The 114,222-nt window shown below is 48.6% G+C and carries 128 protein-coding genes (1 of these 128 running past the window's edge); 6 read left to right on the top strand and 122 right to left on the bottom strand.

Annotated elements, in window-relative coordinates:
- Positions 1-11 precede the first annotated feature (11 nt).
- From pgsA to AB9R92_RS15915, 45 genes are all read right to left on the bottom strand, one after another.
- Positions 12-590 carry a CDP-diacylglycerol--glycerol-3-phosphate 3-phosphatidyltransferase gene (pgsA, locus tag AB9R92_RS16135; RefSeq protein WP_370670450.1) on the bottom strand — a complete coding sequence of 193 codons (579 nt, stop codon included), beginning with the start codon at positions 588-590 and terminating at the stop codon, positions 12-14.
- A 49-nt stretch (positions 591-639) separates the two neighbouring features.
- The gene (locus tag AB9R92_RS16130) at positions 640-1,503 is read right to left on the bottom strand and encodes a helix-turn-helix domain-containing protein (protein WP_370670449.1); all 864 of its coding nucleotides are present in this window, start codon (positions 1,501-1,503) and stop codon (positions 640-642) included.
- A 16-nt stretch (positions 1,504-1,519) separates the two neighbouring features.
- On the bottom strand, positions 1,520-2,320 hold the full coding sequence (locus AB9R92_RS16125; RefSeq protein ID WP_058380490.1) for a YmfK family protein: 801 nt from the start codon (positions 2,318-2,320) through the stop codon (positions 1,520-1,522).
- 90 nt (positions 2,321-2,410) lie between these two features.
- Positions 2,411-3,130: an elongation factor P 5-aminopentanone reductase gene (gene ymfI, locus AB9R92_RS16120; RefSeq protein ID WP_370670448.1), complete on the bottom strand. Its 720-nt coding sequence runs from the start codon at positions 3,128-3,130 to the stop codon at positions 2,411-2,413.
- On the bottom strand, positions 3,127-4,428 hold the full coding sequence (gene yfmH, locus AB9R92_RS16115; RefSeq protein WP_370670447.1) for an EF-P 5-aminopentanol modification-associated protein YfmH: 1,302 nt from the start codon (positions 4,426-4,428) through the stop codon (positions 3,127-3,129). The genes ymfI and yfmH overlap by 4 nt, the downstream gene beginning before the upstream one ends.
- Positions 4,421-5,695 (bottom strand): EF-P 5-aminopentanol modification-associated protein YfmF, encoded by a 1,275-nt coding sequence (gene yfmF, locus AB9R92_RS16110; RefSeq protein ID WP_370670446.1) that lies wholly within the window; start codon positions 5,693-5,695, stop codon positions 4,421-4,423. Before yfmF ends, yfmH begins: the two co-directional genes overlap by 8 nt.
- A gap of 269 nt (positions 5,696-5,964) precedes the next feature.
- Positions 5,965-6,924, bottom strand: coding sequence for an ABC transporter permease (locus AB9R92_RS16105; protein ID WP_370670445.1), 960 nt, complete (start codon positions 6,922-6,924; stop codon positions 5,965-5,967).
- 1 nt (position 6,925) lies between these two features.
- Complete coding sequence (locus AB9R92_RS16100; protein WP_274843951.1) at positions 6,926-7,975, bottom strand: ABC transporter permease; 1,050 nt, start codon at positions 7,973-7,975, stop codon at positions 6,926-6,928.
- A complete protein-coding gene (locus tag AB9R92_RS16095) occupies positions 7,965-9,506 on the bottom strand; it encodes an ABC transporter ATP-binding protein (protein WP_370670444.1) in 1,542 nt (513 codons plus the stop codon). The genes AB9R92_RS16100 and AB9R92_RS16095 overlap by 11 nt, the downstream gene beginning before the upstream one ends.
- A 166-nt stretch (positions 9,507-9,672) precedes the next feature.
- Complete coding sequence (locus AB9R92_RS16090; protein WP_370670443.1) at positions 9,673-10,752, bottom strand: BMP family lipoprotein; 1,080 nt, start codon at positions 10,750-10,752, stop codon at positions 9,673-9,675.
- Positions 10,753-10,798: 46 nt separating this feature from the next.
- Positions 10,799-11,527: a GntR family transcriptional regulator gene (locus AB9R92_RS16085; protein WP_370670442.1), complete on the bottom strand. Its 729-nt coding sequence runs from the start codon at positions 11,525-11,527 to the stop codon at positions 10,799-10,801.
- 176 nt (positions 11,528-11,703) lie between these two features.
- Positions 11,704-14,121 carry an FtsK/SpoIIIE family DNA translocase gene (locus AB9R92_RS16080; RefSeq protein WP_370670441.1) on the bottom strand — a complete coding sequence of 806 codons (2,418 nt, stop codon included), beginning with the start codon at positions 14,119-14,121 and terminating at the stop codon, positions 11,704-11,706.
- A 77-nt stretch (positions 14,122-14,198) separates the two neighbouring features.
- Positions 14,199-15,866 (bottom strand): ribonuclease J, encoded by a 1,668-nt coding sequence (locus AB9R92_RS16075; protein WP_370670440.1) that lies wholly within the window; start codon positions 15,864-15,866, stop codon positions 14,199-14,201.
- 251 nt (positions 15,867-16,117) lie between these two features.
- Positions 16,118-17,152, bottom strand: a complete 1,035-nt coding sequence (locus AB9R92_RS16070) for an aspartate-semialdehyde dehydrogenase (protein WP_370670439.1) — start codon at positions 17,150-17,152, stop codon at positions 16,118-16,120.
- A gap of 82 nt (positions 17,153-17,234) precedes the next feature.
- A complete protein-coding gene (locus AB9R92_RS16065; protein WP_370670438.1) occupies positions 17,235-18,446 on the bottom strand; it encodes a M16 family metallopeptidase in 1,212 nt (403 codons plus the stop codon).
- Positions 18,447-18,523: 77 nt separating this feature from the next.
- Positions 18,524-20,632, bottom strand: coding sequence for a polyribonucleotide nucleotidyltransferase (gene pnp / locus AB9R92_RS16060; RefSeq protein WP_370670437.1), 2,109 nt, complete (start codon positions 20,630-20,632; stop codon positions 18,524-18,526).
- 139 nt (positions 20,633-20,771) lie between these two features.
- Entirely contained in the window at positions 20,772-21,041 is a 270-nt protein-coding gene (gene rpsO, locus AB9R92_RS16055) for a 30S ribosomal protein S15 (RefSeq protein WP_068462811.1), read from the bottom strand.
- 134 nt (positions 21,042-21,175) lie between these two features.
- On the bottom strand, positions 21,176-22,117 hold the full coding sequence (gene ribF / locus AB9R92_RS16050) for a riboflavin biosynthesis protein RibF (protein ID WP_370670436.1): 942 nt from the start codon (positions 22,115-22,117) through the stop codon (positions 21,176-21,178).
- Position 22,118: 1 nt separating this feature from the next.
- Entirely contained in the window at positions 22,119-23,048 is a 930-nt protein-coding gene (truB, locus tag AB9R92_RS16045; protein WP_370670435.1) for a tRNA pseudouridine(55) synthase TruB, read from the bottom strand.
- A 94-nt stretch (positions 23,049-23,142) separates the two neighbouring features.
- Positions 23,143-23,496 (bottom strand): 30S ribosome-binding factor RbfA, encoded by a 354-nt coding sequence (gene rbfA / locus AB9R92_RS16040; protein ID WP_370670434.1) that lies wholly within the window; start codon positions 23,494-23,496, stop codon positions 23,143-23,145.
- An 18-nt stretch (positions 23,497-23,514) separates the two neighbouring features.
- The gene (locus AB9R92_RS16035; protein WP_370670433.1) at positions 23,515-23,793 is read right to left on the bottom strand and encodes a DUF503 domain-containing protein; all 279 of its coding nucleotides are present in this window, start codon (positions 23,791-23,793) and stop codon (positions 23,515-23,517) included.
- A complete protein-coding gene (gene infB / locus AB9R92_RS16030; RefSeq protein ID WP_370670432.1) occupies positions 23,790-26,096 on the bottom strand; it encodes a translation initiation factor IF-2 in 2,307 nt (768 codons plus the stop codon). Before infB ends, AB9R92_RS16035 begins: the two co-directional genes overlap by 4 nt.
- Positions 26,097-26,110: 14 nt before the next feature.
- Complete coding sequence (locus AB9R92_RS16025) at positions 26,111-26,419, bottom strand: YlxQ family RNA-binding protein (protein ID WP_058380471.1); 309 nt, start codon at positions 26,417-26,419, stop codon at positions 26,111-26,113.
- Positions 26,416-26,697, bottom strand: coding sequence for an RNase P modulator RnpM (rnpM, locus tag AB9R92_RS16020; RefSeq protein WP_058380470.1), 282 nt, complete (start codon positions 26,695-26,697; stop codon positions 26,416-26,418). The genes AB9R92_RS16025 and rnpM overlap by 4 nt, the downstream gene beginning before the upstream one ends.
- A gap of 19 nt (positions 26,698-26,716) precedes the next feature.
- Positions 26,717-27,844: a transcription termination factor NusA gene (gene nusA / locus AB9R92_RS16015; RefSeq protein ID WP_370670431.1), complete on the bottom strand. Its 1,128-nt coding sequence runs from the start codon at positions 27,842-27,844 to the stop codon at positions 26,717-26,719.
- Positions 27,845-27,870: 26 nt separating this feature from the next.
- Positions 27,871-28,350, bottom strand: coding sequence for a ribosome maturation factor RimP (gene rimP, locus AB9R92_RS16010; protein ID WP_370670430.1), 480 nt, complete (start codon positions 28,348-28,350; stop codon positions 27,871-27,873).
- A 126-nt stretch (positions 28,351-28,476) separates the two neighbouring features.
- The gene (locus tag AB9R92_RS16005; RefSeq protein ID WP_370670428.1) at positions 28,477-32,784 is read right to left on the bottom strand and encodes a PolC-type DNA polymerase III; all 4,308 of its coding nucleotides are present in this window, start codon (positions 32,782-32,784) and stop codon (positions 28,477-28,479) included.
- Positions 32,785-32,864: 80 nt separating this feature from the next.
- Complete coding sequence (locus tag AB9R92_RS16000; protein WP_370670427.1) at positions 32,865-34,568, bottom strand: proline--tRNA ligase; 1,704 nt, start codon at positions 34,566-34,568, stop codon at positions 32,865-32,867.
- A gap of 86 nt (positions 34,569-34,654) precedes the next feature.
- The gene (rseP, locus tag AB9R92_RS15995) at positions 34,655-35,914 is read right to left on the bottom strand and encodes an RIP metalloprotease RseP (RefSeq protein WP_370670426.1); all 1,260 of its coding nucleotides are present in this window, start codon (positions 35,912-35,914) and stop codon (positions 34,655-34,657) included.
- Positions 35,915-35,958: 44 nt separating this feature from the next.
- A complete protein-coding gene (dxr, locus tag AB9R92_RS15990) occupies positions 35,959-37,101 on the bottom strand; it encodes a 1-deoxy-D-xylulose-5-phosphate reductoisomerase (protein WP_370670425.1) in 1,143 nt (380 codons plus the stop codon).
- Positions 37,102-37,119: 18 nt separating this feature from the next.
- Positions 37,120-37,911: a phosphatidate cytidylyltransferase gene (locus AB9R92_RS15985; protein WP_370670424.1), complete on the bottom strand. Its 792-nt coding sequence runs from the start codon at positions 37,909-37,911 to the stop codon at positions 37,120-37,122.
- The gene (locus AB9R92_RS15980; RefSeq protein WP_370670423.1) at positions 37,908-38,702 is read right to left on the bottom strand and encodes an undecaprenyl pyrophosphate synthase; all 795 of its coding nucleotides are present in this window, start codon (positions 38,700-38,702) and stop codon (positions 37,908-37,910) included. Before AB9R92_RS15980 ends, AB9R92_RS15985 begins: the two co-directional genes overlap by 4 nt.
- Before the next feature lie 152 nt (positions 38,703-38,854).
- Positions 38,855-39,412 carry a ribosome recycling factor gene (gene frr / locus AB9R92_RS15975; protein ID WP_370670422.1) on the bottom strand — a complete coding sequence of 186 codons (558 nt, stop codon included), beginning with the start codon at positions 39,410-39,412 and terminating at the stop codon, positions 38,855-38,857.
- Positions 39,412-40,137 (bottom strand): UMP kinase, encoded by a 726-nt coding sequence (gene pyrH, locus AB9R92_RS15970; RefSeq protein WP_370670421.1) that lies wholly within the window; start codon positions 40,135-40,137, stop codon positions 39,412-39,414. Before pyrH ends, frr begins: the two co-directional genes overlap by 1 nt.
- Before the next feature lie 79 nt (positions 40,138-40,216).
- Positions 40,217-41,101 carry a translation elongation factor Ts gene (gene tsf, locus AB9R92_RS15965; RefSeq protein WP_370670420.1) on the bottom strand — a complete coding sequence of 295 codons (885 nt, stop codon included), beginning with the start codon at positions 41,099-41,101 and terminating at the stop codon, positions 40,217-40,219.
- A gap of 87 nt (positions 41,102-41,188) precedes the next feature.
- On the bottom strand, positions 41,189-41,905 hold the full coding sequence (gene rpsB / locus AB9R92_RS15960; RefSeq protein ID WP_101805111.1) for a 30S ribosomal protein S2: 717 nt from the start codon (positions 41,903-41,905) through the stop codon (positions 41,189-41,191).
- Between the two features lie 256 nt (positions 41,906-42,161).
- Positions 42,162-42,941, bottom strand: coding sequence for a GTP-sensing pleiotropic transcriptional regulator CodY (gene codY / locus AB9R92_RS15955; protein WP_370670419.1), 780 nt, complete (start codon positions 42,939-42,941; stop codon positions 42,162-42,164).
- Positions 42,942-43,036: 95 nt separating this feature from the next.
- Positions 43,037-44,434: an ATP-dependent protease ATPase subunit HslU gene (hslU, locus tag AB9R92_RS15950; RefSeq protein ID WP_370670418.1), complete on the bottom strand. Its 1,398-nt coding sequence runs from the start codon at positions 44,432-44,434 to the stop codon at positions 43,037-43,039.
- Positions 44,431-44,979 carry an ATP-dependent protease subunit HslV gene (hslV, locus tag AB9R92_RS15945; RefSeq protein WP_058380455.1) on the bottom strand — a complete coding sequence of 183 codons (549 nt, stop codon included), beginning with the start codon at positions 44,977-44,979 and terminating at the stop codon, positions 44,431-44,433. The genes hslU and hslV overlap by 4 nt, the downstream gene beginning before the upstream one ends.
- Positions 44,980-44,995: 16 nt before the next feature.
- On the bottom strand, positions 44,996-45,889 hold the full coding sequence (gene xerC / locus AB9R92_RS15940; RefSeq protein ID WP_370670417.1) for a tyrosine recombinase XerC: 894 nt from the start codon (positions 45,887-45,889) through the stop codon (positions 44,996-44,998).
- A 69-nt stretch (positions 45,890-45,958) separates the two neighbouring features.
- Positions 45,959-47,269: an FADH(2)-oxidizing methylenetetrahydrofolate--tRNA-(uracil(54)-C(5))-methyltransferase TrmFO gene (gene trmFO, locus AB9R92_RS15935; protein ID WP_370670416.1), complete on the bottom strand. Its 1,311-nt coding sequence runs from the start codon at positions 47,267-47,269 to the stop codon at positions 45,959-45,961.
- Positions 47,270-47,289: 20 nt separating this feature from the next.
- On the bottom strand, positions 47,290-49,359 hold the full coding sequence (gene topA / locus AB9R92_RS15930) for a type I DNA topoisomerase (protein ID WP_370670415.1): 2,070 nt from the start codon (positions 49,357-49,359) through the stop codon (positions 47,290-47,292).
- A 109-nt stretch (positions 49,360-49,468) separates the two neighbouring features.
- The gene (dprA, locus tag AB9R92_RS15925) at positions 49,469-50,356 is read right to left on the bottom strand and encodes a DNA-processing protein DprA (protein ID WP_370670414.1); all 888 of its coding nucleotides are present in this window, start codon (positions 50,354-50,356) and stop codon (positions 49,469-49,471) included.
- Between the two features lie 85 nt (positions 50,357-50,441).
- Positions 50,442-51,185 carry a hypothetical protein gene (locus AB9R92_RS15920; RefSeq protein WP_370670413.1) on the bottom strand — a complete coding sequence of 248 codons (744 nt, stop codon included), beginning with the start codon at positions 51,183-51,185 and terminating at the stop codon, positions 50,442-50,444.
- A 323-nt stretch (positions 51,186-51,508) separates the two neighbouring features.
- Positions 51,509-51,871 (bottom strand): YolD-like family protein, encoded by a 363-nt coding sequence (locus AB9R92_RS15915; protein ID WP_370670412.1) that lies wholly within the window; start codon positions 51,869-51,871, stop codon positions 51,509-51,511.
- A gap of 140 nt (positions 51,872-52,011) precedes the next feature.
- Here AB9R92_RS15915 and AB9R92_RS15910 point away from each other — a divergent pair, with 140 nt between their 5' ends.
- The gene (locus AB9R92_RS15910) at positions 52,012-52,248 is read left to right on the top strand and encodes a YozE family protein (protein WP_121297666.1); all 237 of its coding nucleotides are present in this window, start codon (positions 52,012-52,014) and stop codon (positions 52,246-52,248) included.
- Positions 52,249-52,318: 70 nt separating this feature from the next.
- Here the strand turns inward: AB9R92_RS15910 and AB9R92_RS15905 are convergent, their stop codons facing one another.
- The 6 genes from AB9R92_RS15905 to AB9R92_RS15880 form a co-directional block, all read right to left on the bottom strand.
- Positions 52,319-52,915, bottom strand: coding sequence for a hypothetical protein (locus AB9R92_RS15905; protein WP_370670411.1), 597 nt, complete (start codon positions 52,913-52,915; stop codon positions 52,319-52,321).
- Between the two features lie 17 nt (positions 52,916-52,932).
- Positions 52,933-53,328, bottom strand: coding sequence for a DUF6941 family protein (locus tag AB9R92_RS15900; protein WP_370670410.1), 396 nt, complete (start codon positions 53,326-53,328; stop codon positions 52,933-52,935).
- Positions 53,329-53,520: 192 nt separating this feature from the next.
- Positions 53,521-54,642 carry an N-acetylmuramoyl-L-alanine amidase gene (locus AB9R92_RS15895; RefSeq protein WP_370670409.1) on the bottom strand — a complete coding sequence of 374 codons (1,122 nt, stop codon included), beginning with the start codon at positions 54,640-54,642 and terminating at the stop codon, positions 53,521-53,523.
- Positions 54,643-54,644: 2 nt separating this feature from the next.
- A complete protein-coding gene (locus tag AB9R92_RS15890; protein WP_370670408.1) occupies positions 54,645-54,911 on the bottom strand; it encodes a holin in 267 nt (88 codons plus the stop codon).
- Positions 54,908-55,423 carry a phage holin family protein gene (locus AB9R92_RS15885; RefSeq protein ID WP_370670407.1) on the bottom strand — a complete coding sequence of 172 codons (516 nt, stop codon included), beginning with the start codon at positions 55,421-55,423 and terminating at the stop codon, positions 54,908-54,910. Before AB9R92_RS15885 ends, AB9R92_RS15890 begins: the two co-directional genes overlap by 4 nt.
- Before the next feature lie 356 nt (positions 55,424-55,779).
- Positions 55,780-55,950, bottom strand: coding sequence for a hypothetical protein (locus AB9R92_RS15880; RefSeq protein ID WP_370670406.1), 171 nt, complete (start codon positions 55,948-55,950; stop codon positions 55,780-55,782).
- Between the two features lie 61 nt (positions 55,951-56,011).
- Here AB9R92_RS15880 and AB9R92_RS15875 point away from each other — a divergent pair, with 61 nt between their 5' ends.
- Entirely contained in the window at positions 56,012-56,686 is a 675-nt protein-coding gene (locus tag AB9R92_RS15875; RefSeq protein WP_370670405.1) for a hypothetical protein, read from the top strand.
- Between the two features lie 142 nt (positions 56,687-56,828).
- On the opposite strand, the gene AB9R92_RS15870 is transcribed toward AB9R92_RS15875, so the two are convergent.
- The 49 genes from AB9R92_RS15870 to AB9R92_RS15630 all read right to left on the bottom strand — a co-directional run bounded on the left by AB9R92_RS15870 (position 56,829) and on the right by AB9R92_RS15630 (position 90,531).
- Complete coding sequence (locus tag AB9R92_RS15870) at positions 56,829-58,970, bottom strand: pectate lyase family protein (protein WP_370670404.1); 2,142 nt, start codon at positions 58,968-58,970, stop codon at positions 56,829-56,831.
- A 22-nt stretch (positions 58,971-58,992) separates the two neighbouring features.
- On the bottom strand, positions 58,993-59,238 hold the full coding sequence (locus AB9R92_RS15865; RefSeq protein WP_370670403.1) for a hypothetical protein: 246 nt from the start codon (positions 59,236-59,238) through the stop codon (positions 58,993-58,995).
- Positions 59,239-59,249: 11 nt separating this feature from the next.
- Complete coding sequence (locus AB9R92_RS15860) at positions 59,250-61,199, bottom strand: phage tail spike protein (protein WP_370670402.1); 1,950 nt, start codon at positions 61,197-61,199, stop codon at positions 59,250-59,252.
- Positions 61,199-62,668: a distal tail protein Dit gene (locus AB9R92_RS15855; protein ID WP_370670401.1), complete on the bottom strand. Its 1,470-nt coding sequence runs from the start codon at positions 62,666-62,668 to the stop codon at positions 61,199-61,201. Before AB9R92_RS15855 ends, AB9R92_RS15860 begins: the two co-directional genes overlap by 1 nt.
- A complete protein-coding gene (locus AB9R92_RS15850; RefSeq protein WP_370670400.1) occupies positions 62,668-65,589 on the bottom strand; it encodes a phage tail protein in 2,922 nt (973 codons plus the stop codon). Before AB9R92_RS15850 ends, AB9R92_RS15855 begins: the two co-directional genes overlap by 1 nt.
- A gap of 349 nt (positions 65,590-65,938) precedes the next feature.
- Entirely contained in the window at positions 65,939-66,394 is a 456-nt protein-coding gene (locus tag AB9R92_RS15845) for a tail assembly chaperone (RefSeq protein WP_370670399.1), read from the bottom strand.
- A gap of 69 nt (positions 66,395-66,463) precedes the next feature.
- Entirely contained in the window at positions 66,464-66,988 is a 525-nt protein-coding gene (locus AB9R92_RS15840; RefSeq protein WP_370670398.1) for a phage major tail protein, TP901-1 family, read from the bottom strand.
- Positions 66,989-67,003: 15 nt separating this feature from the next.
- Positions 67,004-67,408: a DUF3168 domain-containing protein gene (locus AB9R92_RS15835; RefSeq protein WP_370670397.1), complete on the bottom strand. Its 405-nt coding sequence runs from the start codon at positions 67,406-67,408 to the stop codon at positions 67,004-67,006.
- Entirely contained in the window at positions 67,408-67,839 is a 432-nt protein-coding gene (locus tag AB9R92_RS15830) for an HK97-gp10 family putative phage morphogenesis protein (RefSeq protein ID WP_370670396.1), read from the bottom strand. Before AB9R92_RS15830 ends, AB9R92_RS15835 begins: the two co-directional genes overlap by 1 nt.
- The gene (locus AB9R92_RS15825) at positions 67,832-68,167 is read right to left on the bottom strand and encodes a phage head closure protein (protein ID WP_370670395.1); all 336 of its coding nucleotides are present in this window, start codon (positions 68,165-68,167) and stop codon (positions 67,832-67,834) included. The genes AB9R92_RS15830 and AB9R92_RS15825 overlap by 8 nt, the downstream gene beginning before the upstream one ends.
- Positions 68,160-68,510 carry a phage head-tail connector protein gene (locus AB9R92_RS15820; protein ID WP_370670394.1) on the bottom strand — a complete coding sequence of 117 codons (351 nt, stop codon included), beginning with the start codon at positions 68,508-68,510 and terminating at the stop codon, positions 68,160-68,162. The genes AB9R92_RS15825 and AB9R92_RS15820 overlap by 8 nt, the downstream gene beginning before the upstream one ends.
- Before the next feature lie 9 nt (positions 68,511-68,519).
- Positions 68,520-68,906, bottom strand: coding sequence for a hypothetical protein (locus tag AB9R92_RS15815; protein ID WP_370670393.1), 387 nt, complete (start codon positions 68,904-68,906; stop codon positions 68,520-68,522).
- Positions 68,907-68,957: 51 nt separating this feature from the next.
- Positions 68,958-69,782 carry a major capsid protein gene (locus AB9R92_RS15810; protein ID WP_370670392.1) on the bottom strand — a complete coding sequence of 275 codons (825 nt, stop codon included), beginning with the start codon at positions 69,780-69,782 and terminating at the stop codon, positions 68,958-68,960.
- Between the two features lie 175 nt (positions 69,783-69,957).
- A complete protein-coding gene (locus AB9R92_RS15805) occupies positions 69,958-70,590 on the bottom strand; it encodes a phage scaffolding protein (RefSeq protein ID WP_370670391.1) in 633 nt (210 codons plus the stop codon).
- Positions 70,591-70,777: 187 nt separating this feature from the next.
- Positions 70,778-71,806: a phage minor head protein gene (locus AB9R92_RS15800; protein WP_370670390.1), complete on the bottom strand. Its 1,029-nt coding sequence runs from the start codon at positions 71,804-71,806 to the stop codon at positions 70,778-70,780.
- Entirely contained in the window at positions 71,803-73,365 is a 1,563-nt protein-coding gene (locus tag AB9R92_RS15795; protein WP_370670389.1) for a phage portal protein, read from the bottom strand. Before AB9R92_RS15795 ends, AB9R92_RS15800 begins: the two co-directional genes overlap by 4 nt.
- 12 nt (positions 73,366-73,377) lie before the next feature.
- Positions 73,378-74,640, bottom strand: coding sequence for a PBSX family phage terminase large subunit (locus AB9R92_RS15790; protein ID WP_370670388.1), 1,263 nt, complete (start codon positions 74,638-74,640; stop codon positions 73,378-73,380).
- Positions 74,630-75,079: a terminase small subunit gene (locus AB9R92_RS15785; RefSeq protein ID WP_370670387.1), complete on the bottom strand. Its 450-nt coding sequence runs from the start codon at positions 75,077-75,079 to the stop codon at positions 74,630-74,632. The genes AB9R92_RS15790 and AB9R92_RS15785 overlap by 11 nt, the downstream gene beginning before the upstream one ends.
- A gap of 179 nt (positions 75,080-75,258) precedes the next feature.
- Entirely contained in the window at positions 75,259-75,756 is a 498-nt protein-coding gene (locus AB9R92_RS15780) for a sigma-70 family RNA polymerase sigma factor (protein WP_370670386.1), read from the bottom strand.
- An 88-nt stretch (positions 75,757-75,844) separates the two neighbouring features.
- Complete coding sequence (locus AB9R92_RS15775) at positions 75,845-76,246, bottom strand: hypothetical protein (RefSeq protein WP_370670385.1); 402 nt, start codon at positions 76,244-76,246, stop codon at positions 75,845-75,847.
- Entirely contained in the window at positions 76,246-76,443 is a 198-nt protein-coding gene (locus AB9R92_RS15770) for an XtrA/YqaO family protein (protein ID WP_370670619.1), read from the bottom strand. Before AB9R92_RS15770 ends, AB9R92_RS15775 begins: the two co-directional genes overlap by 1 nt.
- Positions 76,444-76,471: 28 nt before the next feature.
- Positions 76,472-76,690, bottom strand: a complete 219-nt coding sequence (locus AB9R92_RS15765; protein WP_370670384.1) for a hypothetical protein — start codon at positions 76,688-76,690, stop codon at positions 76,472-76,474.
- Between the two features lie 27 nt (positions 76,691-76,717).
- Positions 76,718-77,038, bottom strand: coding sequence for a hypothetical protein (locus AB9R92_RS15760; RefSeq protein WP_370670383.1), 321 nt, complete (start codon positions 77,036-77,038; stop codon positions 76,718-76,720).
- Positions 77,035-77,469 (bottom strand): RusA family crossover junction endodeoxyribonuclease, encoded by a 435-nt coding sequence (locus AB9R92_RS15755; RefSeq protein ID WP_370670618.1) that lies wholly within the window; start codon positions 77,467-77,469, stop codon positions 77,035-77,037. Before AB9R92_RS15755 ends, AB9R92_RS15760 begins: the two co-directional genes overlap by 4 nt.
- Positions 77,469-77,741, bottom strand: coding sequence for a hypothetical protein (locus AB9R92_RS15750; protein WP_370670382.1), 273 nt, complete (start codon positions 77,739-77,741; stop codon positions 77,469-77,471). The genes AB9R92_RS15755 and AB9R92_RS15750 overlap by 1 nt, the downstream gene beginning before the upstream one ends.
- A gap of 12 nt (positions 77,742-77,753) precedes the next feature.
- Positions 77,754-77,885: a hypothetical protein gene (locus tag AB9R92_RS15745; protein WP_370670381.1), complete on the bottom strand. Its 132-nt coding sequence runs from the start codon at positions 77,883-77,885 to the stop codon at positions 77,754-77,756.
- Positions 77,882-78,130: a hypothetical protein gene (locus AB9R92_RS15740; RefSeq protein ID WP_370670380.1), complete on the bottom strand. Its 249-nt coding sequence runs from the start codon at positions 78,128-78,130 to the stop codon at positions 77,882-77,884. Before AB9R92_RS15740 ends, AB9R92_RS15745 begins: the two co-directional genes overlap by 4 nt.
- The gene (locus AB9R92_RS15735; protein WP_370670379.1) at positions 78,127-78,609 is read right to left on the bottom strand and encodes a dUTP diphosphatase; all 483 of its coding nucleotides are present in this window, start codon (positions 78,607-78,609) and stop codon (positions 78,127-78,129) included. The genes AB9R92_RS15740 and AB9R92_RS15735 overlap by 4 nt, the downstream gene beginning before the upstream one ends.
- A complete protein-coding gene (locus AB9R92_RS15730; protein WP_370670378.1) occupies positions 78,609-79,208 on the bottom strand; it encodes a hypothetical protein in 600 nt (199 codons plus the stop codon). The genes AB9R92_RS15735 and AB9R92_RS15730 overlap by 1 nt, the downstream gene beginning before the upstream one ends.
- A gap of 199 nt (positions 79,209-79,407) precedes the next feature.
- Positions 79,408-79,821 (bottom strand): hypothetical protein, encoded by a 414-nt coding sequence (locus tag AB9R92_RS15725; RefSeq protein ID WP_370670377.1) that lies wholly within the window; start codon positions 79,819-79,821, stop codon positions 79,408-79,410.
- Positions 79,822-79,868: 47 nt separating this feature from the next.
- Positions 79,869-80,678: a DNA adenine methylase gene (locus AB9R92_RS15720; protein WP_370670376.1), complete on the bottom strand. Its 810-nt coding sequence runs from the start codon at positions 80,676-80,678 to the stop codon at positions 79,869-79,871.
- 94 nt (positions 80,679-80,772) lie between these two features.
- Positions 80,773-81,456 (bottom strand): hypothetical protein, encoded by a 684-nt coding sequence (locus AB9R92_RS15715; protein ID WP_370670375.1) that lies wholly within the window; start codon positions 81,454-81,456, stop codon positions 80,773-80,775.
- 21 nt (positions 81,457-81,477) lie between these two features.
- A complete protein-coding gene (locus tag AB9R92_RS15710; protein WP_370670374.1) occupies positions 81,478-81,645 on the bottom strand; it encodes a hypothetical protein in 168 nt (55 codons plus the stop codon).
- 90 nt (positions 81,646-81,735) lie between these two features.
- Positions 81,736-82,158, bottom strand: a complete 423-nt coding sequence (locus AB9R92_RS15705) for a YopX family protein (protein ID WP_370670373.1) — start codon at positions 82,156-82,158, stop codon at positions 81,736-81,738.
- A complete protein-coding gene (locus AB9R92_RS15700) occupies positions 82,155-82,277 on the bottom strand; it encodes a hypothetical protein (RefSeq protein ID WP_370670372.1) in 123 nt (40 codons plus the stop codon). Before AB9R92_RS15700 ends, AB9R92_RS15705 begins: the two co-directional genes overlap by 4 nt.
- A gap of 296 nt (positions 82,278-82,573) precedes the next feature.
- Positions 82,574-82,756: a hypothetical protein gene (locus tag AB9R92_RS15695; protein ID WP_370670371.1), complete on the bottom strand. Its 183-nt coding sequence runs from the start codon at positions 82,754-82,756 to the stop codon at positions 82,574-82,576.
- Positions 82,757-82,779: 23 nt separating this feature from the next.
- Entirely contained in the window at positions 82,780-83,193 is a 414-nt protein-coding gene (locus tag AB9R92_RS15690) for a hypothetical protein (protein WP_370670370.1), read from the bottom strand.
- Complete coding sequence (locus tag AB9R92_RS15685; protein ID WP_370670369.1) at positions 83,190-83,381, bottom strand: hypothetical protein; 192 nt, start codon at positions 83,379-83,381, stop codon at positions 83,190-83,192. Before AB9R92_RS15685 ends, AB9R92_RS15690 begins: the two co-directional genes overlap by 4 nt.
- 16 nt (positions 83,382-83,397) lie before the next feature.
- Positions 83,398-84,222 (bottom strand): ATP-binding protein, encoded by an 825-nt coding sequence (locus tag AB9R92_RS15680; RefSeq protein ID WP_370670368.1) that lies wholly within the window; start codon positions 84,220-84,222, stop codon positions 83,398-83,400.
- Positions 84,158-85,015 carry a phage replisome organizer N-terminal domain-containing protein gene (locus AB9R92_RS15675; protein ID WP_370670367.1) on the bottom strand — a complete coding sequence of 286 codons (858 nt, stop codon included), beginning with the start codon at positions 85,013-85,015 and terminating at the stop codon, positions 84,158-84,160. The genes AB9R92_RS15680 and AB9R92_RS15675 overlap by 65 nt, the downstream gene beginning before the upstream one ends.
- 75 nt (positions 85,016-85,090) lie before the next feature.
- The gene (locus AB9R92_RS15670) at positions 85,091-85,966 is read right to left on the bottom strand and encodes a recombinase RecT (protein WP_370670366.1); all 876 of its coding nucleotides are present in this window, start codon (positions 85,964-85,966) and stop codon (positions 85,091-85,093) included.
- 44 nt (positions 85,967-86,010) lie between these two features.
- Entirely contained in the window at positions 86,011-86,523 is a 513-nt protein-coding gene (locus tag AB9R92_RS15665; RefSeq protein WP_370670365.1) for a hypothetical protein, read from the bottom strand.
- Positions 86,524-86,534: 11 nt separating this feature from the next.
- A complete protein-coding gene (locus AB9R92_RS15660; RefSeq protein WP_370670364.1) occupies positions 86,535-87,470 on the bottom strand; it encodes a YqaJ viral recombinase family nuclease in 936 nt (311 codons plus the stop codon).
- 98 nt (positions 87,471-87,568) lie between these two features.
- Positions 87,569-87,814, bottom strand: a complete 246-nt coding sequence (locus AB9R92_RS15655) for a YqaI family protein (protein ID WP_370670363.1) — start codon at positions 87,812-87,814, stop codon at positions 87,569-87,571.
- Positions 87,815-88,074: 260 nt separating this feature from the next.
- Positions 88,075-88,587 carry a helix-turn-helix domain-containing protein gene (locus AB9R92_RS15650; RefSeq protein ID WP_370670362.1) on the bottom strand — a complete coding sequence of 171 codons (513 nt, stop codon included), beginning with the start codon at positions 88,585-88,587 and terminating at the stop codon, positions 88,075-88,077.
- 79 nt (positions 88,588-88,666) lie between these two features.
- Positions 88,667-88,969, bottom strand: coding sequence for a DNA-binding protein (locus tag AB9R92_RS15645; protein ID WP_370670617.1), 303 nt, complete (start codon positions 88,967-88,969; stop codon positions 88,667-88,669).
- A gap of 75 nt (positions 88,970-89,044) precedes the next feature.
- Positions 89,045-89,263 carry a hypothetical protein gene (locus tag AB9R92_RS15640; protein WP_370670361.1) on the bottom strand — a complete coding sequence of 73 codons (219 nt, stop codon included), beginning with the start codon at positions 89,261-89,263 and terminating at the stop codon, positions 89,045-89,047.
- Between the two features lie 180 nt (positions 89,264-89,443).
- Positions 89,444-90,211, bottom strand: coding sequence for a phage antirepressor (locus AB9R92_RS15635; RefSeq protein WP_370670360.1), 768 nt, complete (start codon positions 90,209-90,211; stop codon positions 89,444-89,446).
- Between the two features lie 83 nt (positions 90,212-90,294).
- Entirely contained in the window at positions 90,295-90,531 is a 237-nt protein-coding gene (locus AB9R92_RS15630) for a helix-turn-helix transcriptional regulator (protein ID WP_370670359.1), read from the bottom strand.
- Between the two features lie 150 nt (positions 90,532-90,681).
- On the opposite strand from AB9R92_RS15630, the gene AB9R92_RS15625 reads away from it, so the two are divergent.
- From AB9R92_RS15625 to AB9R92_RS15610, 4 genes are all read left to right on the top strand, one after another.
- Positions 90,682-91,110 (top strand): helix-turn-helix domain-containing protein, encoded by a 429-nt coding sequence (locus AB9R92_RS15625; RefSeq protein WP_370670358.1) that lies wholly within the window; start codon positions 90,682-90,684, stop codon positions 91,108-91,110.
- Between the two features lie 88 nt (positions 91,111-91,198).
- Complete coding sequence (locus AB9R92_RS15620; RefSeq protein ID WP_370670357.1) at positions 91,199-91,786, top strand: DUF4352 domain-containing protein; 588 nt, start codon at positions 91,199-91,201, stop codon at positions 91,784-91,786.
- Between the two features lie 77 nt (positions 91,787-91,863).
- Positions 91,864-92,325, top strand: a complete 462-nt coding sequence (locus AB9R92_RS15615) for an ImmA/IrrE family metallo-endopeptidase (protein WP_370670356.1) — start codon at positions 91,864-91,866, stop codon at positions 92,323-92,325.
- A gap of 107 nt (positions 92,326-92,432) precedes the next feature.
- Positions 92,433-93,626 (top strand): tyrosine-type recombinase/integrase, encoded by a 1,194-nt coding sequence (locus tag AB9R92_RS15610; protein WP_370670355.1) that lies wholly within the window; start codon positions 92,433-92,435, stop codon positions 93,624-93,626.
- A gap of 89 nt (positions 93,627-93,715) precedes the next feature.
- Here AB9R92_RS15610 and sucD read toward each other — a convergent pair whose 3' ends face one another.
- The 22 genes from sucD to sdaAA all read right to left on the bottom strand — a co-directional run.
- Complete coding sequence (gene sucD / locus AB9R92_RS15605; protein WP_370670354.1) at positions 93,716-94,618, bottom strand: succinate--CoA ligase subunit alpha; 903 nt, start codon at positions 94,616-94,618, stop codon at positions 93,716-93,718.
- An 18-nt stretch (positions 94,619-94,636) separates the two neighbouring features.
- Positions 94,637-95,797 (bottom strand): ADP-forming succinate--CoA ligase subunit beta, encoded by a 1,161-nt coding sequence (sucC, locus tag AB9R92_RS15600; RefSeq protein WP_370670353.1) that lies wholly within the window; start codon positions 95,795-95,797, stop codon positions 94,637-94,639.
- A 121-nt stretch (positions 95,798-95,918) separates the two neighbouring features.
- Entirely contained in the window at positions 95,919-96,689 is a 771-nt protein-coding gene (locus AB9R92_RS15595) for a ribonuclease HII (RefSeq protein WP_370670352.1), read from the bottom strand.
- A gap of 55 nt (positions 96,690-96,744) precedes the next feature.
- On the bottom strand, positions 96,745-97,620 hold the full coding sequence (gene ylqF / locus AB9R92_RS15590; RefSeq protein WP_370670351.1) for a ribosome biogenesis GTPase YlqF: 876 nt from the start codon (positions 97,618-97,620) through the stop codon (positions 96,745-96,747).
- 11 nt (positions 97,621-97,631) lie between these two features.
- Complete coding sequence (gene lepB, locus AB9R92_RS15585) at positions 97,632-98,189, bottom strand: signal peptidase I (protein ID WP_370670350.1); 558 nt, start codon at positions 98,187-98,189, stop codon at positions 97,632-97,634.
- 196 nt (positions 98,190-98,385) lie between these two features.
- Positions 98,386-98,730, bottom strand: coding sequence for a 50S ribosomal protein L19 (rplS, locus tag AB9R92_RS15580; RefSeq protein WP_058383570.1), 345 nt, complete (start codon positions 98,728-98,730; stop codon positions 98,386-98,388).
- A gap of 135 nt (positions 98,731-98,865) precedes the next feature.
- The gene (gene trmD / locus AB9R92_RS15575; RefSeq protein ID WP_370670616.1) at positions 98,866-99,594 is read right to left on the bottom strand and encodes a tRNA (guanosine(37)-N1)-methyltransferase TrmD; all 729 of its coding nucleotides are present in this window, start codon (positions 99,592-99,594) and stop codon (positions 98,866-98,868) included.
- Positions 99,594-100,109, bottom strand: coding sequence for a ribosome maturation factor RimM (gene rimM, locus AB9R92_RS15570; RefSeq protein ID WP_370670349.1), 516 nt, complete (start codon positions 100,107-100,109; stop codon positions 99,594-99,596). Before rimM ends, trmD begins: the two co-directional genes overlap by 1 nt.
- A gap of 62 nt (positions 100,110-100,171) precedes the next feature.
- Positions 100,172-100,405 carry a KH domain-containing protein gene (locus tag AB9R92_RS15565; RefSeq protein WP_101190532.1) on the bottom strand — a complete coding sequence of 78 codons (234 nt, stop codon included), beginning with the start codon at positions 100,403-100,405 and terminating at the stop codon, positions 100,172-100,174.
- 12 nt (positions 100,406-100,417) lie between these two features.
- Positions 100,418-100,690: a 30S ribosomal protein S16 gene (gene rpsP / locus AB9R92_RS15560; RefSeq protein WP_058383567.1), complete on the bottom strand. Its 273-nt coding sequence runs from the start codon at positions 100,688-100,690 to the stop codon at positions 100,418-100,420.
- A 92-nt stretch (positions 100,691-100,782) separates the two neighbouring features.
- The gene (ffh, locus tag AB9R92_RS15555; protein ID WP_370670348.1) at positions 100,783-102,141 is read right to left on the bottom strand and encodes a signal recognition particle protein; all 1,359 of its coding nucleotides are present in this window, start codon (positions 102,139-102,141) and stop codon (positions 100,783-100,785) included.
- A gap of 13 nt (positions 102,142-102,154) precedes the next feature.
- Positions 102,155-102,478 (bottom strand): putative DNA-binding protein, encoded by a 324-nt coding sequence (locus tag AB9R92_RS15550; RefSeq protein WP_058383565.1) that lies wholly within the window; start codon positions 102,476-102,478, stop codon positions 102,155-102,157.
- Positions 102,479-102,545: 67 nt separating this feature from the next.
- The gene (gene ftsY, locus AB9R92_RS15545) at positions 102,546-103,562 is read right to left on the bottom strand and encodes a signal recognition particle-docking protein FtsY (protein WP_370670347.1); all 1,017 of its coding nucleotides are present in this window, start codon (positions 103,560-103,562) and stop codon (positions 102,546-102,548) included.
- 11 nt (positions 103,563-103,573) lie between these two features.
- Entirely contained in the window at positions 103,574-107,122 is a 3,549-nt protein-coding gene (gene smc / locus AB9R92_RS15540) for a chromosome segregation protein SMC (RefSeq protein WP_370670346.1), read from the bottom strand.
- Positions 107,123-107,124: 2 nt separating this feature from the next.
- Entirely contained in the window at positions 107,125-107,880 is a 756-nt protein-coding gene (rnc, locus tag AB9R92_RS15535) for a ribonuclease III (RefSeq protein WP_370670345.1), read from the bottom strand.
- A gap of 139 nt (positions 107,881-108,019) precedes the next feature.
- The gene (locus AB9R92_RS15530; protein ID WP_216968733.1) at positions 108,020-108,256 is read right to left on the bottom strand and encodes an acyl carrier protein; all 237 of its coding nucleotides are present in this window, start codon (positions 108,254-108,256) and stop codon (positions 108,020-108,022) included.
- A 40-nt stretch (positions 108,257-108,296) separates the two neighbouring features.
- Entirely contained in the window at positions 108,297-109,043 is a 747-nt protein-coding gene (gene fabG / locus AB9R92_RS15525) for a 3-oxoacyl-[acyl-carrier-protein] reductase (RefSeq protein ID WP_370670344.1), read from the bottom strand.
- The gene (gene fabD / locus AB9R92_RS15520) at positions 109,040-109,978 is read right to left on the bottom strand and encodes an ACP S-malonyltransferase (protein ID WP_370670343.1); all 939 of its coding nucleotides are present in this window, start codon (positions 109,976-109,978) and stop codon (positions 109,040-109,042) included. Before fabD ends, fabG begins: the two co-directional genes overlap by 4 nt.
- A complete protein-coding gene (plsX, locus tag AB9R92_RS15515; protein ID WP_370670342.1) occupies positions 109,975-110,967 on the bottom strand; it encodes a phosphate acyltransferase PlsX in 993 nt (330 codons plus the stop codon). Before plsX ends, fabD begins: the two co-directional genes overlap by 4 nt.
- The gene (gene fapR, locus AB9R92_RS15510; RefSeq protein WP_370670341.1) at positions 110,964-111,548 is read right to left on the bottom strand and encodes a transcription factor FapR; all 585 of its coding nucleotides are present in this window, start codon (positions 111,546-111,548) and stop codon (positions 110,964-110,966) included. The genes plsX and fapR overlap by 4 nt, the downstream gene beginning before the upstream one ends.
- 89 nt (positions 111,549-111,637) lie before the next feature.
- Positions 111,638-113,680: an ATP-dependent DNA helicase RecG gene (gene recG, locus AB9R92_RS15505; protein ID WP_370670340.1), complete on the bottom strand. Its 2,043-nt coding sequence runs from the start codon at positions 113,678-113,680 to the stop codon at positions 111,638-111,640.
- Positions 113,670-114,222, bottom strand: partial view of an L-serine ammonia-lyase, iron-sulfur-dependent, subunit alpha gene (sdaAA, locus tag AB9R92_RS15500; RefSeq protein ID WP_274843906.1) — the 3' portion only. It continues 347 nt past the right edge of the window; 553 of the gene's 900 nt are visible here — the last part of the coding sequence; its start codon lies off the right edge, out of view; the stop codon is at positions 113,670-113,672. Before sdaAA ends, recG begins: the two co-directional genes overlap by 11 nt.

Below are 114,222 nucleotides of genomic sequence, written 5' to 3'. Positions count from 1 at the left end.
TCATGTAGCGTTTATTTGGACGCCATAAGCCCTTTGCGGTTGGCATAAAAATAATCCCATCCGGACCAGACCGTAAACACCAAAGCGATATAAAGCATGATCTCGCCGAATGGAATGCCCACTAAGGCGAAGAGCATATTGTAAAGCAATAGCGAAATGATGGCGAACAGTTGTGTGACGGTCTTGATCTTGCCTAAATTCCCTGCTGCTACGACTTCCCCTTCGCCTGCCAGCACCAAACGCAAGCCCGTAACCGCGAATTCACGGCTGATGATGACGATGACGACCCATGCCGGTGCGAATCCGAGCTCGACCAAAATGATCAACGCTGCGGAGACGAGGAGTTTGTCGGCAAGGGGATCCAAGAACTTGCCGAATGTCGTCACTAGATTGTATTTGCGCGCATAATATCCGTCGACCCAATCGGTGGCGGACGCGAAAATGAAGATCAATGCGCCGATGAAATGCGCGACCGGCAGCGTTGCCCCCAGAAGCGTGATCTCCCCCCAGCCGAAATCGACGAGCATGAAAGCCATGAAAATCGGGATGAGCAAGATCCGTGAGATGGTGATTTGATTTGGAATATTCATTTGTTTTTCTCCTTTCAATCCTTGCAGAAAAATAGCCATCGGGTGATGGCTATTCGGCATCATCAAAACGGATGATGATGTTTTGCGGTTTTCGCTCTTGTTCATACGGCACCGTTTCGCCGTTCAATTCAATTGAGAGCATGGTGTAATCCCCGACGCGCATGAAAACGTTCGTTTCATCGGATACATCAACAGCTTCCGTTTCCCCAGCCTCGAACACGCGGGCGAGACTCAATAGTTCAGCCCCGTCATCATTCAGAACACTCAGCCAGGATGCCCCATTTGCGGTAAATTCGAGCTGCTTGTCAGCGGGGCCTGTGAAGGTATATGTCGTTGTCTCACCTGATACGCTCTCAAGTTCCAATTGGGCTTGTGGCTCTTTGGGTTCCGGCTGTTCTTCCGGTTCATCAGCAGGAGCTTCTTCTTCCTCGTCCGCTTCCGGCTGTTCTTCCGGTTGTTCAACTGGGGCCTCATATTCCACATCGCCGCTCTCTTCTTCAGGCTGGACGTCGTTTCCCGATGTGCTGAGCAGATAGAAATACCAAATGACCAATAGTATGAAAACGATAAATAATGCCACCAATACTTTCGGCATCGATTCCGCGACGGGGCCAGAGCTGCGTTTTTTCTTCTCCGGCCTGCGCGTTAAATGCTCAGCAGGGGCGGTCCTCGGCTCATCTTCCGGCAATTCACTTTGATGCTCCCTTAACAAGGCATCGCCGTCCAAGCCGACCGCTTGTGCATAGCGCTTGATAAATGCACGCACGTAAAAGCTGCCGGGTATGGCCGAATAATCCCCTGTTTCGATGCCTTCCAAATGATGCTTTTGGATTTTTGTCCGCTCATTTAGCTGTTCTAAACTTAATCCTTGATCCAGCCTTGCCTGTTTCAGCTTCGTGCCCAATTGTCCCATGTCATCACCTGCCTGGTTAAAAGTTGAAACCGTCGCCGAACATGTCCATCTGGTCTTTATTGTCCATAAACGTGTTTTTCTCCAATACTTCATACGTAATCTTTTCTTCTGGATGATGACGCAATTCGATAATGTAATCGAAATCGTCGATGCTGTACTCGGAATGCTCGACGAATTTATCGGGGTGCTCAACCACTTTGATGGTCGGCATGCGCATCATCTCTCTTACGAGTTGAAGGTGGCGCTCATCGGCTGAACGCCTCGTGACGATGCCGTCCAAGATGAAAATATTATTGTCGTTGTGTTCATCGCCCATCAATTGGTTGCGGACGGTCTGCTTGATCATCGTGGAGGACAGGAAAATCCATTTCTTGTTGGCGCTGACGCTTGCGGCGACGATTGACTCGGTCTTTCCGACACGCGGCATGCCCCGGAGCCCAACCAGTTTATGGCCTTCCTGTTTGAAGATTTCTGCCATGAAATCGACGAGCAGGCCGAGTTCGTCCCGCACGAACCGGAACGTTTTGCGGTCGTCTGCGTCGCGCTGGATATAACGGCCATGCCGCACTGCGAGAATGTCCCGCAATTTCGGTTCGCGGAATTTTGTCACCGCAATCGTTTCGATCGTCGACAGAATCTGTTCAAAGCGTTCGATCTGCACATCATGCTCCGCACGCAGCAGCATGCCGCGACGCCCCTGGTCCACGCCGTTGATGGTGACGATATTGACGCGCAGCATGCCGAGCAGCGATGCGATATCCCCGAGCAGGCCCGGGCGGTTGACTTGGATTTCATACTCAAAATACCATTCTTTCATGCTTCACTCTCCTTTCCCATATATGCGTCATCCTATGGTTCATTGCCTTTATGATAGCCTACATCCACAATGGTGAAAAGCTCGCCTATGCTAGATCAGCCAGCCGCCATTGACACGGATCGTCTGCCCGGTAATATAATCCGCTTTGCCGCTGGCTAAAAACGCCACCGCATGGGCGATATCTTCAGGAGAACCTGCCCCGAGCGGAATCTCTTCTTCGAGCTCCCGCCATTCCTCATCCGTCAATCCGGCATTCATTTTCGTGCGGATCAACCCGGGCGACACCGCGTTGACGCGCGTGCCGGATGGCGCCATCTCTTTGGCATAGGCTTTCGTGAATGCGAGTTGCGCACCTTTTACAGCCGAATAAGCCGTTTCCATCGAAGCCCCCGTTTCGCCCCATATCGACGCGATAAAAATGACATAGGATTTGGCATGCCTCCTGAAATAAGGCGACAATAGCCGCACGGTCTCGATCGGATTCTTTACATGGACGCGCCATAGATCGTCATGTTCGGCACTGCTGGTATCCTGCAATAAGCCAGAGAGCGCATGTCCGCTCGCACAGACGACGCACGAGCTGTCGAAGACTTGGCTTGCGACTTGCTGGGAGCCGCCGTCTTTCGTGAAATCGCCTTGTACCGGGATGAACTCCTGCTCCGGGTAGTCCATGCTAAGCTCCTCCACCAACGCTTCAAGGGCATTCGAATGGTAATGAAGATACAGCGACCAGCCCTCTTCCGCCATCTGCCTGGCGATCGCGCCGCCGATGTCTCCCGATGCCCCGAGAATCAGAGCGAATCGCTTCACGCCTGTTCTTTCTCCGGTGATTTGATCGTGAAGACGGATTGCTGGCTTTCGGCGCTGACCTCAGCGAAGGCTTCCTGTAAATCCGCCACTTCGATTTGTTCAAGTACTGGCACGACATCAAAAAGGTTCATGCCGTTGAACGCATATTGCGTAAATTGGTTGGCGATGTATTCCGGTGAATTCAAAGCGCGCATGAAAAAGCCGATTTTCTTGCGGCGCACGCGGTCCAGGTCTTCTTGACCGAACGGCCATTTTTCCACCGCTTGGTGAATCGTTTTTTTGACCTCTTGCGCAAATTTTTCAGGATGGTTCGTATCCGAGCCGATGAGCGCATAGCCGAATCCACTTTCCAGTGAATAGTCAAATGAATACGATTCATCGATCCAGCCGTTCTCGTAAGCTTCATGGTAGAAATTGGAGGTCCTCCCGAACAATAATTCGTACGCGAGCTGTGCGGACAATTCATGCTTGAGCATTTCCGGGCCGTGCAGATCCAGGCGTTCCGGTTTGACGCCGACAAAGACTTTCGGTTTTTGGACCGCCATTTCCAATGTCCGCTCCTTGATGGCCGCTTCCTTTGGCTCTTCAGGGAAAATGCGCTCGATCGGCGCAGGCGCATCGAATGTTTTCGCCGCCTGGTTGTCTTTGACGAATTGCATCATGCTGTCAGGCTCGACGTTTCCGACGATAAACAACGCCATATTCGACGGGTGGTAGAAGGTGTGGTAGCACGTATAGAGATGTTCCGCGGTGATGTGCTGGATTGACTCAACTGTCCCGGCGATATCGATTTTCACGGGGTGGTTCTTATACAGATTCTCGATCATGCCGAAATACAGGCGCCAATCCGGCTGGTCGTCATACATGGTGATTTCCTGCGCAATGATGCCTTTTTCCTTTTCTACCGTCTGTTCGGTGAAGTAAGGGCTTTGGACAAAATCCAGCAAGGTCGTAACGTTTTCCTGGATGCGCCCTGTCGCGGAAAATAGATACGCCGTCCGCGTGAACGACGTGAATGCATTGGCGGAAGCGCCGTTTTTGCTGAATTCCTGAAAGATGTCGCCTTCTTCTTTTTCGAACATTTTATGCTCCAGGAAATGCGCAATGCCATCCGGCACTTGAATCGCTTCTTTTTCACCGAGCGGCACGAAATGGTTGTCGATCGAGCCGTATTTGGTCGTGAAGGTCGCATAGGTTTTTGAGAATCCGCGTTTCGGCAAGATGTAAACCGTCAAACCGTTCGGCAGTTCTTCATGATAAAGTGTTTCTTCGAGTTGCTTGAATTCCATTTTATTCATCAGCTGCATCCTCCTTGCCGGACAAGAAATACGTCATTTGCAGGCTCAAATCCTGTGCTGCCTGCGCAATCTGCTCTTTTGTCACTTTATCCCATCTTTCGATCAAATAAGCGGGTTCGAAGTCTTCCGAAAGTTCCATGTATTGATCGTAAATGTCAATCTGGCCTCTTGACGAATCGAGCGCTTCTTTTAGTTGATTGGTGAGCAATGCCTTCGTCTGCTCCAATTCCGTATCGGTGATGTGCCCTTCTTTAATTTCATCCAATTGATGGAGGATCAACGACACCGCTTTTTCTTCCAGCTTGCGGTCGATCCCGGCAAGGACGAACATCAAACCAAACTGCGAAGCATAAGAACTTGAGACGTAATATGCCATGCTTTCCTTCTCGCGGATATTGGCGAACAGTTTCGAATGCGCATAACCGCCGAAAATGCCGTTCAGCAATTGCATGACCGGAAACTCTTCATCGCGGAAAGTGACCGGCGTGAAGAACATCATATGCAATTTCCCTTGTTTCATGTCCTCGTATTCCAGCACGCGGGACTGCTCAGGCGGCTGCAATTGGCTTGCCGTTTTTTCAGGAAGTTCTTTGCGGTCGGCAAAATGGAAATAATCGCGAATATGGGAAGAGATCACTTCCGGCGAAACGTCTCCCACTACGTAAATTTCCACTTCGTTATTTTCCAGCATATGATGGTATGCAGCGACCAATGATTCATTCGTCACTTGCTTCACTTGTTCGATTGAACCGTTCGAAGTGATTGAAGCGGGATGGCCGGGAAGCCCGAGTTCCATCATGCGCTGCTGTGCGTAGCGGGTTTTGTCGTCAAATACCGACTCGATGCGCTGGACAATCGATTCCTGTTCGCGCTTGAAGATGCTTTCCTTGAACAGTCCATTTTCGAAATTCGGCTTGAACAGGACGATATACATCAAATTCATCACTTTCTCAAGCACGCCTTCATCCGACAGATATTGATCATTGACGGTTTCGACATTCAAATTGACGATGTGGTCGTCTCCGCGTTTGGTGGAATCTATGTATAATGAGGTTCCGTATAAATCATCAAGCACCATGCGCAGTGCCGTATGGGATGGGTACATTTCGTTGCTGTGCTGCAAAACATTCGCCAGGATTGCGCGCTCGGAAGCATTTTTCACGGTGAGCCGGTCCTTGAAGCGGATCGAGAAATTAATGGTCTTAAATTGCGTCGTTTCATGTACATGGACATGGACGCCTTTTGCAATCTTCTTGGTTTCAAACATGTTGGATCCCCTCTCGTGATTCTTACACTAACTATACCGGACTTTTTCCTTTAATTGCAATGAAACCGGAGGAAACGGCTGGAAAAAAGCAGGCGAATTTCAAGCGCCTGCCCGATTATGCGGCTTCCTCGCAAGAACTCAGCCTCCCGCACCTTATTTAATGTAGGGTTTTTTTCAAACTGCACATCATCGTTGCCTGATTTTCTCCACAAAAAAACCGGTGGGAAGTCCCCACCAGCTGCTTTTGACCGCTGATATGCGGCATCTGTTTATCGCTGTCCTTTGATGTACGGTTTGCCGTTTGCTTTCGGTGCATTGGCACGGCCTATGAAGCCCGCCAGTGCGAAGATCGTTAAGACATACGGCAAGATCAACAGGAAGACGTTCGGAATTTCCTGGATGACCGGAATTGAAGAACCGACAATGCTCAAGGATTGTGCGAAGCCAAAGAACAAAGCTGCGCCCATCGCACCGAGCGGATGCCATTTTCCGAAGATCATCGCAGCAAGCGCCATGAACCCTTGGCCGTTGATCGTGGCATGGCCAAAATCCCCCGTGATCGTCTGCGCATAGATCGCGCCGCCGATCCCAGCGAGAGCGCCTGAAATCATGACCGCTACATAGCGCATCCGCGCAACGTTGATCCCCATCGTATCAGCTGCCATCGGATGCTCTCCGACCGCACGCAAGCGTAAGCCGAACGGCGTCTTGTAGATGACGAACCAGGCGAGGAATGCCACGCCGATCGCAAAGAACGAAGTATTGTAGACAGAAGTGAAGAATAATGGGCCGATGACCGGAATCTCAGACAACACCGGCACGTTATAGCGCGCAAAGCGTTCGCTGATGAAATCTGTCTGGCCTTTATCAAAAATACTCTTGACCAAGTACAGGGCAAGTGCAATTGCCAATAAGTTGATGGCAACCCCTGAAACGACTTGGTCTGCGCGGAATGAAATCGATGCCACAGCGTGCAGCAGCGACAACAAAAGCGCTGCGACCATCGCGGCAACCAAGGCCAGCCATGGCGTCATTCCGCCGAATGTATCCGCGAACAGCAAGTTGAACAAAATCCCGACAAATGCACCGATGACCATCAAGCCCTCAAGGCCGATGTTGACGACGCCGGAGCGTTCAGAGAACACCCCACCGATTGCGACAAGAATGAGCGGTGCTGCGTAGAAAATTGCCGAAGGGACGATGAAATATAGGATTTCCAAAAAGCTCATATCACTTCGCCTCCTTCTTTTTGCCGGCCGCTCGGAGCAGCAGCAAACGAATGATATAGCCGGATGCTACGAAGAAGATGATCACGGCGATGACAATTTCAACAATTTCAATCGGAATGCCTGCAGCATTCGGCATATTGAGTGCGCCGTATTTCAAGGAACCGAATAACGTGGCCCCGAAAATGACACCAAGCGGCGTATTCATCCCGAGCAGCGCAACGGCGATGCCGTCAAAGCCGATTCCTGTAAAACCGCCTTTGGACGAAACGTACTCAAACGTCCCAAGCGCTTCCATAGCGCCAGCCAGACCGGCAAATGCACCGGATATGACCATCGCCATGATGATGTTTTTATTTACATTCATCCCCGCATATTCAGAAGCGTGTTGGTTAAATCCGACCGCTTTCAGCTCGAAGCCGAGCGTCGTTTTCTCGAGGATGAACCACATGACGCCCACCATAATCAGCGCCAGCAATAAGCCCATGTGCAAACGGGAAAATTCCGTCAAATTCTCCAAGAATTCGGAACGAAGGGAGGCACTGGTGAAAATCCGCTCTGTGCGGTCTCCCCCTTCGGATACCGTCCGGATCAATGCATTGGTAACGTGAAGCGCAATATAGTTCATCATGATGGTGACAATAACTTCGTGTACGCGGAATTTGGCTTTTAATAGCCCCGGCACAAAGCCCCATAATGCCCCGGCTACAGCCGCTGCTAAAATCGCCAGCGGCAAATGGATGATTTTCGGCAGTTCAACCGCAACGCCGACATACGCTGCAGCGAACCAACCGACGATTAACTGCCCTTCGACCCCGATATTGAATAAACCAGAACGGAAAGCGAATGCAACGGCTAATCCAGCCAATAGATAAGGTGTGATTTGGCGAAGCGTTTCGCCGATTGTGTAAAGGTCTCCAAAAATACCGTTCCATAACGCAGCATAGCCTTCGATTGGGCTATAACCGCTGACGAGCATGATGATCGCCCCGACAATTAGGCCAAGCACGACGGAAACGATCGGGACCAGCAAGTTTGTCACTCTATTCGACACTGTGTTTCCCGCCTTTCTTGTCTTTGTCCGCATGGCCAGCCATGAGAAGACCCAGTTCTTGTTCAGTCGTTTCTTCAGGAATGACCACATCGACGATTTCACCGTCATGGATAACGGCTATCCGGTCGGAGACATTCATGACTTCATCCAGTTCGAAAGAAATCAATAGCACCGCTTTTCCGTTATCGCGCTGTTCGATCAAGCGGCTATGGATAAATTCGATAGCCCCTACGTCCAAACCGCGCGTCGGCAGCGCTGCAATGAGCAGATCCGGATTGCGGTCGACTTCCCGGCCGATGATCGCTTTTTGCTGATTGCCGCCAGACAGCGCCCTTGCCGGTTCATGCGGTCCTTGCGTCCGGACATCGAAATCTTTGATGATTTGCTCGGCTTTTTCCGTAATTCTGTTGTAGTCCATAATTCCCGACTTCGAGATCGGCGCCATATAATATGTTTGCAAGGCAATATTGTGGCCGATCGGGAAATCGAGCACCAAACCGTGCTTATGGCGGTCTTGTGGAATATGGCCGACACCGGATTGTGTTACTTTACGCGGCTTCATGCCGGTGACATCCTTGCCGTGGATCAGCACCTTGCCGCTTTTCACTTTGCGAAGCCCGGTGATCGCTTCGATCAATTCCGATTGGCCGTTGCCATCGATTCCCGCAATTCCGACAATTTCGCCTTTGCGGACAGCGAGATTCAAGTTCTTTACCTTGGGAATGCCGCGGTAGTCTTCGACAACAAGATCCTTAACGGTCAAGGTTTCTTCAGCCGGGAATGCCGGGCCCTTTTCGGTTTTAAATGTCACTTGGCGACCGACCATCAAGGCCGCCAGCTCATTCGGGTTTGTTTCAGCCGTCGTGACGGTTCCGATGCCTTGCCCTTTGCGGATGACTGTGACGCGGTCTGAAACGTCCATGATCTCTTTTAATTTATGAGTGATGAGGATGATCGATTTGCCTTCAGCGATCAACCGCTTCATGATCTGGATCAATTCCGTGATTTCCTGGGGAGTGAGCGATGCAGTTGGCTCATCGAAGATCAGGATCTCCGCCCCGCGGTAAAGCGTTTTTAAAATTTCCACACGTTGTTGCATGCCGACAGAGATATCTTCGATGATGGCATAAGGGTCCACGTTCAATCCGTATTGCTTGGATAACTCCGCCACTTTCTTGGCTGCATCCTTCTTGTTGGTCACCCCCACCTTCGTCGGCTCACTGCCAAGAATAATGTTTTCGGTGACACTGAAATTCTCGACGAGCATGAAATGCTGGTGCACCATGCCGATCCCGAGATCGTTCGCCACGTTCGGGTTGGAAATGTCCACTTTCTTCCCTCTGACGCGGATTTCGCCGCCTTCCGGTTGATACAATCCAAACAAGACATTCATCAAGGTGGATTTTCCTGCCCCGTTCTCACCGAGCAGTGCATGAATTTCCCCTTTTTCAAGCTGCAGGGTGATGTTGTCGTTGGCGACAAAATTCCCGAACTCTTTGCGGATATTCAGCATTTCAATAACATATTCCACGGTTTTCACTCCCTCGGAGACTGGTTGTTTCTTGATTTAATGAATTAATACATGAAAGGCTTCTTTTGGCAGAAACCTTTCATCTATTAATCTTTCGAAAAATAGACGAAAAAAAATCATAAAGACCGGATACCCGGTCTTTATGATGACCGTATTTGACTACAGCTTATTCGGAAAGTGTTTCAGGAACTTCGATTTCACCGGATACAACTTTCTCTTTGTATTCTTCAATTTGGCTCATGACATCTTCCGGAATCGCTCCGCGTGAATCCGCAAGGCCAACCCCTTCGTCAGACAAACCGTACGTGACTGTTTCCCCGCCTGGGAATTCTCCGTTCATCGCTTGCTCGGAAATGTTCATCACCGCTGTATCTACGCGTTTCAAGACAGAAGTCAATGTTACGTTCGCATCGCCAGTCTGGCCTTCTTCGTATTGGTCAGCATCTACGCCGATAACCCATACGTTTTCGTCAGGATTGGCTTCTTTGCGTTCTTTTGCTTCAGTGAACACGCCGTTTCCAGTGCCGCCTGCAGCGTGGAAGATGATGTCAGCTCCAGCGCTGTACATGCGGTTTGCAGTTGTTTTACCCAATTCCGCTTTATCAAAAGCACCTGTGTATTGAACATCGACTTCGATTGAATCATCAACAGCTTTTACGCCTTCAAGGAATCCGGCTTCAAAGCGTTCGATAACCGGAATTTCCATCCCGCCGACAAAACCGATTTTGTCGGTTTCAGTCATCAAGGCTGCAGCAACGCCTGCAAGGAATGCGCCTTCTTGCTCTTTAAACATGACGCTTGCCACGTTTGGAGCATCGACCACTGCATCGATGATTGCGATTTGTGCATCCGGCTGCTGTTCAGCGATTTCCTTTACAGCGCCTTCCATGAGGAAGCCGATGCCGAAGACAACGTCAAAATCACGTCGGATCAAGTTGTTCAAGTTGGTGTTGTAGTCAGCGTCGGAAGCGGACTGGAGGTAATCAAACCCGCCGTCGCCTTTTTCAAGGCCGTTTTCTTCACCGAACTGCTGGATGCCTTCCCAAGCTGATTGGTTGAAGGATTTATCATCTACGCCGCCGACATCCGTAACCATCGCTACAGAGAAATCGCTTGCTTCTTCAGTGCCTTCTCCGCCTTCAGCAGACTCGCCGCCGTTTGAAGTATCTTCTTCGCTGCCACATGCTGCAAGAACTCCAGCTGCTAGCATTAATGATAAACCTACGCCAAATTTACGTTTAATCAATGTAATAACCCCCAAGGTTTTTTTGATAATAGCAGGAATCAGATGTTTACAGACGTTTGCGAACTACGTGGAAGCTGAATTTGTCAGCCCGGAAGTAGTTCTTTGAATACAGCACCAGGCGATCGTTCTCATCGTAATGGTGCTGCTTTAATACGAGCAACGCGGTTTCCGGGTCGCATTCAAGAATCGGCGACGCTTCCTCATGATAACCGGTTGGGTCGATGAAGGTGACCGCATACGAGATGCGGATGTCGCCGGATTCTTCAAGCGCCGAGAAAATGGAGCTTTCTTTGCGCCCGAGAAAGCCTTCTGGCATATAGACGGAAGGCACTTTGTCGATGCAATAGACGACTGGCTCCCCGTTTGCCGTTCGGACGCGTTCAATGGTAATGACAGTATCCTCCGGATTGCAATGAAAGCGGTTAACATCCTCTTCAGAACAAATGGACTCCGAAGTGCTCAAATAGACCACTCCAGGTTCCATTCCCGCCTGCCGGATCATATCGGAGACGCTTGTCAATTCCTCGATGCCCGATGAAAAAACCGGTTTCGAATTGACAAACGTCCCGACGCCGTGGCGCCTGACGATTACATTATCTTCTTCCAGGAGCCGCAGCGCCTCACGGAGAGTCGCGCGGCTCACGCCAAGTGATTTCGACAGTTCGAACTCGGATGGCAATTTCTCTTTCTCTTTATAGACACCCGAAGCAATATCTTGCTTCATTCGATCGATCACTTGGAGATACAATGCACGGTGATCCGATTTAATTGTCATACGATTCACCACCCATGACAGAGATCAGACATCTGATGTAAAACATTCCTACTAATCAGAATTACTATACCATTTAATAGAAATGAAATAAATAGCAATTTGTCGAATTCTGCGAATTTTCCTCAACAAGCTTTCTCAAATACTAAACATTTTGTCACAAATCAGCTATTGACCAATCAATGTTCTTCCTGCTTAGGAACCAGGACATGGCGTGGCTTACTGCCTTCATAAGGCCCGACGACCCCGCGCTGCTCCATTTGGTCTATAATTCGGGCGGCGCGGGAATAGCCGACACGGAACCGGCGCTGCAGCATGGAAACGGATGCTGTCTGCATTTCCGTGACCAATTGCACCGCTTCGTCGTAAAGTTCGTCCGTCTCCTGGTCGATGCTCACTTCCTCGACGTCGGATGGGATCATGTCTTCCTGGTATTGCGCTTTTTGCTGTTCGATGGAGAAGTCGACGATTTTTTCCACTTCGGTATCCGACAGGAACGCCCCTTGCACGCGCACCGGTTTTGATTGTCCAGCACCGAGGAATAACATATCGCCGCGGCCGAGCAATTTCTCTGCCCCGCCCATGTCGAGAATGGTGCGTGAATCGATGGCGGATGACACCGCAAAGGCGATGCGCGACGGAATGTTCGCTTTGATGACGCCGGTGATGACATTGACGCTCGGGCGCTGCGTGGCGATGATCAAATGGATTCCTGCAGCACGCGCCATTTGCGCTAAGCGCGTGATGGCATCTTCCACTTCGTTGGACGCGACCATCATCAAATCGGCCAGCTCATCGACGATGACGACGATAAACGGCAGCTTCGGATGCTTTTCATCGTTTTCTGCGTTGAATGTGTCGACGTAATCGTTATAGCCTTCGATATTGCGTGTGCCCGTATGGGAAAACAGCTCATAGCGCCGCTCCATTTCCGAAACAATTTTCTTCAAAGCTTGTGCCGCTTTGCGTGGGTCGGTCACGACTGGCGCGAGCAGATGGGGAATGCCGTTGTAGACATTCAGTTCGACCATTTTCGGGTCGATCATCATCATTTTCACTTCGTGCGGCTTCGCGCGCATGATGATGCTCGTGATGATGCCGTTGATGCACACTGATTTCCCGCTGCCTGTAGAACCTGCAACGAGCAGATGGGGCATTTTATTCAGTTCGGTCATGACCGCTTGGCCCGTCACGTCCCGGCCGAGCCCGAACAATAGTTTTGAGTCGGGACGGTTGTTTTCTTCTGATTCCAGCACTTCCCTGAGGCTTACGACCGCCACTTCGGTATTTGGCACTTCAATGCCGATTGCCGATTTCCCGGGGATCGGTGCTTCAATGCGGATATCGCGTGCTGCGAGTGCCAATGCCAAATCATCGTGGAGGCTGACGATTTTGCTGACTTTCACGCCGACATCCGGCAGCACTTCGTATTTTGTGACGGCAGGCCCTAAATGGACTTGCGTCACTTTCGCGCGCACACCGAAGCTTTGGAAGGTTTTCTCGAGTTTCTTGGCGTTTTTTTGGATGCCCGAATACTCGCCGCTTTGGTCGCTATGCGGCGGCAGGGTCAATAAATCGATCGGCGGCAGAGCATAGTCTTCGTTTTCCGCTTCCTCTTTCATCGATATGACCGGCTCCTTTAAAATCTCCCCGGTTTCCGGATCGACGTGCCTGATTTCCTCGGAAGCCTCGGAGTTCAGTTTTTCCTCTTCCGCATTCTGGCGCTTCGGCTTAACCTTTTCCGTGAAAGCCGAAATGATCGGTTCTTTTTCCGCTTCCTCTTCTTGCTCGCGCTCGGTCTCCTGATCAAAAACCAGCGTCGTCTCTGTTTCTGTTTCTTCCAGCGCATCGTCATAAGCCAATTGCTCGTTCATTTCCAATACCTTTTCAGGCGCATTTTTTCTGCGCGGCTGTTTTTTCGCCGGTTTGCGCTCCGGCTTGAAGCGTTCTGCGAGTGATCGCATCGCTTCGCCGGCGACCGGCAAGCGCTCTGCAATAACCGGCGCGGCCGTTTTGCCGGTCAAGATAATGGCGCCGATCGACAATAGGATGATGGCGATGACCCATGTGCCGGCTGTCGCAAACAGCACGTGAAGCAAAGCATACAGCACAGCGCCGAAAAAGCCGCCGCCCGTCGCTTCGTAATTGCCCCAGATCGTGCCGGTCATTTGCGTCATTTTCGAGGTTTCCGATAAGACGTTCGCAGAAGTAATCGGCAGTATGGAGCCAGCTGCCCAGATCAAATGACTGATCAATAAAGCGCCTGCAAGCAGAAACATAGAGCCGGCTGCAATTTTCGGGCGGATTTTCGGCACACCCCGCTTGACCATAATGTGAAGTGCAGCTGCGATCAATGCCAGGGGTGCGAGAAAGGCCAAATAGCCGAGCAGATACTCAGCCATATTATTGAACATGCGGCCGATCAAGCCGAGCCTGAAGACCATCAAGATCGCGATGCCGATCATGATGAGCCCTGTCACTTCATAGGCGATCATCGGCACCGGCTGGCGCTTCTTTGTCGCTTTCGATTTCGGTTTCGTGCGCGGCTTGGTGCGCGGCTTGGCGGTCGTTTTTTTATTCGTGCGGCTTGGCGCCATGGGATTCCCTCTTTTCTTACGTAATGAAAAAGGATTCCTGCCGATAAAATCGGTATGGAATCCCTTTACTTGTATTCTTAGTATTCCATGATGATCGGAATGATCATCGGACGCCGCTTCGTCTGCTGATACAGATACGAATTGAGCGTGTCGCGGATTTCCTGTTTGATGTTGTTCCATTCGAACGCATCGCGCGTCACGTATTTATCGACGACTTTGCGCACCAATTGGCTTGATTCATCAAGCAACTGCTCCGACTCGCGGACATAGACAAAGCCTCTGGAAATGATTTCCGGTCCTGACGCAATGCGTTTTTCCTTGCGGTTCAAGGTCACAACGATGATAAAGATGCCGTCTTGTGACAGAAGTTTGCGGTCGCGCAGGACGATGTTGCCGACATCCCCGATGCCGATTCCGTCGATCAAGACATTGCCTGTCGTGACGCGGCCGCTCATGCGGACTTTTTCTTTTCTGTATTCGACGATATCGCCTTTATCGGCGATGAAGATATCCGATTTCGCAATGCCAACTTGCTGCGCCAATTTCGAGTGGGCGATGAGCATTTTGTATTCCCCTTGGATTGGGATAAAATACTTCGGCTTCATCAAGTTCAGCATCATCTTCAAGTCTTCCTGGCTGCCGTGTCCGGAAACGTGGACTTTCTTGTTGGATGTCAGCACTTTCGCGCCGGCTTTCGCCAATTTGTTCATGGTCTGGAACATCGGCACTTCCATGCCTGGCGACGGCGTGAAGGTGATCAATACCGTATCCGTTTCGTTGATGCGCACATCTTTGTGCTGGCGTCTGACCATCTTATCGAGCGCTTCGAGCGGTTCGCCCTGGTTGCCGGTCACGATGATGACGACTTCATCGTCGTTGTATTTCTCCAAGTCTTTCAAGGAAATGACTGTGTCTTCGTCCACTTCTAGATACCCAAGGCGCAAGCCGACTTCATAGCTCTTCTCCAGGCTTTTGCCGATGACGGCGACTTTCTTGCCGGTTTGGTGCGCAATGTCGAACACTTGCTGGATACGGATGAAGTTGGATGAATAAAGTGATACAAGAATGCGCCCCGGTGCCTGGTGGAATGCCGTCAGGATGTGGTCGGCAACGACCGTCTCGGACGTCGTGTAGCCTGGGCGTTCAGCTTCTGTGGAATCCGACAGCAGCATCAAGACGCCGTCTTCGCCAAGCTTCGCCATTTTGGCGTAATCCGGGCGGTAGCTGCCTTGCATCGCCTGGTCGAATTTAAATTCACCGGTATGGACGATGGCGCCTTCCGATGTATGGAAGACGATGCCGAGTGCATCCGGAATGCTGTGTGTCGTATGGAAAAAGGTGACGTGTGTCTTGTCGAAATTCATGCGGCTCTTATTGGTTACTTCAAAGAATTTATGGTGCTTGAGCGAGCCGAGCTCTTTCACATGTTCTTTAGCCAGCGCGATGGTCAGCTTCGAGCCGTACACCGGTGCTTGGACTTTCTTCAATAGGTACGCAATCGACCCGATCGCATCTTCATGGCCGTGCGTCAGGAAGATCCCTTTGACACGGTCTTTGTTTTCTTCGAGATACGTGACATCCGGAATGACGATATCGACGCCGAGCATCTCATCTTCCGGGAACATCAATCCGCTGTCGACGACGAACAGGTCATCGTCGATATCGATGACGTACATCGCTTTCCCGATCTCTCCTACTCCGCCAAGCGGAATGACTCTTATGACTTCGTTTTTAATTTTACTCAATTGATTTCCTCCTAAAAATATTTCACCCGTACAGATCCATAGACTTCATTATACGGTAATCACCGGTAACAGTCCAAAGAAAAAATATCTGCAGCCATTTGCCCCAGCTGCCTGGGACAAAAACATCCATTTGCGAAACAAAAAAAGCCATCCGCACACACAAGGAAGCAACAACTTCCAAGCGGCACCGGATGGCGATGGATTTTACGTGCGTTAGCCGAGCACCCGCAGACGGATGATGGGCTAAGAGCCTACAGCAATTGTTCTTCGATGAGCGCTTCAGCGATTTGAACAGAGTTCAATGCCGCGCCTTTGATCAAATTATCGGAGACGATCCACAAATGATAGCCGTTCGGGTTGTCAAGGTCTTTGCGGATACGGCCTACAAACACCTCATCTTTTCCGGCTGCCATCAAGGGCATCGGGTATTCCTGATTGGCGGGATTGTCTTGAAGCACGACGCCTGGCGCACCGCTCAGCGCATCTCTCACTTGTCCGACGGATGGCGTGTCATCCAGTTCCACATAAACGGATTCGGAGTGGCCCGTCACGACCGGCAGTCGCACACACGTCGCTGCGACCGCCAAGCCTTGGTCGCTCATGATTTTCTTCGTTTCGTTGATCATTTTCAATTCTTCCAGTGTATAGCCGTTGTCCGCGAATTGGTCGATCTGCGGCACTGCGTTGAAGGCGATCGGGTAATGGCGATCGGCTGACTTCACAGGCAAGACTTTCGCTTCGGCAGTTGCTGCGTTGTCGAAGTCCGCTGATTGTGCTTTCAACTCGTTGATCGCATCGATGCCAGCGCCCGACACCGCCTGGTAAGTGGAAACGATGATTTTCTGCAAGCCGAACCGCTCTTTTAGCGGCTGCAATGCGCATACCATTTGGATGGTCGAGCAATTCGGGTTGGCGATTACGCCTGCATGGCCTTTTAGCGCCGATTTATTCACTTCAGGGACGACGAGTGGCACATCTTCATCCATGCGGAAGGCGCTCGTATTATCGACCACGACTGCGCCTCGTTTCACGGCTTCAGGCGCAAACTTCTCTGAGATGCTGCCGCCTGCGCTGAACAAGGCGATATCCACGCCATCAAACGATTCAGGCACCGCTTCTTCCACTGTATAGGATTGTCCGTTGAATTCGATTTCCTTGCCGGCAGAGCGTGCAGAAGATAGGAATTTGATGTCCCCCACAGGGAAATTGCGCTTCTCCAGCTGGTCTTTCATTTGCTGGCCGACGGCACCGGTTGCGCCCATGATCGCTACATTATAGGTTTTCACTCGACTCTCTCCTTCTTAACTAATTTGCGTTATTGTAACATAATTTATCGCATCAGCGCGACAAATTGTCGCAATTCATCTTTCATTGGGAACGGATGATGGAAATGGCCGGGGCAGCGGCAGTCAATTGCATCAAATCCAGTACATGTTCGCGCTCGACCGCATCGATCAAGCGGATGATGTCGTCAGCAGATTGATGCTTGCCTTGGAGCAATTCATATTTTCCGTTGCGGCTCATCCGGGCCCCCGTGCTTTCCAGCCCGAGCAGCAAATTGCCTTTCAATTGCTCACGGGAATCTGAAATTTCCAAGTCGCTGATATCGCCTTCTTGCATGCGCTGAAGCGATGTGCGGATCAATTCTTCCACTTCCCCGACTTGGTGCTCGGCAGTGCCTCCGTAAATGGCAAGCGTGCCATGGTCCGAGTAGGCAGAGTGGTAGGAATAGACCGAATAAGCCAGTCCCCGGTCTTCGCGGATTTCCTGGAACAGCCGGGACGACATGGAGCCGCCGATGATATTGTTCAAGACCGCCAGCGCAAACAGCTTATCGTCCTGCAGCGACAGCCCTGGATATCCGAGGCAAATATGGGCCTGTTCCGTTTCCTTATGCTTGATTGATTGCCCGGGCACAAAGGTCGGCAGGACATGTGCATTTTCCGGGCTTTCCCGCTCAAACGAACCGAATAAGGTTTCGATTTGGCTGAGCAATTTGCCATCGATATGGCCTGCCACGGAAATGACCGTATTCGACGGGGTATAATGACGCTCCATATAATCCAGAATCTGCTGTCTTGAAAAACGATCCAGTGTTTCGGCAGTGCCTAAAATCGGAGCACCGATTGCATTGTCAGGGTACATGACCCGCCATAATTGCTCGTGGACGTCGTCATCCGCCATATCTTCGGTCATGCTGATTTCCTCTTTGACAACGAGCCGCTCTTTATCGATTTCCACTGGGTCCATCACCGAATTGAAAAACATGTCCGCCAACACGTCGACCGCGAGCGGCGCATGGTGGTCAAGCACTTTGGCGTAATAGCAAGTATATTCTTTTGATGTATAAGCATTCAAATCGCCGCCAATGCGGTCAAATTCCCGCGCGATGTCTTTGGCGCTGCGTTTTTCGGTGCCCTTGAACAAGAGATGTTCAATGAAATGGGTCATGCCGTTTTCTTCCGGCCGCTCATCCCGCGATCCCGTATTGACAAATACGCCGACCGCGACGGAACGGAAATGCGGGATATGTTCTGAGACGATGCGCAAGCCATTTTGGCAAGTATAAGTAGTAACCATTGGAAGCCCTCCTGTATATGAAAAAAATTGCCGGCGAATGCCACCGGCAATTTTTCCACTTTGTTTTATCTAGCGTCTCAAGCCTTTTCGGCTGCTTCTTTTTCTTCTTTCAACACTGTTTTGCGGGACAAGTTAACGCGTCCTTGGCGGTCGATCTCGATAACTTTCACTTTAATGACATCGCCCATTTTCAAGACATCTTCCACTTCTTTCGTCCGTTCTTCCTGGATTTCAGAAATGTGGAGCAGGCCGTCTTTTCCAGGGAACAATTCAACGAATGCACCGAATTTCTCGATGCGCTTGACGGCGCCTTCGTAATATTCGCCGACTTTCGCTTCGCGTACGATATTCTCGATCATCGCTTTCGCTTTGGCGTTCATTTCTTCATCAACGGAAGAGATGAAAATCGTGCCGTCTTGTTCGGTGTCGATCTTGACGCCCGTTTCATCGATAATCTTATTGATGACTTTTCCGCCAGGCCCGATAACGTCGCGGATCTTGTCCGGATTGATCTTCACCATGATGATCTTCGGCGCAAACTTCGACAAGGTCGTGCGCGGTGTATTAATCGTGGCAATCATCGATTCCAAAATGTGCAGACGCCCGATTTTCGCTTGCGTCAATGCTTCTTCTAAGATCTCGCGGGACAATCCATCGATTTTGATATCCATTTGCAAAGCTGTAACGCCTTCTGCGGTTCCGGCTACTTTAAAGTCCATATCGCCGAGATGGTCTTCCATCCCTTGAATATCGGAAAGAACTGTGTAGTTCTCGCCTTTTTTCACAAGGCCCATTGCAATTCCGGCTACCGGTGCTTTAATTGGCACACCCGCATCCATCATCGCCAAAGTAGACGCGCAAATGCTTGCCTGTGATGTAGAACCGTTTGATTCCAATACTTCAGAAACGAGGCGGATCGTGTATGGGAAATCTTTTTCGTTTGGAATGACTGCTTCAAGCGCACGTTCGCCTAGAGCGCCGTGTCCAATTTCGCGGCGGCCGGGGCCGCGCAGGAATCCAGTTTCCCCGACTGAGAACAACGGGAAATTATAATGGTGCATAAAACGCTTCGTTTCTTCCAATCCAAGGCCATCGATGATTTGTACATCGCCAAGAGCGCCGAGCGTACAAATGCTCATCGCTTGCGTTTGGCCGCGCGTAAAGAGACCCGAGCCGTGAGTGCGCGCAAGGACGCCGACTTCAGAAGAAAGCGCACGGATTTCAGATGGGCCGCGGCCGTCTGGGCGGATTTTTTCATCCGTGATCAAGCGGCGAACTTCATCTTTGACCATTTTATCGAGCACTTGGCCCGCTTGCTTTTTGATATCGTCTTCTGAATCTGCATATGCTTCAAGCGCACGTTCGCGGACTGCCGCAATCGCTTCATTGCGTGCTTGCTTTTCGTTCACTTGAACTGCGGCGTTCATGTCCTCTTCCACTGCCGTTTTCAATTCAGCCGTCAAACCAGCATCCAGTTCGTATAATTGAACCGCCGATTTCTCTTTGGCCACTTCCGCAGCGATGTCTTCCTGGAAAGCGATCAATTTCTTGATTTCTTCGTGGCCGAACATGATCGCTTCAAGAATCACTTCTTCAGACACTTCCTTCGCGCCGGCTTCTACCATATTGATGGCATCTTTCGTACCGGCAACCGTCAAGTTGATTGAGCTTTTTTCCATCTGCTCGCCTGTCGGGTTGATGATGTACTCGCCGTCTACCATCCCGACGATGACGCCCGCAATCGGCCCGTCAAACGGAATGTCTGAAATCATCAACGCCAAGGAAGACCCGAACATCGCTGCCATTTCAGATGGGCAATCCTGGTCGACGGACATAACCATTGAAATGACCTGCACCTCGTTGCGGAAACCGTCCGGGAACAACGGGCGCAGCGGACGGTCGATCAAGCGGCTGATCAAGGTCGCTTTTTCGGATGGGCGTCCTTCGCGTTTAATGAACCCGCCCGGGATTTTTCCGACAGCGTATTGGCGCTCTTCATAGTTCACCGTCAGCGGGAAGAAATCCAAAGGCTTCGGTGATTTTGATGCGGTTGCAGTGGACAGCACTGCTGTATCGCCATAACGGATCAATGCCGCTCCGTTTGCTTGTTTTGCCAGTTGACCGACTTCGACCTTCAGTTCGCGGCCAGCCCAGTCAAATGTGTAAACCTTTTTTGTTTGCTCCATAGTCGAGCTCCTCTCTTACCGTGTTTCGTGTAGTATGTATCTTTAAATAGTGTATCAAAAAAGCACATCAAGTGCGATTCAATGATAAGTTTTAAGCATAAAGAAAAAGCGGGACGAATCCCGCTTTCTCTGCTTGCTATTATCGGCGTAGGCCAAGTCTTCCGATTAACTCACGGTAGCGTTGTACATCGTTCTCGCGTAGGTATTTAAGCAAGTTACGACGGCGTCCAACCATTTTGAATAGACCACGACGTGAATGGTGATCTTTCTTGTGGGTACGCAAGTGCTCGTTCAAGTTGTTGATGTCTTCTGTAAGAATGGCGATCTGAATTTCTGGAGAACCAGTATCAGTGTCATGCACTTTGTATTCATTGATCAATTCATTTTTACGTTCTTGAGTGATTGCCATGCTGTTCCACCTCCTAATCTCTGATAGCCCCTATTACCTAGCAAACGTTGGTGATTCGATTTGCCAAGCAACGGTTAGTACGTTCAGTACTTTGATATCATAGCACAGTGATTTCCTGAAATCAACTGTCCAACCTATACTTCAAAATATTGCTTTGCGGTATCTTTGTCCCGCCCAATTTGGGTTTTCAGTTCATCGATGCCCGAAAATCTCTGTTCATCGCGTATGCGCTTGTGCCATTCGACGATAACCTTTTCGCCGTAAATTGACTTATCGAAATCCAGGATATGAACCTCAATGACCAGGTTTTTGACCTCGGGGTTGTTGAAAGTCGGCTTGTAGCCGACATTGCAGACGCCGTCGTAATAAGCACCTTGCACTTCAATCCGCACCGCATAGACACCGCGCTTCGGAACGAATGTGCCAAGTTCCGGTTCGACGTTCGCTGTTGGAAAACCGATCGTCCGTCCCCGTTTGTCACCGTTGACGACCGTTCCGGAAATCCGGTACGGCCTGCCGAGCAGATGATGAACCGGCTCGACCAGACCATCTTTCAACAAATGGCGAATGCGGGTCGAACTGACCTTTTCATTTTCCGCTTCGATTTTGCCGACTGTCGTGACCTGATACCGGCCATTGCCGTGCGATTCCATCAACGCCATATTGCCGCCGCCTTTATAGCCGAACGAGAAGTCAAAGCCGGCAACGACTTCTTTAACGTTTAAGCCGTCGATGAAATGCTCGATGAATTGTTCTGGGGAAAGTTTCGCGAACTCTGAAGTAAAGCGGACGATATAGCAGATATCAACGCCCATTTCCTCCAAGATGTCCATCTTCTGGCCAAGTGGCGTGATATAAAAAACTTCTTCTTTCCGGCCGCCGAGCACCAATGAAGGATGCGGATCGAAGGTCATGACAGCGGACTTCATCCCGCCTGCTTGCGCTTTGTCAATCGCCGTGCCGATCACTTGTTGGTGGCCCTTGTGGACGCCATCAAAAAATCCGATCGCCATGGACAGCGGCCCTTGTTCTTGTGCTTTCATCTCGTGAGGATAACTCAAGTGAATGATTTTCATACTACACCTCGTCCGTTGGAGGAAATCCAAACATTTTTTCGGGTTTCATTTTACCCGGCTTCTCGGGATGCCGTTTGTACAATGCTGCCGGTTTGCCATGATAAGTGAAAACGACAAACGGTTCTGTCTTCAAGACCGGATGCGCCTCGAGCACTTGGCCATTTTTGATGCCGAACAGTAGATCCGGCGTGATTTCTTCAAAAGGAAATGCACTTAAGCCGTATGCGAGAGGCTGCAAAATAGAACCGATATCCCCATTTTGCGCAATTTCCTCCACTTCGGCAAGCGTCACACATTGTTCTTTCGTAAAACTGCCGGACTGTGTGCGCGTCAGCTGTGACATATGGGCCGGATATCCAAGCGCTTCGCCGATCTGGACGGCAAGTGTTCGGATATAAGTCCCTTTGCCGCAGCGGATACGGATGCGGAAACGAATATTCTGCCCTTCCCATGTGTCCGCCTCATCCAATAATTCGATAGAATCAATATGCACCGTGCGTACAGGGCGCTCCACTGATTCGCCTTTGCGCGCATATTCATACAGCTTTCTGCCGTTCACTTTGACCGCTGAATACATCGGCGGGATTTGTTCAATGTCGCCGGTCAGGCTTTGCAATACCTCTTCTAGCTGCTTGCGTGTAATCGTTTTGTCGCTCAGGTCTTGTTCCACTACCGCGCCTTCTGCATCTTCTGTTTCCGTTGAAGCTCCGATCAACACTTCCGCTTCGTAAGTTTTTCCTTGATCAGTGATGTACTCCGCGACTTTGGTCGATCGCCCTAAACAAATCGGCAGCACGCCATCCACTTGGGGATCGAGCGTCCCGGTATGCCCGACTTTTTTCGTTCTCAGGATTTTGCGCAAGCGAAAAACGCAGTCGTGGGATGTCATGCCCGGTTCTTTCCATAATGGAAGGATCCCATTCGGTTCCATATCGGAAGCCCCTCTCTTCATCGGTTCTAGCACCGAACTGTATAGTATGTAGAAAAAAGCCTGCTGTCTACAAATAGACTGGCAGGCTTTCGGTTTACTCTTCTGTTGGATCTTTGATATCCCGCAGCAATGATTCAATCCGATTGCCGTATGCGACAGACGAATCGATTTCAAACGCCAATTCAGGAGTCTTGCGCAGACGGATCCGCTGCCCGATTTCCGAGCGGATGAATCCTTTGGACTTCGCAAGGCCGAGCAAAGTCTGCTCTTTCGCCTTGTCATCGCCCAGCACACTGATATAGACGGTTGCCTGCTGAAGGTCGCCCGTCACTTCGACATCTGTCACGGTGACAAAGCCGATGCGTGGATCTTTCAATTTTCTGCCGATAATCTCGCCGAGCTCTTTTTTCATTTGCTCAGCTACACGATTCGAGCGCATTGATGACATTTCGAATCCACTCCGTTCTTACAAATATTCTTTCTCTATTTCCATGCATTCCCACGACGGGTTGCTCTCCAGATAGCGCAGCACATGCTCCATTTCACGCTCCGCTGCTTCTTTCGAAGAAGAAACAGTGACAAAAGCAAGGCGCGTGCGCTGCCACACTTCCTGATGATCGACTTCCGCCGCCGATACATTGAATTTCTGCTTTGTGCGGGTCATCATGCTTTTGACGACCGCGCGTTTATCTTTCAATGAATGCGCGGTAGGGATGAAAAATTCGCATTCCATCAAAAGGATCATTTGCGTTCGATTTCTTCCATGACGTAAGCTTCGATGATGTCGCCTTCTTTGACATCGTTGAAGTTTTTGATCGTCACACCGCATTCATAGCCTTTTGCGACTTCTTTCGCGTCATCTTTAAAGCGTTTCAAGGTATCGATTTCGCCTTCGAAGACCACAATGCCGTCACGGATGACACGCACGCCGCTGTCGCGGGTGATCTTGCCTTCAGTTACATAGCTTCCGGCAATCGTTCCGACTTTAGATACTTTGAACGTGCTGCGGATTTCCGCTTGGCCGATGATTTTTTCTTCGAACTCTGGGTCCAAGAGGCCTTTCATCGCCGCTTCGATTTCTTCGATCACTTTGTAAATGATGCGGTGCAAGCGGATATCGACGCCTTCCGCTTCTGCTGCGCGCTTGGCATTGACATCCGGGCGGACGTTAAAGCCGATGATGATCGCGTTAGAAGCTGCCGCTAGTGATACATCGGACTCCGTGATGGCGCCGGCGCCAGTATGGATAACTTTGACGTTGACACCTTCTACATCGATTTTCAAAAGTGAAGCAGCCATGGCTTCCACTGTCCCTTGAACGTCAGCTTTGACGATCAAGTTCAACTCTTTCATCTCGCCTTGCTTCAATTGATCAAACAAGTTATCCAATGTGACGCGGTTCTTTTCAGAACGCATTTCCTGCAATGCCGTAGCAGAACGTGCTTCGCCGATTTGACGGGCCGTTTTCTCGTCTTCGAAGACAACGAAACGGTCGCCGGCTTGTGGCACGTCGCTGAGCCCAGTAATTTCAACAGGTGTTGAAGGACCCGCTGTTTTCACGCGGCGGCCAAGGTCATTGACCATTGCACGCACGCGGCCGAAGGTATTGCCGACAACGATCGGGTCGCCGACATGCAAAGTGCCGTCCTGGACGAGCAAAGTCGCGACAGATCCGCGGCCTTTATCCAGCTCCGCTTCAATGACCGTACCGATTGCACGGCGGCCAGGGTTTGCTTTCAATTCAGCAACTTCCGAAACAAGCAAGATCATTTCCAGCAGCGTGTCGATCCCATCTCCAGTCAATGCGGAAAGCGGTACGAAAATCGTATCGCCGCCCCATGCTTCAGGCACAAGACCGTGCTCGGTCAATTCCTGCATGACGCGGTCCGGGTTTGCGGACGGCTTATCCATTTTATTGACAGCAATGATGATCGGGACTTCTGCAGCTTTTGCGTGGTTGATCGCTTCTACCGTCTGCGGCATGACACCGTCATCAGCAGCAACAACGATAATGGCAATATCCGTAACTTTCGCACCGCGCGCACGCATCGTCGTGAACGCTGCGTGGCCTGGTGTATCCAGGAACGTGATTTTCTTGCCGTCTTCCTCGACTTGGTAAGCGCCGATGTGCTGTGTGATCCCGCCTGCTTCTCCAGCAGTCACTTTCGTGTGGCGGATTGAATCCAGCAAAGTCGTTTTCCCGTGATCGACGTGGCCCATGATCGTCACAACAGATGGCCGTTCTTCTTTTTTGGCTTCTTCTTCAGGTTCGAAGTAGACTTCCAAATCGGTTTTGTCGACCAGGATTTCTTCTTCCACTTCTACATCGTATTCTGCACAGACAAGTTCAATGGCATCTTTATCCAACTCTTGGTTGATTGTTGCCATAACGCCGAGCATGAACAATTTTTTGATGATTTCTGAAGGTTCACGGCCGAGTTTTTTCGCCAAATCGCCAACAGTCAATGATTCACTGAATGTGATTTTTGACGGCAATTCTTTTTCTCTCTTCGGCATTGGCGGCATCGGGTTCACCGGACGCTGCTGTTTGCCTTTGCGGTTGCGGTTTTGCCCGCCGCGTCCTGGTCCGTTCGAACGGCCGCGCTGGCCTGGCCCTGGAGCCGGTTTTGCAGCTTTTGGCGTGAAGTTGGAACCGCGCCCTGCTTGGCCTGTTCCTTGCTGTGTAGATTGCGTGCGGTTCTGGCCGCCTTGTGTGCGGTTTTGCCCGCCTTGTCCGCTTGTACGGCTTTGGCCCTGTCCGCTTTGAGGACGGGATTGCCCGCCTTGCGAGCGGTTTTGGCCGCCTTGGCTTCCTTGTCCGCTTTGCCCACGGCGCTGGTTTTGGCCTTGCGGGCGTGATTGTGAGCTTTGAGCACGGTTTCCTTGTGCAGGTTTTTTATAAATGCCGTCCAATTTCGTTACAGCAGTATCTTCTAGTGTAGCCATATGGTTATTAACTTTAATATTCATTTTTGACAATTCGTCAATGATGTCTTTGCTCGGTTTATTTACTTTTTTAGCGTATTCATGTACTCGAATTTTGGTCATCTGCTCACCCCCGGTTAGTTTTCGTCAAACAAGCTCGTCATTTTCTTGGCAAAACCGTTATCGGTAATCGCCAGGACGACGCGTGCTTCTTTTCCTATTGCATGCCCAATCTCATAGCGGCTGGCGCCTATGCGCACTGGAACGTTATAGGAATTGCATTTATCGTGCAGTTTTTTTCTCGTGTTTTCAGATGCATCTTCAGCCACAATGACTAATTTCGCGTTGCCGCGGCGTACTTCGCTTATGACCAGCTCTTCACCGGTCACCAGCTTGCGCGCACGCGTGGCAAGCCCTAAAAACTGCAGGATTTTTTCTTTATTCATGATTTCAGCTGCTCTCTGCGTACGGCATGGACGAGCTCTTCGTAAATTTCGCCTGGAACTTTCACTTCAAGTTGCTTGTCCAACACCTTCTTTTTGCGTGCCAATTCAATGGCATCTTCCGATTTGGAAACATAAGCGCCTCTACCTGACTTTTTACCGGTAAGGTCGACGAATACTTCTCCTTCTTTGGAACGCACGACGCGGATCATTTCCTTTTTCGGATGCATTTCACCGGTCGCAACGCATTTTCTCAGCGGAATTTTCTTTTGCATAGCCAACGGATATCACCTTCTCAGCTTATTCTTCTTCGTTGTAAAAATCAAAGTCATCTGTGTCAGTTTCAGCATCCGACTTCACGATTACCGCGCCTTCAGGCGGATAAATCCCTAGTTCACGGGCATCCGTTTCACTCTTGATATCGATTTTCCAACCTGTCAATTTTGCCGCCAGACGCGCATTTTGCCCGCGTTTGCCGATCGCAAGGGACAATTGGTAATCCGGTACGACAACTGTCGTCGATTTATCGTCTTCACTCACTTGCACATCCAACACTTTAGATGGGCTGAGGGCATTCGCTACGAACACGACCGGATCTTCCGACCATTCCACGATGTCGATTTTCTCGCCGCCAAGTTCATTGACGATGGTTTGCACGCGGCCGCCTCGTGAACCGACGCATGAACCGACTGGGTCCACTTCTTCATCGTTTGCGTGGACGGAGATTTTCGAACGGTCTCCCGCTTCACGCGCAATCGACTTGATCTCGACGATGCCGTCATAGATTTCCGGCACTTCGTTCTCGAACAAACGGCGCAAAAGTCCTGGATGCGTCCGTGATACGAAGACTTGCGGTCCGCGTGTCGTGCGTTCGACTTTGGTGATATAGACTTTGATGCGGTCATGTGGCTGGTAGTTTTCATTCGGCATTTGTTCCGTCTGCGGCAAGACCGCCTCGACTTTGCCCAATCCGACATACAAGTTGCGGGCATCCATGCGTTCGACGATGCCGTTGACGATATCATCCGCGCGGTCTACATATTCTTCAAAAATCAAGCCTCGCTCTGCTTCACGCACACGTTGTGTGACGACTTGCTTCGCTGTTTGGGCAGCGATGCGGCCGAAGTTGCGTGGTGTAACTTCCTCTTCCACGATGTCGCCGATTTCATAAACCGGGTTGAGTGCATGTGCATCTTCCAAAGAGATTTGCAGGCGGTCATCTTCGACTTCCTCGACAACATCCTTGCGGGAATAGACTAGCATCGTTCCGGTATCGAGGTTTAAATCGACACGGACGTTCTGCGCTTGGTTGAAATTGCGCTTATAGGCGGTGACAAGCGCTGCTTCGATCGCTTCGATCAGCACATCACGTGATATTCCTTTTTGTTTCTCCAACACTTCTAAAGCATCCAATAGCTCACTGCTCATAGTTATTCACTCCTAAATTCTTCTATTCAGCTTGCAGAAAAATCGATCGCCAGACGGATCAAGGCAATTTTATTTCTCGGGATGCTGATGGTTTTTCTGCGGGTCTTGATTTTGATCTCAATCTCCACTTGTTCTTCATCATACGACTTCAAGTAACCTTCGAATTCTTTGGCATCTTCAATCGGCTCATACGTTTTGATGTAGATGAAATTCTCCAAAGCTTTTTCGAAATCCTTTTCTTTCTTCAATGGACGTTCAGCACCCGGTGAAGATACTTCGAGGAAATAGTTCTGCTCGATTGGGTCGGTTGCGTCAAGTTCCTCGCTCAAGCGTTCACTGACGATTGCGCATTGATCGATATCGATCGGCTCCTGTGGATTGTCCACATAGACACGCAAGAACCAGTTCTTTCCTTCCTTCACAAACTCGACATCGACCAGTTCAAGTTCCAGCTCATCGATGATCGGTTGTGCCATTGCTTCAATTTGTTCTGTAATTTTGCTCATAAAATGCCTCCTGCCAATAATATGCCATAACAAACAGAAAAGAGCGGGAGAACCCACTCTTCTGCGACAGAGCTATCAGTAAATGTTATTACAATAATACCATGCTTCCCGGCGCTCTGCAACTGACTAGAACAAGGACAGCTGATTGGCATCAGGCATTCCTTCCAGGCAGCCATGATCATCCATGTACTCAATGATCGTTTTTGAAACGCGGCCACGCTGCTGCAAATCTTCCTTCGACAGGAACTCGCCTTCCGCTCTTGCGGCGACGATCGATTTCGCGGCATTCGTGCCGAGTCCTGGAATGGCATTGAACGGCGGAATCAAGGTATTGCCTTCAATCAGGAATTGATCCGCGGACGATTTATACAAATCGACTTTCTGGAATGAATAGCCGCGTTCGACCATTTCAAGCGCCAGCTCCATGACCGTCAGCAAGTTCTTTTCTTTCGTCGATGCTTCCAAGCCCTTCGAATTGATTTCATCCACTTTGGCACGGATCGACTGGGATCCTTTCGCCATCGCGTTGACATCGAAATCTTCCGCCCGCACCGTGAAATACGCGGCGTAGTAAAGGACCGGGAAATGGACTTTGAAATAAGCGATTCGGACCGCCATCAAGACGTAAGCCGCTGCGTGCGCTTTCGGGAACATGTACTTGATTTTTTTGCACGATTCGATATACCAGTTCGGGACGGCTTTTTCTTTCATCGCCGCTTCCATCTCCGGCGTCAAGCCTTTCCCTTTCCGTACCGATTCCATGATCTTGAACGCCAAGGACGACTCAAGTCCTTGATAGATCAAGTAGACCATGATGTCATCCCGGCAGCCGATGACGTCAGACAGCTGGCATGTGCCGTTGTGGATCAATTCCTGGGCATTGCCGAGCCACACATCCGTACCGTGTGACAGTCCGGAAATCTGCACGAGTTCCGAGAACGTCGTCGGTTTCGTATCTTCAAGCATTTGGCGGACAAAACGCGTCCCAAACTCCGGGATGCCGAGCGTTCCGGTTTTGCATCCGATCTGCTCTTTGGTGACGCCGAGCGATTCGGGCCCTGCGAAAATCTTCATCACTTCCGGGTCATCTGTCGGAATCGTTTTCGGGTCAATGCCGGACAGATCCTGCAGCATGCGGATCACTGTCGGGTCATCGTGCCCGAGAATATCGAGCTTCAATAAATTATCGTGGATCGAGTGAAAGTCGAAATGGGTCGTCTTCCATTCGGAATCCTGTGCATCCGCCGGAAATTGGATCGGCGAGAAATCGTAGATGTCCATATAATCCGGCACTACGATGATTCCGCCCGGGTGCTGGCCTGTGCTGCGCTTGACGCCGGAACAGCCTTGCACCAAACGGTCGATCTCCGCCCCGCGCATCGTCATATCGCGGTCATTGGCATAGCCGCGCACGTACCCGTAGGCTGTTTTTTCTGCTACCGTCCCGATCGTGCCGGCCCGGAAGACATTGTCTTCACCGAACAGCACTTTCGTGTAATTATGCGCTTGCGGCTGATATTCGCCACTGAAGTTCAAATCGATATCGGGAACTTTATCGCCTTTAAACCCAAGGAAGGTTTCAAAGGGGATATCCTGTCCATCTTTCTTATACGGAATCCCGCAATCCGGGCAATCCTTATCTTTCAAGTCAAAGCCTGAACCGACAGAACCGTCATCGAAGAACTCGGATTTCTTGCATTTCCGGCACACATAGTGAGGCGGCAGCGGGTTGACTTCCGTAATTTCCGTCAGCGTCGCGACAAGTGACGATCCGACAGACCCCCGGGAGCCGACGAGATAGCCGTCATCAAGCGATTTCTTCACCAGTTTATGCGAAATCAAATAGATTACTGCAAAACCGTGGCCGATGATCGACTTTAGTTCCTTTTCGATGCGCGCTTCGACGATTTCCGGCAAGTCGTCGCCATAAATCGAACGGGCCATCGTATAGCTGAGTTCACGGACTTCTTCATCCGCGCCTTCAATTTTGGGTGTATACAATTCGTCTTTGATCGGTTTGACGACATCGATCATATCGGCAATTTTCAAGGAATTGTCCACAACGATCTCACGCGCCGTCTCTTCCCCGAGAAAATCAAAAGCATCGAGCATTTCATTGGTCGTCCGGAAATGCACTTTCGGCAAGGTCGAACGGTTCAGCGGATTCGCCCCGCCTTGAGAACCGATCAGCACTTGGCGGAAGATGGCATCCGTTTCATCGAGGTAATGGACATTTCCTGTCGCAACCAGCGGCTTATCGAGCTTGCGGCTCACTTTGGCGAGTTTGCGGATGATGTCTTCCAAATTCCATTCATCGCGAATCAATTCGCGGTCGATCAATGGCTGGTACACTTCTTTCGGATGCACTTCCAAATAATCATAGAATTGCGCCGTGCGCTCCACTTCTTCCATCGATTTCTGCATGACCGCTTCGAACACTTCGCCTTTATCGCAGCCCGAACCGACGAGCAAGCCTTTGCGGTGGCGCTGAAGCAATGAACGCGGGATGCGCGGAACGCGGTAGAAATAATTGATATGGGAAGCTGAAACGAGCTTGAACAGGTTCTTCAAGCCTTCCTGATCTTTTGCCAAAAGCGTGCAATGGGTCGGGCGTGAACGCTTATAGGAATCCCCCGTCCCGACGTAATCATTCAATTGATCGTGGTAGAGGATGCCTTTGTCGTCTGCTTCTTTCAATAGATGCGTCAACAGGTAAGCGGTCGCTTCCGTATCGTAGATGGCACGGTGATGCTGTGTCAGTTCGATATTGAATTTTTTCGCCAGCGTATTCAAACGGTGGTTTTTCATTTCCGGGTGAAGCATGCGTGCAAGTTCTAGCGTATCGATCGTGGCATGCGTTTTATCGATGCCGTATTTCTTGTAGGCGACATACAAGAAGCCCATATCGAATGATGCGTTATGGGCGACCATGATATGATCGCCTGCCCATTCGTGGTATTCGCGGATGACTTCTTCGACTTCGGCTGCGTTGCGGACCATATCATCCGTGATGCCCGTCAAATCGATAGTCGTCGCTGACAAGGGATGATGCGGATTGGCGAAGCGCTCGAATTTATCAATGATATTCCCGCCTTTGATTTTGACCGCTGCCAGCTCGATGATCGTGTCATAGACGGCAGACAATCCGGTCGTCTCCAAGTCAAAGACGACGAAGGTCTCTTCTTCGAGCAAGGCATGGCGTTCTTCGTAGGCAATCGGGACGCCGTCGTCGACTAAATTCGCTTCCAATCCGAATATCGCCTTGATGCCATGCTTTTGGCTAGCGGCATATGCATCCGGAAAGGCCTGTACGCCGGCATGGTCCGTGACCGCAATCGCCGGATGGCCCCATTTCGCCGCTTGGGCGACCAATGATTCGATGGATGAAACAGCGTCCATCTGGCTCATCGGGGAATGCAGGTGCAATTCCGCCCGTTTCACTTCGGCAGTGTCTTTGCGGACGGACGGATTGATTTCGACCATATCATTCGACATCATGACCAAATCCCTGACGAATGTATCGGTTTGGATCGAGCCTCTTGCTCTCAGCCACATGCCTTTTTTCGCCTGGGCCATGAGCTCCGCGTCTTCTTTGTCGCGAGAGAACATTTTGACGAGGATTGAATCCGTGTAATCGGTCATCTTGACAGTCAATAACGACCGGCCGCTGCGCAGCTCGCGGACTTCAACATCGAAAACGAAGCCTTCGATGGTGACGCGCCGTTCTTCGTCGACAATCGAACGGATCTCGACGATCGGTTCATCCGGCTTGATGGCAGAGCCCATCTGGAAAGGACCGGACGGCGCGCCATTCTCTTTGCGCTCGGTTTCGCGTTTCTTCATATCCGCGACAGCCCGTTTCGCCATCGCTTCTTCTTCTGCTTTGCGCTCTTCCATAAAGGCAGCGCGTGCTTCCTGCTGGTCTTCTGCCGATAATTGGAAATCGATTGAAAACGCCGGAAATCCGAATTGCTGGAAAACCTGGCTCAGCTTTTCGGTGTATTTCGATTTCAATGCCATCATTTCATGTTCATGGCAACAGTCGACAATCAATTTATTGCCGTTCCATACAGGCGCTTGCGACAATAGGCGCTCTCTAAGAGGCGGTGCCATATCCGCCAATTCGTCGACGACATGCCGCCAGTAAGCGGCGACTTGTTCACCTTCTGCTTGTTGCGTGGGTGTTTCAATATGCACTTGAACGCTTGCAATCGATGAAAACTTGGCTTGCAGCCGCTCGCGGAAAACAACAAATAATTCAAGCGGCAGCACTTGCTTAAGCTTGACGATAAAGCGCCATGCCCGATCTTTCTTGTGGACGGTCATGCGCGTCAATTCCGCCCCTTCAAAATAAGGCATATGGACATCGTCGGTTAACTCCAGATGCTGCAGCAGCAATTTAAATCTCATTTTGGCGTCTTGCTCATTTATCATGATTATCCCCTTCGCCATTTATTTCAGAAAAAGAAAGGAAAGTACGTTTGTACTTTCCTTTTATCATATCAGATTATTATTCATTTCTTAAAGAAATCGCGTGCCTTATCGAGTACTTCATCTGTATGCCATTCGACCGTTTCGTTGGATTCGCGGATTTTCACTTCCAGGATTCCTTCAGCGGCGCGTTTTCCGACAGTGATGCGAATCGGCAAGCCGATCAAATCGGCATCGGCGAATTTCACGCCGGCGCGCTCTTTGCGGTCATCAAGCAGCACTTCAAAACCTTGCGCTTTTAATTGTTCATAAATTTCTTCACCGGTTTCGCGCTGTACCTCGTCTTTGACGTTGACTGGCACGACATGGATTTCATACGGCGCGACCACATTCGGCCAAGTGAAGCCGGAATCGTCCTGGAATTGTTCGGCGACAGCCGCGACAATGCGTGAAACGCCGATGCCGTAGCAGCCCATGATATACGGCATTGCTTTCCCTTGGTCATTAAGGAAAGTGGCTTTCATCGGTTCGCTATACGTCGTGCCGAGCTTGAAGATATGGCCGACTTCGATGCCTTTGGCGAATTGGATCGTGCCGTTTCCATCTGGTGATGGGTCGCCTTCTTTTACAAAACGCAAATCTCCATATGCTTCTACCGTGAAATCTTCATTAGGCGTGGCGTTTTTCAAATGGACGCCGTCTTCATTGGCGCCTGTCACGCCGTTGACGATCGATTTGACGGCGTTGTCGGCAAATACACGGACGCCTGCAGGCAAGCCCACCGGACCGATCGATCCGATATCGCAGGACAACAATTCGCGGACGTCTTCAGGAGTCGCCATATCGATCAACTTCGCGCCTGAAATATGCTTGACTTTTACGTCGTTCACTTCATGGTCGCCGCGCGACAATACGACGATCAGCTCGTCATCCGCTTTGAACACTAGCGTCTTGATGCAGTTTTCCGGTGTCGTGTCGAGGAAATCCGCCACTTGTGCAATGGTCTTTTGGTCAGGCGTTGAAACTTTTTCGACTGGGCGCGCTTGCTCATCGGATTTCGGATAGTCCATTTGAACGGCGGCCATTTCGATATTCGCGGCATATGGCGAACTGTCTGAATACGCGATCGTGTCTTCCCCGATGTCCGACAGCACCATGAATTCATGGTTGTCTTTTCCGCCGATAGCGCCTGAGTCCGCGATGACGGCACGGAAATTCAATCCGAGTCGGCTGAAAATGTTGCTGTAGGCCTGCATCATATCGTCGTAAGTCTTGTCCAGGCTGTCAGTCGTCGCGTGGAAGGAATACGCATCTTTCATAAGGAATTCACGTCCGCGCAGCAAACCGAAGCGCGGTCGTTTTTCATCGCGGAACTTCGACTGGATCTGATACAAAGTCAGCGGCAATTTCTTATAGGACTTGATTTCGTCGCGCAACAGGCTCGTAATGATTTCTTCATGGGTTGCACCCAACGCAAACTCACGGTCGTTGCGGTCTTTCAAACGCATTAATTCGTCGCCGTAAGAATACCAGCGTCCCGTCTCCTGCCAAAGTTCAGCTTGCTGCAAAGCAGGCATGAACACTTCGACGCTATTGATCGCTTCCATCTCCTCGCGGATAATTCTCTCGACTTTGTGCAATACGCGTTTGCCGAGCGGAAGGAATGAATAGATCCCGCTTGTATTTTGGCGAATGAATCCCGCCCGCAGCAGTAATTGATGCGATTTCACTTCCGCATCAGCTGGAGTTTCCCGTAAAGTCGGGATAAAGCTTAATGTTTGTCTCATATCCGAATACACCTCGACTGATTATTGTATTTGTAAATCCCTATGTAGCAGAGAAAGGAAAGCGATAGACGCTTCCCTTTCACTCATTAAAAGAAAAATCGCTGAATGTCATTCCATGTGACGACAACCATCAAGAGCATCAACAGCATGATCCCGACAAAATGGACCATTCCTTCTTTTTGCTTATCGACCGGCTTGCCTCTTAGCGCTTCAAGGAAGAAGAACATGAGTCGCCCGCCATCAAGCGCAGGCAGCGGCAACAGGTTCATGATTCCTAGGTTGATGCTGAGCATGCCTGCCCAGCTCATAAGCGTAAAGATGCCGTACTGGGCAACTTCTTCAGTCGTTTTGTAAATGCCGACAGGTCCGGACAGGGCATCAATAGTGAATTGGCCTGTCACAAGCATGCCAAGCAAGCGGAATATCTCCTTGAACCAAAAGACTGTCTGTTCAGCCCCGTAGGCGAATGATCCGAAAAAGTCTTTTTCCACCGGGCTTTGGTACAAGACGCCGATAACCCCCACTGGTTCTGCCGATTGCTCGGACAGTTCAGGCGTGATCGTGAAGTTCAAAGGCTCGCCGTCACGCTCCACTTGGAAATCCAGTGCTGTTCCTGCACTGTCTTGTACAGATTCCACCAGCTCGTCCCACGTGCTGATCGGTTGGCCTTCGATTTCAGTCACCAAATCGCCGTCTTGCATGCCCGCCTGTTCAGCGGGGCTGTCTTCCGTCACTTCGGAAATGACCGGCTCGAAAGTCGGAACTCCCTGCATCATGCCGATGGCTGTAAAGATGAAAAATGCCAGGATAAAGTTGAAGAACGGCCCTGCAAAAATCGTCATGAAGCGGTTTGGCAAATTTTTCGCATCGAACGTGCGGTCATACGGCGCCAAAATCGTTTCACGGCCGTTTTCTTCCACTACTGCATCGCGTGCGACTTTGATATTCACCAATTGCTCGTCTTCGTCATATCCTTTGATATATAACTCTTTTTCGAGATCTGCTTGTTCCACTTCCAGAAACAGGATATCGGGATAGACATGCTTTTGATTAAGGATGACTTTCTTCGCCTGCCCTTTTTCATCCAGCAGCACCCCGATGCGATGGCCTGCCTGCAAGTGGATGGCATCCATCTCTTCGCCCGCCATGCGGACATAACCGCCGATCGGCAGCAGTCTAACCGTGTACAGCGTCTCGCCTCGTGTGATACCCAAAATCTTGGGGCCCATTCCGATAGCGAATTCACGAACAAGAATCCCAGCCCGCTTAGCGAACAGGAAATGGCCCAGCTCGTGGAAAAACACTAACGCGCCGAAAATGATGATGAACGCTAATACTGTCTCCATTTTGAACCCATCCTTAATAAACCATATTCGGTTTTAATCTGTCGCTATTTTAGCATGTTTTCCACGGTTTTTCTCGTTTCGGAATCTGCCGCGAGAATCGTCTCGAGATCTGGTGAAGCGACCGTCTGATGGGCATGCATCGCCCGTTCGATGAATTCCTCGATTTGCAAAAAACCGATTCGGCGATTCAAGAACATTGCGACCGCCTGCTCATTGGCGGCATTCAAGACGGTCGTCATCGTTCCGCCTTCACGCCCCGCGTCGAAGGCAAGCTGCAACGCACGGAATCGCTCGTAATCCATCGCCTTGAAGTTCAGTTGGGCAATTTCCGCGAGGTCCAGCCGTTTGGCAGCTGGGCGCGGCAGTCGGTCCGGATAGGACAGCGCATATTGGATCGGCACTCTCATATCGGGTGTTCCGAGCTGCGCCATAACGCTCGTGTCCTGAAATTCCACCATTGAGTGGATGATGCTCTCCCGGTGCAATAAAACATCGATATCGTCGTAGTCAAACTCGAACAGGACATGGGCTTCGATCACTTCCAAGCCTTTATTCAACATTGTCGCTGAATCGATCGTGATTTTGGATCCCATCGCCCAGTTCGGGTGATTGAGCGCATCTTCCACTGTGACATTAGCGAGTTCGTCGCGTGTTTTGTCACGGAAGCTGCCACCTGAAGCTGTCAGGATCAAGCGGCTTGCCTGCTCGATTTTTTCACCGTTGAGTGCTTGAAACAAAGCCGAATGTTCACTGTCCACCGGCAAGATATCAGCGCCGTATTTTTTGGCGCTTTGCATGACCAAGTGGCCTGCTGTCACAAGCGTTTCCTTATTGGCGATGGCAATCGTACGGCCGAGCTTGATCGCTTCCAAAGTCGGCTCGAGCCCGACGCTGCCGATCACAGCATTGACCAAAACATCCGCTTCATATGTCGATGCCTCGATCAAGCCTTCATTGCCATGGACGAATTGAATGCCCTTGAATTCCTGTTGCAGCATTTGCGCGTCTTCAGCGAACTGGACACAAACGATCTCCGGACGAAATTCCTGAATCAGCTTGCGCGTCACATCCATATTTTTACCAGCAGATAAACCAACCAGCGAGAATTCTTCGGGATGTTCCCGGATAATATCCGCCGTCTGGACGCCGATCGATCCGGTCGCCCCGAGCAATATGATTTTTTTCATCTATAAAACAACCCTCTCTTAAATAAAATGCAGGAAATGCAACAATGGCATGACAAAAAGGATGCTGTCGAAACGGTCCAGGATGCCTCCATGCCCCGGCAGCATCTTTCCGGAATCCTTGACATTGAAATGGCGCTTCAAAGCCGATTCCACCAAGTCGCCCAATTGGCCGAAAATCGAAGCGACAATCGCGACGATGATGACCAATAGCATTGGCTGTTCCATGCCGGCAAAATAGGCAAAGATTAAAGCGATGCCAACCGCCCAAACTATGCCGCCGACAAACCCTTCAATGGTCTTATTCGGCGATATTTCTGGCCAAAGCTTGCGCTTTCCGATTTTGCGCCCCGTAAAATAAGCCCCCGAATCGGTGAACCATACGACGAGCAGCGCGAAAATCAATACCGCAAGCCCCGATTCCCGTGTTTCGATTAAGTAATAGAACCCTAGCCCCACATAAAGTGTGCCGAGGATCGCGAACGCGGCATCGTCAAACGTAAAGCTGTTTTTGACGACGACCGTATGTATAAGCAGTAAAATGACCGCCATGAAAACAAATTCCACTTTCAGATAGCCGGTCCATTCGTATACTTGCTGCGACCAATCGCCTGGCAGCATGAAAGCATACAATGCAACCAGAGAAATAAGGCCGGGCACGCTCATGAGGCTCCGGCCTTTCATCTTAAGCAATTCCTGAAAACCGATTGTTGCAAGGACGTAGACCAAAAGAATAAATGGGATCCCGCCGATGATGACAAATGGAATAAATAGGGCAGCTGCTATCGCTCCCGTAATAATGCGTTGCTTCAATTTGCTTCTTCCCCCTTCAAGCCACCATAACGCCGATTTCGTTTCTGATAAATCTCGAATGCCTCAAGCAAGCAATCTTCACCGAAATCCGGCCATAAGGTATCGGTAAACCAAAATTCCGTATAAGCCAATTGCCACAGCATAAAGTTGCTTAAACGAACCTCCCCGCTCGTTCGAATCAATAAATCAGGCTCCGGCAATCCGTTCGTCATGAGACGGCTTGTGATCATTTCTTCTGAAATCTCGGCTGGCTCCAGTTCGCCAGCCTGTACCAAAGCGGCCAAGCTTTTCACGGCGTCGACGATTTCCGCGCGGCTGCCATAATTCAATGCGAAATTCAATACCAATCCATCGTTATGCTTGGTTGCTTCTTTCGCTTTTTGAATCGCCTGTATGGTATGCGCTGGCAAGTCATCCACATAGCCCATCATTTCCACGCGGACGTTTTCTTCGATCAATTCCGGCAAAAAACTGGATAGAAACTCTTCCGGCAAGCGCATCAAAAAGTCGACTTCCATTTTCGGGCGCTTCCAGTTTTCCGTCGAAAACGCATATAAAGTCAATACGTCGACGCCTAGATGGCTCGCAAGCTTCGTTATTTTGCGGACAGTCTTCATTCCTTCGTGATGGCCGGCGACTCTCGGCATGGAACGTTTTTTCGCCCAACGCCCGTTGCCGTCCATGATGATCGCCACATGGGACGGCACGCCCGCGCCGGCTACAGCCATGGCACGCTCCCCGTACTCCACCACTACCGGCTCTATATTTCTCTTTAATAGTTTATTGAACATAATTAATCCTCCACTTGTAACCAATCGGAATGTCTATTGCTTATCATATCAAAAAAATGCGCGTTGTGCGTGAACTTTCAAGGCACTTCCGAAATTTTGGCATGAAAAAAGCGTCCTGTTATACAGGACGCCCGGGAACAGATGAAGTTCGCTTAAACTGCCATGATCTCAGTTTCTTTGTCTTTGACCATGTCGTCGATCTTAGCGATATGGGTGTTTGTCATATCTTGTACATCGTCCGAGTAGCCGCGCAAATCGTCAGCTGTAATCTCGCTCTTTTTCTCAAGCTTTTTCAAGTCGTCGTTGGCGTCGCGGCGAATGTTGCGGATGATGACTTTTGCATCTTCCCCTTCTTTCTTCACTTGCTTGACCAAATCTTTGCGGCGCTCTTCTGTAAGAGCCGGAACCGCAAGACGGATGACGTTGCCGTCGTTTGAAGGGCTGAGTCCAAGATCCGATTTCAAGATCGCTTTTTCGATTTCAGGCAATACGGTTTTATCGTAAGGCTGGATCATGATCAAACGCGCTTCCGGGACCGAAATACCCGCTACTTGATTGACCGGTGTCGGGGCACCGTAGTACTCAACCGTAATTTTGTCGAGCAATGAAGGCGTCGCACGCCCCGCGCGGATGGAAGCCAAATCACGCGAAAAAGCTTGAATCGCATTGCTCATTTTCGTTTTCGTATCGTTCATGATTGTTTTTGGCATTATAATGATCTCCTCACTACTGTCCCGATCTTTTCACCAAGAACAGCTCGTTTTATGTTTCCTTTTTCCATTATAGAGAATACTACGAGTGGAATATCATTGTCCATACATAATGTGGATGCTGTCGAGTCCATCACTTGGAGTCCTTGCTGGATGACATCGAAGTACGATAGTTCATCGTATTTGACGGCTTCAACATCGGTTTTTGGATCAGCTGAATAAACGCCGTCCACATTGTTTTTCGCCATCAAGATGACATCTGCCTCGATCTCAGCCGCCCGCAAGGCAGCCGTCGTATCTGTCGAGAAGTAAGGGTTTCCGGTTCCGGCCGAGAAAATGACGACACGTTTTTTCTCGAGGTGGCGGATCGCTCTTCTGCGGATATACGGTTCTGCGACTTGGCGCATTTCAATCGAAGACAATACACGCGTTTCCACGTCTTGCTTCTCGAGAGAATCCTGCAAGGCCAGTGAGTTCATAACAGTTGCAAGCATCCCCATATAATCAGCAGTTGCGCGGTCCATGCCCATCTCTGAGCCGACTTTGCCGCGCCAGATATTTCCTCCGCCGACCACTACCGCTACTTCTATGCCAAGGTCTACAATTTCCTTCACTTGCGCTGCGACAGATTTAATGATTTCAGGGGAAAGGCCGAAACCTTGTCCGCCTGCCATCGCTTCTCCACTTAATTTCAGTACAATGCGTTTGTATTTTGGAACACTCATCGGTACCCTCCGTTACACGTTTATTGAAAAACAGGGAACACAACATTGTGTTCCCTGGATGACTCATATAAATGTTAGCTTATTTTTTGTTGACTTGGCTCATAACTTCGTCAGCGAAGTTGTCTTCGCGTTTTTCGATGCCTTCGCCCACTTCGTAACGGATAAACTCTGTTACAGTGCCGCCAACAGATGCTGCGAATTCGCGGACTTTCTGGTCAGAGTTCTTAACGAATGCTTGGTCAAGCAAGCAGATATCCTCAAAGTATTTTCCAAGGCGGCCTTCAACCATTTTTTCAACGATTTTTTCCGGCTTGCCTTCGTTCAACGCTTGCTCAGTCAATACTTTGCGTTCGCGTTCTACTTCATCAGCAGACACTTCGTCGCGTGAAACGTATTTCGGGTTAAGTGCAGCGATGTGCATTGCGATATCGCGTGCAGCTTGCGAATCGGAAGAACCTTCCAATAGAACGAGAACGCCGATGCGGCCGCCCATGTGCAGGTAAGGGCCGAAAGCGTCGTTGTCCGTTTTAGTGCGGATTTCGAAGCGGCGCAATGTGATTTTTTCGCCGATTTTAGCGATGGCGTTTGAAATGTGGTCCGCTACTGACAAGCCGTTTGACATTGTCGACGCGTTTGCTTCATCAATTGTAGCCGGTTTAGTAGCAAGCAAGTGCTCGCCGATTTCTTTGACCAAAGTCTGGAAACCTTCGTTTTTCGCTACGAAATCCGTTTCAGCGTTAACTTCATAGATGACTGCTTCGTTGCCTTCTTCAAGGATCGAAGTGATCCCTTCAGCTGCGATGCGGTCGGCTTTTTTAGAAGCGCTCGCCAATCCTTTTTCGCGAAGGAAATCTAGAGCTGCGTCCATGTCGCCATCAGTCTGTACCAATGCTTTTTTGCAATCCATCATACCTGCGCCTGTTTTTTCGCGCAATTCTTTAACCATTTGAGCTGTAACTGCCATGATTAAATTCCTCCTTCAGCTTGTCTGTGTTTTCTCAAAAAAAGGTGATAAGGGGGTTGGCCGCTTATCACCTGTAAACATTGCGAATTACTCAGCAGTTTCCGCTGATGCTTCTTCGTCTTCTTCAGGCTTGGACTCAAGAAGAGCGTCAGCCATTTTGCCAGTCAATAGTTTGACCGCACGGATAGCATCATCGTTTGCAGGGATTACGTAATCGATTTCGTCCGGGTCGCAGTTTGTATCGACGATACCTACGATTGGAATGTTCAATTTCATAGCTTCTGCTACTGCGATGCGTTCTTTGCGAGGGTCTACGACGAACATTACGTCCGGAAGACCGTTCATGTCACGGATACCGCCTAGGAATTTCTCCAAGCGTTCGTGTTGTTTTTTCAATTGGACTACTTCTTTTTTCGGAAGGACTTCGAAAGTGCCGTCTTCTTCCATGCGCTCGATCTGTTTCATGCGGTTGACACGTTTTTGGATCGTGCCGAAGTTTGTCAAAGTACCACCCAACCAGCGCTGGTTGATGTAGTAGTTGCCAGAACGTTCTGCTTCTTCTTTGATCGCGTCCTGAGCTTGTTTTTTAGTTCCTACGAACAAGACTTTACCGCCTTCTTCGCCCACTTGCTTCATGAAGTTATAAGCTTCCTCAAGTTTGCGGACCGTCTTTTGAAGGTCGATGATGTAGATGCCGTTACGTTCCACGAAGATGTATTTTTTCATTTTCGGGTTCCAGCGGCGAGTCTGGTGGCCAAAGTGAACACCAGCTTCAAGCAATTGTTTCATTGAAATTACTGCCATGATGTGTTTCCTCCTAATAGGTTTTTGTTTGCCTCCGCACTCTTCGCTTCTGAACCGTTACCAATAAAGGCACCTGCGGAACAGATCGGAATGCGTGTGTATTTAACACCATTTGAAATTATACCACGCTCTTGCTGGTGCCTGCAACTGATATTTATAAATCCTATAAATTGAAACACTGGTCGACGAATCCATCGAATGCCAGCAACGCAAAAGCCGCCCCGGAACTATTGGATAGTCCGGGGCGGCGTTGGAATTAATTCATTTTCAATTGTTCAAGCTCTGCAAGGAATTTCGTATTCAATACTTTGATATACGTCCCTTTCATGCCGAGTGAACGTGATTCGATGACGCCGGCACTCTCAAGTTTGCGGAGTGCGTTGACGATGACCGAACGTGTGATGCCGACGCGGTCAGCAATTTTAGAGGCCACAAGCAAGCCTTCGTTGCCATCAAGTTCTTCAAAGATATGCTCGATCGCTTCAAGTTCGCTGTATGAAAGCGAGCTGATCGCCATTTGGACGACAGCTTTGCTGCGCGCTTCCTCTTCGATGCGGTCGCCTTTTTCACGGAGGATCTCCATGCCAACCACTGTCGCGCCGTATTCGCCAAGGATTAAATCGTCATCGCCGAACTGGTCGTTAACGCGTCCTAGCAGCAATGTGCCAAGGCGCTCGCCGCCGCCGATGATCGGAACGATTGTCGTCAAGCCGTTTTTGAATAGTTCGCGCTCTTCAACAGGGAAGATCGTGTGTTCGCTGCTGACATCCAAGTTAGCGGATGTTTCAGTAATGTTTGATAGGTTTTGAGTATACTCGAGCGGGAATTGGCGTTCTTCGAGCATGTTTTTCATGCGCTCGTTTTCGATCTGCTGGTTGACAGCATAGCCAAGAACCTTCCCTTTGCGGCTGACGACGAAGACATTTGCTTCGATGACTTCGCTCAATGTTTCAGCCATGTCCTTAAAGTTTACCGGCTTGCCGGCTGCTGCTTGCAGCATAGAGTTAATGCGTCTTGTTTTTCCCAATAAATTCATAATTATGAACCTCCTACATGATTCGTACGTATTTCGCACCGTTTATTCAATATTCTAAAGGTTTTTACACTTTAATGAAACCAATACGCCTTGTACTACAGGATAAATTGTGACAAATCTTTGTTTTTCGCCACATTTTCCAGCTTTTCATTAACGTATTGAGGAGTAATATCGATTTGGGCAGGTGAAATCTCCGATGCCTCAAAAGATAGGTCTTCCAATAAGCGTTCCAATATTGTATGAAGTCGGCGAGCGCCGATATTATCCGTCTGTTGATTTACTTCATAAGCAATTTCCGCAAGTCTGACGATTGACGCATCAGTAAAGTGTACCATAACTCCCTCTGTTTCGAGAAGGGCTTTATACTGATTGAGCAAGGAATGTTTCGGTTCCGTCAAAATTTTCACGAAATCATCGACTTCCAGCTTGGTCAATTCGACGCGGATCGGGAAACGCCCTTGCAATTCCGGGATCAGGTCAGACGGTTTCGACATGTGGAATGCGCCAGCTGCGACGAACAGCATATAATCCGTTTTCACCGCGCCGTATTTAGTCGACACAGTCGAGCCTTCGACAATCGGCAGGATGTCACGCTGGACGCCTTCCCTCGATACATCCGCAGAAGAAGTCGAACTTTTGCTGGCGATCTTGTCCATTTCGTCGATGAAGATGATGCCGTGCTGTTCAGCTCGGCGGATCGCCTCGGACGATATTTCCTCGCTGTCGACCAGTTTTTCCGACTCTTCCGCCGTCAACACGCGCCGAGCGTCTTTTACTTGCATGCGGCGCTTTTTCTTTTTCTTCGGCATCAAGGAAGACAAGGCATCTTGCATGTTCTCCCCCATCTGTTCCATTCCCGACCCTTGGAAAGCGTCAAACATGGAAGACGTGTTTTCCGTCACCTCGACTGTCACCCATTCCTCTTCCAGCTTGCCGGCTTTCAAGTCAGCAGCAATCTCGCGGCGCTTGACGCGCACTTCGACTTCCGCTTCCGGATCTTCCTCTTCCTGCTCTTGCTTTTGGCCGAAGAACATTTCAAGCGGATTTTGCGCAGGCTGCTTTTTCTTCATCGAAGGCGCCAGCAATTTCACGAGGCGGTCATTGGCAGAGGCTTCTGCGCGATCCTTGACAGCTTCGTATTTTTCTTCTTTGACGATGCGCACGGATGCTTCCACTAAATCGCGCACCATCGACTCGACGTCGCGGCCGACATATCCGACTTCCGTGAACTTTGTCGCCTCGACTTTGATGAACGGCGCTCCGGTCAGTTTTGCGATGCGGCGCGCGATTTCCGTTTTCCCGACCCCGGTCGGGCCGATCATCAAAATATTCTTCGGAATGACTTCATCCTGCATTTCTTCATCGAGGCGGCTGCGGCGGTAGCGATTACGGAGCGCAATGGCAATCGAGCGCTTGGCATCTTTTTGCCCGACGATGAAGCGATCCAGGTGATCCGTAATCTGCCGGGGAGTTAAATCGGTTTGTGTTTTCATTCTGACAACTCCTCCATGATGATTTGATGGTTGGTGTAGACGCAAATATCAGCAGCCGTTTCAAGTGCGGATTGGGCGATTTCGCCCGCCGTCAGTTGGTCGCCTGCATATTTTTTCAATGCCCGGCCGGCTGCAAGCGCGTAATTGCCGCCTGAGCCGATTGCCAAAATCCCGTCGTCAGGCTCGATGACTTCACCTGTGCCTGACACGAGCAATAGCTCATCCTTGTTCATGACGATGAGCATCGCTTCCAGCTGCCGCAGCATTTTATCGCCGCGCCACTGTTTCGCGAGTTCCACGGCAGCGCGTTGAAGATTGCCGTTGAATTCGGTAAGCTTGCCTTCAAACATTTCAAACAACGTGAAAGCATCCGCCACGGAACCGGCAAATCCCGTCAGCACTTCGTTATTATAGAGCCGGCGGACTTTTTTCGCGGTGTGTTTCATGACGACGGCATTGCCGAATGTGACTTGCCCATCTCCAGCCATCGCTGACTTGCCCTTATGCTTTACTGCAAAGATCGTGGTTGCATGAAATTCCTGCATTGTCAGGTTCTCCTCCTTATGCCCTTGGGTGGGCTTTTAAATACGTATTGCGCAAATGGTCTTTCGTCACATGCGTATAGACTTGTGTGGAACTGAGATGCGCATGGCCCAGCAGTTCTTGGACGGTGCGCATATCCGCGCCGTTATTCAATAGATGGGTCGCGAATGTATGGCGGATCATATGGGGATAGATGGATGAATTAAGAGATGCCTTTTTCATGCACTCGTTGAGGATATGGCGGATGCCACGGTCCGTCACCCCATCCCCTCGGCTATTGACGAATAGCATATCGTGTTCTTTCGACTTCATCAACTTGGGACGGGATTGATCGACATAAAGTTCCAACGCGTCATGTGCAAACTGGCCATAAGGGATGTAGCGCTCTTTGCGGCCCTTGCCAAGCACTTTGACGATATGCATATGGCGGTCCAAATCCTTCATCTTGATCGACACACATTCACTGACGCGCATGCCGGTCGCATAAAGCAATTCCAGCAATGCGCGGTTCCTGAGCGACAGTGCATCCTCACCGGTGAGTGAAGCGAACAGCTGCTCAAGCTCTTCCTCGTAGAAAAACTGCGGCAGCCGCTCTTCTTTCTTCGGGTGGAACAGCGATCGGAACGCCGCCTCACTGAGCCCGAATTCGCGGTTGCCGTAGCGGAAAAACGACCGGATGGCGGAGATTTTCCGAGAAATTGACGTTCTGGATAATTCCGCTTCATATAGTTTCGTTACATAATTTCTGGCATGAAGGTATTCGACTTCGTGCAGATCGTTCACGCTTTCTTGATCCAGGAACAGAAAAAAACCCTCCAGATCCTGTAGGTACTGGTGGACAGTGTGGGCGGAATAATTCTTTTCCAATTGGATATAGCTCATGAACGATTCGAGCATCTGTTCTTTCGTCATCTGGCACGCCGCCTTTCAGGCAATTAAAAAAGCCTCTAAAGTATACCAATACTTAGAGGCTTTTTTCAATTAAACCGTCACTGAATTCATATAATTTCGAATTGATTCCAATGCGCGGTTAGCGTGGCGCTCAGCCCGCTCCTGCTTGGACTTGATGCGTTCGCCAAGGTCCGGGAACAAGCCGAAATTGATGTTCATCGGCTGGAAGTTCTTCGAATCCGCTTCGGTAATATAACGCGCCATGCTACCAAGCGCGGTTTCTGCAGGCAATACGACCGGCTCCTCGCCGAGTGCCAGCTTCGCTGCGTTGATGCCCGCAAGCAAGCCGCTCCCTGCCGATTCCACATAACCTTCGACGCCTGTCATTTGGCCTGCGAAGAAAATATTCGGGTCGGCTTTCAATTGATAGGTCGGCTTCAAAACATTCGGCGAGTTGATGAATGTGTTGCGGTGCATGACGCCATAACGGACGATCTCGACATTCTCTAGCCCCGGGATCATGCGCAGGATTTCTTTTTGCGCTCCCCATTTCAAATGGGTTTGGAACCCGACGATATTGTACAGCGTGCCGGCTGCATCGTCCTGGCGCAATTGCACGACCGCGTACGGGCGTTTGCCGGTTTTCGGATCTTCAAGCCCGACAGGTTTCATCGGGCCGAAAGTCAAGGTCTTATCGCCTCTCGCAGCCATCACTTCGACCGGCATGCAGCCTTCGAAATAGATTTCTTTTTCGAACTCCTTGAGCGGCACAACTTCCGCTTCGACCAAAGCCGTATGGAAGCGGCGGAACTCTTCCTCTGTCATCGGGCAGTTCAGATAAGCGGCTTCGCCTTTATCGTAGCGCGATTTCAAATAGACCTTGTCCATGTCGATGCTGTCTTTCTCGACGATCGGCGCCGCCGCATCGTAGAAGTAGAGGTATTCTTCACCAGTCAACTTGCGGACTTTCTCGGCAAGCGCCGGTGAAGTTAACGGTCCGGTTGCGATGATGGTGATGCCTTCCGGGATCTCCGTCACTTCTTCGTTGATCACTTCGACAAGCGGGTGGTTGCGGACATTCTCCGTGACCGTTCCCGCGAACTCGTGACGGTCGACCGCAAGCGCGCCGCCAGCGGGCACTGACGCTTTATCGGCTGCATCGATGATGACCGAATCCAGTTTGCGCATTTCTTCTTTAATGACGCCAACCGCATTGGTCAATGAATTGGCGCGCAGCGAGTTGCTGCAGACCAATTCCGCGAATTTGTCCGTATGGTGCGCCGGTGTCTGCTTGACAGGGCGCATTTCATAAAGCCTTACGTTAACGCCACGCTTGGCGATTTGCCATGCCGCTTCGCTTCCTGCAAGTCCGGCACCGATTACATTTACAATTTTCGTCATGATAAAACACCTCTATATAGTTATTGAACTTCTTCTTTGTAGTCGCATGCTGTGCAATTGATCTGCACGCCTTTTTTCACTTTCTTTTCGACCATCAAGCTGCTGCATTTCGGGCATGGGCGTTCGATCGGTTTGTCCCATGACACAAATTCGCATTCCGGATAACGTTCGCAACCGTAGAACACGCGGCGCTTCTTGCTTTTCCGTTCGACGATCTCGCCTTTTTTACAAGTCGGGCATTTGACGCCGATATGCTTGACGATCGCTTTCGTATTGCGGCATTCCGGGAAATTGCTGCAGGCCATGAACTTGCCGTAGCGCCCCAGTTTGAACACCATCGGCGAACCGCATTCCTCGCAATCTTCTCCAGCCGGTTCGTCTTTGATCTGGACTTTCTCCATTTCATTTTCAGCCACTTCGAGATCTTTGGCGAACTCTTTGTAGAAGACATCGATGATTGCGCGCCAGTCAACTTCACTTTCTTCGATGCTGTCCAAGTCATTTTCCATTTTTGCGGTAAACTCGATGTTCAGAATGTCCGGGAAGAAATCACGCACCAATTGATGGACGATTTCCCCAAGTTCAGTCGGGATGAAACGCTTGGCATCGAGTGCGACATATCCGCGTTTTTGGATTGTATCCAAAGTTGGAGCATAAGTCGACGGGCGGCCTATTCCAAGCTCTTCCAAAGTGCGCACCAGGCGCGCTTCTGTATAGCGCGGGGGCGGCTGCGTGAAATGCTGGTTCGGCGTGATTTCAGTCGCTTTGACTTTATCGCCTTCCTTCATTTCCGGGAGGATATTGTCTTTTTCCTCTTTCTTGTCGTCTGTCCCTTCGATATAGAGCTTCATGAACCCAGGAAACTTCACTTGGGAACCGTTGGCACGGAAAATCGCTTCGCCGTTTTGCAGCTCTGCCATCACCGTATCAAGGACAGCGGGTGACATCTGGCTTGCCACAAAGCGGTCCCAGATCAGCTTGTACAAGCGGTAAAGATCGCGCGACAAAATGCTCTTCAGCGATTCCGGCGTGCGGTGGACGCTGGTCGGGCGGACAGCTTCGTGGGCATCCTGCGATTTCTGGGATTGTTTGGCTGCAGCTTTCTGCGTTACATATTCTTCCCCGTATTTATCAAGGATAAAGCCAATGGTATCTTGCTTGGCCGAGTCGGAAATCCGCGTGGAATCCGTACGCATATACGTGATCAAGCCCGTCACGCCTTCTTTGCCGACCGAGATCCCTTCATAGAGCTGCTGGGCAAGCATCATCGTTTTCTTGGCGCGGAAATTCAGCTTACGCGCTGCTTCTTGCTGGAGTGAGGATGTAGTGAAAGAAGGAGAAGGATTGCGTTTGCGTTCTTTTTTGACAACGCTCTTGACGACAAAATCCTTGCCTTTCATTGTGGATAAAACGTCTTTGACATCTTTTTCATTGGAGAGCTTCAGTTTCTTTTCCGGGGTCCCGTAAAACTGCGCCTCGAATGTTTTCTTCGCTTTTTCGAACTCACCTGTAATCGACCAATACTCTTCAGGTTCGAAATTCTTGATTTCGTTTTCACGGTCGATAATAAGGCCCAGTGCCACCGATTGAACACGGCCGGCCGACAAGCCTTTTTTCACTTTTTTCCATAAGATCGGACTGATGCTATAGCCGACAAGACGGTCGAGGATGCGGCGCGCCTGTTGGGCATCCACCAAATCCATATCCAATTTGCGTGGTTGCTTGAAGGCGTCTTTAACCGCGTCTTTCGTAATTTCATTGAACACGACGCGGCAATCCGAATCGATATCCACCCCAAGTGCGTTCGCCAAATGCCAGGCAATCGCCTCGCCTTCTCTGTCGGGGTCAGCCGCGAGAAAGACTTTTTTTGCTTTTTTCGCTTCTTTTTTCAGGTCTTGCAAAATCGGGCCTTTTCCGCGAATCGTGATATAGCGGGGCTCGTAATTGTTTTCGACATCTACCCCCATCTGGCTGCGCGGCAAATCGCGCAAATGGCCGAGAGAGGCTTTCACTTTATACTTTTTTCCCAAATACCGTTCAATTGTCTTCGCCTTTGCGGGCGATTCGACAATCACCAAATAATCCGCCATTCATACTCCTCCTCATAGAGGTCTCTTCAAATTGTGTAAAGAATCACCTGATGCAAAATGTATAACAGTTTTTGGCTGATTGCAAGGCTTTTCGTCGAACCGCCAGTTTTCAGCTTCTCAATTGGCGGTATTCATCCAGCACTTGAGCCCCGTTCCAGATGGGTTTTGCGCCTTCTGCAATCAATTTATGCGGGCCGGCGGATAGCGGGGAAAAGATATCCCCAGGAATGGCAAAGATATCTTTTCCATGGTCCAGTGCATGCTCAATGGTGCTCAATGTTCCACTTTTCACTTCTGCCTGTGTGACGATGACCCCTTTCGACAAGCCGCTGATGATGCGGTTGCGCATCGGGAAATTCCACTTTCTAGGAGGCATGTACGGTGGATACTCACTTAACAGCAATTGAGTTTCTTCTATTATAAAGGTCAAGGCATCGTTGATTTTCGGATAGCGATGTGAAAAGCCACTGCCGATGACAGCGATGGTTTTGCCGCCGCAATCGATGGCGCATCTGTGCGCCATTGCATCCGCGCCTTTCGCCAAACCGCTGACAATGACGAAGCCTTCTGACAGTAAGGGCGGAAGCAATTGCTGAATAACCGATTGCGAATAGCTGTCGGCTTTTCTAGAACCGATGACCGCTATCTTTTCAGGGGCATCCAGCAAAGTAAAGTCGCCTTTCAAATAAAGAACGGCGGGCGGATCGATCAACTCGTGCAATGAGGATGGATAAAGGGGGTCGCGATAGGTGAGGGCTCGGATGTTTTGTTGTCTGTAGATAGACGAAAAGGGGGTATCCAAGTATTTGAGGTATGCTTGCTTTAAAGTGCTTGCTTTCTCCATAGGGATTTGAAGTGTTTCAGCGATGTCAAAGGGGCTCCGTAAATCCAAATACACCAAATCGGGATCGCCTACCAGCAGCAGCTTTAGCCGGTTCAAAGGCTTTGGATATACATAATGCAAAGCAAGCAGGCGTTGCGTAAATTCGTCGTTCATGACATTCCTCCTCGTTTGAAGTCCAGCGCTCAAAAACCTGCGCTTTTTTCTATCATAGAGCTTTCCATTCCATTCGTAAATCTTTTTAAAAGCGAATTAGCCCTTTGTTGCGATGCGTATACCGTTTATCGTAATGTTCATGGAATTGTTCGACGGCGTGAAGTTCCACTTCACCTTGTGCTTTCTTTTCGAACGCCTGGAAGATGATGCGTGCAAAATTCCCCCGGCGCTCGCTGCGCAGTTCATCATCAGCCATCATTTCACGGAATACCCCGGCTTCTATCTCTTTTAACACCCCGGCAAAATACGAACTGTGATGGATCAATTCAAGTACACTTGCAGGTGCGTCCTCCTGCAATTCCTCATGGCAAATACACCACGCGGCGAATTGTTTCTCAAGCAGCCTGGCTTCTCTCAATAGCGGATCCGATGGTTCCAGCACATCTTTTAGGATGATGTTCGAAAAATCAAGATACCAGAACAAAAAATGAAGCAATTCCTGCTGGCTGTTTTTTGCAGGTTTCGCCAAGGATTGCAGGCGGGCCAATGCTTCATGACGGTCAAAGCGCCGATACTCTTCTTCAAGGCTATGGCTGTAGATCCGGTCCACCAGCAGTTCCCTGTCCACTGCTGATAGCGGATCTTTCCCCAATACCTCCAACTGATAAAAACTCATCACTTCAGGCAAAAACGGCACAATGAATTCGTTCATGATTGTCTGTTCCTTCACTTCCCGCTTCTTGGTTTTTGTCCTATTGTTTGCAATCTTCATTCCTGAAACTGCAGCGATTGCCCCAGCCGCTATCCCCAATACCCATTCCGCTTCCATTTCGCGCCCTCCTACATGCGTTTGATGCTCTTCATTCCATTATAAATGAGGAACGGCAAAAACCGCTGCATATTCACTTGAATTCTTTTCTGTTAATGGGCAGAAAGCAAAAAATCCCCGAAGCATCTGGTCAGATGCTTCGGGGATCCGTTGATTAATGAGTTTTACAAGCGTCGTAAGCAATGCAGATTCTGCCCTTGTTTTCTGTTGTATTCTACCGTTTATACATACGCGCCTTATATATAGTAGGAACTCAAAAAAACGACAAGTTTTGTACGCTCGTGTTTTATTGGTATGTGCGAAAATGTGTGCGAGTTTATCTTTCAGTCGATTAGTTGAACCGAAGTTATCATATCAACGGAAAGGCGCTTTGCTTTAAGTGAATCATCGCATACGATTGTGCGAGTGTGCAAGTCCATTTCTGTGATGGTGCCCACATGGTAATGATATTGATAATCCTTCCACATTTGAATTTCGGCTTGGCATCTTCGGACAAGTGCCAGCTCGATATTCTCCTGGAGGGTCTGCAAATCAAATTCATCCATTTCGGGTTTGGGCACTCTGTTATCTTCTTCTTTCCATTCTCTGAGCATCCGAATGTGTTCCGGCAGCATAAGGGATGTCCACTTCAGTGCTCCTCTATCCTGGACGTCTCCCACCATTTTACGATCTCTGTTTATACTCAATTCCACCACTCCTAATAAGAACATTTGTTCTTAATATACCACACTAATTGAGTAAAATAACCTATAAAATGAAAAATAACTGTATCAAAAGTATTTGCTATTGATATACTATCTTTATAACATGCAAAGGGGATAGTTTGATGGACGTTACATTTAGGGAGTGGCTTTACCAATTTAAAAACGATGACTTTCGAGTCGGCACTCTTGCCAGGTACGCCTACTGCGGCGCAGATTTTCCTGATACAAGAGAGTTCGACAAAGTGTACCATTACTTGAAATTCACAGCTGGCGCCGGTCCTGAGTTAATCGCGGGTTTTAAATTTGCTTACGACACCTATAGACATTCTACTAACGTTTACATATATCTTGAAAAATAAAATAAGCCCCTCAACATCGACTATTTTATGCTCGACGCGAGGGGCTTATATTATTTAAGTCCAAATGTGTTTATTGATTAAACAAAGCCAACATCAAAGTAACCAAAATAGCTACCAGAGCCACAAAAACCGTGATGTTTCCCCAAAAGTTTTGATTTTTAATGCTTTCAAAATACTTAGCGTGATCTTCAACTTTTGAGTTAACTCCATTTATCATCTTTTCGATTCGCTCTTCTCTCTCCTTAGTTTCTTGCCTAATACGTTCTTCTCTTTGTTGAGATTCTTGAGCAAATCTTTCAAGTTGGCGTTCATATCGTTCTTCACGGTCAGAAATTTCTTTTCTTGATCTTTCTTCACGTTCTCGCATATCAATTTTCAATTCTTTAAAGAGGGTGTCTGTAGAATCATGGTTATTCATTGTTTCATCCCCTTTATTCGCTACTGGATCATTTCCTCTATGAAAGTAACTCTGAATCGATGAACTAATATTTTCGGTTTCTGGATGCTTCATTTTCACAGCATTATTGCCATAAATATAGCCATCTATTTTAGATTCTTGATGCTTTTCCATCAACTTAAGTAAATCCTGTGGAGCTTCAAGTTCTTTGTCGTGATGAAAGTTCCACTTGATTGCTCCCCTTGTTGAAGTAACTGTAGATTCTGCCATCGTTTCACCTACTATTTTTAATCTAAAGGTTGTTTTATTACAGGTAATATCAGCTCTTTATGGTATTCATTTAATTCAACATTAATAACATAATCTCCTTCTTCTTTAAAAGAGACGTTAAGAAAGTTGACGTTAAATCCTCCATCTCCAAATTCTGGTCCTCCTTCTAATAATTCTACTTCAAAGTCCAGTTTATTAACTGCTAGTTCTTTTCCAGAAGGGCTAATTAACTTTACAGTTACATCATACTTTTGTGGTGTTAAATGAATCATTCCCACTGCAACAACAAAAGTATAGAAGTTAGGTAAAGATGGAAGAGCGATGGAGTTCAATGGTTTTTTTAAAATCACTTCACCACTTGATGTATTGAACGCTTCAGCACAAGCTATTATATGCCCAATTTTGTTAGTCAAAAGAAATGCCTCCTAAATACTAAGTAATTCCGTATCATTTATGTATCTATTATAGTATAGCATTAGAAATTAAAATGCTAAATCTTTAACTATAAACTCAATACAAAAAAAGCGCCGCAGGTGAGGACTCCTTTCTCTCTGCGGGGCTTTTGCGTAATAATACTATAGTGTTACCCTATTCTAATTATACTCTTATTTCAATTTCGCTGTTACGTTTTTTGCTGTGTCACTGCGTGTCTTGCCGGATAGATCAATAAGCTTGTCACCTTTGATTTTCCCTTTGCCGCCACCGGCAATGTAGATTTCTTTGGCGACTTGACGCTTCTCTGCATCTTTTCGGAAAAACACTCCGCACCCAAGTTGAAATGCCAAGAGAGTTGCTGTGCCTGCGTCGGCTGTTCCGTTGATTACTACTGCCGTTTGTTCCATGTCTTCTTCCTCCTTTTGTGCTGGTTTACTGACTACTGGTTTGGGCTGCGGTTTTTTCTCAAGCTCGGCCCATGTAGCTGCACCGATAATTCCATCATCGACAAGCCCTTGTGCTCTCTGGAAAGCCTTTGTCTGCTTGTCCGTGTCTTTGCCAAAAATACTGTCGATATCCGTTTCAAATCCGTGTCTGCCGAGTACAATTTGAGCATATTTCACATCTGCTCCGCGGCTGCCAATTTTCACGACCTCTCGGCCATCAGGAAGCACGACGGAATCGAGTGCTGTATCGAGTGCTTTCTTGCCGAAGAACTCCAGGGCGATATTCGCGTGAATCTTCATGAGCACTTTCTGTACTCTTGGATTGAGCAAGTAGTTTTCCAAGTCCGAACGCGTTGTGAAGAAAAAGCTCTCAGTGAGAACTGCCGGCATCTTCGAGTATTTGAGCATATAAAAAGACGACCAGCCGGTCGCCTGTGATGCGTATGTGCCCCCGGACCATGTTGGCAATCCGTTTGCTTTAATGTGCTTAGCGAAGATGTCCGCCGCCTTTTTACCAGCTGCGCTATTGTACCAATAGAAGGCCGCTGCACCCGTCGCCGTCCGGCTGGCTGAGGCATTACTATGGACATCAATCATTAAATCGGCGTCGTGTGCATTTGCATAAGCGACACGCTCTTTCAACGTCATCCGGCGTTTGTCTTGCTGAGGGAAAAGGACTGTGAATCCTTCTTTGCGAAGTAAATCTACAGCGCCCTTAGCAATGATGAAGTTCGTGTCGAATTCTTCGTAAACTCCATCTGCTTCTAAATTGGTCCGGACGCCCTTGCCCCCTGTTTTCTCCCATGTGTCGTGGTCATGGCCTGCAAATATGACGATCTTCGGCATTATTACTCACCCTCTTTCGTCATGCCTTCGCGTTGCTTCACGACTTCAAATAAACCAACACTTGCAAGACCGGCAAGTCCACCGGCCCATAAACGATTAACATAATCAAGATCCGTGAATGGTTCTGCCGCGAAACCGATAATCAAACCGACGATCAGCGCCAGTACAGAAACGAAGTTCACCGGAATATTGGTTGCTTTTTTAATGACCTCTACCAAGGCTGTAATAATAGGGACGAGAATCGATGCGAAAAATAATACTGCCGTCATTGTGTTTCCTCCTTTTTCTCTCGTTTTGTACTTTCTTGCTGAGCTTGTTGGAGTTCTTTGAGCAATGCTGCCTTATCGATTTGCTCAAGTACTGGATCTCGTAGTAGCTGCTGTTCTTTGCCACCTGGATCTCTATTTAATTTATCGAGCGCGTTATATAAAACTGGTGGAATGGGCAACCCCATCTGTGCGCAGTTTTCTAAAATGGAAAGCCCTTCGTTCACGACAAAGAAACTGGCGACTCCTAGAATCAAAAGACCGTTGGTATCCTGCCCCATGTGAATAAAAAAGTATTCGATGCCGGCCGTCATGGCCAAAACAACGAATACTGCGAATTTCTTTATAAGACCGGCCAGTCCGAGCGTGCTGTTTAACGATTTTGTCATCCACGCACGAAGTAGACCGGTGACCATATCCAAAAACATAAAAAATAATAGTACGACGGTGGCGGCATCAATCAAGCCTGCCAGATAAACTGCAAAGCTTGTAATTGTTGCCATAATTCCCTTCACCGCCGCGACCTCCCATCTGAGCATATGCTTCATCCTCTCTCATATCTCATTCCCCCTTGCGTCTCTATTTTCGGGTATATAAAAAGAGCGCCCCTGGGGACACTCTTGTAATTTATATTTTTCTCGAAACTACCGAAATTTATATTCACAATTATTTGTGAATAGGGTATTCTAATAATGTTCTCATCTTTCTATATCCCTCCCCTGATGCGTGTCTCCCAAGACCAGCGCACCAGGGGTTTTATTTTTGTCAAAACAAAAAGAGCGCCCTCTGGATAAGGACACCCTGAATCTTAATTTATTTTGTTTTGCTTACTACGCAGTTTGTTCCTACGAAGGCTCAAAATAAAAAAGCACTAGGCTTTCAGTGCTTCTAAAAAAGTCTCTTCATATGCTTTTTTTCTTTGCTCTAGTTCTTGATATACGTTGCATCCGCTAACATCTCGATCATGAAGGACAGTATCTTCAGCCCAATACCACTCATCTAAAAGCTCATTAAAAACTTCCATTAATTTCATTTTGTCCATTTTTAATCACCTACTTTAGTATATTATATACCATGTGGGCATACGAAAGGAGGTGTAGAAAATGAATTTTTCTGAATCAAAACTGTTACTTCGAGATGCAGAAGAGAAATTAAAAGAAATAGAAATACTCTATAATAAAGTATTTGACAATGAGGGTTCGACTAATCTTTTGAAAATGAAAATCAAACAGTATCTAGACAATGTTTTCTCTGCATTAGACTATTTAGCCTTCTCAATCTTCATGGAATACAGTGCCAAAAATGTACCCTCTGTTGCTATAGAAGGACATAAGAGCAAAGTTTATTTTCCAATAACAGAGTCGAATAAAGAGTTTTCGAAATATGTGAAAAGAGCATTCCCGGGATTGATTGAAGAAAACCCCGAAATTGTCGAAGCTATAAGGAAATACCAGCCCTTTCCCGGTCGATCGAAGTGGCTGAAAGATTTGAAAGTCCTAGCCAATGGCAATAAACATAGAAATTTGACCAAGCACACCCAACAACGCGATACGTACATCAAGGAAATAAAATTTGCTAACGGTGCAGTAATTAAAAATTTTTATGTGAGTTCTCCAGATGACATTTTACCTTTTTCGGGAGGCCCAATAATTTCTATCGAAGGAAGTACAGAAAAACACATTATGTTTGCCGACTTGGAAAAACCTGTTCTTAAAACTTTAAAAAGAATGTATGCTAGTGCTCCTACTATTATTGAGGATATTGAGAAAGCGAAGTAGGAAGGCCGCCACCTTCCTGCTTTTTTATTTTCATCATACCTTTTCCTCTAATTTCTTTCTACTTCTTATAAAGAGACTATTTATAATAAAAATAGGTACCCACCCCAATTTTGTCAATTTGACTAACTTAATTACCTTTATGTTACCCGATAACGGTTGCTGATAATATTCCCGCATACTGATGCGTTAGCGTCAAAGTAACCGCAGCGTCTGTCACATTCGTCACTGCAATATCGTTTGTTACTCCGCTGCTATTCTTGGCAATTACCGCAGCTTGTGCTTTGTGCGTATCGCCCACTCGAATAGTTGTAATTAAACTTGCCCAGTGGTTTGAATTACCAACGTGACTATATCCGGCAATAAGCGTCAGTAGCCTGCCGTTAGCAATACCGGAACTTGGCGGTATTGGAACGACCAGCGTGTGCGTTGTGCCGTCCGGAACTTTCACTTCGTTACTGTAAAGCGCCCCAAAAGCGACGCGATTTTTTTCAAAACGTTGGTCATTGATGGTTGCGCCATTCAAAAGAGACAAGGTTTCGATTTTTGTGTTGATGTCGAATCGATTGTTTACTGTCGAAGGTGTGTCCAATTCTAATATTTTTACCAGGCTGCTTACCATGTCATTCCCAATGCCAAGCAACCGTGTTCGTTCTAGAAATAGATTTTTCAACTTCGAGTAATTCAAGGTGCCGATGCAGTAGATGCTTCGCGTAAATCCATTGATATCGAAGTCTCGAAGTATTAAGTTGTTTACTTCGCCTACTATCTGAATACCACTCGTGCTCCCGGTTGCGCTACCTGGTAAAAGTTTTGGTGCATTTACGACAACTCCAGAAACATTATCAATCTGAATAGCGCTGCCAGCACTCCCTGCCGCGCTGATTGAGCAGGTTTCGTTGATTATAACTCTCTTCGCAACAGTTTTATTAGTAGACTTTATTTTCAAAGCATTAAATCCGTTGCCAATAATGGTGTTGTCGAAAACCCACTCTTGTGAAAAATCTCCACCTTCAGGCGTAAAGAAGTCGATAAGCGTTACATTTTTGCAGCGCAGATTATTAACAATATTGATTCCTAGTTCTTCGCTAGAGGGTTTATTTGTTTCAGCATCTACATCTTTCCCTGGGTTCGCTCCTGCAATTGGATTGCCGTAGACGATTACGTTTTCCCAAACTGCATCTCCCGATGTCGGTGAAATTCCATTTCGTCCGTAGTCGCCAATTTCAACATCTCTCAGTTTTAAGTTCTTCACTCTTCTCCACTGAATACCATCGCCATTAGTATTTTCTGTACGAACTTTTTCAATAAGAACATTGTCGATACAATAAAGACCAATAGCAGAACCTTGATCGGTTACACCTACTGTCTTGCCTGTGCCTTCAAAATTCATATTTTTAATACCCATGTTCTTATCAATGATTTCAGTTGATCCGAAGTTGGCATTTTCTAAAATTCTCGCATTTTTTGTGATGCCTATTCTTTTAAATTTCCCGCCGTTTAGGTCAAAAAAAACGTTCGATTTCAGCTTTACTGTTCCAGCAATTGCATATACGGCATTAGGAGGTCCTGTTATTGTTCCCCCTTTATCAGAATTTAGTAAGTCGATAACCTGCTGAACGATAGCTGTATCGTCAGTTACACCATCTGCGTTTGCTCCGTAGCTTTTCAAGTTCACTGCTATATCAGAAAGGCGTTGACCTGTTTCAGCCAATAGCGCAATAGTTTTCTCGTTGAATTGTCGCAAATTGGTCTCGCCCATTCGTGCGTCCAAGACCTCAGTGTCCTCTGTGAACGCACCGATTCCTTCCTCAACGCGCTGCTTTAACTCATCGACTTGAGGCACAATGGCCAGCTCAAATTGCTGCTGTTTTTGTTCCTGCTCGGTTCGGAGTTGAGAAACGGTCGTCACGCTAATTCCAACGAAATCCAAGTCGTCAGCAGAAGGTTTAATGTAAATCTTTCCTTCGAAATCACCAGATGGAAACTTCTTTCGATAATTCAAATCGTTCGGGTCAGTCGCAGTAAATTCTATCTGAAAATCACCATGTGGGAGAATCTGCTTTATAGTCAGCCGAATGAGATTTGCTTCTGAATCATAAGTAGCTGGACCTTCGAGCATGATCCCGCGACTATCCCAAATAGCAACCGAGATGTTTTTATTGGTCAGATCAACAGTTCTGCCCTGATAGTCTCGCGGAACAAACGCAAGATCAACGTGGTCGCCCTGTTTAAAAATACTGCCGCCTTCAACCAAGTCGAGGCGAGTATGATTTGTCATGTTCATTCGCTTATCACTCCTTCCCTCTTCATTCAATTACTCCACTTTTTGCGAAGCTATATGTTTTCTCACCCTTTGAAGAAAGCATTTTGCCGTGACTCTCGATTGCCGCGGCAATCTCCGAATCAGGAGTTTCTGCATTGAATTCAAGGTAAGCTGTGCTCTTGAAATCTGTATCCTGAGCCGTATAGAGAACCGTAAAGACGACTGCCTCTCGAGTTCCTGCAGCAGAACTATGCGTTTGATGCTGGATGTCCGTTACTTCGTATTGCATGATTCTCCCCCTTATCGAGTGCCGATGACTTGAATGCTTATGGGTACGATTGTTCCAGTAGAAGCGTAGGCGTAGTGTGGGCTGATTCTGATGGTCAAAGACGATAGCTCGCCTTGAGTGAAGGCTCTGCTGTCTTTTCGTTCGTATACATACCATTCCTTTGCTTCTGACTGCACGAAAACCCCAAGAACCTTTGTGATGCCGAGTGTCGTCGGCTCCACAATTGGCACCGTAACCTCGATAAAATCTCCTGGTGAATAATTACCTGTCGAGACAGGAATATCGAGACGGTGCGTGTAGCTTTTGCCGAACGCGAAGTCCAGGCTTTCCTTATCGTGCATTTCCGGCAGTACGCTGAAGACGCTGAACAATGTACGATCGTTGCCTCGCACATAACCGTTATCGATGGTGATTTTACTTGCGCCATCACCTGAAGAAAGAGCGCCAGAGAAACTTCCTCCGGCACCCTCTAAGTCTCCGGCGAACTTTATGTTGCCTTCGGTATCTAAGTATAAAACTTTCGCAAATGGCGCTTCTGTTGTCGCTCTAGATTCGATGCTAATGCCTTCAGTTGCATTCGATATCGTTCGGACTAGGCCATCGCTACGCATAACGACAAGACCATCTTCTTCAGTTGTGGAAACCCCGTTGTAGTTTCTGCCTAACTCGAGACCTCCAATTTGCCCAGCTGTCGTAGCAGTTGTCGGTACCCATGCAGTCAAATCGGAATTTGCTACATGCGGAACCTCAAATTCGTCTTCTGCAACAGCCAAGTTATTGATTCCAGAAACTTCTTCCGATTTTGTTTGAACCCACAGCCAGTTCTTTCTAACAGGTGGGGGATCGGGCTGCTTAACAATTTTTGCTCCGTACTGATTCTGCAACTGACGAAACACCTTGCGGACTTCCTCTTCGCTCTGTTCACGAATTTCTCCGATGATGTAGCGCTTGGAGGCTGGATTGCTAATGCTACGAATCACGCGAAGTACCCGGGCTCGAGCATAGATGGCCGGCTTCACATCTTTGTTTTTCACATTAATCCGATCGCCCAGGCGAACTTTCTTATGCGGAAACAAATGCTCAAGCGAAACAGCTTCGACATCGTATTCGAAAATAGAGGCGACCAGCTTGTTGAGCGCCTTTGTGCCATACTCCCGAAGCTCTTCGACGGTCATCTCCTGGTCATCGCTCTCCGGCTCATAGACAGCCGTTAAATGCGTACCTTGCCAGTTCCACTCTTGGAAAGCTTCGGCATGCGTGACCGTCGTGAAAAGCCTTGTACCATCTTCCCTTTCAGGCGTTTGGCAGTAAAGCGATGTCACAACGGCGTGAGAGTCCACGAATTTACGGAACCCGACTAAGTCTTTGCCGTATTCGACTGTCAGCGACCGGTCATCACCGACACGCTCCAGGAGATCCACAAAGCGACGTGTAATACGACCGCCTTTGGTCTGTGTCCGAATGCGAATTTCCAAGTTAAATGCTGTGCCGACCATTCCTAAATAATCGTAACCGCCGCGCGGCCGACTCCTATCGATGGAGCGACTGCCTTGGAATTCGACTATGCCTGGCTCGAAGATAGTCCCCGTGGTGATGAGCTGCAGGTATTGAAAAGCCGTCAATGACTCATCCGCGTCAGGCTCGATAATCTTGAGCTTGTTTAAATCGATTTCAGCACCATTGGTCCGCACTTCACGATTCGGACCATCATCTTCAGAACTATGCACAATGAATTCTTGCCAGCCGATATCTTCATGAGGAATGAGAACGCGAACGCGTCCCACAACTTTCTCAGCCAAAGGAATATTGTTTGGCATAAAGAAATTGAAATAGTTTGTGCCATCTTCGGCATCCTGGACATGCTCGTCGCCCCAGAACCGGCGATTCCCTCGGTTGTCTAAAGTGCCAAGGTATCGACCGGTATTCTGGTGAAAGAACAATATTTTCTTTGGTTTTTCCATTAGAAATTACGCTCCCTCAATACGACGTGCGATTGCGTGAAGTCCAGTTTGTCCGCTGGCTCGAATAGCAGATTGGATTGACCGGTCGGTACATCAAAGAAATCACCGCCAAAATCCTCTTCGACCTCGACCGGCTCTCCGTTGATCAATATCAGCCCCGTGTCAAAATCCATTTCGATGACATCATCTTGCCGGGCGATGTACGGCACGCCTTCCGATGGAGGGTTAATGCGAACGACTTTGGCATGCAATGCATACATTTCAGTCACTTCGGTAGTCCCTGATTGCCCGAAATGAAGCTGCAACTGCGAAAAGTTGCGAGTAAACTTGTAATCGGCATCGATGTACGTTACCGAAGCACGAGCAGTATGGCGGCCGGTCACGCTGTCGACCCGCGCTACATACCCGACCCATTTATTACCGATGCGGCCCATGCGCAGAACGCCTTCAAAATCTCGCCACTCGATGCCTTTTTGACCAGCTGAGGACAGGATGAATTCTCCTGACGCATCGCCGAGACGAATTTCCACACGGTTTCCGTAAGCTCCGGCTCCGATACGCTTCATCGCCAGCTTTCCGACGAATTGCCCTTGATCGTCGAGCAAATACCACTCTAACCTGCCTCTCGCCTTAATGGATGGATTCTTGAAGGTAATCTTTACTTCCAGTAAGAAATCAACGAGAGGCTCGGACAAGCTCGTCTTTTCAGCTGGCCCGTGCCAATCCTCTCCCTCACCAAATGAGACAGCGCGGAAGGAATAACCGTTGGCTTCAATCGATCCGCCTTTCAATCCCCCATCGACAAATGCATCTGTTTCCGTCCATCCGACCTTAGAAGCCATCGGATTGTTCAAAATGATTGTTTCCGGATCCACTGCCATATCTGATTCATCCAACTGGCGGCCGATGCGCTTGTAATCCTGGTCGTTAAAGATGTCCAGGTGCGTTATCGGCTCTTTTACCAAGACTTTCACATATGGCGGCGTTTCCTCTGCGCCATTGTTGTAAAGAGTAGCCACGCCATCTTTAATTGCATATGTCCCCGGTTCAGAAAATTTAAATGGCCGCGGACAAAGAAAGCTGATCGTCGCTTTGTAAAATCCTTCTTTCTTGTAGCTCGGCGTCACCCCGGCATAGAAGCCGTAATATGTACGGTCGAGCTCATCGCCAAACTTGATGGGCACTTCTTCTTTCGTGTTCAGTAGCTTGTTCAGCTGTTCGATTACCTTCTGCAGCTCTTCTTTGGATTCTGCAGCGATTAGGATTTCTTGATTGATTTTCCGTGGGGGATACTTGATCTCTTGTACATAACCGCCGTACTGGCCAGGCACCTGCAGAATTTCAATTGACCGGTCCAATAGCTCGCGGCCGTCATCCATTCCAGGAATGATGTATTCCGACAAATCAATTCCATTAAAAAAAATGGGGAACACAACTAAGTGCTCCCGCATTTCACGTGTGATCCACATTAATTTGTCCCCCTTCTTCTGCTGGTCGCATTCCGTTGATATGAATTGCGATCCATTTCATCTTTCATGTCGTCTGCTGTAGCGCGCGCAAATTCGCGCCCGTTGATTTCAATGATGGTATCGCCCTGGTAGACTTCAACCGGTTCGATCTCCGCAGCGAAAGACTTACGCACAACTCCCATATCTGCTCGGTTGAGCGATGTGTCGAGTTGTGCAGAAGCGCGCATATCGGCCATTGCGAGTTGAGGACTGAAGGCATTGCTCAATCCGCTGGATAGCTCAGTCACGGCTCGGAACGCCTGTCCGCTGGTCTGATTAATACCTTGTACAATACCTGGCGCGAACCATTTTGCCACGTCTGCAAATGCTCTGGAAGGTGAGTGTGTATCGGTATCGCGCTTAAAACGGCTGATTAAATCAGTAGCCAATCCACCGATAACTCCCAACCCTTCAGAAACCTTGCTCTTGATTCCAGATATAACCCCGCCGACCAAATCTGCACCGGCTGACACCATATCATCCACAAAATCAAGCACTCGCCCTGGCATTTCGCCGACAAATTCAGCCACAGTTTCAACGGCTTCTCCCATTTTTTCAGAGACTTTCGATACTACCTTTCCGAAAAATTCAGTGACAGCAGAGACTATAGCAACGAGTTTTTCTCGAGCTGCGTTTTTTGCTTCCTCCCATTTATCGCGCACAAAGTTTTTCGCTGCATCCATCAAAGTGCGCACGATTGATACTAATTGAGTGAAATTTCTACTCACAGTAGAAAGCATATTTGTAACGACTTCGAGTGTCTTCGCCTTTATTTTAGACCAGGCATCCTTGATCCAATTCCATACCGCAGTCCAAGTTTTGGATGTCCACGCGGAAATTTTGTCCCAGTTTGCAATAATGAGAATTGCTAAACCGATGACGATTCCGGTAATCCAGCCTACTGGCCCAAGAGCAATAAACCACGCGGCAGCCATTCGTGCTGCTGCAAACAATGCTTGAGCGCCCATCCATAACCACTTGGCGACGAATATCGCAGAAGTGGCGACCATTTTTGCCAACGCTACGACCATTGCTGTTCCTGTTGTAAGAGCCCATGCCGCAGCTACTTTCGCTGCATGCAAGAGTGACTGAACGCCCATCAAAGCCCACTTGGCAATAAAGATAGCTGCGGATGCTGCCATTTTCGCTAAAGCCACAACCATATTTGCGCCTGTGGTTAGCAACCACGCTGCTGCAATTCGCGCTGCGTGAAATAGTGAGTTAGCTGCCATGAGCGCCCATTTAGCTGTCCACAAGACAGCCGTGATGGTCAATCGTGCAATCACTTTAATCATGCCTAGTATCAAACCGCCGAACATCGCGTTCACAAGTAGGACAGCTGGCGCAATCGCGACTAACCCTGCCACGACCACGAATGCTGCCCCTGCGATCTTACCAAGCCATGGATGCGCCTCCATCATGCCATTTGTCCATTCCAGGAACCTGTCAATCAGTCCTAGCATGTATTCGCCAACAGGCGCGAGTGCTTTGCCTAGATTGATGATGAAGTCCACTAGACCACCGATGACTGATATCACGACTGGACCATTCGTTTTGATGTAGTCGATGAAGTTCTGGAAGCCTTGGCTTTCAGCAAGTGCTTCTGACCATTCTTTAAAACGTTCCATCATATCTTGCAGACTACTCATCATATCTGCTGAAGATGGCGCGAACGCCGCAAATGTATTGATGATACCTTGAAACGCGTCACTAAATATCGAACGGATCTTTGGCATGTTTTCGCTCACATAATCTACAAACGATTGAAATTTTTCACTCTCACTCAATCCATCTGCCCATTGACGGAACGACTCGGACATTTTCAAGAAGCTATTTTGTGTTTCTGTGGCAAGCGGACCAAATGCCTCCATCATATTGAAGAAACCCATAACAAAGTTGCCGGCAGCTTTGGTAATCGTTTCTAATGCCGGCCCTGCAAAGTCGTTTAAGAAACTAAAGAATTCTTTCACATCTTGCGCTTCCAAATTGCGATTGAATGAATCCATCAAATTATTTACGGAATCCACAACATTCTCGATCATCGGACGTGCCAATCCGAATAGGCTTGTAATGCCTGTAAGTGCGCCGCCAAAAGCTGTTAATACGCCAGGCTCCATATCCTTGACTAATTCACGGAACGTCTTTTGGAAGTCGCGTAGTGCAGAATGAGCTTCTAGCTGCGGACCACTCATGCCTTTAAAGATGCTATCCATTTCTGCTAGATGTTCATTTGCTTTCTCGATATCCCCTGCAGCTTTTGCATCGGCTATCTTCATTTCCAAATCGTTGATTTCTCCGGCTTTGTCGAACACTCCTTTGAGTGCTGGCATTGCGACCGCCGCGAATCCTAACGCGCCAATTCCTGCCGCACCGAATGAAGTGGCGAGTGCAAAGGTTGATCCGAGTATTGTGCCGAGCATTGGGCCCAATTGTCCAAGCAGTCCCACTGTAGACGCAATTACTGGAACCATCGCAGGACTCAAGAACATTAAGCCACCGCGCCCCATTGAACCAGTAATCTCGTCAAAGTTCCGTTGGAAGTTTGCGATACTGCCCATCATGTTGCGAAAGTTATCCCATTTCGCTCGAATTCTCACGGTGAAGTCTTTTAAACTCAGAGTCCTCAATTGCGCCAGTAATAACGCAATAGCTATTTGAGCTTTCGCGATATCCGCATCAATGTCTACGTCTGTTTCGCCACGTTCGAGCATAGCCAATTCACGTTGCACAGTTGATGCACCCAACATGAATTCACCAATGTCTGCCCCAATACCGATGTCTGCGCCAGATGCAGAACCTTTAATGGTCGCATCGACTTCTTTCATACCGCGTTGAAAATCACGGATGTCTGCACCAATATCGGCCTGAAAGTTATACTCCATTAGTTACCTCCTTTCATTCGAGTCTTGGGCTTATATTTTTTTAAAGCAGCCATAGCTTTACGGTGCCGAGTAGGATCGAACGTTTTTTTGACGTTACGCTCAAGTGACAACACTTCTTTTCTCACTTTTTCGGCATCGTATAGATCTTTTAAGCCAATACGTTTCTTTCCGCCACTTTGAGCCTTCGCTGTAAAGAGGGCGGATGAGGCAGCAAGTTCATATTCATCAATTCGTCTGAGTCTTGCTCCTTTAATAAAGTTTTTGAACTCCCTAGGAGACCAGGAATATATGATTTCGGTATCATAGACACCAAGATAATGAGCCGCGTCGATTTCGACCTGGTCATAATCTATGACAACAGTTTGTCTCTTGTTTCGAACATCGTTGCCACTGCTTTCTCTTTCTGCACTTTCTTTTCTTCCGACTGCTCGGCCTCCACCATTTGCTCCGCTTGATCCCAGAACTTCCGAGCTTTCTTTTTGTAAAACCCCGAGTTATGGATAGCTTTAAATGCGTCGCTGAACAGCCCATCTACATCTGCCTCTTCGTCATCAACAAATTCCTGCAGTGCTTCTTGGATATCCTGAACAGATGGTTTATTCCGACCATAATTAGAAGCTGCGCAATCCCAAAATGCTGCAAGCCCTTGCAAATCATCATTCAAAAGCTTCATGTAAATGCTCATGAATCCACCTGTTTTGTTACCTTGCGCATCCGTATCGTTGTATTTATCGTCTGCCGTTTTATCAAACATAAAAGTACATTTTCCTTCGTATTCTTTTCCTTTGATCATCAAAACTGCCATTTCCTATTCCTCCTATGAAACTCAAAATTTATATAAAGAAAGAGAGGCAGGTTACCTCGCCTCCCTCAATCAAGCTCCAGTTGGTGCCTGTTCTTGTTCTGGGAACTCCCCAGTTGAAGTGCCTGGAGCTTCGAATCCGTATGTTGCGAATTCAATTACTTCTTCAGGCAGTGGGTCGATTTCGCCTTCAACAGAATTGTTGATTACCTGTACTGTAGATGACACTTCCACAAATCCATCTTGCGGTGCAGATTTCTCAACCGTTTCGACTAAAGCATATGCAAAAAGTGTGTTGTGCTTACCGTTTTCATTCAGATTCAAATCTACTTCCCATAGCTTGATCTGCTGCTTGTTCCGAATACCGTTAATAATTGCCTTCTGACCGGCGTCTGTCGTATCACCATATGCAGTGATATCAAATGCCTCAGTAGTTTGGCCGTATCCTAAAATGCGACCAAATTTCGTGTTCTCATCAATTAGTTCATTTTCCATCGAGTGTGTGTGCTCTGTAGAGTTACCGATTACGTAGCCACTATCAGCAAGTGCTGCGTTCGTTGATTGAACGAGCAAGATCGAATCTTTACCTTGTTGCATCAGCGTCCATCTCCTTTAAATGTTTTTGATTGTAAATGTAAATCTAGCCAGCCCATGCTTAATCCGCGGATCAATGTCATCAATGACTTGAAGTGACGGATAGCTCACCGAAAGCAATTTAAAAGGGCCCTCGATTGAGAGCCCTTTGCCGATTGCTTGCATGATGGTATTCAGCATTTCCTGTGCTTCTTTCTTCCCGGAATACGTGGACCAGGCGTGAATGACGACCGAGACTTCTTCGTTGAACGTATTCTTTGTGGCAAGTGGATCTGTAGTCGGTGCGCCAATCGTGATATACGGATGCACCAGTCCTTCTTCGACCGCGTCATGAACGCCGGTTGCAATAGCCATAACCGCAGTATCAGTGGAAAGGCGTTGGAATATTGCCTGTTGCAACGGCCATAAGCTCGTTTGAATCATTAGCCTAACCTCCTCATTTCTCTGCGGAAATAACGCTCTCCGGCGTCAACAGCTGGATTCCAGTAAGGTTGCGCCTTCATACCAGATGTGGTGACATACTTTTGTAATTTCACACTCCAGTATGTCCAGGGGATTTTTTTCGCCCGACTTCCTCCTGGCCCTTCTGCATAAATACCGGTCCCGTATTCGACGTAGATTGCATAATCTGCTGTAACCCGAACAACCGCCTTCAACCCATCTTCAAATATCTCCATTTCGATAGAATCTTTTAAGTTACTACTGTCTACTGGCGCAAGAGACTTCGCATTTGATTGGATGATTTGGGCAGTTTCAAGAACAATGCGTTTAACTTCATCGAGTATTTGATCTCCGAATTCCGCGGCCACTTTCTGCAGCTTACGATTGCCAATCTTCACGCGCCCCCTAGCCATTCGGCACCAGCTTGAGCATGAGCTTCATGATTTCTCTCTGACCGCCTTGGTCCTGCGGCTTCGATACGAGCTCATATGTCTCGATGGTGCTGTCATAGCGATACAGGCAGCGCATTTGCTCTTTGACATCGATGCGATACGGATAGAACAGGTTGCGATCGAGCGTGTAATTCAGCTGCTGGGCTAGGAATAGCTCTTGGCTGGTCGGCGTATCGAGAAAGCCGTTGAAGTCTAGGACGGTTACCCAGTCTTCTTTGTAGCCACCGCCGCCATCCGAAACCTTACCGAGAGTCTGAAACTCGACGTGGTGTGGAAATTCCTCATGCATCCCATTTCACCTTCCGATAAGGCGCCAGGTGACCTTTCAGCTCTTCCGGTACCGACGTATCGTAGGAATAGGAAACCGTCCCCATTGAACGGGATTTCAGCCCCGTTTTCATGGTGTTCCTTTCGATCGCCTTGGCCAGATAGATTTTCACGCCGCCCGGGATACGCAACTTGCCTTCTTCCGTATAGCTGAATTGATTATTCGTGTGCGCCATCACCGATTCCAGGAACAACGGCAGCATCGTTTTGATGTACGCATCTTTGCTAGTGTCGCTTTCGGACATTTGCATGATTGCTTTGATTTCATTTACATCTTCTTGCTCGGGAATGAATTCGACTTCCATTCAGTCCACCTACTCTCCGAGGATTGCTTTTACGTAGTCCTCTTTAACCGCGTCAGATTTGTACTCTACGCCTTTTGCGTCCAGGTAAGCCTTTAGGTCGTCGTTCTTCACTTTCTTGAGCTCAGCTTCAGTGAACGTCGAATAATCGGCTGCGTCTGCTGCTGCCACCGTTTCTTTCGTTTCTACTTGAGCTTCTTCTACCTTTGGCTCTACAGGTGTACGTGTGCGATCTGCACCTTTTGAATATTTTGCCACGTCGTCGTCCTCCTTCGATTCAATGTCTGCCACGCGGGTTTTCCCTTTTAGGATTTCCACGTTTTGCGTATTGTCTTTCATTTCCGTGTTTTTGGTCTTCGCCTGTTCACGGCGCATTCGTTGAAATGCGGTTGCGCTCATCTCTTCACCTTCTTTCAAAAGATAAATGGCGGACAATATCCGCCCTACTGATCATCCGTTTGTGACGACTTTGACAATGCGGATCTGTTTTGGATCGTATACACGATTCCAGTTAGCGCCTGTTGCAAGCTGCGCGTTTGATGGAGAAGATCCAGTCACGTTTGCAGAAGTAAATGCAATACCGCGTGGGTGAACGATAAAATGTTTGCGTGTGATAAGGATGTCATCGCCTGCCAATTTATCGCGATCCGTTTCCGTCTGCACATCAGCTGGCGTACCGTCTGCGTAACCAACAGCGCCGTTGCCGAATAGGTACGACGTGTATTTGAAACCGGAAGTAGTTCCAGCCTCAACCGGAACGCCGTCGTCCACGATGACGCGCTTGCCATCAAATGTAGCGAAGTCCAGTCCAGTGACCGGGTCTTTTTGGAATTCGAGCACACGCAACTTCTTCAAATTAGAGTAGACGCGTGAGTGAACCACGATAGCCGTAAGGCCGCCCATAGCATCACCCAAACGCTGAGCGCCTTCGATGATGACATCTGCGCCTGCTTTAGCAGCTTCTGAAGCTGTATTGCCATCTTCTGTTGAAACGTCTTCGATCAAGTCAGCCATTGACGCTGATTTGAATGCGCCCTGCAAGCTGGAAATCAACGTTCCTTGCATACGGCGAGTCCAGTACGTGGAAACGCGGTCGCCGATAGCTGCCATTGGGTCAGAGCCTGCAAGATCTCCTGCCAAATCATTCGCTGCCCATGCTTTACCACGGAAGAGCTTGACGGCCACATCTTGACCAGCATCGATTTTATCTGGCGTCAAAGCTTCTGTGTCAGAAAGAACTTCGTCGTCTCCATCAAGATCGTTCCAGAATGGCATGTTTAGTGTGCGTCCGCCGCCACTCGCCAATGCCTGAAGTTCAGAGTTGTTCGCTAGGATGCCAGATTGATAAAGAGCTGATAGCTCCATGGTGCGATTGATTACATATGGATTGAATACCTCAGGGACGATAACGTCCGAAATAAGTGTTTTTGCCATTGATTAATGTTCCTCCTTAGGCTTGTGCCTGTAATTTTTGTGCAAGTGTCGGATCTTCCCGCATTAGGCGACCTTGCTCAGTGAGATTGAATGAATCTTTCTTCCACGGGTTCTTCTGGCCAGATGGAACTTCACTGCCTGGTGGAACGTGAGGATTGCGGCCTCGGAGTCCCTCTTGTGCCTCTTCTTCGGCAAATAAATAAGCGTCACTCTCTTTGAGTGCGCTCAGTTGATTGTCGAGACCGAGAAGCTTGTCTCCATCCAGTTTGATTTGATCGATTTCGAGAAGTGCTTTGGCTGCTTTAGGGTTGCGCACTTTTACTTCGCGCAATTTGTCATCCAATATTGTATCGAACTTTTGCGCTTGCAGTTTCTCTTCATAGTCTTTGGCTTGGGTGGCATTGGTTTCTTTCAACGAATTAATTTCATTCGTCAATTCTTCGCTGTCTTTTGCTTTCTTGCCCAATTCGACAAGCTGATCATCACGGTCTTTCAGTTGAGACTTCAGTTCCTTGTTATCCGCATTCACTGCATCAAACTTGTCTTTCGGGAACCAATTGCCATCACTGACGACCGCAATCTTTTTATCTCCAGCTTTTGCTGACACCTGTTGATACAATTCTTCTCCGAGCAATTCTTTTAAATCCATTTCAATTCTCTCCTTTTGTTGATGTTTTTTGGCGTGTCACACCTCACGCAGAAAGGGTGCGCTTCTTTTGGGTCTAGCCTTTAAAAAGACCGTATGCTCTTGAGCCCGAGCCGGCAGATGATGGATCACACTCCATTTCTCGAATTTGACTTGTGGTAAAGCACAATCCATCACCTCCTCAAAGTATTTAAGCCGAAGCAAACTCTTTGTACCATTCCTCATACGTCACAAAAGGAATGACTGTGCTAGGCGGCTGCAGCTCTTTCGTTGCCTTCTTGACGGCTTGCTTATAAGTCATGCTCTCGTCAGACATATACTGCTCGATGCGGTCTGCGAGCTTCTGCTGATACTTGTCGTCCATGTAATCACGGCCTCGGCGATATTCCGGCAGCTTCCCGTTGATTTTGTAGATGACAACGCATCGGCAATTGATGGAGAGCGATGCCGCATCAACGCCGACCCACAACCGTGGTGCAAGTGTGTAATTCGTCTTGTAATGAAAAACGCCGTTCTTGTCGGCATCCTGGCCATCGAGTTTCCGGTGAGATTTCCGCACCCGGGTATCAAGCGATGACGTCCACACCTTGCTCGCTTTGCTGTACGCTGATGCTTCTTCGAATACTTTCTCACCCGCAATGCTTCGGGCGCGTCCTGCCTCTGTCCTGGCGACTGTGCGTGCCTTGTTGGATGAGAAACCGAGGACTCGCTCTAATCGCTTCGCCATAACCCAATAGCTTTCGCCGGCTTGAATGCCCTGAGCGAGCTCGATATTGATTTTGCGCACCGTTTCATTTCGATGTTGCTGCAGGATCTTCGGCAAGGTGAGCTCAGCAATCGGATTCAGCAGCACTTCCTTGACTGTCGCTGGTGAGGGTAAGCTGAATCCTTGTGCGGCTGGTGGCTGCACTTGTGAAATCAGATAAGCTGAGAGTAAATACTTTTCCAGGTACTGCGTTTCCTGCAGCGCTCGCATATCCTTCACAATCTGCCGATAGTCATCCGTCAGCATCTGTGTAATCCGTGCCATTTCCTTATCGAACCGATGGTATTTCACCATCTCGGTCGATGTGAGCTTGCCATCCTTCTCGTATTTCTCAAACATCCGGGAGAGCTGGTCCAAAATGGTCTTCAGGCGCCGGTTAAAGACGCGCTCTAAATCATCCTCAGCTTCCATCAGCTTCTTATCGAGTAGATCCTCGATGTCGAATTGGTTCATCGCCTCCTCACGCCCGTTCCTTTACAGGAAGGACACTGAATCTGATTGGCGGTCGCTGGGCTCGTTATCTTGCCGTCACCGTTACACTCCGGACAAGGAAAATCGTCATTGCCATTCGTTTCTTCTTGAGCGCTTGATGATTTGTTGCCCCCATTTAGTTCGTCGTCCTCGTTCAAGGGCGGCAATGATTCCCCGAAGCGTATCGCTTCTTCTTCCAGTCGCCGCATCTCCAGTTCGACATCTTTCACCCACGGATGGTTTTCGAGAATGGTTTGCTTGCTGACATTGCCAACTGAATTCTGCCCCATCTCGATTTGCTCGGCCTCATTGGTGAGCATCGACTTGTTGAACGTGAATGTTAGGTCCTTATAGTCGTGGTCCTTTTTCTCGGTGATGTTGATGTATTCGACCAGGAACCAGGCAAAGTGCTTGAGGCCCTTTGTGAACTTCCGTTCCATGACGCTCGCTTTCATGTCCAGCAGCTGGAACAACTGCCGAAGGGCGACACCGGACGGCGCATTGCCGAACTTGTCCATGGAGACGTCAGCGCCTTGGCCGAAGTGAAAGATGTTCTTGGTGTATCGATCCAATTGTGTGTTGACTGCATTCACTGGCACTTCTGACTGTTTTGTTTCAACGCCGCTGTCATCACCACTCACTTTCATAGCCTTGAAGCGCTTCAGATTAGTATTGAATGTTTTTAAGTCTGTGCCATCATAGCCTTTCAGCACAAAAATGAGCGACTGCATATCTTCCAGCGTATTTAAGGTGTCAGAAATAATAAGATCGTATGCATCGATGTAGCCCTTGTAGAAGGTCAAGTCCCCAACGCGTTCTTCATTGTTCATAAACTCGATGAACGGCACCTCGCCCCAGCCGTAACCGGAACCGTTGTAGTAGAAATGGGACGCTGGATTGATATCCTCTGAAACGTCAAAGAAGATGTCGCCATCGATGATTTCGTAAAAGGTCACTTGCTCCTTATCCCACATCTCTACTTTGGTTGTGGTGTCGTCTACAGCGTAGAAACGGATGATATACAGCAGCTTCTTTTGCTTCGACCGGTCATAGATCGGAATGACTTCTTCTTTCGGGATGCGGATATAGTCGAATACGCCGTCAGCGTCAATATACGGATGCAGCCACTCTCGGCCTTTGTTCGATACGTTCTTGATCAATTCCGGGATGATATCCTCAAAGTCATCCGAAAGAGTATCTGTGACCATCTCCAGCAGCTCGCTGTCGTCACCCTTCGAACCGACCGTCACCGGCTTACCAGCAAGATAGGCAACCTTCTGATCAACCAGCAATTTATGAAAGCCGGATGACACTTTGTTGTTCTTTGCATCCTTGTCTTCAACTGGCCGGTCGTTCACATAAGTATTAATGATGCGATTCTGAATATCATTTTCACCCATGTAATACCTATGGCCATCGTCCGTTACCGCCGCAGACTCATGTGCTTCAATCATTTCTTTCACGATATCCTCCGTCATCGGCTTATTCAGACGGATAATTTCGTTCAGTTCTTCTGTATGTGTCGTGTCGCTTGGATACATGTATTCACCTCTTTACGTTAAGAATGTCAGTGACGACTTGCGCATATCTCGCTCGAATGCATAGCGCGTGCTGTCGATCGTGTGATTGTCTTTGTCTTCTAAGCGCGGCTTAGGGTTGCCGTCGCGGTCCGTCTGGTAATCGATGTTCTCGAATTCCCTGGCGATGTTGGGCGTTCGCAATGGATCAATGCAAATGAAATCAAGGTCATCCAGCCATTTCTCGCCATACTCTACGCTGTCCGGCCCCTTCTTCACTTGTTTCAATCGCTGAATGCCATGTTCTAAGCGCATTTCGTCATTACTCTTCGGCTCAACCTCTGCGAAAATCTCTTCATGCGCATAACCACGCTTAGTAATCCATTCAGCCAGCTTACGGTTGCTGATTTTTACGCCGTAGTGCTCATCGATCGCGTAGATGCCATTGCGTTTCTTGTCGTAATGCCAACGAACAAATGCCAGTGGATCCGATGCATAGCCGTAATCGAGTCCGTTGCGAATGTTGTCGAAGCTTTTCGCCATATCATCTGTGATGCAGCCAGCTTCGATTTGCAAGTTATCGAACGGCACCACGCCAGAACCGACCGCCTTGCCTTCATACTCCCACTCATACCGCTTAGGATTGCGCTCTTTGGCTGCCAATGCCTCTTCGATGAATTGCTTGGAGATGAACGGATTGTCGTGATACGTGGAATGATGCACAAAAGTATTCGCCGGCTGGAAGGACGATTCATATTTCTTATTCACCCAGGATTGTCTGCGCTTCGGTGGGTTGTAGCTGAAGAAGAATTTATAAAAAAGGCCATCAGCCAATTCTCCACGTAGCAAGGAGTTGGTGATGGTCGTGACTTCTTCTTCAGTTTTAAACTCTGCCAATTCTTCCACCCAAGCGAGCGCAAAGGGAAAATTAGCCGACTTCAAGGACTTGATGCGTTCTGGTTCCTGGGCACCCTTAAAGACCATGTAATTGCCTCTTGGCAGATACGTGATCCGCATCGGGGACTTATTGACTTTGAACAGATGGGAAACGCCTTGTTCGGATATCGCCCACTTGATTTGCTCGAAGATGGAGAGCTCCAATGTATTATCGACTTTCCGGATGCCGATGCCGTTCAACGGGAGACGCATCAGCAGCTGCACAAAAATATGCGCAATGTCTGAAGACTTACCAGAACCACGACCACCCTTGCAGACGATGTTTAAAATGTCACTGGACATCGTAGCCTTCCAAACCGGATGAAACGCTGTAGGGATGAATTCGGATAGCTTACGAGCCATCGTCTCCACCACCGATATCGTCCACGAAGGTTACATTCAATTCACCCTCATGCTTCACGGTTTCCTTAAACATGCCGAGATGCTTGCCGATCAGTTCCGTTGCTTTGTTCGCACCGCTGCTGTCGAATTGGTATTCGCCTGTCGGAACCAGTCGCTGTTCCACATAATCAAATTCCATCACAGGCTCTTGCTGCATTGCTCGGTCTGATATATCCATCAAGCGTTTCAGCACCCAGTAAGCATCAAGATTCAAACGATCAGCTCGGGTTTTCTTCAGTTCCTCTATACGCGCGCGGATATTAACATTGGCTAACAATCGGCTCGCTTGTACCCCTGCTGTTTTTTCACTGTACCCTGCACGAATCGCCGCCTGAGTGCCGTTTAGGTCCACCAGGTACTCATCGATGAACATCTGTTGCTTCGCTGTAAACTTCACCATATATCACCAACTTTCAGGCTAATTGCCGTATTACGACATCAAAACCGATTGTCAGGCGTTTAAATTCGCCCATAATCAGTGGGGCTGTGGAGGGATTTGCCGCTTGACCAGCATCCCCTCTTTTATTCTCCCCTTCATTTGTAGGGATTCCGCACACCATTCGCACACCATAGGTAAAATTAATCTGTTTGAGAAACGCGAGCACTAATCTTCTTTTTTGCACGGATGATGGCTTGCTGGACGCGGCTTTTGCTGACGCCTAATTCATCTGCAATACATGACCAGCTTTTCCCTGCAGCGTAATGGAGAATGTAGCATTGCCGTTCTCTAAGCGTGAGAGACGCAAAAATATCAGCCAGAATAATCTTCTCTTCGGCCGTCATATACAATTGCTTCGGCCCTTCTTCTAATTGTTCGGTAATGTCCGGGATGAAATCCATATTCGAGAAGGATTGGTGCTGGTAGATGCTCTTTTTGTCGACTCCTTTGAATGTCCCGGGCTGTCTCCCGGTCTCGAGCCATTCCATCGAGAAGTTCATGCTTTCAATCATGCTGTTGATTTGCGTGAGGTCCTGTTTGCTATGAAAGTCGTTGCGATCCAGTCGGTCCCGACGTCGCTCCAGGTCTTTTTTGTGAATGCCGTATTCGTGTAATAGTTCGTCTGCCCATACTTTCATTGAAGGACCTCCTCTGATTTTGGGAATAAAAAAAGAGGACACAAAACAGCGGTTAAGCTGTCTGTGTCCTCCGGTTTGCCGGGGGGACTTATAAATTTTTGTGTACTTGTTTTTGAATATAGAGGCTCTGTTTATCGCGAACGAGTTCTATTGTCGCTTTCCTCTTTTTATTATTTTTCAGTTGATAATAGACGTCAATCTTCATCGGACTTTCGCTATCCAAGTCTTCGAGCACCACGGCGCCAAACTCCTCCGGGTACAATTGTTTTTGATCAATTTGAATGCCGCCCGGATAATCCACTTTGTATACACCAATAGGTTGAGTGTTGCGATTATGGATCACGAAATTGAAATGCTCAGCGTAAAGGTTACGTTGTTTTATTTCGAATGACGGCCACAAAGACCGTTTGTAAGTGCGGTATTGAGATAATGCTATCGCGATAGACAACATTAGGCTTAATGCTGCAATTACCATTGAAGCAATCTCCACTAAAAATCTTCCCCCTCTTCAAATCGTACACGCGCCACTTTCCCTTTATTCGTGATGATTTTCGTTTCTGCATGGGGATGAAGTTCGGCGTATCTTGCTTTCCCTTGATCGATGACCAGGAAGCATCTCTCCGGTAATTCCATTATATCCAATTCTAACATTCCTGTCTCCGAAATTTTAACATCTTGTAACCGCATTTTACCCCTCATTTTGCCCCTCCTCAGTTCATAACCCAAATATCCCCGTCTCTCTTTTCTGAATCAGCCCGCGCTCGGCATGATCGAACACCAGCAGCGCAATTTCACTTGGCTTGCGCCTCATCTTCTTCGCAATGTTCGTCATGCTGATGCCGGCTTGCCATAGCTCCTGGAAGTCCCTCAACTCCGCAGGAGAGAATAGCAAGTTCAGCTCGAGCTCGTCTGCTTCAAACAAAAAATACTTCATGGCGATCCTCCTTCGCCTAAACGAAACTTACTTGGCTTTCGGTTTAAATGGTTCGAGCGTTTCTTTTAAATCTTTTATGGCTTCCATGAACATCTTTTGCTCTTCATCCGTTCCGGCTGTCAAGTCACTTTTATGCCATTCTTCCATAAGCGCAATAATTGGCAGCATATAACCGGTAAAACCTTGAATATTTTCAATTTGGAATATGATAGAGCCGTTTTTATCTTCAGGAGTCTTTGAAAAAGCTATGCCCCTCGGATTGCCTTCGTCATCAATCACAACTCCACTGAAAAGCGTTCCGTCACCCATTTTGCAAAGCGTGATGTCATTTTCTATTTTAGAAATCATCCGTTTTCCTCCTTATACCGAATCAGCACGTCCACCCGTGGCGTTATGCTATACAGTTTCTTCACCGTCATGCTGACCACTTGGCTGTCGTCCTGCCAAATAATCTTGGAAAGCCCATCCTTAACACCCTTCGCCAGATTATCAACGTCCGGCTTTGTAGTCGGCAGCAATAAACCCGCCGCAATAAGCTCCTGTTTCGGCCGCGTCTGATACTTCTTCGGTGTCGGCTGATAGAATGTCAGCTCCAAGTGTATCGGGCCCTGAATGAGCTCCTGTGGTTTGTGCTGGGATGCAATGAGCTTCACGTATTGTTTGAAGTCCCGGGATTTCGCCGGATCGTAGAGAACCGTTTTGCCCGTGAAGCTTTTTCCGGCTCGGGGACGACCCTGGGCGACTGGCTGTCCGACTATTTCGAATGCGATTTGGTTCATCATTTAACACTCCGGAATATTTTATCCATTTCCTCTTCGTACTTTTTCGCTTTATACTCTATCTCGCTCATAACTTCGAAATAAGCTACAGAGTCGGTGGCAATTCCATAGATTGCGTTGCTACCTTCTCCGCCGTTGAAAAGAATGTATTCTTCGTATTCTAGGTCGTTCATAACTTCGCTCGTCGCTTCTTGGACATTGTTGGCCTTCACGGTTCTCACAACTGACTTGCCGATACCTTTAATGTGATATTGAATGCAAATGTTCTCCACGTTATTGCCCCCTCAATTAATCTGCAGCAGCCGGTCATATTCTTGCACAAGCCGCCGTTCTTCCATGTCCTCAAAATAGCTTTCCGGTTTCCCTGTCATCACAGACAGGCTGGTGATCATGCCTTGTCTATCCTCTTCAGTCATTGCTTTGCTCCTTTCAACTTCTTCAGCCTTTCCCCCATTGCTGACAACTTTTTATCCCGTTTTCGGATTTCGGATTTTAGATAAGCAATCTCGGTATTCTTTGAAGAGTTCCCTGGCTGAATAGAAATGTTCATCTTGTTTAGCAGTCGCGTAAGTTTCTTAACACTAATTGTTTGTTGAGACGCTAGAGCCCGTGACAGTTCTTCTTGTGCAGCTGTGTAGGTCGTGCCTTTTGACCAAGTCAATAACCAGCCTCCTGTCGTTGCCAATTGATTTCGTGCTTGGCCATGTACGCATCTGATATTTGCTCCCAGTTGAATCCGAGCAGATCGCCGAGCTCTAAGAATCGATAAAACGAAAAGTTCCAGCAATAGCTGCTCCATTCGATTTGCGGCACCTCTTCAAAGATGTCGAGCAAGCAATCCTCAACGTCCTCGCTCGCAAGCATCACAAATCCTTCCGGTAGTTCTGTCTTGCCGATTCTCAACCCGATTGCCAGGAAGAGATGAAGCACATCGCAATATTCCTCCAGGAGCGTTTCTTTCGCTTCCTGGTCAACGCTCCAGTATTTAAAGCCGCGCCAGTCATTGGCAGCCTCGGCCAATTCAACGATCAAGGCGAGAAGTTGCTTTTTCAATCGATTCTCGCCTGGCCGTACCGGATGATTACGCTCGATTTCTGCTTCCAGCTGCTGTTGTTTTTCGAAGAGTACGTGTAATTCCATCAGTCATCCCCCGCTTTAAAGAATTGCTTAAATGACTCTGCTGGGTAGATGCCGTCAATAAGGCCGTCTTTATACCAAAGTTTTGCTAAGGAAATAGAAAGATGGTCATCTTGCGATTCACTCTCCGAGACAATGAATATCATTTCTCTTCTATCCACGGTGATATCACCGACTCGGAAATCTCCCACACTATCTCTGCCCAACTCACAAAACCAAAAGATTTCATCTGGCGTGGCTTTTCTGAGCTGTTTGGTCCCCATAGTGTTCAGAGGATGGTTGAATGTACTGTCGAACATCACCGCTCTGTTCTCTCTATCGTGAGCGTGGACCGTTGCGATTCGTTTCCCATTGGCAAACAGTCCACCATTTTTATAAACCACCATGTCCCCAGGGAGATATGCCACTTCTTCTACTTCGTATCCGACATACAGAGCTTTCGCTAAAACCGGAAGTTCTAAATAATTCAAAGGATGGCAATCAAAAAACCAAGTTTCATGATCTCTTGCTGCACGCTTTAATATCTGATCAGGTCGATCTTCTCGCAATGCAGCTTCCAGCGCGGCGGCTTGTTCCTTTGTCAAAACCGGTTTTTCAGTCATTGATTAGCCCCCTTCTTCTGCTCGTCTTGACGCAGCTGTTGAATTTCCATGCCTGCTACCATACCTGTGACCAGGGCGACCATCATGCCGCCGATTAGAATACCTACCATGCTAATTCCTCCTTTTAGTGGTACACCGTCAGGCTGAAGTGCGTATCGCCTTCAGCACTGAGGATGTTGAATGAACTGAATAAGGGATGCTACAAGTGCGGTTTTTTCGTAAAGCGGCCACCTGCATCCATTACCGATTCCTCGAATGCCGTGACGAACTCGTTCCGCTTTGCTTCCTCGTAAAAGAAACGGTTCAGTCGCGGGTGATGTAATGGGTGTTGCTCTTTGTCGCGATGATCAACGAGCGTCACTTGGTACGGATGGCCATTCGGTTGATCGTCACCCAAATCCGGAATGGTGATATGAACGGACTCTCGGAAGTGGGCCGCATCTTTTCTCCCGGGCAAGGTCGTATGCCAGTGGGCTCCTTTTGGTAAATCTTTTTTATCGACTGTTTGGATGCCTTGGTGGGTAACATAGAACTGTTTATACATTAGTTTCTGGAATCTCTTCCAGCGGCGCTTCAGCTTCAAATTGAGATAAGCTTCGTATAGAATCCACATGATGCGTGGCCTCCTTTTTTATTGCGCTGTTTGGTCGGACACCGAAGTCAAAAGAGACTCAATTGCCGCGTCTCGTAATTCATAATCAGCAATTCTTCTGCTTGGCCGCCGATGTTTTGACCACCTACCGCTTGTTTAAATGCTCCATGCCGTTCAATATTCCAGTGCCCATATAACTCTTCTATGATCGGGTCCTCGTAATAAGAAAGGATTACTTTTCCTTGCACCTTGTTCAGCAGCCTGGCAAGTTCTCGGTGGTCTTCCATTGTGAATCCACCCGCATAAAACTTTTCTCGACCGACATATGGAGGATCAACATAGAATAAAGCTTCGTCTGAATCGTACTTTTCTATAATCGTTTTGAAGTCTGCGCGCTCGATCATGACGCCCTGCATTCTCTTGGCAAAGTCTCTAATAATCTGACAGGCGCTGATATAGCCCATTGCTGGGTTCTGACTCGAGCTGGTGCTATGTCGCCATCCGGTCTTCGGGACTTCTTCGGAATTTCCTTTCGATATGGCCGAGCGATTCAGATAAAAGAATCTAACTGCTTGCTCGAATGGATCTCGAGGTAATTCCTCTTTGCGATAACGGTCGTATAGCTCTCGACTGTAAGGGATAGCCGTACAGCGTTCGATTAGTTTTTCCGTGTTCTCAATCGACTGGAGAATAAAATTCACCACAACGCCATCTATGTCGTTATAGACCTCATGATTAACTCGATTCTTTTGAGCGATCACATGGGCAGCTCCGCCGAATGGCTCGATGTAAACTTTGTGAGCTGGCATCTTACTCATGATTAAATCTGCTTGCTTGCTTTTTCCACCGAACCAAATTAATGGTGATCTTGTTTTCATTCCGGATCCATTCTCCCTTCCGCGTTTCCGTCAACTCCGCAATAACCAGCTCAGCGTCATGGCAGCGATCAATGCGATGCAAATCCAAATGACGTTAAGCATCGGCCGTTACGCCGTTCTTTTCTTCCCAAAGCTCACGCCGCGTCTTGTACCGGTCCTGGGCAACAAATACGTTGCCGTCAAAATCTGCCTCACCACGTTCATCTGCGGCATTCTCTAAGAAAAGCTTTTCGCCGCACCCTTTACATTTGGTGTAAACGTTCGTTAGGTACGTGCCGTGCTTGCCGTTATAGCCGCATTCGAGACACCGAATCAAAACTTGAACATTCTGTCTGTCATCGAATCCATCGGTGCGCCCCTCACTTGATGGCATCTTCAAGTCCGGGTACTTATCAGCAATCGAGAAGCTCGAGCGCTCTGAGCCGATCAGCTCTACCGCACGAGGCCGACCTTTAGGCTCTGGCTTTTCACATGGTTTCTTGCCGATGTCGAACTTGTATTCTGTCTCAGCTGCTTCAATTGCCTCTTCTGCTAACGACTTAGATTCTTGAACCGGTTCCGGAGTTGGAGCTGCGGGCTTGGCCAACGTTGGGCTCTGGACTTTTACAGCTACGTTTTCTTTTGGCGTGGCTACCTCTTGTCCGCCAAAGAACCGTTGCATCAGATTAATTACTTCAGTGCCGTTCACAAACGCCTCATCGTTCGTCAACTGCAGTTTGTTTTCATCACGGCCGTGCTCAGTATGCTGTACCTTCGTAATCGTCAACTTGAAGCTCATGTAATTTCCCCCTGTCGATTTTTAGTTTTCTCGCTGTTGCATCACGACGCTGCGCAGATCGTAATAACCCAATTGCTCAAGCGGCTGATTGTTCGGCCCGCTCGTAATGCCTGCGCTTTTCAGTTCGCGGATCCAGTTCAGCATGAAGCGTTGCTTTTCAGTTAATGGCTGGTAAGTTGTTCGTCCCATCTTGTCCCATCCCCTTTCAAATTTTTAACATCCCGAAATGCTTAGCTCAGTGAGTTAAAAGAAAATATTGACAACTTATTTATAAAAAAATTAAGTGTTCAGCAATTCAGGATTTTCGTAGATGTTGCCGATCACTTCGTACTGCTGGCGAATGCCTTTGTCATAACAGACAATCTGATATCCGTACTCTTCCGTGTTGACAATAAAAGCAAATCGCATTGCATCAGCGAGGTAGACAACCTTGCCGTTGCCTTTAAATCGGTATGTCCCTTGTTTCCAACCAAGATGAATCATTCCCTGGACTGGCACGATATCGCCTTCATAAAGCTCAACTCCGGTATTATCTTTTCTTCCGGTGTACTGCATCAGGAATGAATCGTTTTCGATACTGACATCATCATTCACACAGAACACTTCACCATGAGCACTGATGCTGAAATGTCCATCGTCATAAGACATAAGCGATCCAGGTACGCGCTGGTCCCATATGCGAAATTTAAAATCTCTGCTCATTCCACTTCCTCCAATCGCTTACCTAGTTTTTTATCCGGCACCAATATAATGCTCAAGATGCCCACAATGGCAGTAGTAACCAGCGACGCTCCCCATAGGAACTGAATGAACTCAATCATTCCAAGCCCTCGTAGGCATCGCTCCTTCGTAAGAGAGCCTATCCCTAATCTCAAGCGCCTCTTTCAACGTGCATTTCACAATTGATTTGATGGACGTAAGTCCGAACCGGCGATCAGTGCGAGACGGCTGCCATTTCGGCAGCGCCTCAATCACCGTCTGATACTTTTCATCTTCCGTCATAGTAATTTCCAACCCTTCTTGCGTAATATTTTGACAGCAGAAGGCCGCAAAGGTTCGTAGATCGTGACCCGCTGTCCATCTTCCCAGCGCCACAACAATGTCCAGCGCGCCTTGCTCATGGAAACCACGGGCTCGACTTAACTTCGAGATTGCGTTGCATCTGTGCTTTCACGACCATCGAGCGAATATCGTAATAGTCCATCTCTTCCAAAGCTTGGCCGCCTGGCCCCTGATGGATTCCGTAGCCCCTCAACTCGGCGATCCAGTTCTTCATGTGAATGTGCGCGTTGTGTTTCATCCCCTTCGCCTCCCCAGCGAGATTTAGTGAGTGCCTTTGCTTTCTTCAAACATCCATGAGCTATCGAATTTCTCTATTTTCGGCATTGGTCCGAGTCTATCAATAGCATCGAGTCTTGTTTTTTCTATCTTTTTATTAAGTTCTGATGCAGGAACAGATAGTAGTAATTTACGAAGTCCCTCTCCGACTTCCGTAAGATACTCGACCGCGTCCTCCTTTGTTGAAGTCCGCAATATGACATAGGGGTTTAACGGGAGATTCATGAACTTTGCTCCACTGGTAACTTCCGAAATGATAATTCCTCCGGATGTTGGCACTGCCGAGAAACGATATTTTCCAACAGATATCTCGTGGCCGACTCCTTCTCGCCACTCTTCGAAAGCTAGAAAGAATTTCTTTGTTTCATCGCTGACTGAAATTTTCATTTCTTTTTTCATGCCGCCACCTCCATATCCATGTGCTTCTCCAAAATCGATATAGCCGTTTGCATGTTCGGATGCAATGCCTTTAAGAGATTCATGAACTCCTGCTCAAGACTGGCATCGTTCTCGCCCTGTGCCTTCCATGCGCCAAGCACCAAAATTAATTGATTGAGCAAATACTGGCGGTGTTTTGTGTATTCCATCCCCTCGTCCTCCTCGTTAATTTAGTAAGTGATCGAACTTCGACCGGCGCCCCTTTGCCAGTTCTCTGCGATAGCTGGTCGCTTTGTTTTCAATCGGCTGGGAAATCTCCAGCATTCGGTCATAGGCTCGATTCCCAATCTTTCCAGACAATTCTTTAGGTTCTAGGTTCGATGTGGCCATAATTGGCTTCTTGCGGCGGTAGCGATTGTCGATGATCAGGAAGATGATTTCTTCCACCCACTCGCTCGTTTTCTCTGCGCCGATGTCATCTATTATCAGCAAGTCACAGATTTTCAACGCCTTGAGGATTTGTTCCTCACTTTCGGTTTTACCTTTGCCAAATGTTGCTTTGATTTTTTTAAGCAGATCCGGCATCGAAATGAAGACGACAACCTTTCCTTTTTCACGAAGCTGATTATGAACCGCGGCGGCCAAGTGAGACTTCCCATTCCCTGGTACGCCCCACAGCAGAATCGATTCATAGCCGAAGTCATCGAAGTTCTCAGAATAGTGTTGGGCAATCTTCAAAGCATTCTCAGCACCGGACCGCATCGTGAAATTGTCAAAGGTAGACGACTGGAACCGTTCACCCAAGTCACTGATGGAAAAAAGCTCCCGGACTTCCCGTTCACGCTGCACGTTCTGATATTTCACGATTTCCTCTTTCCGAATGTCAGCCTCACATTTACAGACCGGCTGCACCCATCGTGTTCTGCCTAAGACTTCGACTTCCATCGGCGGGACCAGATCGCCGCAATGTTCGCAGACAACGCCATCAGAGTGAGAATCCGTCCCATTCTTCGTCGTCAGGTCCTCCATGATCTTTTGAAGTGGTTCCATTCGCGTTCCCTCGCTTCCGTCGTTCGGTTTCCTTATCGGCAGCTAAGACCGCTGACAAGGTAGTGATGCGTTGATCGCTCCATGCTCTTAATATCGTGTCCGCATAATTCATCTTGTTCCGCGCATTCGCTTCCACCGAACGTTTCAATGCCTCATGAACCAACTCCTCAGATGATTCATCAATCATGATAGAAATTCGTTCGGCAATATGGGGAACTAAGTGGCTGATATTTTGTTCATAGAACCTGAATGCTTTACCAGCGCTTTTATCATCAACAACAACATCTTTTTCTAGTTCTAGTTCTAAATCTAGTTCTAGTTCTGTTGCGTTATCCGGCGTTACTGTAGCGTTACCTGTAACGTTACAACCTTCGTCGGGTTTGTTTTTTGGTGGAGAGGCTAACTTTTTCTTTGCCTGCCGATGCTTTTCAACGCGTTTTTTGGTTTGCTCACGTATTTTGTCGAGCCCAGCAACGTTCTGATGCTTTTCCCAATTTGATATGCTGATAAAGTGATCTTCATCGATGTCAATCATTCCGAAGTTCCGGAAAACTTCTAACGCCATGCGAACTGTTCCGAGTGGCCGATTGAATATCGTTGCCAGCATTTCATCTGTGTACGGAATATTTTCTGATAGATAAATGTAGCCGTTATTGTTGGCGCGTCCGGCTTGAGAGAGCAACTTCACCCATACAATCAAGATGGTGTCTGCTTCCGGCATGCTTTCAATCAAACGTATTTTTTCATCTTCGAACATTTGCGTACTTAATTTAATCCATTTAACGTCGCTCATTAGAACCCCTCAATTCCTCTTATAGTGCGATATCTTTTAAAAGATACGGGGAGTCCCTCAACTCCCCGTTACTCTTTAAACCAGTGTCTGTTCGTGAATACTTTGTTTCTTAGGCTTTTCTTCTTTTGGTGGTTCCGTTGCTTCCGGTTCTGCAGTTTCTGGCTGGTCATCCAAGACCGTGTAATCTGTCACGTCGATCACATCGCTCATATCTTGGCTGAGCTCTGTCTTGATCGTGGAGTCAGCTTCGACCGTTTTCTGCAGCTCAATGGATTTTGGAGCGTATTTCAGAACTTCTTTCAGGACCGTCTTCTTGGCCATTGCGTCGTAGTTGGTTTTCCATGGGCTCGTCCAGCCTTTTTGCACAGCCTGAGAGAATTTCTTGGCGTGATGATCAATGCGTTCTCTCGTCCAGTACACAAAGTCATAACCGCCATTTTGCAGATGATAGACCGCGTAATATCCGATTGGTTCGCCGGTAGGAATGGCTGCCGGTTTGTGGACCAAGTCTTTGATTAAGCCGTAGCTGAATTCGAACTCATCGTCTTCATAAACCTCATGGGCGTAAATCGCTTTGTATTGACCGCTGCGCACCGCTAAGTCGATAAGACCCTTGTAACCCAACTGGAACTGCACTTGCTTGCCATAAGGAATCAGGTAAGCCTGGCCAAGCCCTGTGTTTGGTTCCACGCCGAGCTGTGCTGATTGCATGATGGCTGCTAGGAAAGATGTTTGGTCACATTCCAGAAGCTTTGGCGTAGTACGAACGGCTGTTAAAGCGATACGAGCGATGCGATCCGCATCCATATGCTTTGGAAGAGCCCGTTGAATCTCGGGGCCCATACGTTTGAGTAGAGCATTCAGCGTTTGTTCTGGCTTTACTTCTTTGTTAGCCACGCTGTTTTTGTTCTGATTTGCTAATTGGTTTTTGACTGCTTCATTCGTTGCCATGAGTAAATTCCTCCTAGTTTTTATTGTTTATAATTGCGAAATATTCAACCTCCAAGATTGGGCATAACGCACTCCCATTCGTAATCATCGAATTGAATCTCTTGATCATGAATGATTTCACCTTTGTGAATTTCAATAAGTTGATTGAACTGCATGCCTCTTTCGAATGCATGAATTTTTATGTCGATATTGTATTTCTCCGAAAGCCGAGCGAAGTTATCTGATTGAACTGCCCAAGCTTGTTTGAAATTATCGATTGTGAATACTACCTGTGCAGGTTCTTCTTCGTCGTCCTCATCTAAGAACCAGTAATCAACAGACCCTTCAATAAACGCGCGACGAGAGCCCTCAATATGCAAGCCGTTTGGCGAACTAATCACCATGTTGAAGTCGTCCTCTTCAATAGTTACGCCTGGCACTTCAATTTCGCCGCCGCCAAGAGCCGCCTTAATACTTGCTCCAAAAGAAGGAATGCCACCAAGAGCACCTCTCAAAAATGCGACAATATCTTTCTCTTTTCCTCTTACTTTTAGTGAACCTTCAGCCCAGTTTGGCATGTGTTTTCCTCCTATTTCACGGTGAACCGACGTGCGGTTGTCGTGTTTGTGTATTTTTTGAATAGATCCGGCTGCTCAGCTTTCAAACGCTTGGAATCAATTCGATTTGTTTCGTAACTCTTCCAAGTGACAATCCGGTTGAGCGTATGGCCTTTTTCGTTTTCGCCCAGGATGGCTTTGATTTGATTTTCATACTCTTTTTTCTTGGTAGTGAAGACTTTAATATCTTCTGTCAGTTGATCCATCGCCTCTAGCATCTGCTCGACATCATTACCAAGCTTGATTTCACTGGAAGGCTGTTCTTCGGGATACATGGCTTTCAACAAGTCTGTCGAGGCGTCCGATCCATCGAATGCTGGTGGAATCTCAGCAAGAACGTGATTGTTCCAGAAATCCTGTTCAATATCGATTAGGTACTGGATCAACTCTTCGTCCCGTTCGATTTTCTTATGGATGAACTTGTTGCCGCCGACTAATACTGCGATATGCCATGCTTTATATCCTGTGACAGCCATGTAGTGCTGACATTGAAGCAGATATGCCGCTGGGACTTCTTCGTCTTCCCATTCGCCTCTTAGATACTCAGAAGCCGTTTTGCATTCAAGCCCTTCTTCCTTCCCGACAATCAGCCGGTCAACGTTCGCCAGCATGAAAGGATGCTTGGGATGCTGCAGAATGGCATTGCGCTTTCGGACTCGGATGCCTGTACGAATTGAGAACTCTTGGGCGACAATGTCTTCCATGACATTTCCCCAGTACGCGGCTTCGCCGGCCGTGTCTTCTTCCGGTGATTGACCGGTTTTATCAAGGTAGACTCCAATAGGAGACTTCCATTTGTTCAAGCCGGCAATGGCTGACACGTCACTGCCGCCAATACCTTTCTTCCGCTGCTCAAGCCAATCTTCGCGGCTTAGATCCCGTGTATCAGCAAGTAATAATGCTCGCATTGATATCCCTCCATTTTCTGTGCTAAAATAGCGTTATAGAATGTTTTTTCAGCCCACGCCAATGGGACTGTTTAGCCGGTTGCTTTTTAAGCAGCTGGCTATTTTAGTGCCTTGAAGAATTCAGCGCCGACGACTTCGATTAAGTAGTCTTCCATGTTGTCTTGAAGCACTACGCGACCTGCCTTGTCTTCAAACCACGTGTCGCCTGTCTGGATCTCCGAACCGAAATGGTCCTCAATCGGATGATCGCTCTCAACTTCGATAGAGATTTCTGAGCTCTCGAAGCGTGCGTCTGTAACTGGATAGCCTGTCAGCATGCAGCGTTCTACGTCTGGATGATTCATTCTCTTCGCCTCCCTCTGATGGTTGAATCCCATCAATCAGACCAGGAACGGAAACGGGGGAACATTCCTGGGCTGATTGACGAGAGCCAAAGCTCTCGCTATAATCGAAGTAACCTTACTTTTACTTACGGCGGCTGAGCTCAAATCTCAGTCGTCGTTTTTTTGTGCATTTATAGAACCGAACTGCGTGCCAACTAAGAAGCAAAGGAATCCCACAAGGCCAGTAGCGATGAGCGTGTGTAATGCTTCGCCGGCTTGGATCATTGCAGATAACCTTTCGATCGCAGTTGAAGATGATGCTTGTGCCAGGTTTCGTTGTAACTGATGGAAGCTTCCTCACAGACCACGACGACCAAATGCTCTAATGATGTGATGGCCTCTACTGCCTCTTCCAATACCTTTTCGACTTCCGGCGAGTGCCAGGCGGATAGGCTCGTGAATGGCTGAGCAAAGCTGAATGCTTTAATCGCCTCATAGGCCTCTTTGATTTCTTCCAGCGTCTTCTCCTTCACCGCCGAGCGATGCAGATCCACGTTCGGGCCGTCCAACCATACCGGCCCCGTTTTCGTATACTCACTTCGTATAGCGAGAGCGAAGCGTGGGTTGTCGTGCTTCGCCATCAGGTTTTGTGCGATGTCTTGCGGAATATTGCGAGCACCGCCCTCGTACTTAGTGACAGCCTCTCGTGATACGTTCAGCCCCATTGCCATTTGCTGCTGTGTTTCATCGCCGCGCATTTCGCGCATGGCTTGCGTTAATCGATTCTTTGTCATTGTCATCATCCTCCTGTGTCCCATTTGAATTGAATTTTCTATTCAGGCGTACCAACAGAACTTGTTGAAACGCTTATACTTAAATTACAGACAAGGAATGCTTCCTCTTCTGGAGCGCCGGTGTATTATCCTCAATCCACTTGAACAGCTTGTCTGTGTAGATTTTTGTTCCGAACTCTCGGCAGACTGGAAAGTCTGAACGGCCCATAAGCTCATACATCTTCGAATGACTGACCCTCAGCAGTGCCTTTGCTTCCTCCACTGTTAGAAAGTGCGGTAGCTCCTCCCTCGGAGCCATCTCCTTGATTGCAGCATGTACTTCCGAACGAACCTCATCGCGAATGGCTTGCCGGAATTCCTCGACGGTTAATGTCACGAGCATGGTTTCCACGTTTATCACTCCTCACGGGCGCTCCCTCGCGCCTTTTTTCTTTCTCCTTATGGTCGGAAAGATTGTTTAAAATAATTGAAGCTGTTCATGTTTTTCTGGCAGTATCCTGTACGGCATGCGATATTTGTGTGTGAAATTAGATAAATCATCAGAGAACTTAATGTGGCAAAATTCATCAGTAATTTTTGCTATTGTCATTTCAGTAATGCCGTTATAGTCTGTAAATTTTTCTCCTTCAGCAAAACGATTTACTTTAAATGAAACTGCCCCAAAGGCTATTTTCATGAAATCACTCCTTTTGGCCGATTTGTGACTCCCCTATATCAGATTCATTCATGAAGCAAGCAGAACAATAAGTGTTTTCTTCCTCGTCGTACTCAATGTCATCGCCTTCTATATCAAGAACATCTCCGCAAATTTCGCATTTGAAAAAATCCATTTAGATCATTCCTTTCGTTCAACTGTTTAGATTGCCAAGCGTTCCGACAAGAACTTATTGATAAAGTACACTTGGCCCTTACCAGTGACTTTCGTTGTTTTGCCGACCTTGATGTCTCCGCTGTTGTGATGGATCGGCGTCTCTTTTACTTCGAAGAGCCCCAAATTCATGCTGCGCTGCGTCGGCATGTTCCGGTCGCTCCCGTGTCGGCGGACCAAATATCCGTTTTCTCGCAACCACGTGTACAAGCGACGTTCTCCGGTATCGATGCCGTTTTGCTTGAGCAATACTGCAAGCTCTCTGATTAAGATAGAAGTTTTGCTGGTTTCGACCGATTCTGCGAAGAGCACTTTTGGCTTTTGCGTCTCGATTTGCAACTCTGCTTCCCGGCGCTTCTCTTGCTCGTCTTTCAAGTTGGTCAGCAATCCGATCGCGAAGTCTGGATTCAGAATGGCCTGCTGAAGCGTGTCTGGCGTCATGTAGGCGCCATGCTTTCGAATGCTTGGGAGAACTTCATGAGTGACCCATCGTTTGAATTTCTTGGCTTCGTGCTTTCTGCTTCCGAGGATCAAACTGTATAATCCTGATTCAGAAACGAAGTTTGTGTTTCCAGCTAAGCTCCCTAAGTTGAACTTAGTCACCTCATCTTCATCGAGTCTTCCGACAGCAACAGTGGCATTTGACAGCTCGAGAACATCACACACATCTTTGGCTGCGAAGAAGATGTCAGAACCCTTTTTGAAAGTACGTACTTGCTTACCTTCGTAATTGAAAACATTTTGCAATTCGTTCATATCGATGCCCCTCTTTCTTGTTTAAATTTTCCTCAGGAGTTTTGTCTTGCCTGGTGAGCAAGACTTAGTTGATCACCCCTCCCTTAGATTGCTACTCGCTTTTGTAACGAATCGCTACCTTCTTCTTCAAAAAAAATGGTCCAGTCAAAACCAAGTGCTGATGCGATTGACTTTGCAGTAGCAACGCTAGGTTTTCTTTGTCCAGTTTCAATCATGGTGTAGTTCGGACGCTTAATTCCTGCTTTTTTAGCGACTTCCAATTGAGTTAAACCTTTATTATTTCTGAACTTCTTTAGCCAAACTCTTTGCTCGCTCTTCATGTTCTCACCTCCATGTATCGTTTCGTTACCCTTATATTAGTATCATTACGTTACATTGTCAACGAGAAAACGAAAAAAGTTTCAATTCGTTACTTTATATATATTGTCACTCATTGTTACGTTAAAATTGTAGTCACGGAGGTGCTGGAAATGCTGTCGCAAAGATTGAAGGAATTAAGAAATAGAAAAAAGAGAACACAACAAGACGTGGCCAAGTATTTAGGACTTACAAGACCTGCTTATACTGCTTACGAGAGTGGTAATCGAAATCCCGACTACGAGACATTGGTTAAAATTGCAGATTACTTCGACGTAACAACCGACTACTTATTAGGAAGAGACGTCGCACATAAGGAAGTCAGTCAAGAAAGTCTGTTTCCCTCCGATCAACTGGGCATTGACCAGAAAGACTATGACTCCCTTACCGCCTACCAGCAAGAAGCTCTCGATTGGGCCGCAAACAATGATTACCTTCAGTTTAAAAATAAATCCGATGACATCATGGACATGATTGAGCGTATCGAAATCGCCTATGAAGTGGACAAGGTCATGAAAAAACGGAAGAAAAATAACAAATGATTGGTTAATTTTCACAAAAGGTATCGCTTTCCCTCCAATATTTGCTAGAATATAGGAGTAAGATAATAGAAGTAGGGGGGCAATATGTATGAAGAAAGTCTTTAAAATCGGTTGCTTGGGGATCATTGGTCTCGTTGTTCTAGTGATCATCGCAGCAGTCGCATTTGGTGGAGGCGACGAATCGTCGACAACATCTACGGAAACCGATAGTTCGGCTCCAGCGACAGAAACCGCAGAGAAAGAAGAAGTGAAAGTAGCTGGAATTGGCGAAGAAGTTCAAGTAGGAGATGCAACGTTCATTATCAATAGCATCGAAACGGCTGATCAAGTTGGGCCGTCTATGCTGCCAGAAACAGCTTCTGGTAAATATGTGGTGCTTGATGTAACTTATACCAATGGTGGCAATGAAGCTGTCATGGTTGATACTTCATTCTTTAAACTAAAACTTGGTGAGAAAACATACGAAGCTGACGCAATGGCTAGTATCTCAGGAAACCAGCAAGAAGACGGAACGATTCAAAACGCCTTCTTGGCAGAAGAAGTGAATCCTGATTCTGAAGTGACTGGTAAAGTCGTATTCGACGTAAACCCTGATGTTGCAGAAAGCGAAGACTTGCAATTGCAAGTGCAGAGTGGATTATTCGGAACTGAAACAGGAATGATTGATTTACGATAAGATGGACGAGCTCGGCTATCAGCTGAGCTTTTCTTTCAACCTCAAAAAGAACATACGTTCTAATTAGGAGTGGTCACGTGAGCTATACTTACAACTGGAGCGAACAATACGTAAATAATATGTGCCAAGCCATCGACATCTATCATCCACACCAATTAAGCATCGATACGCTATCCTCTCGTAATGGCATTTCGATTTTCTATCTACCGTGTGAATCCATGAATCTCGGTGCTGGTATTATTCTCGACAGTCGAGTGTCCGACGCTGAGCAGTGGGAAGACTTTGGTCACGAGCTTTGCCATGCCCTCTGGCACGCCGGGAATCAACTAACCATGCCAATGCCGTTCCAAGTCTATCAAGAACACAAATCAATCAACTTTGCACAGTATGTCTGCATCCCCACTTTTATGCTCGAACGAATGGAGTTGCCGCCAACGGAAAATGAAGCTGTGTGGTCCATCATGGAAACGTTCAAAGTGACAAGAGATTTCGCACTGAAACGGCTTCATCAGTACCTGCAGAACTTAATGTACCGATAGACATCCCAGCGGGTTAAAAGAATACCAACGGCTATTCAGCGCAAGGAAAAAATGTACCGGCGGGTGTAGCTGCTGCGTGATACGGTGAGCAAGAGGGAGTGTGTGCGATGAAATGTAGAAAACTGTCCAATGGCAATTGGGAATGTTACGAAGAAGGGCCTCGGGATCCCTACACGAATAAACGGAACCCGATCCGCAAACAGGCAAAAAGCAAAACGGCTGCGCAAATCAAGGTGAAGGAATCCTTAAAGATTTTGGAATCCGGAATCGATGGCCGAACAGCCAACCGCGTTCTCTTTCGGGAGACAGCTGCTGAATGGTTTGATATCTATGCGCATTCCGGCGTAAAAAAGAGCACGCTGCGCAGTCGGGATTCTACGCTGAAATTGGTGAACAGCTACATAGGCGATATGCTGATTGGTAAAATCTCACACCAGCATATTCAAGAAATGCTAATGGACCTTCATCGGAAAGGTGCATCCAAGTCCCAGATTACGCATGTAAAAGTCACTGCGAACTTTGTCTTTGTGCATGCTCAGAAGCAACGGCTGCGACTGGATAACCCGGTGAACTTAGTCATAATGCCGAAGCGCCGGCGAACAGTAGAGGAAATCGAAAGTGAGGAAATCAAAGAGAAGTATTTCGAGCGTGAAGAACTGACAACCTTTCTATATGCGGCGCGAGACATCGGCCTGATCTTTGATGAGGAATGGTTTTATCTGATCGCCTTTACGGGGATGCGAGCTGGTGAAGTCTGTTCATTAAAATGGGCAGACATCGATTTTGAGGAAAGCCGAATCCGCATCACTAAAACGATGGACAGTCCAGGAGCCGTAGAGGAATATGAATTGACGCCACCTAAGTCGAGTCAATCCATTCGAGTGGTCGATATCGAAAGTGACACCTTGAACCTGCTAAAACGCTTGAAAGTTAGGCAGATGGAGAACCGGCTGAAATATCGAAAAGCAACTGACAATTACCACGACATGAACTTTGTGTTCTGCCGGCCGAAGACCGGCTATCCATACTCAGCCAAATTCATTTACCGCCGCTATCTCCGGATCTGCGAGAAATCGGGCATTGGGAAACGAGATGGCCCTCACCTTCTCCGACATACGCATATCACCATGCTGACAGAAGCCGAAATCGACCTGGATACGATCATGAATCGGGTTGGCCATTCGGATGCCAAGACGACAAAAAACATTTATACGCACGTCACGAAGCGAATGAAACGAAATGCTCCGAACCAACTCAAAATTCATTACGGGGAGATCTTTGGGAAGTTTTTTGAGGCATAGTGTGCGAGTTTTGTGCGAGTAGCTTAAAAAAGACAAAATAAAAAAGCCTGAAACGCTGCTGTATCAACGTTTCAGGCTTAATTTATGGATTAATGAGTTTTACAAGCGTCGTAAAGGCCTTTTTCTTTGATAACTTTGATCAAAGTTTCGCCGATAACGGACGGTGTATCTGCAACTTCGATTCCAGCAGCGTTCATTGCTTTGATCTTGTCTGCAGCTGTTCCTTTGCCTCCAGAAATGATCGCACCGGCATGGCCCATGCGTTTTCCTTCAGGAGCCGTCTGGCCGCCGATAAAGCCGACAACAGGTTTCGTCATGTTCTCTTTCACCCATTGTGCAGCCTCTTCTTCTGCAGTACCGCCGATTTCACCAATCATGACGACAGCATACGTATCTTCATCTTCATTGAATGCTTTCAATACATCGATAAAGTTCGTGCCGTTGACCGGGTCTCCGCCGATTCCGACAGCAGTCGATTGGCCGATTCCTTCTTCAGACAATTGGTGAGTCGCTTCGTACGTCAAAGTACCTGAACGCGATACAACACCGACATGTCCTTTTTTATGAATGTATCCAGGCATGATGCCGATTTTACATTCGTCCGGAGTGATGACACCCGGGCAGTTCGGTCCGACAAGGCGTGTTTTCTTGCCTTCCATATAACGCTTCACTTTGACCATATCGAGTACCGGAATATGCTCAGTGATGCAGATTGCCATATCCAACTCAGCTTCTGTTGCTTCAAGAATTGCGTCAGCAGCAAAAGGAGCCGGTACATAAATTACAGATACATTGGCACCTGTAGCTTTTACGGCATCTTCAACCGTGTTGAAAACAGGTACGCCTTCAACTTCAGTTCCGCCTTTGCCTGGTGTTACACCCGCAACGATTTTCGTTCCGTATTCAAGCATTTGCTTCGTATGGAAAAGGGCAGTTGACCCTGTAATTCCCTGTACAAGCACTTTTGTGTCTTTATTAATGTATACGCTCATTTTTGTCCCTGCCCTTCTTTAGCCTACAAGTTCTACGATCTTTTTCGCGCCGTCAGCCATAGTGCCGGCCGCTACGATGTTCAGACCTGATTCGTTCAGCAGTTTTTTACCGATTTCTACGTTTGTTCCTTCAAGACGGACGACAAGTGGCACTTCCAGGCTGACTTCTTTAGCCGCTTGGATAACGCCTTCCGCAATGATGTCACATTTCATGATTCCGCCAAAAATGTTAACGAAGATCCCTTTGACATTCTTATCGGAAAGAATGATCTTGAATGCTTCCGTTACTTTCTCAGCAGTGGCACCGCCCCCAACGTCAAGGAAGTTAGCGGGTGAGCCGCCGTAATAGTTGATCGTATCCATTGTTGCCATAGCAAGGCCGGCACCGTTAACCATACAGCCGATGTTCCCGTCCAAAGAAATGTAGCTCAAGTCATACTTGGAAGCTTCGATTTCTTTAGCATCTTCTTCATCGTAATCGCGCATTTCCATGATGTCCTGGTGACGGTATAGCGCATTGGCATCGAAGTTGAACTTCGCATCCAAAGCCACTACTTGCCCGTCGCCTGTAACGACCAATGGGTTGATTTCGACGATTGCGGCGTCTTTTTCAAGGTATGCCTGGTAAAGGCCAAGCATCAATTTGGCTGCTTTATTGACAAGCTTAGCCGGGATGTTCATGTTGAATGCCATGCGGCGCGCCTGGAAGCCAGTCAAACCGACAACCGGATCGATTTCTTCGTAGAAGATGCGATCTGGAGTGTTCGCTGCAACTTCCTCGATATCCATACCGCCTTCTTCTGAGCCCATCAATGTGACGCGTGAAGTTTCACGGTCTAGGACCAGTCCAAGGTAGTATTCCTTCTCGATATTGCTGCCCGCTTCGATGTAAAGGCGTTTAACTTCTTTGCCTTCTGGGCCTGTCTGATGCGTCACGAGGACCTTGCCAAGCAATTCCTTCGCATATTCACGCACTTCGTCCAAGTTTTTCGCCAGCTTGACGCCGCCTGCCTTGCCTCGTCCACCTGCGTGGATTTGGGCTTTAACAACGACAACATCCGAACCAAGTTCTTTCGCTGCTTTGACTGCTTCTTCAGGTGAAAAAGCAACATGGCCTTCTGGTACTGATACGCCATATTGTTTCAGGACCTGTTTTCCCTGATATTCATGGATATTCATCTGTCATCCTCCAATCAAACATCTGTCTCTTAATTTTATTGCCTCTACCATTGTATTAAAGTTGCCACAGAATGTCCACAGCTGACAGCCACTCTGCATAAAACTTCGAATTTTCCGTCTCTTATGGTCTTTGAGCCATCGATTTGACTGGTTCGAACGTCTTGCGGTGAATTGGGCAAGGGCCATGCGCTTCTAGCGCCGCCAGATGGTCTTTCGTGCCGTAACCTGCATGCTTCGAAAAGCCGTATTGCGGATACATCTGGGCGTATTCTTCCATTAAATCGTCCCGGCCGGTCTTTGCTAAGATCGACGCGGCGGCGATGCATAAACTTTTGGCATCGCCTTTGATGATCGCTTCGGAAGGCATCGGGAGCGCAAGTTCCATGGCATCAGCCAACACCACGTCAGGCGCCGTGTCCAAATTGTTTGCTGCTGCTTCCATCGATTGTTTTGTCGCCTGGTAAATATTCAGCCGGTCGATAGCTTCAGGAGGCTGGATATGGACCGACCAACTGATCGCCTGTTGTTTGATCAGCTGCGCCAATTCGTTGCGCTTCGCTTTCGCTATTATTTTCGAATCATCCAAACCGATGAATGCGCTGCTATCTTCCGGCAAGATCACAGCCGCCGTCACAACCGGCCCGGCAAGCGGCCCACGCCCTGCCTCATCAATGCCGGCAACGAGCGAACCCGGATGGTTTTTGAACTGTCGATCAAAGCTTTGCTTGTCTTCCAAACGCTGCAGCAAAGAAAGCTTTTTGTCGATACGGCGCTGCCAGGCGCCGAGCAATTGCTGGACGCTTTTGCGCGAATCGCCTTTCAACTCCTCCATCCATGGTTCGAATGTTTCTGCCTGCCCTAATTTTTCCTTGATCGATGCTGCCGTCTCCATGTCGCCACTTCCTTTTCACAAAGAAATAGCGGGCCCTGTTTGAGGACCCGCTGTATTATGCCAATTCGTCTTGTTCTGCAATCATTTCATCCCGGTAATCGAAGGTGATGCGCCCAAGATGCTGGTTGCGGATATCGCGAATGATGATCTCGGCCGTCATTTCATAATCGACTTCGCCATCAGGGCCGATCATATAGCGTTTTTTGCCGATATGATCAAAAGTCTTCACCAAGTCTTCATCGATATGGTCGATGCCGTAGCGGTCCATCAACCGGTCCGGATAGCGTTCCTCCAGAAACTTCAGCGCATAGATCGCCAACTCCTGCATTTGGATAACCGAATCCTTGATCGCCCCAGTGACCGCGAGTTTCTGGCCGGTCTCTTGGTCCTCAAATTTCGGCCAAAGAATCCCTGGCGTATCGAGCAATTCGATTTCTTTGCCGACCTTTATCCATTGCTGAGCTTTTGTAACTCCCGGCATATTGCCCGTTTTCGCCAAGCTTTTCTTGGCTAAGCGGTTAATCAAGGTCGATTTCCCGACATTTGGGATGCCGACGATCATGGCACGGATGGCGCGCGGCTTGATGCCTTTCGCTTCCATCCGGTCCCATTTTTCTTTAAGGATCTCTTTTGAAGCTTTCGTGACCGCCTGCAGCCCTTTTCCTTCCAGGGAATTGATCGCCACCGCACGGGTCCCTTCCCTTTCGAAATGCTCGATCCATTTTTTTGTTTCCCGCTCGTCTGCCATATCCATTTTATTGAGGATGATGAGGCGGGGCTTTTGCTGGATCACTTGGTCGATCATCGGATTTCGCGATGATAGCGGCAAGCGGGCATCCACCAATTCAAAGATGATATCCACCAATTTCAGTTTTTCCGTTACTTCCCGACGCGCTTTCGCCATATGCCCGGGAAACCATTGAATCGTCATGACACCACTCCTTATTTTACGATGCCGGCTTCATCCACCGGCCAAAAAACGAAACTCGTATTGCCGATCACTTCTTCGATCGGCACCAGCCCGATGTGCCGGCTGTCCTTGCTTGCCCTGCGGTTATCCCCCATGACGAAAACATAACCGTCAGGGATCGTGGAATAGCTGGTGATATCCTCTAACACGAAGTCTTCTGTCAAGGTCCCCGTTATGCCTGTCTTGTATTGTTCGAGATAAGGTTCTTCCACTGCTTCTCCATTTATAAAGAGCTGGTCTTCCTCATAGGCAACATGGTCGCCCGGCAATCCGATGACCCGCTTGATATAATCTTTTTGTTCCGGCGCATGAAAAACGATGATGTCGAATCGATCCGGTTCACCGATATTATAACCAATTTTATTGACGATCATCCGGTCGCCGTGCTCCAGGGTCGGCATCATCGACTCCCCGTCCACCACAATGGGGGTGAATAAGAAAAACCGGATAATTGCCGCAAGGCCGAACGCGATCAATAGAGCTTTGGACCATTCCCACACTTCATTCTTCTTTTTCCCTTCAGCTTCCATGCGTGTTCCTCCCCGCGCTTAATGCTTTAATTGTACAGCGAAACAAGGTGTTTAGCAAAGAAAAGAAAAGCTATTTGCCTCCGTGCGCCATGCTTTTAGCGCCTTGAAAAATGCATTTAAAAAGGCCCAGGCAATCAGCCCAGGCCTTTTACATGCAAAAGAAGAAGGCATTAAGCCTTCTCCCTTGTTTGCAATATTAACGGATTTCTTTGATACGAGCTGCTTTACCGCGTAGGTTGCGCAAGTAGTACAATTTAGCACGACGTACTTTACCACGGCGAGTAACTTCAAGCTGAGCGATTTTCGGCGTGTGTACAGGGAATGTACGTTCAACACCTACACCGTACGAGATTTTACGGACAGTGAATGATTCACTGATTCCGCCTCCGCGACGGCTGATAACGACTCCTTCGTATACCTGGATACGTTCGCGAGTTCCCTCGACAACTTTCACGTGGACGCGAACAGTATCTCCTGGACGGAAATCTGGAAGATCCGCACGAAGTTGTTCTTTAGTGATTTCAGCAATGATGTTTTGCATGTTTTTTCTCTCCTTCTACAGATGCTCTTGCAATCCGTAATCTTTGCAGCGGAACACCGTGATTCGTGTACTTCACATAAAAGTACATTTTCCATACTATCACTTCATGCGTTTGGCTGCAAGAGCTATCCTGATTTATTTTTCGGCTTGTAAGCGAGCCAGTATGTTTTTTTGTTTATCGCTCAGTTCGACATGGTCAAGAAGGTCGGGGCGGCGTTCAAGTGTACGCTTGAGGCCTTGCTCTTCCCGCCACTCTTCAATTTTGGCGTGGTTCCCGGACGTCAATACGGCCGGAACGACCATGTCTCTAAAGCTCGCTGGACGCGTGTAATGCGGATGCTCCAAGAGGCCGGTCGAAAAGGAATCGCGGACCGGGGAATCACTATTGCCGAGCACACCCGGGAGCAGCCTTACAACGCTGTCGATCACAGTCATGGCTGCCAGCTCCCCGCCGGTCAACACAAAGTCGCCGATGGAGATTTCGTCGGTAACCAGATGTTCACGGATACGTTCATCATAGCCTTCGTAATGGCCGCAAATGAACACCAGTTCCTCTTCGCGGGCAAGTTCTTCTGCCTTGCTCTGCGTAAAGCGCTCGCCTTGCGGGCACATCAAGATAACGCGCGGTTTCTTGCCGTCACTTGTGATGCTCTCGACCGCATTGAAAACCGGTTCCGGTTTCAGCACCATGCCAGCGCCGCCGCCGAAAGGGTAATCATCCACTTGTCGCTTATTGTCGGCAAATTCGCGGATGTCGACTACGCCTAAAGTGACCGCTCCTTTGTCCTGCGCCTTTTTCATGATCGAATGCTGGAACACCCCTTCGAACATCGGCGGAAAAAGAGACAACACTTGGATGTTCATCATGATAGGAGACCATCCAGTACTTCGATGGTGATTTTCTTTTCATCGATATCGACTTCTTTGACGACGTCTTCGATATAGGGGATGTAATGCTTTTTGCCTTTATCCGGCGTTACTTCCCAGACATCGTTGGCCCCTGTCTCCAAAATCTCCGTCACTTTTCCGATCTCCTCGCCATCAACTGAAAACACTTGGCAGCCGAGAATTTCATGATGGTAAAAAGCGCCTTCTTCCAGATCGCCGAGATCGTGTTCAGCGATCTTCAGATAGCCTTCCTTGAACTGCTCGACATCATTGATGGTCGGATAGCCTTCAAAAGATACAAGATTGAAGTTTTTATGGGTACGGTGGCTCGCTACTTTCACCATGATCGGCTTTTTCGCGCCGGCTGTGAAAAGCCCGAGCTTATTGCCGATCGCAAACCGTTCTTCCGGGAAATCGGTACGGGACATCACGCGCACTTCACCGCGGATTCCGTGGGTATTGACTATTTTTCCTACGTTAAACCATTCCACGCATAAACACCCTTCCTTTATTTTTTCCTGAAAAAAAAGGAAGGAACCGGGGCTCCTTCCTTTCAATCCACAATATCAAGGTACGTTTTCTTCTTATGATAATTTCCTGCTGCTGAATAGACGACAGAGCGTACAGCTTTCGCTACACGTCCTTGCTTGCCGATGACTTTCCCTGTATCGCTTTGATGCACGGAAAGCTTGTAGACGACTCGGTTAGTGTTTTCGTCTTTTTCAATACGAACTGCTTCCGGATAATCAACTAGCGGCTTGACGATCGTTTCAATCAGCTGCTCCATAAGAACGCTCCCTTACTTGTTTAGTTTTTCGTTATGGAATTTCTCCATAATGCCGTTCTGAGAGAACAAGTTGCGTACTGTGTCAGATGGTTTAGCGCCATCGTGAAGCCATTTCAACGCCAATTCTTCGTCGATTTTAACTTCAGCTGGAACTGTCAGCGGGTTGTAAGTACCTACTGTTTTGATTTGACGGCCGTCACGTGGGGCACGTGAATCAGCGACTACGATACGGTAGAAAGGAGACTTTTTAGCTCCCATACGTTTTAAGCGAATTTTTACTGCCATTTTATAAAGCACCTCCGAATAGTTTCACACAAGATATTATATTAGCAAGCTTTAAAAGGTTTGTAAAGTATTTTTTCTTAACACTAACAAAATTACTTAAAAAGCGAGTCCAGGCCTGGCATCGACATCTTTTTCTTGCCCTTTTTGCCGGCCATTCCGGACATTTGTTTCATCATTTTCTTCATGTCTTCAAACTGCTTGAGCAGCCTGTTGACGTCTTGGATGGACGTTCCGGAACCGCGGGCAATCCGTTTTTTACGGTTTGCATTGATGATTTCGGGAGTCGTCTTCTCCTGGATCGTCATCGAGCGGATGATCGCTTCGACGCGCCCCATTTGGCTCTCGTCCACTTTGGCATTTTCGAGGCCTTTGATTTTACCCGCGCCTGGGAGCATCTTCAGAATTTCATCGAGCGGCCCCATTTGCTTCACTTGGTCCAATTGCTCAAGAAAATCATCGAACGTGAACGACGACGTACGGAATTTCTCTTCCAATTCCTTCGCTTTGGCCTCGTCGACGTTCGTTTGCGCTTTTTCGATCAAGGATAGCATATCGCCCATGCCGAGTATGCGGGACGCCATGCGCTCTGGGTGGAATGGTTCAAGCGCATCCATTTTCTCGCCTGTACCGATATACTTGATCGGTTTTTCGGTGACGGTGCGGATCGACAATGCTGCACCGCCGCGCGTATCGCCGTCAAGTTTCGTCAAAACGACTCCTGTGATGCCGATTGCGTCATCGAAACTTTGCGCCACGTTGACCGCATCCTGCCCGGTCATCGCATCGACGACAAGGAAAATCTCATCCGGTTCTTTGATCGAACGGATGTCTTTCAGTTCCTGCATCAATTGCTCATCGACATGCAGGCGGCCCGCCGTATCGATGATGACCGTATCCAGGTGTTCCGCTTTGGCGTGTTCGATCGCTTCACGGGCAATATCGACAGGGTTTGCTTCCGTGCCTTTGGAGAATACCGGCAATGATAATTGCTTGCCGATCGTCTCGAGCTGGTTGATTGCAGCCGGGCGATAGACGTCCGCTGCGACCAGCAGTGGCTTCCGGTTATTCTTTTTGCGTAGCACGCCTGCAAGCTTCCCGGTCGTCGTCGTCTTACCGGCGCCTTGCAGACCGACCATCATGATGACCGTCGGCTGGCGCGTCGAAAAGTCGATTTTGCTTTGTTCGCCGCCCATCAGTTCAGTCAGTTCATCTTTGACGATTTTCACGACCTGCTGGCCTGGCGTCAAACTTTCCATTACTTCAAGGCCGACCGCGCGTTCGCTGACTTTCTTGATGAATGATTTGACGACTTTCAAGTTGACGTCCGCTTCGATCAAGGCAAAGCGGACTTCGCGCATCATCTCTTTTACGTCTGCTTCGGACAATTTCCCTTTGCCTTTGATTTTGGTCATCGTCCCCTGCAGGCGTTCAGATAATCCTTCAAATGCCACTATATACCGCCTCCTAGTCCCATTCCTTCAATTCATCCAAAAATTTCTGGACATTGTCATCCGTGAATGGCTGTTTTTCAAAAGTCGAGACGAGTTGCTGGCGCCGTTGGAATTTCTCGAACAGCTGCAACTTCTCCTCATATTCTTCAAGCATCGCTTCGGTCCGGCGGATATTGTCGTACACCGCTTGGCGGGTGATTTCATACTCTTCGGCAATTTCGCCGAGCGAATGGTCGTCCAGATAATACAAGCTCATATAGCTGCGCTGTTTGGGCGTCAGCAGCTCCTGATAGAAATCAAAAAGATAATTCATTCTTGTCGTTTTTTCCAGTCCCATCAATGACGCTCACCCCATTCATACTCCTGTATACCATACTGAATCCCGACGCCTCCGTCAAGTAATTTTACTTGTCTGAGCCCATTTCTTCCTGCTCTTCACGGTCCAAGCCTTCGGCAAACAAACCGTAAACGTATTTTTGCGGGTCGAATGGCTGCAGGTCATCGAGTTTTTCGCCGAGCCCGACGAATTTCACCGGAATATTGAGCTTGTTGCGGATCGCCAGGACGATGCCGCCTTTTGCGGTACCATCGAGTTTCGTCAAGACGATGCCTGTCACTTCCGTCACTTCTTTGAAGGTCTGGGCTTGAATCATGGCGTTTTGCCCGGTTGTCGCATCAAGTGCCAGCAGCACTTCATGTGGCGCTCCCGGAATTTCACGGGCAATGACACGATGCACTTTTTGCAATTCGTTCATCAAATTGACTTTGTTCTGCAAACGGCCGGCCGTGTCGCAGATCAAGACGTCAATATTGCGCGATTTTGCCGCGCGCACGGCGTCGTACATGACCGCTGCCGGGTCGGAGCCTTCGCTTTGCTTGATGGTCTCGACGCCGACGCGCTGCCCCCACACGTCGAGCTGGTCGATCGCTCCTGCGCGGAACGTGTCGCCAGCTGCGAGCATGACGGTCTTGCCTTCATTTTTCAGGCGCTGCGCCAATTTCCCAATCGTGGTCGTTTTTCCGACGCCGTTGACGCCGACCATCAAAATGACGGTCGGGCCGGATTCAGCGAAGGTCAATTCGCTCAATTCCTGATCGCCTGCCTCATAGATTTCGACAAGTTTCTCGGAAATGACCGACTGCACATTCGATGTGTCTTTGACATTCTGGCGCTGCACTTCATAGCGTAATTCTTCCATCAAGTCCATGACTGTCTCAAATCCGACGTCCGCCTGGAGCAGCACTTCTTCCAATTCCTCGAAAAAGTCTTCATCGACTTTGCGGTAACGGGCCACCAGGTCATTGATCTTCGACGTGAAGCCGGTCCGCGTTTTGCTTAAGCCTTCGCGGTATTTCTCGGTTGATTGTTCTTCTTCAACATTATTGCTGAATTTATCTTTTAATTTCTTAAAGAAACTCATCGAATCACTCCTTATTTGATGTCTTCCTGCAGTTTCACGGAAACCAGTTTGGAAATGCCGGATTCCTGCATCGTAATGCCGTAAAGCACGTCAGCGCCTTCCATCGTGCCTTTGCGGTGGGTAATGACGATGAACTGTGTGTCTTCACTGTATTTTTTCAAGTACTGACTGTAACGCACGACATTCGATTCATCAAGCGCCGCTTCCACTTCGTCCAGAACACAGAATGGCACAGGGCGCACTTTCAAGATCGCGAATAGCAGGGCAATCGCCGTGAGCGCCCGCTCCCCGCCGGACAACAAGCTCAAGTTCTGCAATTTCTTGCCTGGCGGTTGTGCGATGATGTCTACGCCCGTCATAAGCAGATCCGATGGTTTGGTCAATACCAGATCCGCAGACCCCCCGCCGAACAATTCGCGGAATACATGGCGGAAGTGGCTGCGGATCGCGTGGAATGTTTCGTCGAAGCGCAGCGTCATTTCCTCATCCATTTCCTCAATCAAAGTGCGGAGCGTATCTTTCGCTTCATTCAGATCATCCCGCTGCTCGCTCAAGAAGCGGTGGCGTTCTGCAACATGTTCATATTCCTCGATGGCGCCGATATTGACGCTGCCGAGTTCTTCAATTGATTGTTTGAGAAGCTTCACTTGCTTTCTGACAGCAGCTTCCTCGTCTTCTAGCGGGTAGTTGCTTGCTGCTTCAAGATTCATTTCGTAATGATCCTCAAGCTGTCCGAGAAGCCCCTGCAATTGCACTTCAAGGCGTGTCGTCTTCACTTCGCAAATGCGCACTGCTTCTGTAAAGCCTTTATGGATGCGGCTTTGTTCACGCAACTGTCGTTCTTCTTCGTCGAGCGCATGTTGCAATTCATGGCGTTCTTTGCGTGAGGCATCGACAGTTGTGTTCGCCGATTTTCGTGCATCGGACCATCTCTGGATTTCCGCCTCGATTTCTTCATCCGAAAAGCTTTTGGAAGCTTCTTCCGATTGAATCCATTCCAGCTCGCGTTCAAGCTCGCCGAGCCTGTTGCGGCTGGCTGTCCGGCGTTCCGATAATTCATCGGCTTGTGCAGTGAGCTGCCCGATGCGCTCTTTACGGACGGCCATATCTGATTTGAATTCCGCAAGTTTCGCCAGCAACTCGCCTCGGGCCGTTTCTTTTTGCTGCTTGAAGCCGGTCAATTCCTCGATCTCGCCGTTCAAGCCTTCCAGTTCGCTTGCAATGGCGTCCATGCGCCCAGCTGCCGCTTCCTTGCGCGAAGCAAGTCCGGAGAGGTCCTGCTTGGTTTGCTGTTCTGCACGGAATAGCGCAAAGCGGCTGTCGGTCGTTTTCCATACCGCTTCGATTTCCCGCAGATGAATCGCGCTTTCCGCTTCGAGTTCCCGGTAGCGTTCGCCTTCTGCACGAAGCTGTTCTAATTGCTCTTTGGCAGTTTCTGCTCGCATCTGCAATTCGCGGACTTTCTGTTCGGCTTGTGCAATAGTGCCTTGAAGTTCAGCGGCTTGCTGTTGCAGCTGTTCGAGTTCTGCCTTTCGCGTAAAGAACGAAGCCTGATTTTTCGTCGCGCCGCCAGTCATGGAACCGCCAGCATTAATGACGTCGCCATCCAATGTCACGACACGATATCTATGGCCGATTGCTTTGGCTATCGATGTTGCGCCTTCGAGATCTTTTGCTACCACAACATGGCCGAGCAAGTTTTGGAAAATCATCGCATATTGTTCGTCATAGCTGACAAGCTGTGCGGCGATATCCACAAATGCCGGATGTGCCGAAACCGATTGCACCACTTGTTGGGGAATCTGCCTCGGTTTCATGACCGTCATCGGCAGGAACGTGGAACGCCCTGCGCGTTTTGTTCTTAAAAAACGGATCGCTTCGCTGGCACTTTTTTCATCGCTCGTAACGATATGCTGGCTGGCTGCGCCAAATGCCGTTTCGATTGCTTTGGCATAAGGCTTCTGGACATCGGCCAGTTCAGCCACAGCCCCGATGATGCCGCTGAGTTCACTCCGCTCTCTTGCCTGCAGCACTTCACGCACCCCGTGGAAAAATCCGGAATAATCCGCTTCCAAGTCTTGCAAGGTCTCGATCCGGGCAGCTAGCTGCTTATGGGATTGGTATGCTTGGAACAGCAAGGATTTTTTGTGGTCGTAATCCGCTGCCAATTGCTTAGCGCCGGATTCCTGTTCTTTGAAATGCTGGCGTTTGCGGTCAAGGTCTGCATGAATTTCTTCGTACGCTTTTTCTGCCTGCTGTTTTTCTTTCAACAAGCGGGCTAGTTCTTTCTCGAATGCCTCTTCTTGCGCGGCGATGCGGCCGCTCGATTCCGTCATTTGCTGTTGCTGGAAGTCGATGTTTTTCAATTCGTTTTTCAGTCCCGCTTGTTCATTCATCAATTCGATATAGAGGGATTTTTTCGCTTCAATTTCATTATCGATATCGGCAGGCGTCAAGTTTAATTGCGCTTCTAGCTGCTGAATCGACTTGCGGGTCTGTTGCTGATCCATTTTCTGCTGTTCGAGAGACGCGACTTGTTCGGCATGGCGCTGTTCAAGCTTGGCAGTTTCTTCGCGTTCGATTTTGATCGATTCTTCCAATGCCTGGCGCTGGCGGTCCGCATTATGCTTTTTCTCGGACATCAGCAACTTTCGGCCTTCCCATTTTTCGGACTCTGAACTTGCTTCAACCAGCGCCGCTTGAGCCGCGTCAATTTTTTGATCCAGCACATGCACCGACCGCTTCGATGCGGCTATTAATTGTTCTGTCTCCGAAATTTCACCCGCAAGCCGCTGTTCTTCTGCTGTGTGCAGCAACGCTTCCTGCGACAGCTCCGAAAGTTGCGCCTTCAAAGCATTTGCGTCATGCGCCAATAGCGCAATATCCGCGTCTTTCAGCTGCGCGCTCATGTCAAGGTAATCACGTGCTGCGGAAGCCTGCATCTGCAAGGGCTCCATGCGCCCGTCCAGTTCGTGCAGGATATCCAGCACCCGGTTCAAGTTCTCGTCGGTTTCATTCAGCTTAAACTCGGCTTTCCGTTTGCGCTGCTTGTATTTCAATACCCCAGCCGCTTCTTCGAAAATCGACCGCCGCTCATCGGCTTTGCTATTGAGTATTTCGTCGACTCGGCCTTGGGAAATTATAGAAAATGCTTCCTTGCCCAGTCCCGAATCCATGAACAGATCGGTGATGTCTTTCAGGCGGCATGCCTGCTTGTTCAGCAGATAGGCACTTTCCCCACTGCGAAAAACCCTTCTCGTTACGCTGATTTCGCTGTAATCGAGAGGGGCTTTGCCGTCTGTGTTATCCAAAACTAAGGTGACTTCTGCAAAATTAAGCGCTTTCCTCGAATCGCTTCCGGCAAAAATCACGTCTTCCATTTTTGCACCGCGCAGCGATTTCGCGGATTGCTCGCCGAGGACCCAACGGATCGCATCGGTTACATTGCTCTTGCCGCTGCCATTCGGCCCGACTACGGCGGTGACGCCTGGGACAAAATCGATGCCGACGCGGTCAGCGAACGATTTAAACCCGATTACTTCCAATCTTTTCAAAAACATGTTCAATCCTCCGCTGTTTCCTGCAATTTACGGATGGCAAGCTGTGCTGCCTTCTGCTCCGCTTCTTTTTTGGAGCGCCCGTCGCCTAGGCCCAGTTCCTGGTCGCCCAAAGAAACACGCGTCACAAATATCCGGCTATGTGCAGGACCCTTTTCTTCGATGATTTCATAATTCAAGGTGCCGGTATTTTTCTGCTGCACCAGCTCCTGCAATTGGCTTTTATAATCCATCGCATGAGAAAAAGCACCGACTTCCACTTTCGGAAATAGCACTACCTCTAAAAAGGCCACGACCTTTTCCAAGCCCTGATCCAAGTAAAGGGCGCCGACAAATGATTCGAAGACGTCCGCGAGAAGCGCCGGGCGCGTTCGGCCCCCTGTCAATTCCTCGCCTTTGCCGAGCAGAATGTATTTGCCGAAGTCCAATTCGTTGGCGAATAGGACAAGAGACGGCTCACATACGATCGAGGCGCGCAGTTTGGTCAGTTCCCCTTCCGCCATTTCGGGATATTTCATATAGAGGAAATGCGATACTGACAATTCCAATACAGCGTCGCCTAGAAATTCCAGGCGTTCATTGTCCGTGAATTGTCTTCTTCGATGCTCATTCACATAAGATGAATGGGTAAATGCCTGCTGCAGAAGGGCAGGTTGTTCAAATTGGATATCCAGCTCTTTTTGCAATTGCTCAAATGCCTGTTTGGCACTTTCTTTCAGCGCCATTGGTTTGGTATGTTTCGGTTTTCGTTTCATCGCCATTTTTATCTGCCTTCCTCTATTGTTCTCTTGTTGATTTTACCTGTTTTTCGGGCATTGTGCAAAAAGAGAATTGACGCACAGCTAGGCTGTGCGTCAATCTTTTGTGCTATCAAGCTGGGACGAATCCCGTTTATTCAACTTACGCTTGTTTTTTTTCGATGTAAGTTACTGCGTCGCCTACCGTTGCCATTCCTTCTGCATCTTCATCGGAAATTTCCATATCGAATTCGTCTTCTAGCTCCATGACCAATTCAACTACATCCAATGAGTCCGCTCCAAGGTCGTTTGTGAAAGATGCTTCAGGTTTCACTTCGCTCTCTTCCACACCAAGACGATCTACGATTACTTTGGTTACTCGCTCCAATACTGTTGACAATGCCGTCACCTCCCCTCAAATCAGTATACATAATTGCGGACTACATGACCATGCCGCCGTCCAGATGCAAAGTCTGGCCGGTTACATAACTTGCTTCGTCCGATGCCAGGAACAATGCCGCATTCGCCACATCCTCCGGTGCGCCGAAACGGGCAAGCGGGATTTGGGCGAGCATGCTCGATTGCACATCGTCGCCGAGTTTTTCCGTCATGTCGGTCGTGATGAATCCAGGAGCGACTGCGTTCGCGGTAATCCCACGGCTCGCCAGTTCTCTAGCTGTCGTTTTCGTCAACCCGATGACGCCCGCTTTCGCCGCCACGTAATTGGCTTGCCCTGCATTGCCCATGACGCCGACAATCGAGGCGATATTGACGATGCGCCCGGCGCGCTGTTTCATCATTTGGCGTGTCACGGCTTTCGTGCACAGGAAAACGCCTTTCAAGTTCGTATTGATGACATCATCCCATTCATCTTCTTTCATGCGCATCATCAAATTGTCGCGTGTGATGCCGGCATTATTAACGAGGATATCGATCGAGCCGAACTCCTTCATCGCCGCATCCGCCAGCGATTTCACCGCATCTGCATCTGCTACGTTGGCCTTGACGGCGATCGCTTTGCCGCCTGATTGTTCGATCTCGGCTACCACTGCTTCTGCCTTGTCCTGGCTGCCGCTGTAGTTGACGACAATATTTGCGCCTTCCTCGGCAAAGCGGCGGGCAATCGCTGCCCCGATACCGCGCGATGCACCTGTAATAATGGCTGTTTTCCCAGTCAATCTGCTCATGTTGTCAGCTCCTCTACCGCTTTTTCAAATGAAGCCAGGTCATGGACCGGAATCACTGTCACCGAACGGTCGATTTTCTTCACTAAGCCGCTCAGCACTTTGCCTGGGCCGACTTCGACAAAAGTGGTGACGCCAAGTTCAATCATCTTGCGCACCGATTGCTCCCATAAAACTGGCGAGTACAATTGGTGTATCAACAAATCCTGCAGTTGCGTCGCATTGGTTTCCGGCTCTGCTTTGACATTGGTCACGACAGGCACTTTGGCATTGAGCAAGAAGGAATCACTCAGCACTTTCGCCAAATCCTGTGACGCAGAACGCATCAATTCAGAGTGGAACGGGCCGCTGACGTCAAGCGGGATGGCGCGTTTCGCCCCGCGCTCTTTTGCCAGCTCACATGCTTTTTCCACCCCCGCTTTCGTTCCGGAAATAACGATTTGCCCCGGGCAGTTCAAGTTAGCCAACTGGACAACGCCAGCGCTAACGGTCGCATCATCGGTCACTTCTTCGAGCTTATCTGCGTCCATCCCCAGAATGGCAGCCATCGCGCCTTCGCCTGCTGGCACCGCTTCATTCATGAACAAGCCGCGCTTATGGACCACTTCCACCGCTTTCGGGAATTCCAGAACGTTCGAAGCGACAAGCGCGCTGTATTCGCCAAGGCTGTGACCCGCTGTATAATCCGGGCGCACTCCTGCACGGATCAACCGTTCCGTGATCATGGAGCTGACAGTCAAAAGCGCTGGCTGCGCGTGATAAGTCAATGTCAACTCTTCCTGCGGCCCTTCGAGCATCAATTTCGACAGACCCATTCCGAGCACTTGGTCGGCGCTTTCAAAAAATTGGCGGCTCTTGTCATCTTCCAGAAAGCTCTCGCCCATGCCCACAGCCTGTGAGCCTTGCCCAGGATATATAAATGCGATTTGCTTTCTCATGACGATTGTTCCTCCTTCAAAGTGCTGTAAATCTTGCCGGCCACATCATGCTCGACCATCGTCCGAGCTTGGCGGATGGCGTTGTAGAATGCGGTGCCGTTGGATGAACCGTGCGCTTTGATGACCGGCGCCTTTAGCCCGAATAATCCCGCACCGCCGTATTCGCTGTAATCCAGCATCCCTTTCAACGCGCTTAGATCATTTTTCACGAGCATTGCCGCAATTTTGGTTTTGGTTGACGCCATAAAGACATCTTTGATCATCGCGAATACGTTCATTGCAGTGCCTTCAATGGTCTTTAAGACCATATTGCCAGTAAAGCCGTCAGTGACGACCACATCGGCGGCACCGTTCAGCAAGTCGCGTGATTCCACGTTTCCAATGAAGTTGACGGGCGCTTCTTTCAGCAATGGAAAAGCCGCTTTCGTCAGTTCATTGCCTTTTTTCTCTTCTGTCCCGATATTCAACAAGCCGACTGTCGGGTTGCTGATGCCTCTCACTTTTTCGGCATAGATGCTGCCCATGATGGCGTACTGGACCAAATGCTCCGGCTTGGCATCAGCATTGGCGCCAAGGTCAAGCATGAGAAAGCCTTTTCCGTCCATCGTCGGCAAAGTCGGCGCAAGCGCCGGGCGGTCGACACCGTCAATGCGGCCGACGATGAACAAGCCAGCTGACATAAGCGCCCCTGTATTGCCTGCGGATACGGCCGCATCCGCGGTTCCTTCTTTGACCGCTTCAGCCATGCGCACCATGGATGCATCTTTTTTGCGGCGCACCGAACGGACCGGGTCGTCTTCCGCTTCAATCACTTCCGTACAATGGATAATGGTCAAACGGTCTTGCGGTTTTATGTATTCATCAATTTTTTCCTCTTGCCCGTAGAGCAAAATTTCCACGTCGCTAAACGCTTCGAGCGCTTGTTTGACACCTTCGATTATTTCTTTAGGGGCGTTGTCCCCGCCCATTGCATCGATTGCTATTTTCACGTATTGTCACCTTCACTTTGTTCAGTCGTGCGGTACATTTCAAATGTCCCGATAAATACTACTGCCTGGTCGACCGTCGACACCACTTTGACGAACGCGCGGTGCTTGTGAGGCTGCCTATCGGTCACTTGCGCTTTCGCGACGACCCGCTGCCCGGCTTTGACCGGCTTCAAAAATTGCAATTCCGATTTCACTGTCAATGCCAACTCTTCGTTCATTACCGCCACCGCCAAGGAATTGGCCTGCGCAAACAAGTGGTGCCCCCTGGCAATCCGGTTGCGCTGGAAAACGTGTTCCGGTTTCACATCGAAAATCGAGATGGCTTTATTGTCCAGTTCTATATCGATAATTTCTCCGATCACTTCGTCAATCGGCAAGGATTTCACTTCATCATCAAAAGTCTTCTCCGCTACATGCTTAATGCGCTCCCGAAGTTCTGGGATAGAAAGCTCCATCCTGTCGAGACGGATGGTCTGGACGCTGACACCGAACTCCGCCGATAATTCTTCGTCCGTTACGAACGGATTGTCTTTGATAGATGATTTCAATGCTGCCTGCCGCTCTTTTTTTGGTTTTCTCACTATGTCACCGCCCGCTATTAGCACTTGGTACTAATATGAGTATATAAACAACAAAAAAAGAATGCAAGGAAAATCGGTCTCCCTGCATCCTAATCAAGCCTGCCACCTTCGAGGATGCCGGAATCCTCGAGCATCGCCCGCAGGCATTTCGTTTCATCCGAGACCCAAAACGACTCGCTGGCAATCAATGCTTCGGCGTCTTTTCTCGCCGCTTCGAGCGCGCGGTAATCGTGGACCAGATCCGCCATGCGGAATTCCGGTATGCCGCTTTGCTTGCGGCCAAAGAAGTCGCCGGGGCCGCGCAGTTCCAAGTCTTTTTCGGCAAGAATGAAGCCGTCGTTCGTTTCAGTCATTGAATTCATGCGCTCTTTGCCGATTTCCGTTTTCGGATCCGCCAGCAGCACACAATAGGATTGCTCGCTGCCTCGCCCGACGCGCCCGCGCAATTGGTGGAGCTGGGACAAACCGAAACGCTCGGCATCATAAATGAGCATGAACGAGGCATTCGGGACGTTAACGCCGACTTCGACGACAGTCGTCGACACGAGCACAGCGATCTTCCCTTCGGCGAATTCGCGCATCGTCTGCTCTTTTTCATCCGGGTGCAGGCGGCCGTGCATCAAGCCGACAGTGTGGCGCCCTTCAAAATAAGTCGTTAATTGCTGATATAGTTCCACTGCATTCTGGTATTCCAAAGTTTCGGATTCTTCGATCAACGGCGCGATAACATAGGCCTGCCGGCCGGCCAGAAGCTCTTTTTCCATGCGGCCGACAATTTTGCCGAACATCTCTTTTTTCATCCAATAGGTTTCGATCTCTTTTCGCCCGGCCGGCATTTCGTCAATGATCGAGACATCCATTTCCCCGAAAGCCGAAATCGCAAGCGTCCGTGGAATCGGGGTCGCAGTCATGAACAGGACATCAGGGTTCAAGGCCTTATCTTTCAGCACGCGGCGTTGGTCCACGCCAAAGCGGTGCTGTTCATCGGTGATGACGAGCCCCAGGCTTTTGAACAGGACTTCTGGCTGAATCAATGCATGGGTGCCGATCAGAATATCGATTTCGCCGTCCACTAAACGCTTTAACACTTCCTTGCGTCTTTTGCCTTTGACGGATCCAGTCAATAACGCAACGCTGACGCCAAAGGGCCGGAACCATTCTTCGAGCGTATTGGCGTGCTGTTCCGCGAGAATTTCCGTCGGTGCCATGAGCGCCCCTTGTTTGCCTGCTGTTACGGCGGCGTACAAAGCGATTGCAGCGACGACGGTCTTCCCAGAACCGACATCTCCCTGCAGTAGACGGTTCATCCGGAACGGTTCTTTCATGTCGCGGCAAATTTCATTGACGACGCGTTTTTGGGCACTGGTCAAATCGAACGGCAGAGCGTCGATGAACGCTTTTAAGCGATTCAAATCATAATCGATGAATGAACCGCCTTCCGCTTCCCGATTCTTCTTGCGCAGTGCCTGCATCTTCAACTGAAACAGCAATAGCTCCTCATAAACAAAGCGCCGGCGCGCCTGCTTGAGCGATGCCGCATCTTCAGGAAAGTGGACGGTCTCAAGTGCTTGTTCAAACGGCAACAATTGATATTCTTCGCGGAGTGAAGCGGGCAGGCAATCCTCGAGGCTGCCTTTTGTGGCATCCAGCGCCTGCCGCATCAATTTGCGGAAAGTTTTCTGGTGCATGGAACCCTTCAAGCTATACACCGGCTCAAAATCTGCGCCATCCGTCCGCGGCCCGATCGAATGGCTGGAAACCGTGATCAATTGGCGGCCGCGGTCCCATTTGCCCGTCAAGGTGACGACCGCCCCGATTTGCAATTTAGCTTTCACGTAATGCTGGTTGAAGAACACGGCCTTGACGAGGTGGCGCCCGACGAGCACCGTCACGGTCGTCCGCGATTTATTTTTCCCTAAAAAAAGGACGGAAGGCTCATTTTCGACCCTTCCCTCCACCGTTACCCGTTCATTATGGGGCGTTTCAGCCAGATCTTTGAGCTGAAAATCCTCGTGGCGATACGGGAAGGTCATGATCAAGTCTTCAAGACTTTCGATCTTCATGTCCCGCAAGGTTTCAGCCGCTTGCTTCCCGACTCCCTTCAATGAAGAGACGGGCGCTTTATTGTCCACTGCCGACTACCGATCCGCCGAAGATTTTCGATTCAAGCCATTTGCCGGTCGGTGTCGCGGCCAATCCGCCTTTTGCCGTCTCACGGAACGCGCTAGGCATCGCTTGCCCGATTTCGAACATCGCGCTGATGACTTCGTCGCATGGGATGCGGCTGGTTACGCCAGCGAGCGCCATATCGGCAGCGACGACCGCATTGGATGCCCCCATCGCATTGCGCTTCACGCATGGCACTTCCACGAGCCCCGCCACAGGGTCGCAGACTAGACCGAGCATATTCTTCAAGGTGATGGCAAAAGCTTCAGAACTTTGCTGAGGCGTGCCGCCCGCCATTTCGATGATGGCGGCAGATGCCATTGCCGCTGCAGAACCGACTTCCGCCTGGCACCCGCCAGCCGCTCCGGAAATCGAAGCGTTATTGGCCACGACAAAACCGAAAGCACCGGATGTGAACAAATAACGGATCATCTGCTCACGCGTCGGGTTCAATTTATTCTTGACGGCAAACAAAGTGCCTGGCACGACTCCTGCAGATCCTGCAGTC

The organism is Planococcus sp. SSTMD024, assembly GCF_041320495.1.
Classification (GTDB): Bacteria; Bacillota; Bacilli; order Bacillales_A; family Planococcaceae; genus Planococcus.
This window is presented reverse-complemented; position numbering and strand designations above follow the sequence as displayed.

Bases quoted from the DNA above. Each gene is read 5' to 3' on its own strand.
- trmFO (WP_370670416.1), bottom strand. From the start codon at position 47,269: ATGACGAAAATTGTAAATGTAATCGGTGCCGGACTTGCAGGAAGCGAA.
- pgsA (WP_370670450.1), bottom strand. From the start codon at position 590: ATGAATATTCCAAATCAAATCACCATCTCACGGATCTTGCTCATCCCG.
- AB9R92_RS15610 (WP_370670355.1), top strand. From the start codon at position 92,433: ATGAAATGTAGAAAACTGTCCAATGGCAATTGGGAATGTTACGAAGAA.
- dxr (WP_370670425.1), bottom strand. From the start codon at position 37,101: ATGAAAAAAATCATATTGCTCGGGGCGACCGGATCGATCGGCGTCCAG.
- AB9R92_RS15825 (WP_370670395.1), bottom strand. From the start codon at position 68,167: ATGCATGAGGAATTTCCACACCACGTCGAGTTTCAGACTCTCGGTAAG.
- dprA (WP_370670414.1), bottom strand. From the start codon at position 50,356: ATGAACGACGAATTTACGCAACGCCTGCTTGCTTTGCATTATGTATAT.
- AB9R92_RS15910 (WP_121297666.1), top strand. From the start codon at position 52,012: ATGGACGTTACATTTAGGGAGTGGCTTTACCAATTTAAAAACGATGAC.
- AB9R92_RS15720 (WP_370670376.1), bottom strand. From the start codon at position 80,678: ATGAAAACAAGATCACCATTAATTTGGTTCGGTGGAAAAAGCAAGCAA.
- AB9R92_RS16025 (WP_058380471.1), bottom strand. From the start codon at position 26,419: ATGAATAAAGAAAAAATCCTGCAGTTTTTAGGGCTTGCCACGCGTGCG.
- codY (WP_370670419.1), bottom strand. From the start codon at position 42,941: ATGAATTTATTGGGAAAAACAAGACGCATTAACTCTATGCTGCAAGCA.
- AB9R92_RS16065 (WP_370670438.1), bottom strand. From the start codon at position 18,446: ATGGTTACTACTTATACTTGCCAAAATGGCTTGCGCATCGTCTCAGAA.
- AB9R92_RS15865 (WP_370670403.1), bottom strand. From the start codon at position 59,238: ATGCAATACGAAGTAACGGACATCCAGCATCAAACGCATAGTTCTGCT.
- AB9R92_RS15595 (WP_370670352.1), bottom strand. From the start codon at position 96,689: ATGGAGACGGCAGCATCGATCAAGGAAAAATTAGGGCAGGCAGAAACA.
- sucD (WP_370670354.1), bottom strand. From the start codon at position 94,618: ATGAGCGTATACATTAATAAAGACACAAAAGTGCTTGTACAGGGAATT.
- AB9R92_RS15700 (WP_370670372.1), bottom strand. From the start codon at position 82,277: ATGATTGAGTTCATTCAGTTCCTATGGGGAGCGTCGCTGGTTACTACT.
- AB9R92_RS15830 (WP_370670396.1), bottom strand. From the start codon at position 67,839: ATGGCTAGGGGGCGCGTGAAGATTGGCAATCGTAAGCTGCAGAAAGTG.
- fabD (WP_370670343.1), bottom strand. From the start codon at position 109,978: ATGAGAAAGCAAATCGCATTTATATATCCTGGGCAAGGCTCACAGGCT.
- rpsP (WP_058383567.1), bottom strand. From the start codon at position 100,690: ATGGCAGTAAAAATTCGCTTAAAACGTATGGGAGCTAAAAAGTCTCCT.
- topA (WP_370670415.1), bottom strand. From the start codon at position 49,359: ATGGCGGATTATTTGGTGATTGTCGAATCGCCCGCAAAGGCGAAGACA.
- AB9R92_RS15810 (WP_370670392.1), bottom strand. From the start codon at position 69,782: ATGCCATTCTGGAACGATCTTGATGGAGACGACGAAGTTCTTTCTGAC.
- trmD (WP_370670616.1), bottom strand. From the start codon at position 99,594: ATGAACATCCAAGTGTTGTCTCTTTTTCCGCCGATGTTCGAAGGGGTG.
- yfmH (WP_370670447.1), bottom strand. From the start codon at position 4,428: ATGAATAAAATGGAATTCAAGCAACTCGAAGAAACACTTTATCATGAA.
- AB9R92_RS15790 (WP_370670388.1), bottom strand. From the start codon at position 74,640: ATGGCTCGTAAGCTATCCGAATTCATCCCTACAGCGTTTCATCCGGTT.
- AB9R92_RS15640 (WP_370670361.1), bottom strand. From the start codon at position 89,263: ATGAAAATAGCCTTTGGGGCAGTTTCATTTAAAGTAAATCGTTTTGCT.
- AB9R92_RS16085 (WP_370670442.1), bottom strand. From the start codon at position 11,527: ATGACAATTAAATCGGATCACCGTGCATTGTATCTCCAAGTGATCGAT.
- frr (WP_370670422.1), bottom strand. From the start codon at position 39,412: ATGCCAAAAACAATCATGAACGATACGAAAACGAAAATGAGCAATGCG.
- AB9R92_RS15625 (WP_370670358.1), top strand. From the start codon at position 90,682: ATGCTGTCGCAAAGATTGAAGGAATTAAGAAATAGAAAAAAGAGAACA.
- AB9R92_RS16035 (WP_370670433.1), bottom strand. From the start codon at position 23,793: ATGATCCTTTTGATGGAATGCGAATTTTTCATCCCTACCGCGCATTCA.
- AB9R92_RS15760 (WP_370670383.1), bottom strand. From the start codon at position 77,038: ATGATTTCTAAAATAGAAAATGACATCACGCTTTGCAAAATGGGTGAC.
- AB9R92_RS15875 (WP_370670405.1), top strand. From the start codon at position 56,012: ATGAATTTTTCTGAATCAAAACTGTTACTTCGAGATGCAGAAGAGAAA.
- AB9R92_RS15780 (WP_370670386.1), bottom strand. From the start codon at position 75,756: ATGAAAGTATGGGCAGACGAACTATTACACGAATACGGCATTCACAAA.
- ftsY (WP_370670347.1), bottom strand. From the start codon at position 103,562: ATGAGTTTCTTTAAGAAATTAAAAGATAAATTCAGCAATAATGTTGAA.
- AB9R92_RS15745 (WP_370670381.1), bottom strand. From the start codon at position 77,885: ATGACTGAAGAGGATAGACAAGGCATGATCACCAGCCTGTCTGTGATG.
- AB9R92_RS16080 (WP_370670441.1), bottom strand. From the start codon at position 14,121: ATGGCGCCAAGCCGCACGAATAAAAAAACGACCGCCAAGCCGCGCACC.
- AB9R92_RS16130 (WP_370670449.1), bottom strand. From the start codon at position 1,503: ATGGGACAATTGGGCACGAAGCTGAAACAGGCAAGGCTGGATCAAGGA.
- rseP (WP_370670426.1), bottom strand. From the start codon at position 35,914: ATGGAGACAGTATTAGCGTTCATCATCATTTTCGGCGCGTTAGTGTTT.
- AB9R92_RS15655 (WP_370670363.1), bottom strand. From the start codon at position 87,814: ATGAATCATCCAGACGTAGAACGCTGCATGCTGACAGGCTATCCAGTT.
- AB9R92_RS16005 (WP_370670428.1), bottom strand. From the start codon at position 32,784: ATGATAAATGAGCAAGACGCCAAAATGAGATTTAAATTGCTGCTGCAG.
- AB9R92_RS16105 (WP_370670445.1), bottom strand. From the start codon at position 6,924: ATGAGCTTTTTGGAAATCCTATATTTCATCGTCCCTTCGGCAATTTTC.
- AB9R92_RS15890 (WP_370670408.1), bottom strand. From the start codon at position 54,911: ATGACGGCAGTATTATTTTTCGCATCGATTCTCGTCCCTATTATTACA.
- nusA (WP_370670431.1), bottom strand. From the start codon at position 27,844: ATGAGCAGTGAGCTATTGGATGCTTTAGAAGTGTTGGAGAAACAAAAA.
- AB9R92_RS15725 (WP_370670377.1), bottom strand. From the start codon at position 79,821: ATGTGGATTCTATACGAAGCTTATCTCAATTTGAAGCTGAAGCGCCGC.
- AB9R92_RS15705 (WP_370670373.1), bottom strand. From the start codon at position 82,158: ATGAGCAGAGATTTTAAATTTCGCATATGGGACCAGCGCGTACCTGGA.
- AB9R92_RS15980 (WP_370670423.1), bottom strand. From the start codon at position 38,702: ATGTTCAATAAACTATTAAAGAGAAATATAGAGCCGGTAGTGGTGGAG.
- AB9R92_RS15920 (WP_370670413.1), bottom strand. From the start codon at position 51,185: ATGGAAGCGGAATGGGTATTGGGGATAGCGGCTGGGGCAATCGCTGCA.
- AB9R92_RS15860 (WP_370670402.1), bottom strand. From the start codon at position 61,199: ATGGAAAAACCAAAGAAAATATTGTTCTTTCACCAGAATACCGGTCGA.
- truB (WP_370670435.1), bottom strand. From the start codon at position 23,048: ATGGAACCGAATGGGATCCTTCCATTATGGAAAGAACCGGGCATGACA.
- AB9R92_RS15870 (WP_370670404.1), bottom strand. From the start codon at position 58,970: ATGAACATGACAAATCATACTCGCCTCGACTTGGTTGAAGGCGGCAGT.
- rpsB (WP_101805111.1), bottom strand. From the start codon at position 41,905: ATGGCAGTAATTTCAATGAAACAATTGCTTGAAGCTGGTGTTCACTTT.
- AB9R92_RS15840 (WP_370670398.1), bottom strand. From the start codon at position 66,988: ATGCAACAAGGTAAAGATTCGATCTTGCTCGTTCAATCAACGAACGCA.
- AB9R92_RS15665 (WP_370670365.1), bottom strand. From the start codon at position 86,523: ATGCCAAACTGGGCTGAAGGTTCACTAAAAGTAAGAGGAAAAGAGAAA.
- rplS (WP_058383570.1), bottom strand. From the start codon at position 98,730: ATGCAAAACATCATTGCTGAAATCACTAAAGAACAACTTCGTGCGGAT.
- AB9R92_RS15820 (WP_370670394.1), bottom strand. From the start codon at position 68,510: ATGGAAGTCGAATTCATTCCCGAGCAAGAAGATGTAAATGAAATCAAA.
- yfmF (WP_370670446.1), bottom strand. From the start codon at position 5,695: ATGTTTGAAACCAAGAAGATTGCAAAAGGCGTCCATGTCCATGTACAT.
- rbfA (WP_370670434.1), bottom strand. From the start codon at position 23,496: ATGTCATCAATGCGCTCGAATCGTGTAGCTGAGCAAATGAAAAAAGAG.
- AB9R92_RS15845 (WP_370670399.1), bottom strand. From the start codon at position 66,394: ATGGCAGTTTTGATGATCAAAGGAAAAGAATACGAAGGAAAATGTACT.
- ribF (WP_370670436.1), bottom strand. From the start codon at position 22,117: ATGAAAATCATTCACTTGAGTTATCCTCACGAGATGAAAGCACAAGAA.
- AB9R92_RS15895 (WP_370670409.1), bottom strand. From the start codon at position 54,642: ATGCCGAAGATCGTCATATTTGCAGGCCATGACCACGACACATGGGAG.
- AB9R92_RS15835 (WP_370670397.1), bottom strand. From the start codon at position 67,408: ATGATTCAAACGAGCTTATGGCCGTTGCAACAGGCAATATTCCAACGC.
- AB9R92_RS15695 (WP_370670371.1), bottom strand. From the start codon at position 82,756: ATGAAACACAACGCGCACATTCACATGAAGAACTGGATCGCCGAGTTG.
- lepB (WP_370670350.1), bottom strand. From the start codon at position 98,189: ATGGAAGCTGAAGGGAAAAAGAAGAATGAAGTGTGGGAATGGTCCAAA.
- infB (WP_370670432.1), bottom strand. From the start codon at position 26,096: ATGACCAAAATTCGAGTACATGAATACGCTAAAAAAGTAAATAAACCG.
- AB9R92_RS15785 (WP_370670387.1), bottom strand. From the start codon at position 75,079: ATGGTGAAGTTTACAGCGAAGCAACAGATGTTCATCGATGAGTACCTG.
- AB9R92_RS15675 (WP_370670367.1), bottom strand. From the start codon at position 85,015: ATGAGCGACGTTAAATGGATTAAATTAAGTACGCAAATGTTCGAAGAT.
- AB9R92_RS15685 (WP_370670369.1), bottom strand. From the start codon at position 83,381: ATGGAATACACAAAACACCGCCAGTATTTGCTCAATCAATTAATTTTG.
- hslU (WP_370670418.1), bottom strand. From the start codon at position 44,434: ATGAAAACACAAACCGATTTAACTCCCCGGCAGATTACGGATCACCTG.
- xerC (WP_370670417.1), bottom strand. From the start codon at position 45,889: ATGACGAAAGAACAGATGCTCGAATCGTTCATGAGCTATATCCAATTG.
- AB9R92_RS15670 (WP_370670366.1), bottom strand. From the start codon at position 85,966: ATGGCAACGAATGAAGCAGTCAAAAACCAATTAGCAAATCAGAACAAA.
- AB9R92_RS15765 (WP_370670384.1), bottom strand. From the start codon at position 76,690: ATGAAGTATTTTTTGTTTGAAGCAGACGAGCTCGAGCTGAACTTGCTA.
- AB9R92_RS15690 (WP_370670370.1), bottom strand. From the start codon at position 83,193: ATGAAAAAAGAAATGAAAATTTCAGTCAGCGATGAAACAAAGAAATTC.
- AB9R92_RS15565 (WP_101190532.1), bottom strand. From the start codon at position 100,405: ATGGAGCAGCTGATTGAAACGATCGTCAAGCCGCTAGTTGATTATCCG.
- AB9R92_RS15715 (WP_370670375.1), bottom strand. From the start codon at position 81,456: ATGAGCTTCAAGTTGACGATTACGAAGGTACAGCATACTGAGCACGGC.
- tsf (WP_370670420.1), bottom strand. From the start codon at position 41,101: ATGGCAGTTACAGCTCAAATGGTTAAAGAATTGCGCGAAAAAACAGGC.
- AB9R92_RS15635 (WP_370670360.1), bottom strand. From the start codon at position 90,211: ATGAACGAATTGCAAAATGTTTTCAATTACGAAGGTAAGCAAGTACGT.
- AB9R92_RS15630 (WP_370670359.1), bottom strand. From the start codon at position 90,531: ATGAAGAGCGAGCAAAGAGTTTGGCTAAAGAAGTTCAGAAATAATAAA.
- fabG (WP_370670344.1), bottom strand. From the start codon at position 109,043: ATGAGCAGATTGACTGGGAAAACAGCCATTATTACAGGTGCATCGCGC.
- AB9R92_RS15770 (WP_370670619.1), bottom strand. From the start codon at position 76,443: ATGCGGTTACAAGATGTTAAAATTTCGGAGACAGGAATGTTAGAATTG.
- AB9R92_RS15660 (WP_370670364.1), bottom strand. From the start codon at position 87,470: ATGCGAGCATTATTACTTGCTGATACACGGGATCTAAGCCGCGAAGAT.
- AB9R92_RS16125 (WP_058380490.1), bottom strand. From the start codon at position 2,320: ATGAAAGAATGGTATTTTGAGTATGAAATCCAAGTCAACCGCCCGGGC.
- AB9R92_RS15880 (WP_370670406.1), bottom strand. From the start codon at position 55,950: ATGGACAAAATGAAATTAATGGAAGTTTTTAATGAGCTTTTAGATGAG.
- pyrH (WP_370670421.1), bottom strand. From the start codon at position 40,137: ATGAGTGTTCCAAAATACAAACGCATTGTACTGAAATTAAGTGGAGAA.
- AB9R92_RS15805 (WP_370670391.1), bottom strand. From the start codon at position 70,590: ATGGATTTAAAAGAATTGCTCGGAGAAGAATTGTATCAACAGGTGTCA.
- smc (WP_370670346.1), bottom strand. From the start codon at position 107,122: ATGTTTTTGAAAAGATTGGAAGTAATCGGGTTTAAATCGTTCGCTGAC.
- AB9R92_RS15850 (WP_370670400.1), bottom strand. From the start codon at position 65,589: ATGGAGTATAACTTTCAGGCCGATATTGGTGCAGACATCCGTGATTTT.
- AB9R92_RS15755 (WP_370670618.1), bottom strand. From the start codon at position 77,469: ATGAACCAAATCGCATTCGAAATAGTCGGACAGCCAGTCGCCCAGGGT.
- rpsO (WP_068462811.1), bottom strand. From the start codon at position 21,041: ATGGCAATCACTCAAGAACGTAAAAATGAATTGATCAATGAATACAAA.
- AB9R92_RS15710 (WP_370670374.1), bottom strand. From the start codon at position 81,645: ATGGGACGAACAACTTACCAGCCATTAACTGAAAAGCAACGCTTCATG.
- sucC (WP_370670353.1), bottom strand. From the start codon at position 95,797: ATGAATATCCATGAATATCAGGGAAAACAGGTCCTGAAACAATATGGC.
- rimP (WP_370670430.1), bottom strand. From the start codon at position 28,350: ATGAGCAAAATTACAGAACAAATTGAAGCAATGGCACAACCGATCATC.
- ylqF (WP_370670351.1), bottom strand. From the start codon at position 97,620: ATGACGATTCAATGGTTTCCCGGGCATATGGCGAAAGCGCGTCGGGAA.
- AB9R92_RS15645 (WP_370670617.1), bottom strand. From the start codon at position 88,969: ATGCTCGTGACATTAACCGTCGAGGAATTCCGGCAAGCCATTCGCGAT.
- AB9R92_RS15550 (WP_058383565.1), bottom strand. From the start codon at position 102,478: ATGGGACTGGAAAAAACGACAAGAATGAATTATCTTTTTGATTTCTAT.
- AB9R92_RS15650 (WP_370670362.1), bottom strand. From the start codon at position 88,587: ATGACAAAGAATCGATTAACGCAAGCCATGCGCGAAATGCGCGGCGAT.
- AB9R92_RS15795 (WP_370670389.1), bottom strand. From the start codon at position 73,365: ATGTATCCAAGCGACACGACACATACAGAAGAACTGAACGAAATTATC.
- AB9R92_RS15735 (WP_370670379.1), bottom strand. From the start codon at position 78,609: ATGGAATTACACGTACTCTTCGAAAAACAACAGCAGCTGGAAGCAGAA.
- AB9R92_RS16000 (WP_370670427.1), bottom strand. From the start codon at position 34,568: ATGAGACAAACATTAAGCTTTATCCCGACTTTACGGGAAACTCCAGCT.
- hslV (WP_058380455.1), bottom strand. From the start codon at position 44,979: ATGCAGGAATTTCATGCAACCACGATCTTTGCAGTAAAGCATAAGGGC.
- AB9R92_RS15620 (WP_370670357.1), top strand. From the start codon at position 91,199: ATGAAGAAAGTCTTTAAAATCGGTTGCTTGGGGATCATTGGTCTCGTT.
- rnc (WP_370670345.1), bottom strand. From the start codon at position 107,880: ATGGCGATGAAACGAAAACCGAAACATACCAAACCAATGGCGCTGAAA.
- AB9R92_RS15905 (WP_370670411.1), bottom strand. From the start codon at position 52,915: ATGGCAGAATCTACAGTTACTTCAACAAGGGGAGCAATCAAGTGGAAC.
- AB9R92_RS15800 (WP_370670390.1), bottom strand. From the start codon at position 71,806: ATGAACCAATTCGACATCGAGGATCTACTCGATAAGAAGCTGATGGAA.
- AB9R92_RS15730 (WP_370670378.1), bottom strand. From the start codon at position 79,208: ATGACTGAAAAACCGGTTTTGACAAAGGAACAAGCCGCCGCGCTGGAA.
- AB9R92_RS15855 (WP_370670401.1), bottom strand. From the start codon at position 62,668: ATGTGGATCACACGTGAAATGCGGGAGCACTTAGTTGTGTTCCCCATT.
- pnp (WP_370670437.1), bottom strand. From the start codon at position 20,632: ATGGAGCAAACAAAAAAGGTTTACACATTTGACTGGGCTGGCCGCGAA.
- AB9R92_RS15815 (WP_370670393.1), bottom strand. From the start codon at position 68,906: ATGAGCGCAACCGCATTTCAACGAATGCGCCGTGAACAGGCGAAGACC.
- AB9R92_RS15680 (WP_370670368.1), bottom strand. From the start codon at position 84,222: ATGGAACCACTTCAAAAGATCATGGAGGACCTGACGACGAAGAATGGG.